This is a genomic window from Paraburkholderia rhizosphaerae, assembly GCF_004366595.1.
In the GTDB taxonomy this organism is placed as follows: Bacteria; Pseudomonadota; Gammaproteobacteria; order Burkholderiales; family Burkholderiaceae; genus Paraburkholderia; species Paraburkholderia rhizosphaerae.
In genome coordinates this window covers 1-115,343 of record NZ_SORE01000006.1, presented here as the reverse complement: position 1 = coordinate 115,343, position 115,343 = coordinate 1, and the positions used below count along the sequence as shown (strand labels likewise).

Genomic DNA, 115,343 nt, shown 5'->3' with positions numbered 1-115,343 from the left:
CGCACGAATGGGCAGAGAAGCTCGGCCTGTCGCCTGATGTAATCGTCGGGATCGGTGCGTTCGATGCGCATATGGGCGCCGTCGGCGCGGGCGCGCACGCGCACACGCTGGTGAAGGTGATGGGCACGTCGACCTGCGACATCGTGGTCGTGCCGACCGACGAGATCGGCGAACGCGTGGTGCGCGGCATTTGCGGCCAGGTCGATGGCTCCGTTATTCGCGGGCTAACCGGACTGGAGGCCGGCCAATCCGCGTTCGGCGACGTGTTCGCGTGGTTCCGCCGGTTGTTGTCGTGGCCACTCGGTCTGCTCGGCGACAGCGACATCAGCGACGAACTGGCGACGCGCATCCTGCCCGCGCTTGAACAGGCCGCCGCCAACGAAGACCCGCTGACCACCGGCATCGTCGCGGTCGACTGGCTGAATGGGCGCCGCACGCCTTATGCCGATCAGACATTGCGCGGCGCGCTGTTCGGGCTATCGCTCGGCAGCGATGCGCCGAAGGTCTATCGCGCGCTGATCGAGGCGACATCGTTTGGCGCGCGAGCGATCATCGAGCGCTTCCAGGAGGAAGGCATTCGCATCGACGACGTGATCGCAGTCGGCGGCGTCGCAAGGAAATCGCCGCTGAACATGCAGATCGCCGCCGACGTGTTCGGTAAGGAGATTCGGGTCACCGCGGCGGACCAGGCGGTCGCGCTCGGCGCCGCGATGTTCGCAGCTGTCGCGGCCGGCATTCACGACACCGCGGAACACGCGCAACGCTGCATGGGCGCGGGCTTCGAGCACGTCTACCAGCCCAACGCGAAAGCACGCGCGGCCTATGAACAACTGTATCGAAGGTACCGTTCTTACGGCGCGCTGGTCGAACACGCCGGACGTGAGATGCGGCACCCGGTATCGGCAACCGAAGACACATCATGTTCACTGAACTGAAGCGCGAGGCCTACGAGGCGAATCTCGAGATCCCCAAACAAGGACTCGCGATCTACACATTCGGCAATGTGAGCGCATTCGACGCAGCGCGTGGCGTGTTCGCGATCAAACCGAGCGGCGTACCGTATGACGAGCTGACGCCGGACCTGATGGTGGTGGTCGACCTCGACGGCGATATTGTCGAAGGGAGCGGGCGACCGTCGTCGGACACGAAGACTCACGCGGTGTTGTACCGCGAGTTCGCCGGTATCCGCGGCGTCTGTCATTCGCATTCGATGTACGCGGTCGCGTGGGCGCAAGCATGCAGGGAAATTCCGGTGTTCGGCACCACGCACGCCGATCACCTGACCGAGCCGATTCCGGTGACCGAGCCGATGAGCGATGACGCGATCGAGCGCGACTACGAGGTCGAGACTGGCCATCAGATTGTCCAGCGGCTGCGTGGACTGGACCCTCACGAAGTCGAGATGATCATCGTTGCATGTCACGGACCGTTCACATGGGGCACGTCCGCGCAAAAAGCTGTGTATAACAGCCGCGTACTCGAAGAGATCGCGCAGATGGCTTACCTGACGCGCACGATCAACCCGATCGCTCCACCGATCAAGGAAACGCTGATCCGCAAGCATTATCTGCGCAAGCACGGCGCCGGCGCCTACTACGGTCAGGTGGAAACGCCCGATGTGATCGACGGATTAAAATAGTTTCGCAGATAACCCGCGCGGCACGCGCTTACGTGGCCGCATTACGGACACGGATTCCATGCCCACGCCCGAGAAAAATACAACCGATAGCGTACTGGCCGACCATCGTCGGGAGTTGATCCTCGATGCGTTGGAAAAAGGCGGCCAATGCCGGGTTAGCGATCTCGCACAGCAATTTTCGTTGTCGCCGATGACAGTCCGCCGCGACCTGCAGGTGCTCGAGGAACAAGGGCGGCTGCGGCGTGTGCACGGCGGCGCGGTGCTGGTCGATTCGGAGATCGACTATCCGCTGCGGGCGCGCGAAGGACAAACGCAGAAACAGCGCATCGGGCGCCACGCCGCGGAGTTGATTCGCAATGGCATGGTGGTCTACCTGGATTCCGGCACGACCGCGATGGAACTTGCGCGCCGGATTCGCGAGGGTCTGCCCGATGTCTATCATCTGTCGATTGTCACGCACGGCATCAATCTTGCGATGGAACTGGCCGGACATCCCGCGTATGACGTCCATCTGATCGGCGGCGAGCTTTATCGCAACGGACTCGCGACCGTCGGTCCGGTGGCGCTCGCGCAAGTCGGCCAGCTGCATTTCGACCTGTTCTTTATGGGCGCGCGCGGCATCGACCTCGAAGCCGGCTGGACCAACGCCAACCAGCTGGAAACCCAGCTCAAACACGCGGCAATCGAACGTAGCCGCCAGGTCTGCGCGATCGCGGACAGCACCAAATGGGGGCAACGCGGCTTCGTATCGATCGTGCCGTTCGAGCGGGTGTCGACCTGGGTCTGCGACGACGATTTACCGCACAATGCACGCACCGCTGCTGAAGACGCAGGCATCGAATTGCTGCTCGCCAGCTGATTTTTCCAGGACCCTATTTCATGCATCGACAATTGGATTTGCTGCGCTGTAAATGTGTGCTGTTCGATATGGACGGAACGCTGCTCGATTCCCGCGCGCCGATGCACCGCGCGTATATCGAGTGGGCGAACCGGTACGGGTTGGACCCTGAACTCGTGGTGCGTGAAGCCCAGGGGCGCCGCACGATCGACACGATGCGCGCGCTCGCGCCGGCTGGCGCGGATGTCGAAGCGGACGCGCTCGCGCTGATGCGGCGCGAGTATGACGATACCGACGGCATCATCGAAGTGCCCGGCGCAGGCGCATTGCTGCATACATTGCCCGCGCACCGCTGGGCCGTCGTGACGTCCGCGGATCGCGCGCTCGCGCTCAAACGTCTGGAGGCCGCCGGCCTGCCCGCGCCACAATTGCTCGTCAGCGCGGAAGACGTGACGCGCGGCAAGCCTGCACCGGACGGTTTTCAGCTCGCGGCGCGGCGCATGAATTCCGACGCACGCGACGGCGTGGTCTTCGAAGATGCACCGGCCGGCATCGAGGCGGGCCTCGCGGCGGGCGCGAAAGTAATCGCGATTGCGTGGGCGTCGTCGGCTGCCGGACTCGGCGAAACCGTGCGCGTGCAAGACCTGCGCTGCATCCGCGCGGTCACCGATGGCGATGAAATCGTGCTGCAGGTTTCCGCGTGAGCATTGCGGCGCGTAACCCGCCGGCCGCCGCCTGAGTCGTCGCTTCTTCAGTCGCTTCCCGCGTCGCGCGCTGAATCATTTCGTATCAGAAAGGGTTATCCTTCCGTTTCGGTATGCAGGACGATCGGACGATCCTTTAAACGAACGAAATGACAGACGAACCGTTGCCGCGCATTGTCGTCGTCGGGAGCGTGAACATGGATCTCGCGACGGTCGTGCCGCACTTTCCGCGCCCCGGCGAAACCCTGCAAGGCAACCGGTTCCTTGTGGCGCCGGGTGGCAAGGGAGGAAACCAGGCGATCGCCGCGGCGCGACTCGGCGCAAACGTCGCACTGATCGCCTGTGTCGGCAACGACGAATTCGGTCCGCGGCTGCTCGCCAGTCTGCAGGCCGAGGGCATCGATTGCTCGGGCGTGGTAACGAGCGAACATGCGGCAAGCGGCATCGCGATGGTGGTCGTCGACCACACGGGCAATAACTCGATTGTCACCGTGCAGGGCAGCAACGGCGATCTGACGCCGCAGCAGGTCGCGCGGCACGTCGATTCGCTTGCCACCGCACGGATGATTGTCTGTGATCTCACCGTTCCGGTCGCGACCGTTGAAAGCGTGCTGTCAACTGCACGGCAGTCCGGTATTCCAGTGCTCCTTAATGCTTCGCCTGTGCAAAGCCCGGAACCGGCGCGTCTTCTTCCTCAAATCCGATATCTCGTGGTGAACGAAGTGGAAGCGGCCACGCTGTCGGCGCGGCCGGTCGATTCGATCGACGACGCGAAAGCGGTCGCAAGCGCACTGCATGACGCCGGCGCCACGCATGTGCTGGTCACGCTCGGCGCGCGAGGCGTGGTCGCACACTTCGAAACGGACCACGGCGCGCAGGTCGCGTTTTTCCCGGCTTCACCCGTTACCGCCGTCGACACGACCGGCGCGGGCGATACGTTCGCCGGCGCCTTCGCGACGGCGATCGTCGGCGGCGCGTCGGGACCGCGCGCGATCGCGTTCGCACAGGCGGCGGCAGCCACCTGCGTGACGCGCGCGGGCGCCGCGCCGTCGATTCCATACTTGCATGAAATCGGCATCGATTTCAGGTCCAACTGACCAGAAAGACACACACTGTCCCCGCTGTTGGCACAGACTGGCACGCGTCATTCGCGGCTGACGCATTCACTGGCCGATGCGCTCGCCGGGTTAGCGCTGCAGGGTTCCACTGGCATAAAACCTGCGGCCTGCCGTTGCAGTTGACCACACTGGTCACCGCTACCGTGCGATCGATCGACTCGCGCGCTGACGGGGCCGATGACGGCGGATCGTGAGGACGCGAACGATGGGTGCCAACGAGCAACTGCAGGACTGGCGCACCGATGCGCTTAACCTGGAACGCGAAGCCGCGAAGGCGGTGATCGGACAGCCCGACACGGTGCGCCTGATCAATATCGCGCTGTTCGCACGCGGCCATGTGTTGCTCGAAGGCGGCGTCGGCGTCGGGAAAACGACGCTATTGCGCGCGATCGCGCGCGCAGTGGGCGGTCAGTTCGAGCGCGTCGAAGGCACGATCGATCTGATGCCGGGCGACCTCGTGTATCACACGTACGTCGATGCGGATGGCAAACCGCGCATCGAACCCGGACCGTTGCTGAAACACGGCGAATCGCTGTCGACCTTCTTCTTCAACGAAATCAATCGTGCGCGCCCGCAGGTTCAATCGCTGTTACTGCGCGCGATGGCCGAGCGATCGGTGTTCGCGTTCGACCGCGAATACAACTTTCCGCACATGACGCTGTTCGCCGACCGGAACAAGGTCGAAAAGGAGGAAACCTTCGAACTCGCGTCGGCCGCACGCGACCGCTTCATGTTCGAGCTGAACATGACCACGCCCGACGACGATGACGTGCGCCGCGCGCTGGTGTTCGACCCGACGTTTCACGACACCGACGCGTTGCTTGAGCGCGTGACGCCGGCCGTGCTGCCATGGCAGGAACTGAACACGATTGCCGCCATCATCCAGTCGAGCGTGCACGCATCGGAAGCGATCGAGCGCTATGCGCTGGAGATCTGGCGAGCCACCGAGTCGCCGGAGCGTTACGGCATCGCGCTCGACGACGTCGACATGAGCAACCTGATTCTCGCGGGCGCGAGCCCGCGCGGGATGAGCATGATGTTGCGCGCGGCGCGAGTTGTCGCGTGGCTCGCCGGTCGCGCGTACGTCGAACCGGACGATGTGCACGCCGTCATCGCGCCGACGCTCGCGCATCGAGTGTTCTTCACGCCGATCTACGAACTGCGGCGCGCCGAACTCGCGCAGGCGCTGATCCAGCAGATCGTCGAGCGCATCGCGGCGCCGTAACGCGACCCTGGTCATGTCGCCGCTCAAGGAATTTCACTACAGATTGCCGGTGCGGGTGGCCGGTGTGCGACCCGGCTCGCATCGAGGAACAAGTGTCGGCGTCGGGCAGGAGTTCATCTCGCATGCGCGGCTGTTCGATTATCCGGACCCGCGGCGCATCGATATTCGCGCGAGCATCCGTGGCGGATACGGTGAATGGCTGGTCAGATTGCACCGGCAACGCGTCGCCGTGCCGGTCTACGCGGTGGTGGACGTGTCCGCGTCGATGCGGTTCGGCCACACGACGTCGAAGCTCGACGCCGCCGCGCAATTCGCCGAAGCGCTTGGCTACAGCGCGTTTCGTCATGGCGACCGGGTCGGCATGCTGGCGTTCGATACGAGCGAGCGCGACGATCTGTTCTTGCCCGCGCGCCATGTACGCGGAGCCGGTGCATTGATGAGCGACACGCTACGGCACGCGAAACCCGGCGAGCCACGACAACGGCGCGCATCGCCGGCAGCCGGACTGGAAAAGACACTGGCACGCATCGCTGAGCGTGCATGCATGGTCTTCCTCGTGTCCGACTTCCACTGGCCGCTCGACACGCTTGCGGCGTTGCTTCGATCGGTCCCACGTATCTGGCTGGTGCCGATCGTGTTGTGGAACTCGGCGGAGCTCGAGCCACCAGCGACGAACGGCTGGCTCACAACACACGATATGGAAACGGGCGAACGACGCTCGATCTGGATCACCGACGCGTTGCGCGACCGATGGCGCGCGGCTGTCGCGACCCACCGCGACCACATCAGTCGCACGTTCACGCAATGCGGCGTGCAGCCCCTTTTCGCGACCGACACAGTCGATGCCGACGCAGTCAGCCGCTACTTCGTGGAGCAGGTCGCATGACGCTGCGAGCGAGCGGACGCGAGCATCAACAGGAGCGCGTGCGTGCAACGGTTGCGATCGCGCTCGGGCTAGCGCTCGGGCCAGCGATGATGCTCGGCATCTGCCCGTTGGCGAGCGCCGATCAAGCCGTTGTGCAACAGCCTCCCGCGTTCGGCCACACGCTCGCCGATGTGCTTGAGCAGAAGGTGCTGTTGCAAGACCACGGCCGTCCGGCCGAGCTTGCCGCGCAACCGTCCGCCGGCCGCATCACGCCATGGCTGGAACGTCATCCGCCGTCCATTTCAACGGACGATGAAGGCCGCCAGTGGCTCGTGCTGCGCTATCAGATTGTGAATACGCCCGAGCAGCTTGCGCCGGTAACTGTCCCCGCGGTATCGCTAAAACTGACCTCCGGCGCAACGCTCGATGTACCGGACTGGCCCGTGACGGTCGCGCCACTGACGCTTTCCGTGCCGCCCCATCGCGGCCGACTGATGCCATTGCAAGCGGACCGCGTGATCCCGGCGCCCGCTGTGGCACCCACGCGGCGTTTACTCGCGCTCTGGCTGTCGGCCACCTTCGGCGTGCTGATTGCGTGGTGCGTATGGGGATTCTGGCGTGACCGGCGCGAATCGGCGCGACTACCGTTTGCGCGCGCGTGGCGCACACTGCGCCGCCGTGAGCCCGCATCGGTGGACAGCGATGCGACCGCGTGGCGCATGCTGCACGACGCGCTCAATTCGACCGCCGGCCGCGTGGTGCGCGCGCGCTCGCTGCCCGAATTGATACGCGATGCACCGCATTTGCAGCCGCTCCGACCGCAGCTCGAAGCGTTCTTTCGTTGCTCGAGCGCGCGCTTCTTTGAAAGCGTGCAGCCGCCCGAGCGTTTTTCGTTGCGTGAGTTCGCCGAAGCGCTTTATCAAGCCGAACGGCGCAATCATCACTGACCGCCATGCTGGACTTCGCGCACCCTTGGGTCCTTGCACTGCTGCCGCTCGCAGCGTTGCCGCTGTCGCGGCGGCGTATCGATTCGCTGCCTTTCGCGAGCGTTGCGTGGTTGCCGCCCGATCCCATCGGACGCTTTGTCAGCGTGTTGTGGCGCGTCGTCGCGATGCTCGCGATCGCGGCGATCATCGTCGGGCTTGCGGGTCCAGGCAGTTCGAATCTGCGCAGGCAAGTGACGGGCACCGGCGGCGAGATTTTGATCCTGATGGACCGCAGCGCCAGCATGGACGCCGAGCTCGGACGCGGACTCGCCCCGTCGTCGAATGGTTCGGCCGGCGGCGAGTCGAAAAAGCGCGTCGCAACGCGCGCGTTAGCGACGTTCGTCGCGCGTCGTCCGAACGACAGCTTCGCGTTTGCGCTGTTCGGCCTGCAACCGATGCTCGCGGTCCCGTTCACGCGCGACCACGCAATCGTCGATGCGGCGATGGATGCAACGAATGTCGGCCGCGGCATGCCGGACACGCGGCTCGACGCCGGGTTGCCGTATGCGGTTCGGCAGTTCGACGGGCGGCCGCGCACCGGCGGTCGCGCGATCGTGCTCGTCTCCGACGGCGGCGCGCGTCTGAACGCGACGGCCCGCGAACAGATCAGCGCGGCGCTCGCGCAAGATGGCATCGCGCTGTATTTCGTCTATCTGCGCAGCGGCATTTTCAGTCCCGATCTCACCAACATTGCGCCGCGTTTCGAGCATTCGGCGGAAGCCGAACTGCATCGCTTCTTCCAGTCGTTGCGCACGCCCTATCACCTGTATCAGGCGAAAGACGCGGAGCAAATGGCCGCGGCAATGGCCGAAATCGGACGCCGTGAAAATCGGCAATCGGTCTTCTTCGAGCGACTGCCGAGACAGGATCGAAGCACGATCTGCTTTATCGCCGCGCTCGCCTGTTGTGTAGTGTTGATCAGCATCAGCAGTGTTCAGAAGCGGAGCTGGGCATGAAACGCCGATGGATTCACATGGTGTTCGGTGGCGCCGCGGTCTGCTCCGCAGGCGTTGCGGTCTTTTACGCGCTGCAACTCAAGCGAACCAGCGATCTCGATCGGGAAATCGCCGCGATACGCAACGCGCCGGTCGCCCAGCTGTCCGCCGCACCCGCTAACGAAGCCCCCGAAGCAAGGCTCGCACGCGCGGTCGCGTTATCGGCTGCGCACCGCGTGGTCGACGCGGCCAGGTTGTACAACGACTTGACCCTGGGGCCGGTGCCGGCCAGGGTTCGACGGGCGGCGCTTTTCGATCTCGCGAATATGAATCTTCGTGAAGCGGCAGGCGACGATGCGACTGGTCCGGTGCGTTCGCAGCCGCTGATCGAACTGGCGAAAACGCGCTATCGGGATTTGCTGCGCGACGACCCGACCGACTGGGACGCGCGCTACAACTACGAGCGCGCGCTGCGTCTCGCGCCCGAAGCGGGCGACGAAGCCGATACCGATGAGGACATCGAGCAACAGCGCAGTGTAACCGTACGCGGTGCGGTACCACAGGAGCTGCCGTGACGCTCGCCGGCCTCGACTGGAAGGGCTTGTTGCGCCGGCACGCGTTGCTCGGCGCCGCCGCCCTGCTGCTTGTCGCTGCCGTATGGATGCCGCCTGTCGAACATACGAGACTCGTCGCCCGCTACATCGTCACGTTCGATATCACGCAGAGCATGGATACCGAGGACCTGACGCTAGACGGGCGGCCCGTGAGCCGGCTCGCTTTCGCGAAGACCGCGATGCAGCAGGTGCTGCAGCAGTTGCCGTGTGGTTCGCGGGTCGGCTGGAGCGTGTTTACCGGCACGCGCTCGTTGCTTCTTTTTGTTCCGGTCGACGTCTGCGCGCACTACGACGCGTTGCTGTCGTCGCTGGACGAAATTGGTGGCCGCATGCGCTGGGCCGATAGCAGCGTGATCGCGCAAGGCGGTATTTACTCGGCGGTTCAAGCGGCTTCGCAACCGGAATCGAAGGCCGCGGTCATCTTTGTCACCGATGGCCAGGAAGCGCCGCCGGTATCGCCGTCGGAAACGATGGTACATGGCATTGCGCAAGGACAGGCGGACGGATGGATCATCGGCGTCGGCGGCGACCAGCCGGCGCCGATTCCGCGCACCAATGCGCAGGGCGAGCGCTCCGGATACTGGCGCGCGGACGAAGTGGTGCAGTCGGCACCCACGCGAGGCGGCGTAGCCGGCGGACATGAACAATTGTCGGAGTTGCGCGAGCCGTATCTTCGTGCGCTCGCCGCCCATACCGGCTTCGGCTATCGACGGCTCGACGGATTCCCGTCGCTGTATGCGGCGATGTCCGACCCTCGATTGGGCCGACGCTTGCCGGTTGCGACCGATTTCCGCTGGTGTCCGGCGCTGGCCGCGTTGTTGCTGCTCGTGCTGCGTTTTCTGCCGCGAAGAAGCACCGGCATCGCTACCGCTCATCGCGATGCCGGCGCGGATCTGACGTCGAAGGAGCCTTTGACTAGTCCATCGTCAGCACTACCCGAAAGCGCGCAGCCCCACTGATCATCCGGTCGTACGCGGCGGCCGCGCGTTCGAGCGGATAGGTCTCGATCATCGGTTTGACGTTCGCCAGCGCGCTGAATGCGAGCGTGTCCTCGGAGTCGGCGGACGTGCCGGACGGCCAGCCCTGCACCGCATTGCGCCCCATGATCAGCTGCGCGCCCGACACTTCGATCGGCTCGTGCGCGATACCCAGCACAATCAGTTTGCCGTCGAGCGCGAGGCCGCCGAGTGTCACCGACATCGCCTCGGCGTTGGTCACGGTCGCGAGAACGACTTTCGCACCACCAAGGGACTTCAACGTTTCAGCGACATTCTCGCTGCGGCTATCGATGTAGTGATGCGCGCCCAGCTGTTTCGCGAGCGGCGCCTTGTCTTCACCGCGCGCGATCGCAACCGTGCGAAAGCCCATCCGTTGTGCGAACTGCACGCCGAGGTGACCGAGCCCGCCGATACCGAGAATAGCGACCGTGTCGCCCGCACGCGCGCCGCTGTTGCGTAATGCATTGAATGTCGTGATGCCCGCGCAGAGAAGCGGGGCGGCGTCCACGTCCGCCAGTTCTGCCGGCATGCGCGCGAGTGCTTCCTGCGGCGCCACCATATATTCCGCGTATCCGCCGTCATAGCTGATGCCGGGCACCTGCGCCTTCTGGCAAAGCACGAAAACGCCGCGACGGCAATTCGCGCAATGTCCGCAATGCCCGCCATGCCAGCCCACACCGACACGTTCGCCGGCGCTCCAGCCCTCGACGTTCGTTCCGACCGATTCGATTACTCCCGCCACTTCATGCCCGGGCACACGCGGATATTGCAAGCCCGGCCAGGTGCCTTCCTTGGTCAACGAGTCGCTGTGACAAATGCCGCACGCTTGCACCTTGACCAGCACATGACCGGCGCCCGGCGCGGGTATATCGCGTTCGACCAGTTCCAGCCGTCCGCCCGGGCCATCGACCTGTACCGCTCTCATCTTTCGCATGGGTCTCGCTCCAGTTGAAGAACAGTCGATCCAGCGCGGCCGCAATTCGCGCAGCATGCTTTTTGTTGGTAATCCTCAGACATCGCGTTGCGATGCACGCCGGCTGGTCCGCTCTCGATAGTAGGTCGCGACGCGGACGCCCGCAACTAAACGGTCGTATGGTTTGCTGACGAGCAGGCTGCGTTACAGCGAACGCTGGATTGCCTGTTCGAGCAACTCCAGACCTAAACTGATTTCGTCTTCATGCACGGTCAACGGCGGTGCAATCCGGAATACGCCCCCCATGCCGGGCAACTGCACGATATTCATGCTGAGTCCCAGGCTCATGCACTCGCGGGTAATTCTTGCACCCAATGCGTCCGCCGGTTCTTTCGTGTGGCGGTCCTTGACGATTTCCATGCCGAGCAGCAAGCCTCGTCCGCGAACATCGCCGATGCACTCGAAGCGCCCCATCAGTTCGAGCAGACCGCGCTTGAGGCGCTCGCCCATTACATTCGCACGCGCGACCAGTCCGTCGCGTTGCACGACATCCAGCACACGCAAGCCGACGGCGGCGGGAAGCGGGTCGGACACATGCGTCGTATAGAACAGATAGCCCAGTTCATGAGCGCGTTCCTCGATTTGCGCGGAAGTCACGATGGCGGCGAGCGGCAAGCCCGCGCCGAGCGTCTTCGACAGCGTGAGGATGTCGGGCGTGACACCGTCGCGCTGGCACGCGAACATCGTGCCGGTGCGTCCGATGCCGGTTTGCGCTTCGTCGAGAATCAGCAACATGCCGCGCTGCTCGCATTTGCGCTTGAGCGCCGCCATGTAGCCTTCCGGGAGTTCGATAATCCCGCCGGAGCTCAGAATGGGTTCCGCGATAAAGGCGGCGAGGCTGCCACTGGATTGGCGATCGATCAGATCGAACGCGTAGTCGAGTTCCGCGAGGTAGTCGTATTCACCGTTGCGCTCGAACCGCGGCCGGTACGCGAACGGCGCCGGGATCGCAAACGAACCCACGGCTGCGGGACCCACACCTTTGCGCCCCGCGCTATAAGTCGCGGACGCCGCCGCACCCGTCATGCCGTGCCACGACTGAGCGAAACCCACGACTTCATATTTGCCGGTGACCAGCTTCGCCATCCGAATAGCGGCCTCGTTCGACTCGGCGCCGGTACTGAGCAATAGCGCGCGGTCGAGTCCGTCCGGCGTGATATCGGCGAGACGCGTCGCCAGTTCGACGACCGGCCGCGAAAGCATGCCGCTAAACAGATGAGCGAGCTTGCCCGCGTATTCGTTGATGACCGATACGATATCCGGGTGACTGTGTCCGAGCACCGCGCTCATCTGGCCCGACGTGAAATCGAGTATCGCGCGGCCATCGGCGTCGTAAACGAAGCTGCCTTGTGCGCGCTCGATAATCAAAGGCTCGAACTTGCCGCCATAGCGGATCAGATGTTGCCTGGCGTTGCGCCAGAAGGTTTCGTCGTTGTTTCGGGACACCGTCGTTCTCCTGGCGAGTGGGGGAATCAGCTGCAGTCTAGACTAACGCCGCAGCAACCTGCGTTCGACTCGCATGAAGACCTGACTCACCAGCAGCGTCGACACCGTTCCAATACCCACCTGCATCAGCCGGAACAACGGCACATCCCATAGCGGCCCTTGTGCGGGAACCAGCAGCACAATCGTCGCGGTGATCGCGCCGAGCCTCGCCGCGCTACCCACATTCACGCACCAGCAGGCGACGATCACCGCGGCGACGGTCGTCGCATAGCCGAGGATTTCATGCGCGCCTGCGCCCAACAACGCACCGACGAAGCCGAACAGCCCGCCCGCCATCGCGCCGATGAACTGATCGCGAGACAGGTTGCGCGTATCCGCGTAGGTATGTTGCGTGACGGCGATCGCAGTAATCGCAGCCCAGAATGGCTGCTGCGTATGCAGCGCAACGGAAACGCCGTACGCAAGACAGGCTCCGCAGACCGCTTGCAGCGCGACGAGGCCCCCCTCGACGATGCGTTCGCGAAACGGCTGGTTTTTGATCAGGCCGGCGAGCACGTCGGCGGCCCGGATTCTCGCCTCGTTTCGCGTTGCCTTCGTGTCGATCTTCGTTCCGTTCTGATCGTCAGCCATCTGGCGGGTTCCGTGTGTGCATCGCGGCCATCATGCCATGCAACGCGTGCACGCGCGGAACGCATATCGCCACACACTACGCGACGCGAAGGCTCGCGTAAGCAAGCGCCGGCTGCGCGTCAGGAACGACCAGATTGGCGCCGAAGTATGGAACGCAAAAACCAGGCGGCCCCACACAGTCTCCCGGCCCATCCGGCCCGCCATGGAGGTTCGCGCAACTCGATAACGCAATCGCTATCGCGAACCCGAAACCAGCACGCGCGGCCATATAGATAATGCGACGTCTCATTTCGCCATCCTGATCTAGTGATGCGCGTAGATCGTGTGATCGAGATAGCTGATCTGGCCATCCTGCTGCGCATGCACCAGATCCTGGTAGACCTGCGCGCGGGTCAGGCCGGTCGACGCATCAGGCTGCCAGTCACCCGGCTGGTTCACGGGCGGCTGGACGGCCTGCGTGTTCTGGCTCGTCGTAAAGGGCTCACTCGCCGCCAGATCATTCGCATGTGCAGCCAACGGCAACGTGGTACCTATGGTCATGCACAGGACAACCAAACCTCTAGAAAAAACGTTCATTCTGAAACCTCCTGTTCTGGAATCCCGATGGTTCACTCACGGTGGCCGCGCTTTTGCAGCAGCCGTGGAGAGAAGCATAGTGACCTGAGGTTTCGTTTACGCCAGCACAAACATGAAGAGAAATTTAAGGTTATCTGTCAGCTTCGCGCCGCCTCGCACGCAGGCAATTTAAATAATTTTTCATGTTTGGCTTATGGCACTTTTAAAGGGCGTATTTATCGCCACCGGATAATCGGTTCGCGATTCGAGATCAGCCGTGTGACGTCCGCCGCGCGGACCCGGATCGATGTAACCGATAGCGAAACTGCGTCCGTTCGCCGCCACCGATTCTCACCACTTCCTGGAATTCTCAGTTTCCGAACCGGTGGCGCGCGGCGGAAATTGTCTTCTTAGACTGGCAACCTGTTTCGCATTCATTCAGTACAACGCCGCTTTTCAACCCTGGCCAATATTTAGGTATCCAGATTCACATTTACCAAATTAGAGAACCCAAACGATGAAGATGTTCAGATGGAGTCTGTCGATCGTCCCGCTGATGACACTGTGCGGCGCGGCCAATGCGCAAAACAGCGTGACCCTGTATGGTTTGATCGATCAGGGTGTCAACTTCACCAATAACGCGGGATCGGGGTCCGCAGTCCAGTTGCGCAGCGGCGATACGTCCGGGAGCCGCTGGGGAGTCAAGGGCAATGAAGACCTTGGCAGCGGCCTTAGCGCGATTTTCCATCTCGAAGGCGGCTTTAATGCGAGCAATGGCCAACTTGGCCAGAACGGCCGGCTGTTCGGGCGTCAGGCCTACGTTGGCTTGCAATCGAACCAGTACGGCACGCTCACGCTGGGAAGACAGTACGACCCAACCGTCGACCTGTTCAGTTCGATAACCGCCGCCGGCAATTGGGGCGGAGACGTCGGCGCTGTGCCGTTCGACAATGACAACGCTGACTGGGACTTCCGCGTCAACAATTCCATCAAGTATGCAACGCCCGTTTATCGCGGCTTTTCCGGCGAGGCCATGTATGGCTTCAGCAATACGGCCGGCGGCTTCCAGGACAATCGTGTAATCAGCGCGGCAGGTCAGTACCAGGGCGGCGGTCTCACGGCGGAATTGGCTTACATGCACATCGATCACCCCGGCAGCGGCACGTCGGGCGCGGTAACGGACGATGCGACATTCAGCGGGTCTTCGCAGGAAAACATCGACGCGGGCCTCGCGTACAAGTTCAGCAAAGTCCAGATTGCGGCCGCGTACTCGCACACGAAAATCGATGACCCGACGAACAATGCATTTCTGAGCGGCGACCAGAACCCTTCGAACGGCGGCACGTGGACCGGCTGGCGGTTCGATAATTTCCAGCTGAACGGCGAGTACTTTTTCAGGCCGGACTTCTGGTTCGCCGCGTCGTACACGTACACGCTGGGCGACCTGTCGAGTACCGAAGCCAACTTCGATCCGCGTTGGCACACCGTTGCGCTGATGCTCGACTACGATTTCAGCGCACGCACATCGGTGTACGTGCAGGGTACGTGGCAGCACGTCGAAAGCGCGCATACCGGCACGCAGTTCGACAATGCGCAGAGTCTGCTCGCGCCTGGTGCCTCGTCATCACCGAACCAGCTCGTTTATCGCGTCGCCATGATTCACCGGTTTTAAACGCGAGCCGCCACCACAATGAAAAAAGCCCCGCGAGCTTGCGCTCGCAGGGCTTCGTCACTGCTTCCAACGAACCCCAGACAGCGATGAAACGGCTTATCGGCCGCCCACGCTCTCCAGCGTCGTCCACTTGCCGTCGACGACCTTGTACAGCGTGATACCGCCGTTCTTCAGATCGCCCTTGCTGTCGTACGCCAGATCCTTCGTCGTCACAGCCGGCATGTTCGTCTTCGCGAGCAGCGGCAGGTACTTTGCCGGGTCGGTCGAGTTCGCCTTCTTCATCGCGTCGAACATCGCCATTGCGCCGTCGTATGCGTACGGCGAGTACGTCTGCACGTCTTCGCCAAAGCGCTTCTTGTACTTCTCGACGTAGTCCTTGCCACCCGGCATTTCTTCGAGCGGCAGACCAGCCAGCGACGCCACCGTGCCGTTCGCCGCATCGCCCGCCACTTGCAGGAACGTCGGCGTGTGCACCATTTCGCCGCCCATCAGCGGCGCCTTGATGCCGAGCGTCTTCATCTGCTTGACCATCGGGGCTGCCTGCGAATCCGCGCCGCCGTAGTAGACCAGGTCCGGGTTCATCGACTTCAGCTTCGTCAGGATCGCCTTGAAGTCGACGGCCTTGTCGTTCGTGAACTCGCGGTCGACGATCGTGCCGCCCGCGGCCTTCGCGGCCTTCTCGAACTGATCAGCCAGACCTTGACCGTATGCGGTGCGGTCGTCGACGATCGCGATCTTCTTCATGCCGAGCTTCTTCACCGCGAACGTGCCGGCCACCGAGCCTTGCTGCGTATCGGAGGTCATCATGCGGAACGTGGTCTTGAAGCCTTGTTGCGTGTATTCCGGCGCGGTCGCCATCGCGATCTGCGGAATGCCGGCGTTCGCGTAGATGCGCGAGGCCGGAATCGTCGTGCCCGAGTTGAAGTGGCCGAGCATGCCCTTGATGTTGTCGTCGACCAGCTTCTGCGCGACCGTCGTGCCGGTGCGCGGGTCGGCCTGATCGTCGGCCACGTCCAGCACGAAACGAACCGGCTTGCCGCCGATCACGGGCTTGGTCGCGTTCATGTCTTCGACCGCGAGCGTGATGCCGTTCTGGAAGTCCTTGCCATAGTGCGCCTGCGCGCCGGTCATCGGACCTGCGAAGCCGATTTTCACGTCTTCGACCTGCTGAGCGTGCGCTGCCCCCGCGACCGACATCGCGGCAACGAGCGTTGCGCCTGCCAGCTTTTTCATCGTGTGTTGCATATCATCTCCTTGGTACCAGGTGTGGATGGAGCGGATGTCGGGGTCGCCGTGCCGCTGCCGTTTTTTTGAATCGATTGGCGAAGGTTCGCTCAGCCGATCGTCATCAAATTTGCATTGCCGCCTGCCGCTGCCGTATTTACGCTGACCGAACGTTCCGTCAGCAGACGTTCGAGCGCGTAATCCTCGTCGCCGTTTTCCAGCGCTCGTGCCGCGACACCCTGCACCGAGACGATCGGGCCCGGCCGCTTCGCGACCTCCTTCGTCAAAGCGAGCAGTTCGTCGCTGTCTCCTTCGAACAGCACCGCGTCGAACGACGACGCGTCACCGTTTTTCCTTGCGCTTGCGTAGCGCTTGAGCGTCGCCGGCAGCGATGCCACCAGCTGCTCGCCCGCCGCGCCTTCGAACAGCGCGTGGTTATCGGTTGCCAGCGCCGCCGCGAGTTGCACACGCGCGCCGCTCGCCGTCGAGGCAATGCACAGCACCGTGCCGCGCGCGCCAAGCGAGTACGTATTGCGCTCGCCGGTCGGGCCCGCCAGCACCGCGGTCGCGCCGGCCGGCACGTGCGCGATGTAGCCGTCGCAGCGTGCGGCGAGCGACGGCTCGCGTTCGGCGATCAGCCAGTCGCGCAGGGTGCTCAATGCGATCGACGGTTTGTCGTGTGAGACCGCTTCGCCGTTCGGTGCGGATACGGACGGGGAGTGCTGTGTCAGCGGCGCGTCCGGCACCAACGTTTGCGCAAGCGACTTCGGCAAGCCCGCCGGCCGTTTCGCCAGCAACCGCTGTAAATACAGCGCGCCGCCCGCCTTCGGCCCGGTGCCCGACAGCCCTTCACCGCCGAACGGTTGCACACCGACCACCGCGCCGATCACATTGCGGTTCACATAGATGTTGCCGACGTGCGCGCGGCTGATCACATGCGCGATCGTCTCGTCGATCCGCGTATGGATGCCGAGCGTCAACCCATAACCGGTCGCGCCGATCTGCTCGAGCAGGCGGTCGAGCTGGCTGCGGCGATATCGCACCACATGCAGCACCGGTCCGAATACCTCGCGCTTCAGTTCGTCGATGCTGTCGAGTTCGATCAGCGTCGGCGGCACGAACGTGCCGGCCGCGCAGCCTTCCGGCATCGGCAGCTGGACGACCTTGCGGCCTTTCTCGCGCATCGCGGCGATATGCGCATCGATGCCGCGCTTCGCGTCCGCGTCGATCACCGGGCCGACGTCGGTCGACAGACGATCCGGATTGCCAACAGTCAGCTCCTTCATCGCGCCAGTCAGCATCTCGAGCGTGCGGTCCGCGACGTCGTCCTGTAGACAAAGAACGCGCAACGCCGAACACCGTTGACCGGCCGAATCGAATGCGGACTGCAGAACATCCGCGACGACCTGCTCCGCAAGCGCTGACGAATCGACGATCATCGCGTTCTGGCCGCCTGTCTCCGCGATCAGCGGAATCGGTTTGCCGTCCGCGTCGAGACGATCGGACAGCGTCTTGTTGATCAGTCGCGCCACTTCGGTCGAACCGGTGAACATCACGCCGCGCGTGCGCGCATCGGCGACGAGCGCCGCGCCGACCGTTTCACCGTCACCGGGCAGCAGTTGCACCGCGCCGGCCGGCACGCCGGCTTCGCGCAGAATGCGCACGCCTTGCGCGGCAATCAGCGAGGTCTGCTCGGCGGGTTTCGCGAGCGCCGTATTGCCAGCGGCCAGCGCCGCGGCCACCTGGCCCATAAAAATCGCGAGCGGGAAGTTCCACGGGCTGATACAGACGACCGGTCCAAGCGGACGATGCGTGTCATTCGAGAATTCGTTGCGGATCTGCGTCGAGTAGTAACGCAGGAAATCGATCGCTTCGCGGATTTCCGATACCGCGTTCGCCAGCGACTTGCCCGCTTCGCGCACGACGAGACCCATCAGCGTGTGCATCTGCGCTTCGAGCAGGTCCGCCGCACGCGCGAGGCAATCGGCGCGCGCGTCGACGGGTGTGGCTTGCCAGATCGGCGCAGCTGCGAGCGCGTTCGCGAGCGCCGCGCTCACGTGCTCGGGCGTCGCATCCACCACCGTGCCGACGATGTCGCGCTGATCGGCCGGATTGCGCACATCGCGCGGCGTGCCGCCGGCGATCGCTTCGTCGGCTAGCATCGGCGCCGCGCGCCACGGATGATGCGCGCTGGCGAGCAGCGCCGACGACAGCGACGCGAGCCGGTGTTCGTTGGACAGATCGAGGCCCATCGAATTGACGCGCTCGGCGCCATACAGGTTGCGCGGCAGCGGAATCTTCGCGTGCGGCGCGCCCAGCGGCACGATCTTCGACGCTTCGTCGACCGGATCGGCGACCAGTTCTTGCACCGGCACGCTTTCGTCCGCGATGCGATTCACAAACGACGTGTTCGCGCCGTTTTCGAGCAGGCGGCGCACGAGGTACGCGAGCAGCGTTTCGTGCGTGCCGACCGGTGCATACACGCGACACGGGCGGTTCAGCTTGTCGCGGCCGGTCACTTCCTCATACAGCGGTTCGCCCATGCCGTGCAGGCATTGGAACTCGTACTGGCCCGGGTAGTAGTTCTGCCCGGCGAGGTGGTAGATCGCGGACAGCGTATGCGCGTTGTGCGTCGCGAACTGCGGATACACCGCGTCGGGCGCACCCAGCAGCTTCTTCGCGCACGCCACGTACGACACGTCGGTGTAGATCTTGCGCGTGTACACCGGATAGCCTTCGAGGCCATCGACTTGCGCACGCTTGATCTCGGTATCCCAGTACGCGCCTTTCACGAGCCGCACCATGATCCGGTGACGGCTGCGGCGCGCAAGGTCGACGATATAGTCGATCACGAACGGGCAGCGCTTCTGGTACGCCTGCACGACAAAACCAATGCCGTTCCAGCCGGCCAGCTCCGGATCGAAGCACAGCGCTTCGAGCAGATCGAGCGAGATCTCGAGACGGTCCGCTTCTTCGGCGTCGATATTCAGGCCGATGTCGTAGCGGCGCGCGAGGATCGCGAGGGCGCGCACGCGCGGCAACAGTTCGCTCATCGTCCGTTCGAGCTGCGAGCGCGAATAGCGCGCGTGCAGCGCGGACAGCTTGATCGAGATACCGGGGCCTTCGTAAATACCGCGGCCGCCCGCCGCTTTGCCGATCGCGTGGATCGCCTGCTCGTACGACGCGTAGTAGCGTTGCGCGTCCGCTTCGGTGGTCGCGGCTTCGCCGAGCATGTCGTATGAGTAGCGGAAACCGCGCGCCTCGTACTTGCGGCTGTTCGCTAGCGCTTCGGAGATGTTCTCGCCAGTGACGAACTGCTCGCCCATCAGGCGCATCGCCATATCGACGCCCTTGCGGATCAACGGCTCGCCGCCTTTGCCGATCAGCCGCGTCAGCGCCGACGACAAGCCCGCTTCGCTGTTCGTGGTGACCAGCTTGCCGGTGATCATCAGCCCCCAGGTCGCCGCGTTGACGAACAGCGATGGCGCGTGGCCGACGTGCGAGCGCCAGTCGCCCTTGCTGATCTTGTCGCGGATCAGTGCATCGCGTGTCGCGCGGTCCGGAATACGCAGCAGCGCTTCGGCGAGACACATCAGTGCGACGCCTTCCTGGCTCGACAGCGAAAACTCGTGGATCAGACCTTCAACACCGCCGCCCGAGCGCTTGCCGCGCAACGTTTCGACGAGCTTTGCGGCCATCGTCTGAACGTCTTTCGCGAGATTCGCAGGAAGGCGCGCCTGACCGAGCAGGAACGGCACGCACTCCGGCTCCGGACGCCGGTACGCGGCCGTGATCGCCGCGCGCAGCACCGACTGCGGCTGCACGCTCTGCGCGAATTCGAGAAACGGATGCGTGGCGCTGTCGTCATCGGACGCGCCGGCTGGGCTCTCCAGGTCGACTGCGCCATGGCTGCCGGACAGTTCGGCGGGAAGCTGGCCGTGCTCGATCTTTTCGAGGTACGCGAAGATCGCCTGCTTGATCAGCCAGTGCGGAGTGCGTTCGAGGCGCGTGGCGGCGTCTTTCAGCCGGGAACGCAACAGGTCGTCGACTTTGACGCCAAGGGTAGTGCTCGCCATGTTTCCTTCTTGATGCTGAGGCGCCGGCGCACGAACGCCGGCCAAAGACTAAAAGTTCGCGAATCGTACCAATCTCAATAAAAAGGTGCAACCTGTTTGCAAGCGTGGTTGCACCTCGCGCAAAGCCTTACCGCATAAGGCTTTGCGCGATTCTCGACGAGTCCTTCGCGGTACCGGGAGGGTCGGTACTTTCCCTGGCGAGATTTCTTTGCGAAACCCCTAAGTGATTCGCGCGTCGCGCCGTTATACAGGTAATCAATGCGCGTAGTCGCATGAAGACAAGTAAAAACGACCGGAAATCAGGGAAGAAGCGCAAGGAAAATGCAATGGAAAAGTGGTCGGTAGTCGTAGCAATCTGGACGATGTGTGCTCTGTGCGCGGTGCTGTTTGTCCGCGGCGCAACGTGTGAAGCGACGCGCAGTGCGCGCGCGTCGCGCCGGAATAACGGTTCCGGCGATGTGCGCAGGTACGAGGCAAACGACGCATAAGCGGCGTCGCGCGGGTCCGCGGCCGGGCGCGTGCGGCCGGTTGGGTCTGTACGGCGGGTGAATGGATTGCAGGCGTCATCGGGCGAGACGAAGCGGTCGCGCTGCGCGCCCAGCCGCGCCGCCGCTGCGCTCGCGCCGAAGCCTGAACTGAAAACAGCGAGGCCGGGAATGCTTTGTTCGATTGAATGCCGATCATCGGCGCGGTATCGGCAACCGGCGCAGATCGGCCGGCGGATTGTGCCCGCGGCGGCGGCGCGCGGTACGTCTGCGGCAGCGGCCGCAGGTCGCTTGGGAACCGATGCGCTAACGCGCGCTATCCCGAGCTATTCCAATACGATGCGAGCACGTGCGCGCAGCGCGCGTAACCGGTCACGGTATTGACCGCGACTACGGAGAAAAGCTCGCAAGCGGTTTGACGCCGGGGCGGTCGGCGAGCGACGACGCCTCGTGAGAGCGTTGCGGCATTCGCCGGCTTTCCGTCACAGGCCTGCGACGATCAACGGTTTAAATCCCGGCGCGGTTGGCGATGCCACCGCATCGTGAGTGAGGCCGACGTCGCCGGCTTCCCACTGCGCGGTTGCGACGCTCGGCGAGCACGAACGCTTGCGCGGTAAGACCTAGATGTCGAGCGGATCGACTTCGATGCTCCAGCGCAGCACGCCCTTGAGCGCGCGCAACATCGGCTGCCACGCACGCAGCGTCGCTTGCAGTGCGGCGCGCGACGCGCTTTCAATCAGAAGCTGCGCGCGATGCACATTCATCACCTTGACGATTGTTAGCGGCACGGCGTCGTACACCGTCACCCGTTCGGCGGCCGGAATCTCGCGTAGCGCCGTCGCGGCCTGCAGCAGAAACGCAAGCGCCGCGTCGAGCGTTCGGCCTTCCGCACGCAGCATCGCCTGATAGACGAACGGTGGAAGATGCGCATCGCGGCGCTCGGCAAGTGTCGCGTTCGCAAAGCCGACGTAGTCGTGGCGGGCCAGTGCGTGATAAAGCGCATGCCGCGGATAACGCGTCTGCACCAGCACTTCGCCCGGCAGGCCGGCGCGACCCGCGCGGCCACTCACCTGCATCAGCTGCGCGAACAGACGCTCGCTCGCGCGAAAGTCGTGTGAGAACAGCGCGGTGTCCGCGTTCAGCACGCCGACCAGCGACACGCGGCGGAAGTCGTGTCCTTTCGCGACCATCTGCGTGCCGACGAGGATATCGACCTCCCCCGCGTGCACGTCCGAAAACAGCGCTTGCGCGCTGCCTTTGCGGCGCGTGCTGTCCGCGTCGATGCGTAACACGCGCGCGCCCGGCACCACCTTCGCCAGCGATTCTTCGACGCGCTGCGTGCCGCGCCCGAGCGGCGCAATATCGACGTTGCCGCAGTCCGGACAGGCGCGCGGAATGCGCGTCTCCCATCCGCAATGATGACAGCGCAGCGCGCGCTCGGGCTTGTGCAGCACGACGTAGGCGCTGCAGCGCGGACAGCCGGCCACCCAGCCGCACGCGTCGCACGACAGCTGGGGCGCGTAGCCGCGGCGGTTCAAAAACACGAGGCTCTGCTCGCCGCGCTCGACGCGCGCCTTCAGCGCCGAGATCAGCGGACCGGACAGACCGTCGACCGACGCGCGGCCGCGACGCCGCTCGTCTTCCAGATCGATCAGCTTGACGGTTGGCAGCGCCGCATCGGCGATCGCGCGCCGTGCGAGCGTGAGCCGCTGATAACGACCCTGGTCGGCTTGCCACCAGCTTTCGAGTGACGGCGTCGCCGAGCCCAATACGACCGGGATGCCTAGTTGCTTCGCGCGCCAGATCGCCAGATCGCGCGCCGAATAGCGAAGACCTTCCTGCTGCTTGTACGCAGGGTCGTGCTCCTCGTCGACACAGATGATCGCGAGGCGTGGCAGCGACGCGAGCACAGCGAGGCGTGTGCCGAGCACGATGCGCGCGTGCCCGGTGTGCGCGGCGAACCAGTTGCGCGCGCGCTCGCCTTCCGCCAGTCCACTGTGCAGGGTGACGATCGCGCCATCGTCGAGCGCGGCGAAGCGCGCGCGAAACGCGGCTTCGAACTGCGGCGTCAGGTTGATCTCAGGGACGAGCACCAGCGCTTGTGCGGTGAGGTCGGTGTCGAGCAGCGCGGCGAGCGCGCGGAGATAGACCTCGGTTTTGCCGCTGCCGGTTACGCCGTGCAGCAGGAATGGCGCGAAGCCGTTGGCGTTATGGATGGCGCTGACGGCGGCTGTCTGTTCGTCAGTCAGAATGGGGAGCAACGGGGCGGCGAGGGTATCGGGACTTCGTCCGCCAGATGTTCGTGACACTGACCGTGCATGGTCTGCGGAAAACGCGGCCGACTCGGTCGGCGCGACCATTTCGCCTTCGCTCGACGCGCTCACAGCGACCGGTCCCGCTGTAGCGGGCGCAGCGGTGTCAATCGGCTGCGCCAGCCCGATCGGCGCGGCAGCATCGATGACTTCCAGCGCTACCCAGCCCTTCGCCAGCCAGCCATCGAGCGTCGCCGCCGCCTTCGGATGCAGCGCCCGCGCGTCGGGCGCGGTGAGAAATTCCGCATTGGCGAGTTCGTCCGCGAGCCGTCGCAATGCGGTTGCGCGCACCGGCAATGCGTCAGGTAACGCAGCGCGCCCCGCCGGCAACAAGCGGTAACGCTCTTGCGGCGCCAGCAGCCGCGTCCATCGCGTCGCGTCGCGCAGCGCCTGCGGCAGCGCCGGCAACGCAACCTCACCGAGACCGCGCTGGTAGTACTCGGCGGCAAATCCGGCAAGCTCGAGCCACGCTGTCGACAACGGCGGACACGCGATACAGATGTTATCCACAGCCCGCACGCGGTCTTCAGCGACTTCACTGTGAGCAGTCACTTCACACACAAGGCCGACCACCATCCGTTTGCCGAACGGCACGTTGACCAGCATGCCCGGCTGCGGCGTGGCCTCCGGATCGCACCGGTAATCGAATAACGTCGGCAGCGGATGGTCGAGCGCGACCCGGACGAACATGTGGTTCACCCGCCGGACCGCCGCGATCGCGCCGATGCGCAGAACGGCACAGCCCGCAGAAACAACGCCGGCGTACCGAACTTAAAGTGAAACATCACATTGGGCGCTAAGTTTTGGATTCGGCAGAACAATTGTCTGCTTCCGGGTTCTGTGGATAACTTTGTTGAGAACTTCATCTCGCTGGCCCGCGCACGGCGTCGCCAAAGGCTTTGTGTGGCTTTCCGCACACTTGTTCCGGCCCCGGTCAAACCCTTACTGGAAAAGGCGCTCACACGAAGTTCCGTCGCTTGACAAGGAAAATATGGTGGCGTGTCCTTCTACCGCGCCGCAGCGTGATTAATGTGTATAAGTCAAGCCTTGACAACCAGCAGAACGCCATTCGACGGCCTGTGGAATGCTATTTTCCCCTTAGGGCGAGAGCCCGCGTCATTGCGTCGCAACAAATCTGTCACGCTTTCGACACGGCCCCGACACTCATGTCGGACCTGTCGCGCGTAGCGCGCGGCTATGCCGATGCACCTCGTCGACCAGTTCCGCGACGTGTTCCGGTGGCGTGTACTGCGAAATGCCGTGTCCGAGGTTGAACACGTGGCCGGGGTAATTTCCATAGCTGTCGAGCACCGCGCGCGCCTCGATGCGTATCGTCGCAGGCGGTGCGAACAACACGGATGGATCGATATTGCCTTGAAGCGCGACCTTGCCAGCCACGCGCTCGCGCGCGCGGCCGAGGTTGACGGTCCAGTCCAGGCCGACCGCATCGACACCAGAAGCCGCGATGTCTTCGAGCCACAGGCCACCGCCCTTCGTGAATGCGATCACCGGCACCCGGCGTCCGTCGTGCTCGCGTTTGAGTTCGCTGACGATCTTCTCGATGTAATGCAGCGAGAAGCGCTGATAAATGCCGTCCGCGAGCGCGCCGCCCCACGTGTCGAAGATCATCACTGCCTGCGCGCCCGCTTCGATTTGTGCGTTCAGGTATGCGGTAACCGCGCGCGCATTAACTTCAAGAATGCGATGCATCAGGTCCGGCCGGCCGTACAGCATCGACTTCACGGTACGGAAATCGTCCGAACCGCCACCCTCGACCATATAGCACGCAAGCGTCCACGGGCTGCCCGAAAAGCCGATCAGCGGCACGCGCTGGCGACCTTGCGCATCGGTCAGCGCGCGGCGGATCTGGCTCACCGCATCCGTCACATAGCGCAGCGTTGCGCCGATGTCGGGGACCGCGAGACGCGCGACGTCCTCTTCGTTGCGCACGGGCCGCGCGAACTTCGGCCCCTCGCCGGTCGCGAATTCGAGGCCAAGGCCCATCGCGTCGGGAATCGTCAGGATGTCCGAGAACAGGATCGCGGCGTCGAGCGGGTAGCGCTCGAGCGGCTGCAGCGTCACTTCGGTCGCATAATCCGGGTTCTTCGCGAGGCCGAGAAAGCTGCCGGCACGGCCGCGCGTCGCGTTGTACTCGGGCAAATAGCGGCCCGCCTGACGCATCAGCCAGATGGGCGTGTAGTCGGTCGGCTCGCGCAGCAGCGCGCGAAGGAAGGTGTCGTTGATCAGTTGTTGAGCCACGTCGCGTGCGGTCTGGAAGGCTGTAAGCAAAAGGCCATTCTACCGGAGTCGGTGCGCAGTCTCAGAGGTCGGCAGCGCTAATGCGATGCGTGCGTCCACGCAACGCGTCCAAGAGTTTCACGAATGGACGCCCTTTCACGGCAAGTGTAAGTTGCAGCGCTGGCGACGCTCTTCAGCGCCTACTACGTACAATAAATCCGTCCACGAGGAGATCCCTTGAGCAAGGCCACGTCCGTATCGCTGCGCGTGCTTTCGACCGCGCTTTCGGCTGCGTTTTCGTTCGCGCTAGTGGGTTCGCTGTTCGGCGCGCTGGTATGCGCGAGCCCGGCGCGCGCGCAGTCCGCCGTCGCCGCAAGCGCCCCGCAGTCGCGGCTCGACGAAGTCATCGCGCGCGGTACGCTTCGGGCTTGTGCAACAGGGGACTACAAGCCGTACTCGTACTACAAACCAGACGGACAATTCGAAGGCATCGACATCGACATGACCGAGTCGCTTGCGAAGTCGCTCGGTGTGAAGGCGGAATTCGTGAAGACGACCTGGCCCAACCTGTTGAACGACTTCGTCTCGAAGTGCGATATCGCGGTAGGCGGCGTATCGACCACGCTCGATCGCCAGAAGCGTGCATTCTTCACCGAGCCTTACCAGGTGGACGGCAAAACACCAATCGTTCGATGCGACGACATGAAGAAGTATCAGACGGTCGAGCAGATCGATCAGGCCTCCACGCGTGTAATCGTGAACCCGGGCGGCACCAATGAGCGCTTCGCCAAGCAGTATTTCCCGCATGCGAAGCTGACCGTCTACCCGGATAACGTCTCCGTGTTCAAGCAGATCGCCGACGGCCACGCCGATGTGATGGTGACTGACGCGTCCGAGACGCTGCTTCAGCAGAAGCTGAATCCGGGGCTATGCTCGGTCCATCCGGACAAACCATTCCAGTACGGCGAGAAGGCGTGGATGGTGCCGCGCGGCGATGTTGTGTTTCAGCAATATGTCGACCAATGGCTGCACCTTGCGCGAGAAAGCGGTGAATATCAGGCCATTTCCGATAAATGGCTGAAGTAGCCTGGGCTCGACCGACGCACTCGGCCGCTACACTGGCGGAATTCGATGACATCGATCTGTAACTGTACGGTGCGCGCCGATAGGCGCTTATCGCCGGTTGCTTCAAGGCGCTGATCTTGCCTCGCAGCGTGGCGTCGCCCCCCGTTTGCATTGCATCATTTTTCAACACGGCTCGCGTTGCGCCCTTGCAAAACCCTTGGAAGCGACTACGCTTCAACCAACTCCCTCTGCATGTTAGTTATCCGGCGGCAAAATTTCCCGCCGCCAATGCTCGATGAAGCAGCGCAATAAGCCGACTCAATTCGAAGCGGTAAATAGAGATTTACTGATTTTCCTCAGGTCGGTAAAAACGATCTTTTAATCGGCAAATTACGGCAAAAAATCCCGGAGAGCCTTATCTGGCGGGCGTTACAACCTGAAACACTTTGTTACCGCGTTCCCGGTTTAATTCGCCCACAATGCCTCTCACGGGTTCAACACGGATGTGGCTTGGTGTGTGGTGTGAGCGGACATCTTTCATCAAGCCGGTCGGCAAGTCGCCGGGTCCCTGAGAAGGGGCATCCCTGTTGGAGTCGTGGTCGACGGCGATATCGTCGTCCAGTCGATTCCTCCTTTGGTCTCCTCGCGCTAACCCCGTAGCGTGTGGTTTTTAGCGGGCTCCAGGCCCGCTTTTTTTTTGCCTGCTTAACGTTTGCGCAGTGCAGCGTTCAGCTAGTTGCGGCGCCTGTCAGGGCGCCGTTTTCTCGCGCGGCGTCCGGTCTGGTTGGCCCTGGATGCCGCGGTCTGCTGACTTCCTTCGGCTTATCAAGCAGTCTTGTCGAACGACAACTTCAGTTCTTCGATCATCCGCTCGCGCATCACGAACTTCTGCACTTTGCCGGTCACCGTCATCGGCAGTTCGTCGACGAAGCGGATGTACTTAGGCACCTTGTAGTGCGCGATCTGTCCGTGGCAAAACGCCTGGACTTCTTCAGCCGTCGCGTGCTCGCCAGCGCGCAGCACGATCCACGCGCAGACTTCCTCGCCGTATTTCGGGTCCGGCACGCCGAACACCTGCACGCTCTGAATCTTCGGATGACGGAACAGGAATTCCTCGATCTCCCGCGGATAGATGTTCTCCCCGCCGCGGATCAGCATGTCCTTCAAGCGGCCAACGATATTGCAGTAGCCGTCCGCGTCGATCACCGCGAGGTCGCCCGTGTGCATCCAGCCGTCGACGATGCTTTCGCGCGTTTTCGCGTCGTCGTTCCAGTAGCCGCGCATTACCGAGTAGCCCCTTGTGCACAGTTCACCTGTCACGCCGACCGGCACCGTGTCGCCCGCCGGGTCGACCACTTTCACCTCGAGGTGCGGCTGCACACGTCCGACCGTCGTGGTGCGCTTGTCCAACGGATCGGTGGTCGAACTCTGGAACGACACCGGACTCGTTTCCGTCATCCCGTACGCGATCGTGATCTCGGACAGATGCATCTTCGCGACGACCCGCTTCATCGTCTCGATCGGGCACGGCGAGCCGGCCATGATGCCGGTGCGCAGATGCGTCAGATCGAATTGCTCGAAATCGGGGTGGTCGAGTTCGGCGATAAACATCGTCGGCACGCCGTGCAGCGCGGTGCACTTTTCGTCGGATACGGCGGCAAGCGTCGCGGCCGGGTCGAACGCCTCTCCCGGGAACACCATGTTCGCGCCGACCGACACGCACGCGAGCACGGCCAGCACCATGCCGAAACAGTGATAAAGCGGCACGGGAATGCACAACGAATCCTGCTCGGACAGCCGCATCGCCATCGCAATATAGCGTGCGTTGTTGAGCACGTTGCTATGGGTCAGCGTCGCGCCTTTCGGGTTGCCGGTCGTGCCGCTGGTGAACTGGATGTTGATCGGATCGTGCGGCGACAGGCTTGCGGTGATCGCATCGAGCTTTGCGACGTCATACGTCTGGCGGCCCAGTTCGATGACTTCGGAAAAGCACAGCATGCCGCGCGTGTCGGTGTCGCCGACGCGGATCACGATGCGCAGATCGGGAAGACGCGCCACGTGCAAGTCGCCGGGCGTTTGCGTGGGGAGCTCCGGCGCCAACTCCGTGAGCATCTCCAGATACATCGACGATTTGAATCGCTCGGCCGAAATGATCGCCTTGCAGCCAACCTTGTTCAGTGCGTATTCAAGCTCGGCAAGCCGGTATGCCGGATTGATGTTGACGAGAATCGCGCCGATTCGCGCAGTGGCGAACTGCGTCAGTAACCATTCGATGCGATTCGGCGACCAGATGCCGACCCGATCGCCGTTGCCGATACCGAGCGCCGTCAAAGCCGACGCCATGATATCGACCTCCTCAGCGAATTCCCGCCAGGTCCAGCGAATTCCCTGCTCACGGAAGACCACGGCCGGCCGGTCGGGGAAGCGTCGTGCCGTATCGAGCAGGAACTGGCCGACCGTCGCAGTGCTCAGCGGGATATCGGTCGAACCGCGCAGATAGGAAATCCCATCCTTAGGCGAGATAAGCGCGTCGCCACCCGCTGCCTGAGGTCCGGACGAGGGTCTATCTTCGGTCGCCGCCATGCTGTTTGTCTCCAATGTCGGCCAAAGTTGGCGCCTTTGCGCCTCTCCGGTCCGATGCAGGTACTGGAAGGGGTTCCCGCTTTTGCAAAAATGGATTTGCAAGAGATTGTGCCACCTGCCTGTTCGCCGGCGGCATCAAGTCTTTCCCTCACCTTTCAACTTCCGCTGTTCGGCTCTCAGGCCACGGCCTTACGCGCGCCTTTGCGCGTCGATGCCTGGCGACCTTTACGTTAACGTCAAGTAACGCGCAAATAAAAAGCAGCCACAAGGGCTGCCTCTTATCCCACCGCGTTATTCGCCGGCTGCGCCGCTTAGTGCTGGCCGCGCAGTTTGCGAAGACGCTGAATCGCCGCCAGCTGAGCCGTCGCATACGCAAGCTCCGCCTGCGCGGTTGCGTATTCAAGGTTCGAGCCGGTGTTTTGCAACGCTTCTTCCGCGCGCTTGCGAGCCTGCTCGGCCTTCGCCTCGTCGAGATCCTTGCCGCGAATCGCGGTATCGGCCAGAACCGTTACCGCACCCGGTTGAACCTCGAGAATGCCGCCAGCGACGAACACGAATTCCTCTTCGCCGCTTTCCGATTCGATGCGCACGGCACCCGGACGAATCCGCGTGATCAGCGGCGTGTGGCCCGGCAGAATGCCGAGCTCGCCCGCCTCGCCCGGCAGCGCGACGAACTTCGCCTGGCCCGAGAAGATCTCTTCTTCCGCGCTGACGACGTCTACCTTGATAGTTGCCATAAAGTCTCGACTCCTGTCGATTGAGCGTAATGCATGTGGCGCGGTTCTTCGCATCTACTGGCACCGGTGATCACCACCGCCGCAGCATCGCTCAGAAACCCACGCCTCGTTGCCGACGCGTCAACCGTTACTGGATCTTCTTGGCCTTTTCAAAGGCTTCGTCGATCGTGCCGACCATATAGAACGCCTGCTCCGGCAGGTGATCGCATTCGCCATCGACGATCATCTTGAAGCCGCGGATCGTTTCCTTCAGCGGCACGTACTTGCCCGGCGAGCCAGTGAACACTTCCGCGACGTGGAACGGCTGCGACAGGAAACGCTGGATCTTACGAGCGCGCGCGACCGACAGCTTGTCTTCCGGCGACAGTTCGTCCATACCCAGAATCGCGATAATGTCGCGCAGTTCCTTGTAGCGTTGCAGCGTCTGCTGCACCGAGCGCGTGATCGTGTAGTGCTCTTCGCCGATCACGTGCGGGTCAATCTGGCGCGACGTCGAGTCGAGCGGGTCCACCGCGGGGTAGATACCGAGCGACGCGATATCGCGCGACAGCACGACCGTTGCGTCCAGGTGGCCGAAGGTCGTTGCCGGCGACGGGTCGGTCAAGTCATCCGCAGGCACGTACACGGCCTGCACCGACGTAATCGAACCGGTCTTCGTCGACGTAATGCGCTCCTGCAGCTTGCCCATTTCTTCAGCGAGCGTCGGCTGATAACCCACCGCCGACGGCATACGGCCGAGCAGTGCCGATACTTCGGTACCGGCCAGCGTGAAACGGTAGATGTTGTCGACGAAGAACAGCACGTCGAGGCCTTCGTCACGGAAGTGCTCGGCCATCGTCAGGCCCGTCAGCGCGACGCGCAGACGGTTGCCCGGCGGCTCGTTCATCTGGCCGTACACCAGCGCGACCTTGTCCAGAACGTTCGAGTCCTTCATTTCGTGGTAGAAGTCGTTCCCTTCACGGGTCCGCTCGCCCACGCCCGCGAACACAGAGTAACCGCCATGTTCCTTCGCGATGTTGTTGATCAGCTCCATCATGTTGACGGTCTTGCCCACGCCCGCACCGCCGAACAGACCAACCTTGCCGCCCTTCGCGAACGGGCAGATCAGGTCGATAACCTTGATGCCGGTTTCGAGCAGTTCAGTCGACGGCGACAGTTCGTCGAATGCCGGCGCCTTCTGGTGGATCGAGCGCATCGTGTCGCTCGAGATCGGGCCGGCTTCGTCGATCGGACGACCCAGCACATCCATGATGCGGCCGAGCGTCGGCTTGCCGACCGGCACGCTGATCGGCTTCGAGGTGTTCTTCACCATCACGCCGCGGCGCAGGCCGTCGGACGAACCCAGACAGATGGTCCGTACGACGCCGTCGCCCAGCTGCTGCTGGACTTCGAGCGTCAGTTCCGAACCTTCGAGAATGAGCGCGTCATACACCTTCGGCATGTGTTCACGCGGGAATTCCACGTCGATCACCGCGCCGATGCACTGTACGATCTTGCCTTCTACCAAAGCAGTTGTACTCATCGCTTTTCCTTTAGATACTCAATTCTTCACTCGCGCTACGGCGCGGTTGGTTGCCCGCAGCTTGTTCTTTGGTGCGCAGCGGCGCCGCTTTTGAGCCGCTCGCCGCGCGCTACGCTCAGACTGCCGCCGCGCCGCTGACGATCTCCGACAGTTCCTTCGTGATCGCTGCCTGGCGGCTCTTGTTGTACGACAGCTGCAACTCGTTGATGACCGTCTTTGCGTTGTCCGAAGCGGCCTTCATTGCGACCATGCGAGCCGACTGCTCCGACGCCATGTTTTCCGCGACGGCCTGATACACCAGCGCTTCGACATAACGCACCAGCAGTTCGTCGACCACCGTTTGCGCGTCCGGCTCGTAGATGTAGTCCCACGACGTGCTCGGCGTTGCCTTGTCGCCTTCTTCGACGCCCTCGAACTTATCGGCCGTCAACGGCAGCAACTGCTCGATCACCGGCTCCTGCTTCATCGTGTTGATAAAGCGCGTGTACGCGAGGTACACCGCCGAGACCTTGCCTTCCGAGTACAGGTCGAGTTGCACCTTCACCGCGCCGATCAGCTTTTCGAGGTGCGGCGTGTCGCCCAGCTGCACGACATTCGACGAGACCTTCGCCCGCAGACGGTTCAGAAACCCGAGGCCCTTGCTGCCGATCGCGGTTGCATCGATCGTCTTGCCTTCGGCTTCCAGTTCCTTGAACTTCTGCAGCGACGCACGCAGCACGTTCGTATTCATCCCGCCGCACAGACCTTTGTCAGTGGTGACGAGAATGAAGCCGGCGGTCTTCGCGCCTTCGTTCGCCACCATGAACGGATGACGATACTCAGGGTTCGCACGGCTCATATGCGCGGCGATGTCACGGACCTTGTCGGCGTACGGACGGGCAGCGCGCATGCGCTCCTGCGCGCGGCGCATCTTGGATGCGGCAACCATCTCCATCGCTTTGGTGATCTTGCGCGTGTTTTGCACGCTCTTGATCTTCCCGCGAATTTCCTTCATTCCAGCCATTGCTTGCTCCTTGATCGAAACCGCGCGGGCGTGCTGTGTTGCTACCCGCGCTGCTTCGAGGTCCGGTTAGATCTCGCGGATCGGATCAGTAAGCGCCGGACTTTTTGAAGTCCTTCAGAGCCGCATGCAGCGCGGCTTCGTCGTCCTTCGCCAGGTCCTTGTTGTCTTCGATGCGCTTGATCAGATCGGCGTGGCTCGTCTTCAGGTATTCGCGCAGGCCGCGTTCGAACGCGAGCACGTCCTTCACTTCCAGATCGTCCAGGTAACCGTTGTTCGCGGCGAACAGCGCCACGGCCAGTTCCCACACCTGCAGCGGCTGATACTGCGGCTGCTTCAGCAGTTCCGTCACGCGGCGGCCGCGCTCGAGCTGCTTGCGGGTCGCTTCGTCGAGGTCGGACGCGAACTGCGCGAAGGCAGCCAGTTCACGGTACTGCGCGAGGTCGGTACGAATACCGCCTGACAGCTTCTTCACGACCTTCGTCTGCGCCGCACCGCCCACACGCGACACCGACACACCAGCGTTGATCGCCGGGCGGATACCCGCGTTGAAGAGGTCGGTCTCAAGGAAGATCTGACCGTCGGTAATCGAGATCACGTTGGTCGGAACGAACGCGGTCACGTCGCCGGCCTGCGTTTCGATCACCGGCAGCGCGGTCAACGAACCGCTCTTGCCTTTCACTTCACCGTTCGTGAACTTCTCGACGTACTCTTCCGATACGCGCGCGGCGCGCTCGAGCAGACGCGAGTGCAGATAGAACACGTCCCCCGGATACGCTTCGCGGCCCGGCGGACGGCGCAGCAGCAGCGAGATCTGGCGATACGCCCAAGCCTGCTTGGTCAAATCGTCATAGATGATCAGCGCATCTTGACCGCGGTCGCGGAAGTATTCGCCCATCGTGCAGCCGGCATACGGCGACAGGTACTGCATCGCTGCCGATTCCGACGCCGACGCGGCGACCACGATCGTGTATTCGAGCGCGCCCGTTTCTTCGAGCTTGCGCACCACGTTCATGATCGACGAAGCCTTCTGGCCGATCGCGACGTAGATACAGATCAGGTCCTTGCCCTTCTGGTTGATGATCGTGTCGACTGCCACGGCGGTCTTGCCGCACTGACGGTCGCCGATGATCAGCTCACGCTGGCCGCGGCCGATCGGCACCATCGAGTCGATCGATTTCAGACCCGTTTGCACCGGCTGCGACACCGACTTACGCCAGATCACGCCCGGCGCGATCTTTTCGATTGCGTCGGTCATTTTCGCGTTGACCGGGCCCTTGCCGTCGATCGGATTGCCCAGTGCATCGACCACACGGCCGACCAGTTCCGGGCCCACCGGCACTTCAAGAATGCGGCCCGTCGTCTTGACGATGTCGCCTTCCGAGATGTGCTCGTACTCACCGAGAATCACGGCGCCGACCGAGTCGCGCTCGAGGTTCAGCGCGAGGCCATACGTGTTGCCCGGAAACTCGAGCATTTCGCCCTGCATCACTTCCGACAGGCCGTGAATGCGCACGATGCCGTCGGTCACGGAGATCACGGTGCCCTGGTTGCGAACGTCTGCGCTCGCTTCAAGGCCCTGGATCCGGCTCTTGATCAGCTCGCTGATCTCAGAGGGATTGAGTTGCATTATTCGCTCCTGATAGTCAATTCTGTTGCGTGCCAGCCGCTATGCGCGTTCTACGCCGCCGTGTGCAAAATCAGGCGGTCAGCGCCGTCTGCATCCTGGCCAGCCGCGCGTGGACCGAGGTATCGAGCACTTCGTCACCCACCGTCACGCGAACGCCGCCGATCAGCGACGAATCGACCTGAACAGTCGGCTTCAGCTTGCATTTAAACTTGCGTTCGAGTGCCGCGACGAGTTCATTCAGTTGCTGGCCTTCGAGCGGAAATGCGCTCACGATCAGCGCGTCGGCCGCACCATCACGGGCGTTTTTCAGCGCTTCGAATTGCGTCGCGATTTCCGGCAGCAGCGGCAGCCGATGGTTGTCGACCAGCATCTGCACGAAGTTCTTGGCCTGTGCGTCGTCTTTCAGCGGCGACTTCACGGCCGCCAGCACGAGATCGACGACCTGCGCGCGGTTCACCTTCGGGCTCGTCGCGATCGACTCCACCTCAGGCAAGCTCGAAACCTGAGCCAGTTCATGCGTGAGCGTGGACCAGCCGGCGATGTCACCTGCTTGCGCGACGGCAAACAGCGCTTCAGCGTACGGACGGGCGATAGTGGCGAGTTCGGCCATGATCAGAGCTCGGTTTTGAGTTGATTCAGCAGATCGGCGTGAACCGACTGGTTCACTTCACGCTTCAGGATCTGTTCGGCACCCTTCACCGCAAGCGCCGCGACTTCGCCGCGCAGCGCTTCGCGCGCCTTCACGATTTGCTGGTCGGCATCGGCCTTCGCCTGAGCGATGATCCGGGCGGCTTCGGCTTGCGCCTGCGCCTTGATTTCGTCAGCGACTGCCACAGCGCGCTTTTCGGCTTCAGCGATGCGCTGCTGGCCGTCGTTGCGAGCCTGCGCAAGCTCCTCGCCGACGCGCTTATGCGCGGCTTCGAGTTCCGCCTTGCCCTTTTCGGCGGCCGACAGGCCATCGGCGATTTTCTTCGCGCGCTCGTCGAGGGCGTTGACCAACGGCGGCCACACGAACTTCATCGTGAACCACGCGAGGATCAGGAACACGACCATTTGCGCAAACAGAGTTGCGTTGAGATTCACGGTGTTTCCTTAAATGTTGCTAGTTCGGACGGGGAAACGGGAAATGGCAAGGCGCTCATCGAATCAGTGCTCGATCAGCGCCTAGTACCCGTTCCGCTTAGCGCCATTCCCTGTTATAGGTCAGGCGCGCAGTTCCGAGGAACCTCAGCCTGCCAGCTTCGACAGCAGCGGGTTCGCGAACGCAAACAGCATGGCCACACCAACGCCGATCAGGAACGCCGCATCGATCAGACCTGCGAGCAGGAACATCTTCGTTTGCAGCGGGTTCATCAGTTCCGGCTGGCGGGCGCACGCTTCAATGTACTTGCCGCCCATCAGGCCGATACCGATACAGGCGCCGATAGCACCCAGGCCGATGATGATGCCGATACCGATGGCGGTCAGACCCTGGATGTTGGCGATGAAAGCTTGCATGATCACTCCTTTGTGAAAAGTCTTTTTGGAACTGGGATTTAGAGAAAGTTAAAGCGATTCTTTTAGCCGACAGGACCGGGGTTAATGGCTGTCGTGTGCCTGGCCGATGTACACCAGCGTCAGCATCATGAAAATGAACGCCTGCAGCAGAACGATCAGGATGTGGAAGATCGCCCACACGCTGCCCGCAATCACATGGCCGATGAAGCCAAGCACCGTCGTGTCCGCACCGAAGTTCCAGATGCTGCCCAGCAGGGCAATCAGCAGGAACAGCAGTTCGCCCGCGTACATGTTGCCGAACAGCCGCATGCCGAGCGAGACCGTCTTCGCGACGAACTCGATGATGTTCAGTGCAAGGTTCGGGATCCACAGCAGCGGATGCGCGCCGAACGGGGCGGACAGCAGCTCGTGCACGAAGCCACCTGCGCCCTTGATCTTGAAGTTGTAATAGATCATCAGCACGAACACGCCGAGCGCGATACCAAGCGTGCCGTTCAGATCGGCGGTCGGCACGATGCGATGATGGGGAATGATTTCCGACAGTCCCAGCCAGCCGATGATGCGCGGCGGCAAGTCGACCGGGATGAAGTCCATCGCGTTCATCAGCGCGACCCAGACGAACACAGTCAGCGCCAGCGGTGCGATAAATGCGCGATTGCCGTGGATCATCGATTTAGATTGGTCTTCGACCATCTCGACGAGCATTTCGACCGCGCACTGGAAGCGGCCCGGAACGCCCGGCGTGGCTTTGCGCGCTGCGAGGCGCAACACGAGAATGGTGACGAGGCCGCAGACGATCGACCAGAAAAGCGTGTCGAGATTCCAGACGTGAATGTCGAAAATCGACGTCTGATGCGCGGTGGAGAGATTCTGCAAGTGGTGCGCGATGTACTCGGACGGATCCAGAGCGCGCGTTCCTTCGCTAGCTGCCATATCGTTATTGCCACCCAAATTGTCGAAAATCGTTCTAGGCCGCCCGCGCCGTTTGCGTCGCGGGCCTGCCCGGCGCGGGCCGTCTCGAGCCCGCACGCCTATACCGACGCCGTATTCGTGCTACCGCGTCAGCCAGTGTTCTTTACCTTCGTTACCGCCAGGCCAGTGCAATCCAGTACGTCTTGAGCGCGATCAGGTAGGTGACGAGCAGCGGCACCCACTGCACCCCGTGATACCAGAACGCGATAGCGACGAACATCGCGATCGTCGCCCCCATCTTGAGCGCTTCGCCGATCATCCAGCTCATCACTGTCTCAGCGCCGCTCAACTTCTTAAGACGTGCCGCGAACAGCGCGCTCGGCACCCAGCAAATCGCTCCCCCAAGGAATGCGGACAGCGCAGCATCGCCCGGCGGCTTGTAGAACAGCCACCACAGCAACGTCGCACCCAGGGACAAAACCATTTGCGCTGCCACCACCTTGTAAGGCGTGACGCGCGATGGACGACTCACGTTCGGACCGAATAGCTTTTCTGCCTCTGCCCGTGTGAGCGAAACGATATTGTTATCTTGTTGCTCAGCATCCCACGCATCGTGATGCGCAGCACGCAGACCTCGAGACGAATCTGAATTCGTCTCAGAGACAGCATGCTCAGTACGGTGTTCGTCGTCGCTTTGCTTCGGCGCATGATCCGACGCCGTGCCCGACTTTTGTACCGCCATTGCAGTGTCCCGCCAAGTTCTGTTCAGCCCGCGAGCTTACTCACCGCTTACGGGGGTGCCTAGCAAATAAATCCGGGGGATTGTAAGCGATAGTTGCAGGCAATTCAAGACTTTAGGGTACTCAATAAATACCCGCCGACCGACGCTTGCGATACAAAAACATGTCTCTTTTGAGGGAAACGGACGCGAACTGTAAGCGACGTTCCAGCGCGCTCGAGATGCTACGGTTTCGAAGTTTTTTCAGCGCATTTTCGACGCTGAACCGGTTTTTTCATGCGTTGTGAGTGGGTGTCAGAAATGCAACAGCACCCAGGCGCCGAGCACGCCAGCAACGAGCCAGAACGGCACGGAAAAAGCGTGGAACAGCGTCAACATGCCGCGCTCGTTCGAGAGCCTCATCGCGATCAGATTCGCGAGCGATCCGATTGCGATACCGAAGCCGCCGACGCTGACGCCGAATGCCAACGCGCGCCAGTCTTTGGAAAACTCGGCCAGCATGATCGCGGCTGGGACGTTGCTAATGCCCTGCGATAGCACCGCGCCCGCTATATAGGTTCTTAACGGCGTGGTGAGGTGCCATGCGCTAACGGTGTTGTGCACGTACGGCAAGGCGGCAACACTGCGCAGCACGATAAACATCAGCACGAAAATCAGCAGCAGCAGCCAATCGATCTTCAACACGACTGACGGACGCCAGATCAGAAAACCGAGCGCAACGCCAGCGAGGGCAATGCCGGGCCGATGTGCATCCGCGAGCAGCACGAACGCGACGAACAAAAACGACGCGATAGCCATCATCGGGCGGTGGACCGGATGCGGCTCGACGTCTTGCGACAGATCGAGCGGCACGGCACGAAAAGACGCGACGGTCAGCAGATACAGCATCGCCATCATTACCGCGCATAGCGGCGCGAGCGCCCAGATAAAACGGCCAAACGACACACCGCTCGTCTGCCAGAGAAACAGATTTTGCGGATTGCCGAGCGGCGTCAGAATCGAGCCCGCATTCACCGCGAGCGCGATGAACACGACGAGCCGCTTCAACGGCAGCGGTGTCAGCTTATGCAGCGACAACGCGAGCGGCACGACAACGAACAACGCGACATCGTTTGTCAGCACTGTCGACAATGCTGCGGCAAGGCCAACCATCAGACACGCAAGCGCACGCTCGGTATGAATGTGATGGACCACACGATGCGCGGCCCACATCAGGAATCCTGATGATTCGACTGCTTTGGTCAGAATCAGCAGGCCTGTGAGCGTCAGTACAGTCTGCCAGTCGACCAAGGCAGGCAGCGACATCCATGGTCGCGAGTGAAAAATCTGCAACAGGACGAGCGCGAACGCGAGGATCGCGAGCACGGGTTCCTTTGCGACGAATTGCCAGATTGCCCGCAGCACAGCATGCGCGGGCCCAAGCGCGCGTTCCGCGGACGGCACGATGAATGCGCTTAAGCCGTCGTCGCGTTGCCGCGAAGGCGCGCGAGAATGCCTTCCAGCGCGTCGAGATCGCCGAACTCGACCGTCACCTGGCCGCGGCCGCGGCGCCCGAGCTTGATCCTCACCGTAGCGGCGAGCAGATCCGACAGTTCTTCCTCGAGCCGCCGCGTATCGCGGCCACCGTCGTGGTCGACACGCGCTCTCGGAGCGGGCGCTGCTTTGTTGGTCGCCGTGACGAGTTTTTCCGTCTCCCGCACCGACATGCCCTTATTCACCACCTGATTCGCGAGCGTGATTTGCGTCGCCGAATCGACCGCGAGCAGCGCGCGCGCGTGGCCCATGTCGAGATCGCCGGCGAGCAGCATCGTCTGCACCGGCGCCGCGAGGTTCAGCAAACGCAGCAGGTTCGACACCGCGCTGCGCGAGCGGCCAACCGATTCGGCTGCCTGCTCATGCGTGAAATGAAATTCGTCGAGCAGACGCTGAATGCCCTGCGCCTCTTCAAGCGGGTTCAGGTCTTCGCGCTGAATGTTCTCGATCAGCGCCATCGCCGCGGCGGCCTGGTCCGGCACATCGCGCACCAGCACGGGCACTTCGTCGAGGCCCGCGAGGTGCGCGGCGCGGAACCGGCGCTCCCCGGCGATGATTTCGAACTTCTCGCCGCCGATCGGCCGCACGAGAATCGGCTGCATCAGCCCCTGCGCACGAATGCTGGCCGCGAGTTCCTGCAATGCACCCTCGTCCATTCGCGTGCGCGGCTGATACTTGCCCGCCTGCATCCGCGACAGCGGCAGCGTATGCGGCGCGCTATCGATCTTCACGGCTTCGGTGATGTCCGCACTTCCGCCAAGCAGCGCCTCGAGTCCTCTGCCCAGCCCTTTCTTCCTTGCCACTGCGTTCATCGTATTCCCTCGGTCCGCTTTGGATGATTGGCGTTGTGTGGTCATAGCGTGCGCACCCGCTCGATCATTTCCGCGCCGAACTGCACGTACGCCTGCGCACCGCGCGACGCGCGGTCGAAAACCACACCCGGCAGGCCGTAACTCGGCGCCTCGGCGAGCCGCACGTTGCGTGGAATCACCGCGTCGAACACCTTGTCGCCGAAATGCTCCTTCAATTGGTCGGACACCTGTTGCTGTAACGTGATGCGCGGATCGAACATCACGCGCAGCAGGCCGATCACCTTCAGGTCGCGGTTCATGTTCGCGTGCACCTGCTTGATCGTGTTGACGAGATCCGACAGGCCCTCAAGCGCGAAATATTCGCATTGCATCGGGATCACGACGCCGTGCGCCGCGCACAGCCCGTTCAGCGTCAGCAGCGACAGCGCCGGCGGACAGTCGATCAGCACGAAGTCGTAGTCTTCGACCACATGCTGCAGCGCCTCCTTCAATTGGCGCTCACGATTCTGCACACCGACCAGTTCGATTTCGGCGCCGGCAAGCTCGCGATTCGCCGGCAGCACATCGTAGGAGACCGCTTCGGATTTCACTCGCGCATCGGCGACCGACACACCATCGCACAGCACTTCATAGACGGTGTTTTCGCACGCGGCCTTATCGACGCCACTGCCCATCGTCGCGTTGCCTTGCGGATCGAGATCGATAAGCAGAACACGTTGTCCCTGCGATGCGAGGCTCGCGGCGAGATTGACAGCTGTCGTCGTTTTGCCGACTCCGCCCTTCTGGTTCGCAACGCAGAAGATTTTTGCCATCTTGGATGTGTCCCTTGCTGCCTGAATGTTTGGTATGGGGTGCTTCGTTGCGGCCAATCGGCGTCACTCGGACGCTACGGACTGCCCGTCGACCCGCACTTCGACCAGATGCCGTTCCGCGTCCAGTGATGGCACTTCGAGCCGGATGATCTGCTTCGCTTCGGCGCCAGCCGGCAAGCGCGCGATCTCGGCATCCGGACGCACGCCCTTCATTGCCCAGATCGCGCCATTTTCCGCGACCAGATGACGGGCCAGTGTAACGAAATCCGCGAGCTCTGCGAATGCGCGCGACACAATCACATCGAATTTTTCCGGCACTTCGACGCCCGGACGCAGCGTTTCGACCCGTCCGGTCACCACCGACAGGTTAGCGAGCCCCAGTTCGGCCTTCGCCTGGGCCTGGAACGCGGTCTTTTTCTGCACGATATCGTTGAGCGCGACGCGCCAGTCAGGCAGCGCGATCGCGAGCACAATGCCGGGCAAACCGCCGCCGGAGCCGACATCGAGCGCCGACAATGACGACCGCCCTCGCCCCGCGAGATGCGGAACGATCGATAGCGAATCGAGGATGTGCTGGATCAACATCTGTCGCGGGTCGCGAATCGCCGTCAGGTTGTAGACGGCATTCCATTTCGCGAGCAACGCGACATAGTCAAGCAGCTTCGCGGATTGCGTGTCGGTCAGGTCGACCTTCAGTGCGCGGGCACCTTCGTCGAGCATCGCCGCCAGCGTGTCGCGGCTGGCGGCGGCCGGACTTCCTGGGCGCGCCGTCATTGAGCCACCGGCGTGCCGTCCGCGCCGGAGTCGGCCGCCGGGTTGGCCGCGGGGTTGGCCAATTTGACCGTGCGTCGACCCAGACCGCGCTTCAGGTGCACCATCAGCAACGAGATCGCGGCAGGCGTAATGCCGGAGATGCGTGAGGCCTGACCGATCGTTTCCGGCCGGAATTGCGCGAGCTTCTGACGCGCTTCGAACGACAGACCGCGCACTTCCGCGTAGTCGAGACCTTCTGGTAGCCGAGTGTTTTCGTGCGCCTCATTGCGCTCGATCTCGTCGGCCTGGCGATCGATATAGCCTTGATACTTGATGCCGATTTCGATCTGTTCCTTGATCTGGTCGAGCAAGGCCGGTTCGTCGGCGAGTGCCTCCCCAGGTGCGCACGCACCTTCTCGCAATCCACACACGCCGTCATATGTCACTCCCGGGCGGCGCAGCAGTTCGGCGAGGCTGTACTCATGGTCGATCGGCTTGCCGAGCAACGCAGTCGCTTCGTCAGAGGAAAGCGTCTTGGGTGTCACCCATGTCGCACGCAGACGCTCCGTTTCACGTGAAACAGCGTCGCGCTTGCGGCTGAACGCATCCCATCGCTCGTCATCGACAACGCCCAGCTCGCGGCCGATTTCCGTCAAACGCATATCGGCATTGTCTTCACGCAAGCTCAGACGATATTCGGCGCGGCTGGTAAACATCCGGTACGGCTCGGACACACCCCGCGTCACGAGGTCGTCGACCAGCACACCGAGGTAAGCCTGATCACGACGCGGACACCACGCGTCCCTGCCCTGCACTTGCAGACCCGCGTTGATACCAGCGAGCAAGCCCTGCGCGGCTGCCTCTTCATAGCCCGTCGTGCCGTTGATTTGCCCCGCAAAGAACAATCCTTGGATCGCTTTCGTTTCCAGCGAAGCCTTCAGTGCGCGCGGGTCAAAGTAGTCGTATTCGATCGCATAGCCCGGCCGCAGGATGTGCGCGTGCTCGAGACCGCGCATCGAGCGGACCAGTTCTAGCTGCACGTCAAACGGCAGGCTCGTCGAAATACCATTCGGGTAGAACTCGTTCGTCGTCAGCCCTTCCGGCTCGAGGAAAATCTGGTGCGATTCCTTCGATGCGAACCGGTGAATCTTGTCCTCAATCGACGGGCAATAGCGCGGCCCCACGCCTTCAATCACGCCCGTGTACATCGGCGATCGGTCGAGTCCGCCCCGGATGATGTCGTGCGTATGCGCATTGGTATGCGTGATCCAGCACGGCACCTGGCGCGGATGCTGTTCGGCGCGGCCGAGGAACGAGAACACCGGCACTGGGTCAAGATCGCCCGGTTGCTCTTCGACCTTCGAAAAGTCGATCGTCCGGCCGTCGATACGCGGTGGCGTACCGGTCTTAAGCCGACCTTGCGGTAGCTTCAGTTCCTTCAGACGCGCAGACAGCGACACCGCCGCTGGGTCGCCGGCCCGCCCGCCGGTGTAGTTGTTGAGGCCAACATGGATCTTGCCGTCGAGGAACGTCCCCGCCGTCAGTACGACCGCGCGGGAGCGAAAGCGGATGCCGACCTGCGTGACCGCACCAACCACGCGATCGCCCTCGACCATCAGATCGTCGACCGACTGCTGGAACAGCCACAGATTCGGCTGATTCTCCAGGCGCCGGCGGATCGCCTGCTTGTACAGCAGCCGATCGGCTTGTGCGCGCGTTGCGCGAACCGCGGGTCCCTTCGATGAATTGAGGATGCGGAACTGGATGCCGCCTTCATCGGTAGCCGCCGCCATCGCACCACCGAGCGCATCCACTTCCTTCACCAGATGGCCCTTGCCAATGCCACCAATCGATGGATTGCAGCTCATCTGACCGAGCGTCTCGATGTTGTGTGTCAACAGCAACGTCTTGTTGCCCATGCGCGCGGACGCCAGCGCGGCTTCGGTGCCGGCGTGCCCGCCGCCGACGACGATTACGTCGAATTCTGTGGGATAAAGCATGGGAGATCTCACGCAGACTGATCGCGTGAGCCTTTCAGAAAAATGTATTGGCGAATTATAGCGGGTTCGCTTTTGGCCCGATTTACGACCGATTCGTCGCAGGGACAAAAAAGCGGCGTGTTTCACGTGAAACACGCCGCTTGATGTTGTCGAACTGCTCCGCGCGCCGTTGACGTAACGTGATATGAAAGTCAGGCAACCTTCTTCGCGAGGCCCAGATACGTTTCAATCACGCGGGGATTTTGCGCCAGATCCGCAGCCGCACCTTCAAGCGCAAGCTCACCGGTTTCGAGCACATAGCCGTAATCGGAGATCTGCAGCGCCGCACGCGCATTCTGCTCGATCAATAGCATGCCGACGCCAGTCGCCCGCAGCGCACTGATGATATGAAAGATCTCTTTCACGATCAGCGGCGCGAGTCCAAGGCTCGGCTCATCGAGCATTAGCAAATCCGGCTTTCCCATCAGCGCGCGCCCCAGCGCGAGCATCTGCCGCTCGCCACCGGATAACGTACCGGCACCCTGCTTTCGACGCTCTTTGAGTCGCGGAAATAGCTTGAACACCGGATCAAGCTGATCGAGATAGTCTCGATCCCGTGCCTTCTTCCGACGATAGGCGCCGAGCACCAGATTGTCCTCGACGGTCATCGCCGCGAACAACTCGCGCTTTTCCGGCACGAGGCACATGCCACGCACAACGCGCTGTTCGACCGGCAACGCGCTGATGTCGTCTCCGCGGTAGTGGATCTCGCCCTTTGCATGACCGCTTACCGGAAGCGAGCCCATGATCGCGTTCAACAACGTCGACTTTCCGGCGCCATTCGGACCGATCACAGAGACGATCTGCCCCGGTCGCACTTCGATTCGTGCGCCGTGCAACGCCTCGACTTTCCCATAGCGGACCGACAAGCCGCTGACATGCAGAATCGGCGCGGACATCGCATCGGCCGATGTCTTCAGCGACGCTGCCACGTTTGTCATCTCCATCACTCCACCCCGCCCAGATACGCTTCCAGCACAGCCGGATCCTTCTGCACCTCTTGCGGCAACCCGTCGGCGATCCGTGTACCGAACTCCATCACCACCAGTCGATCGGTCAGATTCATCACGAAGTCCATGTCGTGTTCGACCAGCAGCACGCTCATGCCTTCTTCACGCAATCGGCGCAACAACGCGGCCAGTTGCTGCTTCTCCTGATAACGCAGACCCGCTGCGGGCTCGTCAAGCAATAGCAGCGTCGGGTCACCGCACAACGCACGTGCAATTTCGAGAATCCGCTGCTGGCCGAGCGCAAGGCTCCCCGCTTCGTCATACATATGCTTCTCGAGCCCGACACGACGGATCTGACGCGCGGCCTCCGCCATCAGGTGCGCTTCCTCCGACCGATTCAGCCGCATGATGCTGCGCCAGACACCAGCATGGCCACGCAAATGCGCACCGATCGCAACGTTCTCGAGAACCGTCATTCCCGACACCAGCTTCACATGCTGGAACGTGCGCCCGATGCCACGCCTTGCGATCTCCCGCGAACTCAGCGTATCGATCCGCTCGCCGCGGAACGTTACGGTGCCGCGAGTCGGCTGCAGCACGCCGGTTACCAGGTTGAACGTGGTCGACTTGCCGGCGCCGTTGGGGCCGATCAGACCGATGATCTGCCCGGACTTCAAATCGAAACTGACGTCGTTGACGGCGACCAGCCCGCCGAACTCCTTGCGCACCTTATCGACGGAAAGGAGCCGTTCGCCGACCGCCGGCTTACTGCGCACTGGCAGCGGATGCACGTCGCTCGGCACACGCGCTTGCGGTCCACGCGGAAAGAGCCGCGCGACGAACGGCCAGACACCGCCGCGGGCGTATTGGAGCAGCACCACCATCAGAATGCCGAACACAATCACTTCGAAGTTGCCGTTCTCACCAAGCAGCTTGGGCAGCAGCGTCTGAAGATAGTCCTGCAACAGCGTCAGAATCGCCGCGCCCAGCACCGCGCCCCACACGTGCGACACGCCGCCGACCACCGCCATAAACAGATATTCGATACCGTGATTGAGGCCAAACGGCGTCGGATTCACCGCACGCTGCAGATGGGCATAGAGAAAGCCCGAAATCGCCGCTAGCACCGCCGCATAGACGAAGATCACGACCCGCATCCAGCCGGTATCGACGCCCATCGCTTCCGCCATCGATCCACTGCCGCGCAGTGCGCGAATCGCACGACCAGGCCGACTATTAAGCAGGTTCTGAACAGTGACAACCGCGCCCAGGACGACGATCCAGATCAAGTAGTAGATATGTCGCCCGGTCTCGAGATCGATGCCGAGCAGATTCAGCACCGGAATGCCGTTGATGCCGTCGTACTTGCCGAGCCATTCGAGGTTGCCGAACAGAAAAAACAGCGCGAGGCCCCACGCGATCGTGCCGAGCGGCAGAAAATGCCCGGACAACCGCATCGTCACCGCACCGAGCATCCACGCGATCAACGCCGTCAGCAACACGCCGGCAATCAGCCCGAGCCACGGCGACACACCGAACTGCGTCGTCAGATACGCGGTCGAATAGGCGCCGATACCGACGAACGCGGCCTGCCCAAAGCTGGTCATGCCGCCGATGCCAGTGAGCAGCACGAGCCCGATCGCGACGATCGAATACAACCCGATGTAGTTAAGCAACGTGATCCAGTACTCCGGTATATGAAGCGGGTTCGGCAGCACCGGCAGCGCAAATAGCACAATCAGAAACAGCCAGAACGGCGCGTTCTTCACGATACGTTTCATCGCGTCACTCCTCCGCCTCTTCGGGATGCGGCGTCGCGAGACTGCGCCACAGCAGCACCGGGATGATCAGCGTGAACACGATCACTTCCTTGTACGCACTCGCCCAGAACGACGAGTACGATTCGAGCAGTCCGACCAGCACGGCGCCGGCCGCCGCAAGCGGATAGCTGACCAGCCCGCCGATGATCGCGCCGACAAACCCCTTCAAGCCCATCAGGAAACCCGAGTCGTAATAGATGGTCGTCAGCGGCGCGACGAGCATGCCGCATAGCGCGCCCAGGCCGGCGGCAAGCGTGAATGCGAGGCGCCCGGCCTGCGTCGTGCCGATCCCGACCAGTTGCGCGCCGACGCGGTTCACCGAGGTCGCACGCAACGCCTTGCCGGAAATCGAACGATCGAAGTACAGATATAGCGCGACGATCAGCACGACCGCGGTGCCGATCACCCAGAGACTCTGCCCGGAGATCGTCAGCGAGCCGATATTGAACGTCGCATCCGAGAACGCGTTGGTACGCGAGCCTTCCGCGCCGAACATCACCAGCCCCAGACCGACCATCGCGAAGTGCACGGCGACCGACACGATCAGCAGCAACAATGTCGTCGTCTCGGCAATCGGCTGAAACGCCAGCCGGTATATGAACGGTCCCATCGGAACGACGATCAGCAACGACAGCGCGATCTGCACGATCATCGGCAGCGGCTGCATGAACAGACCGCGCGTGACGGCCGCTACCGCAATCGGGAATAGCAGATACCTAACGGCTAGCGTCATCAGCGTGCGAGCCGCATGACGGCGTCGTTCGGGATGCCGAACGAGTCCGCCGGCTTCGATCACGAAGCATGTTGCGCCCATTGCGACCAGCATCCAGCAGGTGGCCGGAAACTTCTGCGATTGCAGCGCCGCTAGCGTTAGCGCGCCGTATGAAACGAACTCCCCTTGCGGGATAAAGATCACGCGCGTGACCGAGAACACCAGCACTAGTGCGAGTGCGAGCAATGCGTAGATCGCACCGGTCGTGATGCCGTCCTGCGCGAGGATCGCCGCGATTGATAAATCCATACAAACTCGTCCTGGAGCGTCGAAAACCGAAACGGGGAATCAAACGAAAAAGCCGGAATACACCGAGCGAATGAGAGCCGGCAGTGAAGCGTTGAAACCTGATTCCTGCGGCACGGGTGGCCCGTGTGGCACGTGATTCACCGCGCCGATCGCTCGGGCACCACGGCCCGCTACTGCTCCGGTCTTCGCATCGACCGACCACCGATGCAGCAGCGTCTGCCATTGTGCTTGATACGAAGCCGGTTCGTCGTACCTGACGCGCGATCGCTTTTATTGCTTACGTTCTGATCCTTTTGCAGGTTTCATCTAACGTCGACGGCCTGCACGATCACACGCGATGCAATCGTCGCGGCGCCCGTGGTGAGGTCGGTGTCGGGTGTCCTTCTCAGGAATCCCGAGCGCTCAGCAGAATCGCCGTCGAAGTAATTCACCGGTCCTCACACGTGTCCATGCGGTTCTCAAACGCGACTCCCGCGCCGGGTACCTGAATCTAGTGATCGAGCGAGCGCATGTGAACCATGGTTTTCCCTGCCGTTTCCACCGCGGCCGGACAACAAAAAAGGCGCGTCAAACTGCACGCGCCCTGCTTGCTTCCGGATGGTCCGGCGCCTCATGCCACTAGTTGGACACGAGCTTCCATTTCCCGTCGACGATCTCCACCATCACGCGCGCGCGCTGATCGAAGCCAGCGTGATCATTGACGCTCATGTTGAAGATGCCCTGCGATGCCGGCAGATCCTTCGTATTCTCGAGCGCGTCGCGCAGCGCTGCGCGGAACGCCGGCGTACCCGGCTGCCCCTTCTTCAACGCGATCGGAATTGCATGCTGAAGAAGCAGTCCAGCGTCCCACATATGACCGCCGAATGTCGACACCGATCCGGCGCCGAACGCGGCCTCATACGCGCGCTTATACGTCAACGCAGGTTGTTTGGCCGGATTCGAATCCGGCAGCTGATCCGCGACCAGCAGCGGCCCCGCCGGCAGATACGTGCCTTCGCAATCCTTGCCGCACACGCGCAGGAAGTCGTTGTTCGCAACGCCGTGCGTCTGATAGTACTTGCCCTTGTAACCGCGTTCCTTCAGCGTCTTCTGCGGCAGCGCGGCCGGCGTGCCGGCACCGGCGATCAGCACCGCATCCGGGTTCTGCGCCATCATCTTCAGCACTTGCCCGGTCACTGACGTGTCATTGCGCGCGAAGCGCTCGCTCGCAACGACTTTGATCTTCGCGAGCTCGGCGGCCTTCGAGAATTCCTTGAACCAGCTTTCGCCGTACGCATCGGCAAAGCCGATAAACGCAACCGTCTTCACCCCATGGCTGGCCATGTGCTGCGCGATCGCCGTCGCCATCAGAATGTCGTTCTGCGGCGTCTTGAAGACCCATGCGCGCTTCGCATCCATCGGTTCGACAATCGCGGCCGCGGCCGCCAGCGAGATCATTGGCGTTTGCGTTTCGCTCGCGATGTCGATCATTGCAAGCGAGTTCGGCACGACCGTGGAACCGATCAATGCGTCGACATGGTCTTCGCTGGTCAGCTTGCGTGCGTTCTTGACGGCCTGCGTGGAGTCGGTCGCATCGTCGAGCACGATGTAGTCGACCTTTTGCCCCGCGATCTCTTTCGGCAATAGCGTGGTGGTGTTCTTCTCGGGAATTCCAAGCGACGCCGCAGGGCCTGTCGCCGATACCGTCACGCCAATCTTCACGTCCGCAGCCGCCGGGCCGCTGTAGGCCGCGCACACACCCGCGGCGACGAGTGCCGCGCTAATCCAACGCAATACCGACTTCATTCCGCTCCTTTTGCCCATGTTCGAAACGAAGTCGAAATAAAGGGCCGGTTTAGAAAGGCCGACGCCGTGGTCTGGCCCAGATCAACAGAATCGCGAGTGTAGCGGAGCGCCATTCGATGCGGCAAGCGGTTTGCCGATGCGAAAAAAGTCGGGAATAAATTGCGGATTCGCACCTGTGAAAGTGGATGCGCAGCGAACGGACACGCTGCATGAAACGCCATTCGACGACAGCGCAGATTGAATGTGCGTGAAAGAGAAATGCAGGTTGAACGCACAAGTCGCACAAAGTAAAAAGCGCTGTTGGACCTAGTCCAACAGCGCTTTCGTGTGGGCGCTTAGCGCCTCATGTCTCCTCGTTCTCCACCTGCAAAATTCGGGTGCAGCAGAACTGTGTGAAGATTATCGAAGCGCCATCGTCCCAACAACTAGCATTTACCCTAGTGGTGCAGTCTCGCACCGTCTTGGGGCGCACTGTCGACACTTTTGACGTGCTTGTCGAGCTTGCCGCGCCGCGCCGGTCTTTAGATCGGATACCGAAACAACATGCGACATCGGGAAGCGCTCCCACTCACCTACGCTCTTAGTGGTTTTACCCGCGCGACGATCTCGCCGACTATCCCGCGCCTGAATGCAAGCACGCAAGCGATGAAAATCAGACCCGTCACGATCGTCACCGATTCACCGAGCGAGCGGAACCAGTCGATGCCAGTCATCGACGCGATGCCGTTGCCGATATCGCCGAGCCGGTCTTCCAGCGCGACAATCAGCGCGGCGCCCAACAGTGGTCCAAACAGCGTGCCCATCCCGCCAACCAGCGTCATCAGCACGACGAGGCCTGACATCGTCCAGTACGCGTCGCTTAATGTTTCGAAGCCGAGCACCAGTACCTTAAGCGAACCCGCGAGGCCGGCGAGCCCGGCGGACAACACGAACGCGAGCAGCTTGAAGCGGGTCGTGTCGTAGCCCAGGGAGATCGCACGCGGCTCGTTCTCCTTGATCGCGATCAGCACCTGCCCGAACGGCGAGTGCACGATACGCACGATCAACAGGAACGCGAGCACCATCACCAGCAGCACCACGAAATACAGCGTGAGATCCGACGACAGACTGAGCACGCCGAACAGCTTGCCGCGCGGCACACCTTGCAGACCGTCCTCGCCATGCGTGAACGGCGCCTGCAGGAACACGAAGTACACCATCTGCGCAAGCGCGAGCGTGACCATCGCGAAGTAGATGCCTTGCCGGCGAATCGCGAACAGCCCGACCACGAGACCGAGCAACGTCGCCGCCGCGGTGCCAGCCAACACGCCGATTTCCGGCGTGGTGCCGTGCGACTGGATCGCGTAGCCCGTCACATAACCGGCCGACGCGAGAAACATCGCATGCCCGAACGACAGCAGACCCGTATAGCCGATCAGAAGATTGAATGCCGCCGCGAACAGCGCGAAGCACAGCACCTTCATCACGAACACCGGGTAAGCGCCGGCAAACGGCGCGACGATAAGGCCGATCAGCAGCAGCACGTATAGCGCTTTTCTCTGCATTATTTTTCCTTGCCGAAGAGACCCGTCGGCCGCACCAGCAGCACGAGCGCCATGATCACGAACACGACGGTCGCCGATGCTTCCGGATAGAACACGCGCGTGAACCCTTCGATTACGCCCAGCACGAGGCCGGTCAGGATCGAGCCCATGATCGAACCCATCCCGCCAATCACGACCACCGCAAACACGGTGACGATAAACGGCTGCCCCATCAGCGGCGATACCTGGATTACCGGCGCGGCAAGCACGCCTGCAAATCCCGCGAGCGCGACACCGAAGCCATAGGTCAGCGTGACCATCAGCGGAACGTTGATGCCGAATGCCTCGACGAGCTTCGGGTTCTCCGTGCCCGCGCGAAGATAGGCGCCCAGACGCGTCTTCTCGATCACAAACCAGGTCATGAAGCAGACGATCAGCGACGCGACGACCACCCACGCGCGATAGTTCGGCAGAAACATGAAGCCGAGATTGGTCGCGCCGGACAGCAGCGCAGGCACGTCGTACGGTTGCCCGGACGCGCCGTAGATCGAGCGGAACACGCCTTCGACGACCAGCGTGAGCCCGAACGTCAGCAACAGACCGTACAGATGATCGAGCTTGTACAGCCAGCGAAGCATCGATCGTTCGATCAGCATGCCGAATAAACCGACGATGACCGGCGCCAGCACGATCATCACCCAGTACGGCAGGCCAAAATACGCCAGCCCCATCCATGTGAGCATCGCGCCGAGCATGAACAACGCTCCGTGCGCGAAGTTGATCACGTTGAGCAAGCCGAAGATCACCGCGAGGCCGAGACTGAGGATCGCGTAAAACGAGCCGTTCACGAGACCCAGCAGCAACTGGCTCAACATGGCCGGCAGCGGGATGCCAAAAATATCCATTGGACGCGTCGTCAAAGTGAAAGCAAAAGCGCACTGGGCGCATCGGGCCATCCCCAGCCCAATGCGCCCAGCACGCGGAACGTGCTCACCTGCCGCGCACTATCTGCGCCGCAGGCAGTCGCCGCCGGCGCTTATTTCCACAACGCGCAGCGCGTTTCCTGCTTTGTCGTAAATGCCTGTTCGCCCGGAATCGTCGCGGTGATCTTGTAGTAATCCCACGGCTCTTTCGATTCGGCCGGCGTCTTCACCTGCATCAGGTACATGTCATGGATGAAGCTGCCGTCCTGACGGATGTAGCCCTTCGCGTAAAAGTCGTCGATCTTCGTCTTTTTCAATTGCGCCATTACCTTGTCCGGGTCGGTCGAGCCGACCGCCTTCACCGCATTCAGGTAGGTCATCGTTGCCGAGTAGTCGGCGGCCTGAAGGCTGGACGGCATCTTCTTCATCTTCTCGAAGTAGCGCTGCGCCCATTTGCGCGTGTTCGCGTCCTTGTTCCAATACCAGCTGTCGGTTGCAACGAGACCTTGCGTGGTCTCCAGCCCGAGGCTGTGGATGTCGTTGATGAAGATCAGCAGCGCGGCGAGCTTCATCGACTTCGTGATGCCGAACTCCTTCGCGGCCTTGATCGAGTTGATGGTATCGCCGCCGGCATTCGCGAGGCCGAGGATCTGCGCTTTCGATGCTTGCGCCTGCAACAGGAACGATGAGAAATCCGATGCGGACAGCGGATGACGCACTTCACCGAGCACCTGGCCACCGTTCGCTTTCACGACGTCCGCGGTGTTCTTTTCAAGCGCTTTGCCGAACGCGTAATCGGCCGTCAGGAAGTACCACGTCTTGCCGCCCTGCTTCGTGATCGCCGAGCCGGTGCCTTTTGCGAGCGCGGTCGTGTCGTACGCGTAGTGAACCGTATATGGCGTACATTGTTCGTTGGTCAGCGTGTCCGCGCCGGCGCCGATGTTGATGTACACCTTGTGCTTCTCGCCCGCGACCTGATTGGTCGATAGCGCGGTGGCGGAGTTCGTGCCGCCAATCACCGCATCGACGCCGTCGCGATCAAACCATTCGCGCGCACGTGACGCGGCGATATCCGCCTTGTTCTGATGGTCCGCGTAGAGAACCTGAATAGGCTTGCCGTTCACCTTGCCGCCGAAGTCGGCGACCGCCATACGGATCGCTTCGAGACCGCCCTGGCCATCGATGTCCGCATAAAGCCCCGACATGTCGGTGATAAAGCCGATCTTCACCGCGTCGTCGGCTGCCCGCGCGCTGCCCGCGGTCAGCGCGATACCGGCCGCCGCCGCGAAACAGAGTGAAGTAAGTCGCGCGAGAGTCTTCCTTTTCATGTGTGTGTCTCCTTCGTTCTGCGTTGTGGTTATCAGAGGCAAATGTGGCAATACGTGTGGCGAGAGCGGCCGGCGAAAACGCGACTTCGAGGCATCACCTCGAAGCGCCCGCGCCGTTCACACCCCGAGCAGGTCATGCAGGACCGGCATCTTGCTTTCGAGCTCCTTCGCACCGAAATGCTCGACGATGCGGCCGTGCTCCATCACATAGAAGCGGTCCGCAAGCGGCGCGGCGAAGCGGAAATTCTGTTCGACCATCACAATCGTGTAGCCGCGCGACTTCAATGTGACGATCATTCGCGCGAGCGCCTGCACGATCACCGGCGCGAGCCCTTCGGAAATCTCATCGAGCAGCAGCAGGTTCGCGCCGGTGCGCAGAATGCGCGCGACCGCGAGCATCTGCTGCTCGCCGCCCGACAGCCGCGTACCCTGGCTCATCCGGCGCTCGTGCAGATTCGGAAACATTTCGTAGATTTCGTCGAGCGACATCATGTGCGCCTGGTCGCCTACAGGCGGCGGCAGCAGCAGGTTTTCCTCGCACGACAGACTCGAAAAGATGCCGCGTTCCTCGGGGCAGTAACCGATACCGCAGTGCGCGATTCGATGCGTCGGCAGACCAATCGTCTCGCGCCCGCCGATACGGATCGACCCGGTGCGCCGCCCGGTGAGGCCCATAATTGCGCGCAGCGTCGTGGTGCGGCCGGCGCCGTTGCGCCCGAGCAAGGTGACGACCTCGCCGCGCGCGACAGTCAGATCGACACCATGCAGGATATGCGACTCGCCGTACCACGCCTGTAGCCCCGCGATCTCGAGCGCGGGCTCTGCACTGATCGTTCCGTTCGTTGCGGTGTTTTCGTTCTCGGTCACCGTGCTCATGCATGGGCTCCGGCCAGCGTCGCATCGGCACTGCCCATGTAGGCCTGAGTCACGAGCGGGTTCTTTGACACTTCCGCATAAGTTCCTTCCGCCAGCACTTCGCCGCGCTGCAGAACCGTGATCGTGTCCGAGATGCCGGCAATCACATTCATGTTGTGCTCGACCATCAGAATGGTGCGGCCCACCGATACTTTTTTGATCAATGCGGTCACGCGATCGACGTCTTCATGACCCATCCCTTGCGTCGGTTCGTCGAGCAGCATTAGCTCCGGCTCCATCGCGAGCGTCGTCGCGATCTCGAGCGCGCGCTTGCGGCCATAGGACAGTTCTACCGTCGGCACATCGGCGAAGTCGGCAAGACCGACCTGGGTCAGCAGATCGAGCGCGTTATCGTCGAGTTGGCGCAGCGTGCGCTCGCTCTTCCAGAAATGAAACGCAGTGCCCAACGCGCGCTGTAAGCCGATCCGCACGTTTTGCAAGGCGGTCAGATGAGGAAAAACTGCGGAAATCTGAAACGAGCGAATGATGCCGCGCCGCGCGATTTGCGCCGGACGTTCACCGGTGATGTCGACCCCGTTGAAGACGATTTGTCCCGCAGTCGGTTCGAGAAATTTGGTGAGCAGATTGAAGCAGGTGGTCTTGCCCGCGCCGTTTGGTCCGATCAACGCATGAATCGAGCCACGACGTACCCGCAGGTTCACGCCGTTGACCGCCGTAAAGCCCTTGAACTCCCTTGTGAGCCCGCGCGTTTCGAGTATCGTATCGCCGAGAATCATGTTCCCTTCCATGCGAAGTAAGGCGAAGCACTACGGTTTGCGCGCAGAAGTTGCGCAAGGTCGGATGGCGGTGAAACCCCCGTTGCCGGTCGTCGCGTGATGCACCAGCTTGTGCACCCGCACGAACGGCAAGCCATGCCGCACTACGCAGCATGGCTGTCATTGTCGCGCCAATGATGCAGCGCATTCATTGGGATTTGCACTAAGTGTGCCGAGGGCATCCGCCTCTACAGCCCGTGCTGGTGCGCTACCGCGGGTTCGACTGTCACGCAACCGACATAGGCACAGTCGCGGCAGGCTTCGCTTCGTTCGACATTGTGCTGCGTTGCGCACGCCGATCCGCGCGAATCATTTCGCTTGCGCGCTCGGCGATCATCAACGTCGGCGAATTCGTATTGCCCGATGTAATGACAGGCATCACCGATGCGTCCACCACGCGTAAGCCTTCGACACCGATCACACGCAAGCGCGTATCCACCACTGCGGCGGGATCATCGGTGGTGCCCATCTGGCAGGTCCCGACCGGATGGAAGATCGTCGTGCCGACGTTGCCGGCCGCGCGCTGCAACTCTTCCTCGGTCTGGAACTGCATGCCGGGCAGAATTTCCTCCGGCGCGTACCGCGCAAGCGCCGGTGCGGCGACGATACGGCGCGTGAGGCGCAGTGCGTTCGCGGCGACATGCCGGTCATAGTCGGTCGACAGATAGTTCGGCGCGATCAGCGGTGGCGCATGCGGATCCGGCGACTCGATATGAATGCTGCCGCGCGACGTCGGCCTCAAGTGACAAACCGACGCGGTAAACGCATTGAAACGATGCAGCGGTTCGCCAAAGCGTTCGAGCGACAACGGCTGCACGTGATACTCAAGATCGGGCCGTGTAATCGACTCGTCAGCGGCGTCCGACTTCGCAAACGCACCGAGTTGCGACGGCGCCATCGACATCGGACCGCTTCGCAGCAGCAGGTATTGCAGTCCAATCATCAGCTTGCCCCACCAGTGCGCAGAAGTGGTATTCAGCGTGCGTACCCCGCGCACTTTGTAAGCCATCCTCAATTGCAGATGGTCTTGCAGGTTCTCGCCGACCCCTCGCAAATCCTGAACGACATCGATGCCGAGGTTCTGCAGACGCGCACCGTTGCCGATACCGGACAACTCCAGCAACTGAGGCGAATTCACCGCGCCCGCGCTCAGGATCACTTCGCATTTTGCTTTCGCGATGAAATCGATGTCGTTGCCGCGATACTCGACACCGACACAACGCTTACCGTCGAACACCAGACGCTGCGTATGCGCACCGGTGATGGTGGTCAGATTGGGACGGCGCATCGCCGGTCTCAGGAATGCCTTCGACGCATTCCATCGAATGCCGTGCTTCTGATTCACGTCGAAGTAACCGACGCCGCAGTTATCGCCGCGATTGAAGTCATCGGTCGCGGGGATACCCGTTTCCTGCGCGGCATGCGAAAACGTTTCGAGAATCTTCCATTTCAGGCGCTGCTTTTCGACGCGCCATTGGCCACCCGCGCCGTGCCACTCGTTCGCGCCGCCGTGATGGTCCTCGCTGCGTCTGAACACCGGCAGCACCGAATCCCATGACCACGACGCGTCGTTCGTCACGCGTGCCCATTCGTCGTAGTCCTCGCGCTGGCCGCGCATATAGATCATTCCGTTGATCGACGAACTGCCGCCGAGCACCCTACCGCGCGGGTAAGACAGTGCGCGGCCGTTCAGGCCAGGTTCGGCGCACGTCTTGTAGAGCCAGTCGGTGCGCGGATTACCGATGCAATACAGGTAGCCGACTGGCACGTGAATCCAGTGGTAATCGTCATTGCCGCCGGCTTCGAGCAGCAACACCGAGACGTCGGGATCTTCGCTCAGCCGATTCGCGAGCACGCATCCGGCCGTACCGGCGCCAATCACGATGTAGTCGAATTCGCCTTCGACGGTTCTGGCGCGCGCTGGCTTTGATGCGTTTGTGGTGGTCATGGTCGGTCTCCTTTTGCAATCCCTATACTTAGGATCGCTTCTGTTTACTTCGCCACCGGCATCGTGAACTCGGCGCCCTTCGCGATGCTGTCCGGCCAGCGCTGCATGATGCTCTTGTAGCGCGTATAAAACCGCACGCCTTCTTCACCATACGCGTTGTGGTCGCCGAACAGCGAGCGCTTCCAGCCACCGAACGAGTGCCACGCCATCGGCACCGGAATCGGCACGTTGATGCCGACCATGCCGATCTGAATCTGCCGCGAGAACGCGCGAGCCACACCGCCGTCGGTCGTAAAGCAAGACACGCCGTTCGCATACTCGTTTCTGTTGATCAGTTCGACTGCCGAAGCGAAGTCGGGCACGCGCACGACGCACAGCACCGGCCCGAATATCTCATCGCGATAGATCGACATATCGGTTTTCACGTGATCGAACAGCGAGCCGCCGAGGAAGAAGCCTTGTTCATGGCCGGCCACTTCGTGATTGCGGCCATCGACGACCAGAGTCGCGCCTTCGGCCACGCCCGCATCGACATAGCCCGACACTTTCGCGCGATGCGCGCCCGTGACGAGCGGGCCCATTTCGGCGGCCGGGTCCATACCGTTCGCGATCTTCAGCGTCTTCACACGCGGCGTCAGACGTTCGACCAGTTCGTCGGCGATATGACCGACTGCCACCGCGACCGAGATCGCCATGCAGCGCTCGCCGGCCGACCCATAGGCGGCGCCGATCAATGCGTCGACCGCCTGATCCATATCCGCATCGGGCATCACGACCAGGTGGTTCTTCGCACCGCCCAGTGCCTGCACGCGTTTGCCGTGCTTCGTGCCCTCCGTATAGATGTATTCCGCGATCGGCGTCGAGCCGACAAACGACACCGCGCTGACGTCCGGGTGCACGAGCAGCGCATCGACCGCAACCTTGTCGCCATGCACGACGTTGAACACGCCATCCGGCAGACCCGCTTCCTTCATCAATTCGGCGAGCCGGATCGACGCGGACGGATCACGCTCCGACGGCTTCAGAACAAACGTGTTGCCGCACGCGATCGCCACCGGGAACATCCAGCACGGCACCATCATCGGGAAATTGAACGGCGTAATGCCGGCCACGACGCCCAACGGCTGACGCAGATTCCAGTTATCGATGCCGCCACCGATCTGATCCGTGAAGTCGGTCTTCAGCAAGTTGGGAATGCCACATGCAAATTCGACGACTTCGATGCCACGCGTCACTTCGCCCTTCGCATCGGAGAACACCTTGCCATGCTCGCGCGTAATGATTTCGGCCAGTTCGTCGTGATGCTTGTCGAGCAGTTCCTTGAACTTGAACAGCACGCGCGCACGCTTGATCGGCGCGGTCTCGCTCCATGCGGGAAACGCGGCTTTTGCCGCGGCCACCGCCGCATCCACTTCGGTCACGCTCGCGAGCGGCACGCGCAACGCGACGCTGCCGAGCGCCGGATTGAACACATCGCCGAAGCGCCCGCTCGTGCCTTCGACCGCGCGTCCATTGATCGCATGCGTCAACGCGCGCACGTGCGAAGGGTTCTGATCTGTCTCGCTCATGTTTTCCTCGTCAAAAAAGTCGATGGATGCGGCTCGTTGGCGCGCTTGTAGTGACCTGCAATAAACCAAAGGCTAATCGCGTTCCGGAGGCGAAATCCAATGAGTATTGCTCAAGCGCGATATAAGACGCGCTAATATCAGCCGATGGACCTGACACTGCTTAGGGCGTTTGCCACGGTCGCGCGAGTGGGCAACCTGACGCGCGCCGCGGCGCAACTGCATCTGACTCAACCCGCCGTTAGCCTGCAGATCAAACATCTGCAGCAAGCGCTCGGCGTGACGCTCTTTACGCGCTCATCGCACGGCCTCACGCTGACACGCGACGGACAGGCGCTGCTGCCGCATGCGGAACGCGCACTTGCCGCCGCCGACGACGTGGAGCGCGCCGCGGCGACCTTGCGCCACGAAGTTCGCGGCCGGCTACGCATCGGCACGATCCTCGATCCTGAATTTCTACGCCTTGGAGGCTTTTTGCGCCAGTTGGTGGAAACCTGGCCGCATATCGAAACCGCGCTGCGGCACGGCATGTCCGGCTGGGTGCTCGAGCAGATTCGCGCGGGAGAACTCGACGTCGGCTATTACATCGGCCAGCCGGCCGACGACGCCCCCCGCGACTCGGCGATCTTCCATGCAGTGACGCTGACCCGCTTCCAATACCGCGTGCTCGCGCCGGCCGGCTGGAAAGACCGCGTGAAGGCGGCCCACGACTGGCGCGCGCTCGCCGCGCTGCCATGGATCTGGACGCCGCCGGCGTCCGCGCATAACCGGCTGTTATCGCGGCGCTTTGCCGAAGCAGGCGTCAAACCGGTGAAGGTCGCCGAAGTCGATCAGGAGCAGTCGATGCTAGATCTCGTCAAGTCCGGCGTCGGGCTTTCTCTCGCGCGCGACGCGACCGCGATCGCCGAAGCGCATGCACACGCGTTGACGATCGTCGAAGGCATCACGGTGCCGACCGAACTCAGTTTCATCACGCTAGCCGCACAGAAGGATGAACCCGCGATCGCCGCCGCATTGAAGCTGATCGACATGCAGTGGGCGATATGAGCAACGCTCATGTCAGTTGCGATGTGCGCTGCGCCAGCGCGTGGTCACGCGCTTTTTGCTAGATTGTCGGTTCCCGTCTCTGCTCTTCAGCCGTTTTCCCCGTTGGCCTTTCGTCCGGTATCCGGTGTGCATTGATCTGCACAAACGCATATCGCCGCCGTGCAATCCCGAAAGGCGCCGTGCTTTTGACCGTCAACTGTCATTCTCTCAACAGGAGCTCTACATGGCCCGCAACATCGAAATCAAAGCCCGCGCCCCCCAGTTCGACCTGCTTCGCGAGCGCGCCGCGGCCCTGTCGCCCGATGCTCCGTTGATCTTTCGCCAGCAGGACAGTTTCTACGAAGTGCCGCGCGGCCGCCTGAAGCTGCGCCAGTTCGACGACGGCACGCCGGCGGAACTGATCTTCTATCAGCGCGACGACCGCGACGGTCCGAAGGTTTCGTATTACACGAGAAGCCCGGTGACGAATGCCGATGCGATGCATGCGCTGCTCGCGACCGCGCTGACCACGCGCTGCGTCGTGTCAAAGGAACGGCATGTGTACCTGGTGGGCCGCACGCGGATCCATCTGGATCGGGTCGATGGGCTCGGCGACTTTATCGAGCTCGAAGTCGTGCTCGCACAGGACGACGACGAGGAAGGCGGCGAAGCGGAAGCTCATCAAATGTTCAGAAAGCTGGGCGTACCGGAGTCGGATCTGGTGGCGGTTGCTTATGTTGACCTGCTGAATCCGGCGCAGGAGCCGTTGAAGGTCGCGTGAGCGATGCCGGCTCGGCGCCGCCACCTATTCTTCGGCCGCCGTGCCCGGCGACAGATGCCCGAGCGGCAACGGGCCATTGCGCTTGAACGTGGTCAGCACGATGTTCGAACGCACGCTATCGACGCCGGGCACACGCATCAGCTTTTTCATCACGAACGCGGACAGCGCGGTCAGATCCGGCGCGACGATGCGCAGCAAATAGTCCGCATCGCCGACTACCGCGTGGCATTCGAGCACTTCGGGCAACGAGTCGATCTGCTGCTGAAACTGTTCGATGATCGAATCGCCGTGGTGCTTGAGCTTCAGGCTTGTGAACGCGGTCACGCCAAGCCCTAGCTTTTCGGGTCGCAGCACGACGCGGTACCCGTCAACCACGCCGATCGCCTCGAGCCGCTGCAATCGCCGGCCGATCTGCGAGGGCGACAGCGGCACCTGCTCGCCGAGTTGCTGATGGGTCGCGCGCCCGAAGCGCTGCAGCACATCAAGAAGCGCGAGATCGAAATGATCGAGCTCCACCATAGGATTTCCCCGCATATTCCGCCGATTTAACGCGCAATTATCGCATCGGATTCTTGCGATCCGCTGCCCGTCGCACGCCCTCGGCTTTGCTCCGATCACTGCAGCGTATTTTCTTCCGTGAAAAAATAGAACAGCCTTCTACGAAGGGCTGATGCCCGGGAGATCGTTCATGAGCCGCAAACTGAGTCCCGACGAACGGGCCGCGCAACTACGCGAATTGAATGGCTGGAAAAGCGTCGCGAATCGCGACGCAATCGAGCGAAGTATCGAGTTCGCCGACTTTAACGAAGCGTTCGGCTTCATGACGCGCGTGGCAATCAAAGCGCAGGAAATGGATCACCACCCTGAGTGGTTCAACGTCTACAACAAGGTGCACATCACGCTGTCGACGCATGAAATCAATGGCGTCTCGGAACTCGATTTCCAATTCGCACGTTTCGTGGACAGCATCATGAAGAATGGGTAAAAGTCTGCCTACGGACACTGTTTTTGAAAGGCTTTTGGAGGTATTCAGGGCACCAAACCTTCACTTCTAAAGGCCATTCTTAAGGCGAACGTAAGAGTTCCATGCTTCTCGTGCTGGCCCGTCCAATGCTTCCTGCGAGACTACGTGTTGTCGCTGTACAATCATCCACGCATACGGCTTGGAGAGCGCGCTTGCCTCCTTGCACAGAACGAGTTCGTCGCCTTTTGAAGGTGAACGGGCCCGCCAGAAGTTGATTGCGGCTTCGAGTTCGTTGATTGTGATTTCGGACATGACTTTCGTGATCATCTCCGCCGCGTTTGCGGCGGCCTTTTGTGTAGCAGGCGCACCGGCGAACCGCGTGCTTGACATGCCTAAACCCATTGTACTTGAGCGAAACCCATGCGACTCCTTCTGATCGAAGATGACCGTCCGATTGCGCGCGGCATCCAAAGCAGCCTCGAACAAGCCGGCTTCACGGTCGACATGGTCCACGATGGCATCTTTGCCGAACAGGCTCTCACGCAAAACCGTCACGAACTCGTGATCCTCGATCTGGGCTTGCCCGGCATCGACGGCATGACGTTGCTGTCGCGGTTTCGCCAGAGCAACCGGCATACGCCCGTCATCGTGTTGACCGCCCGCGACGAATTGAACGACCGTGTGCAAGGCCTGAACTCCGGCGCCGACGACTACATGCTGAAGCCGTTCGAACCCGCCGAGCTCGAGGCGCGCATCCGCGCCGTGATGCGCCGTAGCGGTCCGCACGGCGATATGCCGCGTCCGGAAGTGTCGCTGGGCGGCGTGCGCCTGTCGGGCGTCGATCGCCGTATCTTCAATGACGACAAGCCGCTCGAGCTGTCGCCGCGCGAGTTCGCGGTGCTCGAAATGCTGCTGCTGCGTCATGGCCGCGTGGTCAGCAAGGCACAACTGCAGGATCACCTGACGCACTTCGGCGGCGATCTCGGCGACACCGCAATCGAAGTCTACGTGCACCGGGTCCGCAAAAAACTCGAAAACTGCCGCGTCGAGATCGTCACGGTGCGCGGTTTCGGTTATTTGCTGCAAGAGATCCGTCAGGCTGCATAATGGCCGTATGACCGCAGTCGCCTGAACCGTTAACGGGTCACATTGCGAAAGCGCCGGTTCCGCCGTTCGGCAACCGGCGTTGCAATCGTGTCCGTAACGTGAGGCGTCCTGCGCCGCGCAGCGCTTCACATCAACACGGCGGTGTGAAGCGACCGCGGCGCTTTGCCGTTGCTTCACCGTGCAACGGGCTGGCGGTCGACGCCCGCGGATGCACCTATCGCGGTTCCTCGCCGTATTCGTTACTTCGCGGGTTCGAGCATGACCTATCCGGCTGCGAATAGTCTGCGCCGCTCGCTGCTGCGCCGCCTCGCCGCTCCTTTGTCGCTGCTCGCGCTGATGAGCGGCCTGATCGCCTATTGGCTCGCGTGGCAATACACGCAGCATGTCGTCGACCGGTCGCTGGCCGATCTGGCGACCGCCATTTCCAAGCAAATCCAGATCGCCGGGCCGAACGCGCGCATCGCGGTGCCGCCGCTCGCGCAAGCGATGTTTTCCGACCCCGTCGAACATCTCGTCTACCGGATCAGCAATGGCGAAACGGAAATTGCCGGTGATCCGAACCTGCCGCTGCAAGGCACCAGCGTACGGCGGATGCACTATGCATACGTATTCGAAACAAAGCACAACGGTGTGACGGTTCGCGTTGCGCAGGTGCGCGTCGATCAACCGGTAGGCAATCCGATCGTGATCGAAGTCGGTCAGCCGGTGCGCCATCGCTTCCGGATCGCCGCCGAATTCCTGATCGCGATCATGATGCCGCTGCTGCTGTTGCTGCTCGCCGGCTGGGTGATCGTCTGGCGCGTCGTGAACCAGCAATTGAATCCGCTGACCGATCTCGCCGATTCGCTGAACCGGCAGACGCACACGTCGCTCGAACCAGTCGACGAAACCTATGTGCCCGTCGAAATCCGGCCGCTGACTGGCGCGCTGAACGGTCTGCTTGATCGCCTGAAAACCGCGCTCGATTCACAACGCAAATTTATCGCCGATGCCGCGCATCAGCTACGCACGCCACTTACCGCGGTGAAGCTGCATGCGGAGCAAGCGGCAGTCGCCCGCGACCCGCAACAGACGCTCGCGGCGGTTCGCGAGTTGCGCGCCGCGGCCGATCGCGCGGTACGGTTGTCGAACCAACTGCTGTCGCTGGCGCGCGCGGAACCGGGTGAACAGGCCGCGCGCTTCGTCAATATCGACATCGCGGCGCTCGCCTTCGATACCGGCGCCGAATGGGTGCCGCGCGCCCTCGCCGTGCATGTCGACCTGGGCTTCCAGCGTCTCGACGATCCGTCGAACGACCGCCCGCTGATTGCGCGCGGCAATCCAGTGCTGCTTCGCGAAGTGATCGCGAACCTGCTCGACAACGCACTGAAGTACGTGCCGCTCGCGCGCGTGCACGGCGGGCGCATCACGATGACCGTCGAACAAGCGCTGATCGATGGCGTCGGCATGGCGGAGCTCACCGTCGAAGACAACGGACCCGGCGTGCCGGCAAGCCAGCAGCCGGATCTGTTCAAGCGGTTCTTCCGCGGCGACCGGCATAGCGAAACGCAAAGCGGTGTCGACGGCGGCGCGGGGCTCGGCCTGGCGATCGTCCACGACATCATGGTGCTGCACCACGGCAGCGTGCACTACGAAGACGCGCCCGAGGGCGGCGCGCGTTTCATTGTGCGAATTCCGGTCGTGGTCGGCGCGACCCGGCGCGATCCGAACAAGGATCAAGCAGGCACGGACAGTAACCGCGCGGAACGCGCGGAACACGAAACCGACGGCTCGGCGCCGCCGGACATAAAAAAATCGGCGCACAACGCGCCGATCGATCTATAGCTGCCGTAGCAGTTGAAGTATAGCGAGACCATTGCAGCGGGCCGATTCCGGGCAACGAACCCAACAACGACCCGCTGCAAACCCGCCACCACCCGTCACTTCTTTTTCTTCTTACTCTTCTTTTCCTTCGCGTCCTTTTCCGGCGGTGCGAGCATCGTGCCGCGGCACTTGCGCGCGCCGCAGCGGCATTCATATTCGCGCTTGAGCTTCTTCGTTTGACGCGCGTCGATCACGAGTCCGTAGTCGTAGAACAGCTCTTCGCCCGCCTCGATATCGCGAATCGCGGCGATATACACGTGCCCGTCAATCTCTTCAGCTTCGCAATTCGGCGAGCATGAGTGATTGATCCAGCGCGCACTGTTGCCGCTCACCTTGCCGTCGATCACGCCGCCGTTGTCGAGCGCGAAATAAAACGTGTGATTCGGTTCGTCCGGATTATGCGGATGACGCCGCAGAGCCTCTTTCCACGAGATCCGCTCCCCCTTGTATTCGATCAGGCGCTCGCCCGTGGTGATCGGTTCGAGGGCAAACACGCCTTTGCCATGAACGCCCGATTGGCGCACGGCGATCCTGCGTGAACTCATTGAATCAATCCTTGTGAAAAACTAAGGTGGACTGCCGGTCTATTCCCGCCTGGCTCCGATCGTTGCGGGCGTTTATCGGTTCCTGATACCCGACTGTATGACCCCGCTCGGTTCGTGCGCCACCGCTATCCGATCGGCCCCGCCCGGCATCGCGCCGCTTTCCTGACCCGGATAGCAAACGCGGCGCCTTGCTGGCGCCGCGTCGACAGATGATGCGCAACCCGCATCACAACCGGCATCGTACACGCTCGGCATGGCTTCGTTCAAGCTTCCGCGCATGCGGGCGACGCTTCCCGCGAGAATGCCGCAAGCTCAGCGCTGGCCGAACGAAATATCGCCAAACAACGCCTTCTGATCACGCGGCTGAGAACGCCAATATTGCGGTGGCGCCTCCACCGACGCGCCCAGCTGCGCGGCCGCATGCCATGGCCAGCGCGGATCGTACAGCATCGCGCGCGCCATCGCGACGAGATCGGCATCGCCGTCTTCGACCAGCCGGTTCGCGTGTTCGGGATCGCTGATCAAACCGACGGCGATTGTCGGCAGGCCGGTCGCCTGTTTGATCGCCTTCGCGAACGGCGCCTGATAGCCGGGCTCGAGCGGAATTTTCTGCAATGGCGACACGCCACCGCTCGACGCATCGATCCAGTCGCAGCCGCGCTTCTTCAGTTGCTGCGCGAACGCGATCGTATCGTCGATCGTCAGGCCCCCGTCGACCCAGTCGACTGCCGATACGCGCACGCCGACCGGTTTATCGGCCGGAAACGCGGCCCGCACGATATCGAAAATCTCGAGCGGAAAGCGCATCCGGTTTTCGGCGGAACCGCCGTACTCGTCGCCGCGCTGGTTCGCAATCGGCGAAAGGAATTCGTGCAACAGATAACCGTGCGCGCAGTGGATCTCGATTGCATCGATGCCAAGCCGCGCGGCACGCCGCGCCGACGCGCCAAACGCGTCGCGAATACGGTTCAGCCCCGGATAGTCGAGCGCCAGCGGCGGTTCTTCGCCAGCCTTGTGCGGCAGCGCCGAAGGCGCGTGCGGCAGCCAGCCGCCTTCGGATACAGGAATCAGTTGCCCGCCGTCCCACGGCGTATGGCTCGATGCCTTGCGGCCCGCATGCGCGAGCTGCATCGCAACCGGAATCGCGGAATGCTTGCGGATTGCCGAAAGCGCCGGCACCAGTGCCGCTTCGGTCACGTCGTCCCATAGGCCGAGATCGCCCGGCGTGATGCGTCCGTCCGGTTCGACGGCAGTTGCTTCGATGCACAGAAGACCCGCGCCGGACAGCGCGAGATGGCCGAGATGGATCATGTGCCACGCGGTGGCTTCACCGCGTTCGGCAGAGTACTGGCACATCGGGGAGACGACGATGCGGTTCGGCAGCGTCACGCTACGCAGCGTGAGCGGGGAGAACAAAGCGCTCATGGGATGGGGTCCAGACGAACGGGGGAGAATGAGCGTTCGAGAATAGCACCTGCCCAGCACCGCTGCAGATCCGTTCGGACACGCTTGCGGTACAGGTGCGCCGGGCCGCACGCACCGTAATGTCAGCTCGCCGGCGTATCCAGTCTGCTCGCCCAGGACTCGACCGTGCCGCTTGCCAGCCGTTTTGCGGCAGTCTTACGCCATGAAGCCGTTAGCAATTCCAGATTCGCCATCTGCTCGAGCGCCGCGCGATCGTCGCGTTCGACATACAACACGCGCAGCAAGCGCTCGATGGTCCAGTTCGCATGCCCGCGCGCGAGCCGCTCGATACGGTCGCCGGGGCCTATTTCGCCGCCTTCGAGCACGCGGTAATACCAGCCGGTGCGAAGCGTCTGCTGGACGCGCCGCGACATGTCGTCGCGCGCAAAACGCAAGTTGAGCTTCCAGCATGGCTGGCGCGGCTGCGAGACCTGCACGATCGCCGCTCCGATCCGATACACGTCGCCGACGCAGACATTCGCTTCAGTCATACCGCGCGTGCTGAGATTTTCGCCAAACGCGCCGCGCACGGCGAGGCGTGCAAGACTGGCCGCCGCTTCGCCGCTGCTTTCCCATTCGCCGCGCCATGCGGCGTAGTGATCGAATGGATAGTGATGCAGCGCTTTCTCCGGCCCGCCATGATGCTTGCGTTCCGCCTGTTCGTCGCCTTCGAGGCCGGTTTCGTCAAGGCGAACAGGTGCAGTCACCGGATGCTTGTCGATTGCGCTGGTCTTGCCGAAGTCGCCAAGCGGCGCGACCTTGCCGGTCAGTACCGCATCGACGCGGCAAACACTATCGTTCATGGCGCTAACTAACCCGACGAATGGGAAAACCAATCGTACCAGTTACGACCTCGCATCGAGCTGATCGAGCCATTCACCGAACATCCGCCACGCGGCAACTTCCAATGGTGGACCGAAATGCGCGGTATCCGCGCGCAGTTGCTGCACGCTAATGCCGTGTGACGCAAGTTCGCTCGCATTGCCGATCAGCCACGGTTCGAACCGGTCGGTGCGAATCTCAGGATGGCATTGCAAACCGAGTACGTGATTGCCGAACGAAAATGCCTGGTTCTCGCAAAGAGATGTAGACGCTAGCCGCGTCGCCCCCGACGGCAAATCGAACGTATCGCCGTGCCAATGCAGCATCGACGTCGACTTGCCATCAAGATGACGAATCGCTGACGCCCTGCCGGCATCGGTCAACGTCAGCGGCGACCAGCCAATTTCCGTGTGCCCGGCCGGGTACACGCGCGCACCCATCGCACGCGCGATCAATTGCGCGCCCAGGCAAATGCCGAGCGTCGGCAAACCTGCGGCGATGCGTCTTTCGATCATCGAAAGGAGCGGCCCGAGCGTCGGGTAGCGCTCGTCGTCATACGCGCCGATCGGACCGCCGAGCACGACCATCAACGACGGTGCGACCGGGTTCGGCGCCTCGATGCGGGCAAAGCCGACGTCGAGATAACGCACAGGCCAGCCACGGTCGCCCAGCACGCGCTCGAGACTGCCCAGATCTTCGAAGTGCACATGGCGAATGGCCAGAACTTCGTGATTCATCGGCACATCCCACATCACGTTGACAAAAGAAGCGCCGTCCCGCCAATGCGAGAAAGCTCACAACAGCCAGCTGATACGACGTCGCAACCGGATTGCAAAGCAGCAGAGCGCGAAGCCATCGCTGAGCTCCGCTACTTCGTTACCCCTGGTATCCTCGTGCAGCACAAGCGCTGCCGCCGCAAGCCGATTCCGCCATGCAGCGGAATCAGGCCTGTTGCGCGAAGATCTTCCAGGTTTTTTTCTGCGTCGCGATGTCCGCGGTTTCGTGGACCGAGCAATCGAGCCGCAGATCGGTATCCGACATCGTGATGTCGAGCAACGCGCAGCGGTGCAGCGACTTCTTCGGATTCTTGCTGGGTTCGAAATGCGTGCAGGTTACACACATCCGGTGTGCAGGGATGTGACCTTGCACTTCAAGTTGCCGGACCGTCTTCAGCAGCGTGCGATAGAACATGGCCTGTTCATCGTCGCGCAGCGTGCCGACAGCCTTCGACAGGAAGTCAGGCCATTGCGCCGCGCGCTTGGCAGCCGTGCGGCCACGCGCCGTCAGACGGACCGCCAGTGCGCGACCGTCATCCAGCGCCCGCCGCTTCTCGACGAGGCCTTTGCCTTCCAGCGTGCTTACCGCATCGCTCGTCGTCGCGGCGGTCAACGCCGTTTCGCGTGCGATCTCGCCGAGACGCATCGGGCCCTTGCGCTGCATCAGCAGCACAAGAATTTCGCCCTGGGTGGGTGTGAGGCCTGCGCCTTCCGCCCATTCCCATGCCTGGCTACGCATTGCCGTGCTGAGTCGCAACAAGCTGTGGGTCACCCGCCCGGTAGCCTGCTCTCCGTAAACGCCTTCGCTCATAGTCATTCGTTGGTTATGACAGCGTGCCGCAGCGTGTTGACCACAACGCAACGCGCCGGCAGCCGTGTGGGGTTGTCCCGCCAGAAAGGCCGGCGAGCCGATTCCTACTATCTCAAAAATTTCCTGCTCTGCACGCCTGTACCGGCGTGTTATCGGAGAGTCGCACACTCTCTTTTTATCCGCAGCGACCATTGCACCCGTTTGACCTGCGTTTGACCCGTGTTGGGACCTGCGTTGGACCTTTGGGTCAACCTCAAACCGGATGCAGCGGGACCATTCACTGCGGCGAAGTCGTCATTCTATTCGAGAGCGGCAAATCGTACAGCTAAGTTGTCCAACGCAATCTGTGGATAACCACGGGAAAAGACTTGTGACTGCCTGTGTGTGAATTCTTGATAACGCGCGTTGCGGACAAACGCAAATCCAGGTTACCCGCGGTTGCCAGCCGCCGTCCAGCGGCGCTCCGCGTGGTTATCGTTTACGCAGGGCTTTGACTTTTCAGGAGATTATTCTGTTGTCCACAGCCAGATGCAATGCTTGTTAACTACTACTACGTTTGTATATGTAAACATTGGAAAGAAGCTCGGAGGCCGAAGCTGGGACCGCTTAAGCGAAAAAAAACCCGCTCCCAGCGGGTTCATGAAGATGACAGAAAATAACTAAAGTTGTTGTATACGTTCATGCACGCCATTGCAGGCATTGCTGACGCACCGCTTCGTGAAGCGATTTTTCATGGCTGTACACGCTTCGCAACCACGTTGCATCGTTCATCTGGCCACGTGCGATCGAGCCCACCTCATCAAGTGCCTTCGTCGAACCCAATGCTTCGGCATGCGGCGCGATCTGTTCAAGCGTTTGAATGATGTCTTCGGAAATGGTCCGGCGCTCACCGGTCTGCGGGTCGATGCAGGTGCCCGCGAGGCCGAACCGGCATGCTTCGAAACGGTTAAATGTATATACGAGATAGTCGTCCTCTTTTGGCGTAAGGGGTTTGTCCAAAAGAAGATGCCGCGCGAGCGTCTGGATATAGCAAGCGATCGCCGCCGCGCGATCGACCGATAACGGCGTGTCCATCACGCGCACTTCGATCGTGCCGAAGCCCGGTTTTGGTCGGATGTCCCAATAGAAATCTTTCATGCTGTTGACAACGCCCGTATGGACCATCTTCGAAAAGTATTCTTCGAAGCTGTCCCACGTCAGCACGAACGGCGCGCGACCCGACAGCGGAAACGCGAACACCGAATTCAGACGTGCCGAATGAAAACCGGTGTCGACGCCTTGCACGTATGGTGACGAAGCCGACAGCGCAATGAAATGCGGAATGAATCGGGACATCGAATGAAGCAGAAACAGCGCGCTGTCCGGATCGGGGCAGCCGATATGCACATGCTGGCCGAACACCGTGAACTGTTTCGCGAGATAACCGTAGAGTTCGGACAGGTACTGAAAGCGCGGCGTATCGACGATCTGCCGTTCGCTCCACTGCTGGAATGCGTGCGTTCCGCCGCCGCATAGACCGACGTTCAGACGGTCCGCCGCGGCGACCAGCGTGTCGCGAATCTTTCGCAGATCGGTAACGGCCTGTTCGTGCGACGTGCAAATGCCGGTCGACAGTTCGATCATGCTCTCGGTGATTTCAGGCGTGATATTGCCTGGAATCTTCTCGTCCTTGATCAGGCGTAGCAGATCCGACGCGGCTTTGGTCAGATCATAGTCATGCGTGTTCACAATCTGCATTTCGAGTTCGATACCGAAAGTGAACGGTTTCGAATCGACGAAGGGTTCGAGTGACATGGTGTGCGTTGACTCCGGGTTGCATTCTCGTGGCGGTTGGATCGCTCGAGCGCTTATTCGCGCCGCTCACCAACCAGCGCAAGGCTTCGGTAAACGAGCCACGGGCCGACCAGCTGCAGCACGACGATCGAGCACATCACGACCGCGCGCAGCTTCGGATCAAAATTCGGATAAAGCGTATAGGTATCGTCCACCAGCAAATAGGCGAGCGCGGACATGGGCGACAACGAAAGTCCGAGCGCCGCGCCCTGCTTCCAGTTCAGACCGCTCGGCTTCGCGAACACGAGCACGCCGACCATCTTGCCGATAAGGCGTGCAACGATCAGTCCCAAAGCCGCGACGCCGCCGAGCGCGATATCGCGCCATTCGAATGTGGTTAGCGTCAGTACGAACAGAATCACCGTGAGCAGCCACCCGGCGGTGCCGAAATGCTGCGGCCACAGTTGCGGCCGCGCTTCGAGATTCTTGACGATGATGCCCGCGGCAAGCAGCGCGAGAATCGTCGACAGCTTGAACACGTGAGCGATCGCGATCGCGAGCAACACCAGCCCGAACAGCGCGACGAACGAATGCTCATCCTGCATATTCACGCGCCGATAGAAGAATGTGCACGTACGCGCGAGCAGATACGCGAGGATCAACGAGCCGACCAGCAGATAGAGCGGCTGCAGGATCGTCGCGAACACGTTGCCGTAAATCTCCTGATGCAACCAGCTCGATGCGAGCTTTTCGATCACGACCGCGTACATGCTGTTCAACGCGGTGAGCGTCATCAGCCGCTGCGTGACCTGACCTTCGGCGCGCAGTTCGGTTTTCAGCTGGATCACCATCGCCGGCGACGTCGCCATCGCAATCGATGCGAGCACCATCGCGGTCATCACCGCCACGTGCACGAACAGCAAAACAGTCAGCACCAGCACGAACGTCAGCGTCGCTTCCGCGATGCTCGACAGAATCAGCCACGGATTGCGGCGAATCCACCGCAAGTCGAGACGGCTGCCCAGTTCGAACAGCAGCAACCCGAGCGCCACGTCGAGCAACGGCCGTGCCGCGCTAGCCGACTCCGCATCGATCACACCGGATCCCGCGGAACCTGCGATCAGACCGATTACTGCGTAACCGGAGATGCGCGGCAGATGCCAGGCGCGATAGCACAGTTCGCCGCACAAGCCCGCGGCAAGCAGCGCGAGGCCGGCCCAGAAAATCGCGTCGGGTGTCAGCGGCCAAGCCGGAAAGAACGAAAACGCCGACTTCATCGTGGTGGGTTCTCCTTGTGCAACAACCGCAACGGGTCAGGGCCGGCGCCAAGGCACTCGCCGATCAGCGAACCCCTGAGCAAATCCCGGGCGAGGTGCGAAGCGGTTCGTTGCAGCGATCGCTTTGCGCCGACCTGCGTTGCGCGTTGTCAACGATCGGGTGAAAAACAGGACGAACACGCCAACGCCGCGATGACTGCAAGCAGCGTCGACACGGGGGATAGAACGCCGTCGACTTTCGGATCAGATTCTGACGAAGCGACAACCGTTCCTTAGGTGCGCTGCGCCACCCAAGGCGGCACGCGACGCGTGAAGAACGGCGATTGTGCCATAGCTTTCCGCAAGCGGTTGCAAAAGCGTCGATCTTACCGTCAAAGACGGTAAAACATACGCGATCCGGCAGACAACAAGAAAAAGCGACCTTGCGCGACACGTACCGGGGGTGGATCTGCCGCTAACCAACGCTGCTTGCAATCGATTCGGGAACGACCGGGGCTTTCGGGTTGGGCTCGGTTTTTTTCCGAAAGTTTGCAGTGCCGTTGCGCGGCCCATCGACGATGGGTCTGCTATTCAAAGGTTTACCTGTATGTATACGTAGTAGAAGTTAACAAGGGTGCATCTCTTTTGTGGACAACGCAGGTTTACCGAAAGAAATCATTGCGTTGAAACGCGCATAACCGAACGCAAAGCGTGTGCGCGCAGGGGTGGCTTCTGCGGGTAACTTTTGGCGTCGATCGGCAAAGTTCGACTTACCCCGTTTACGTCCACATCGATTCCACACCTGTTTCGCGCGAAATTCGACTGGTTATCCACATCGTCGAGTGGATAACCCGTTTAGCGTAATTCGTTCAGTCGAAGGAGCTCAGTCGAAAGAGTGATGGCGCAACGCACGCAGCAGGAAACGCGCGGGATCGATCGCTTCGGCCAGTTCGCGTTCGATTGGCCAAGGCTCCCCCTCGAGCTGCGACGCAATCAGTTCGGCACCGAGCGCGGCCCAGACGAGGCCGCGTGAACCATACGCAAACGCACCGAACAGTCCGGGCGTGCGCGGCAAGTCGCGCGGCCATGCGCCGCGCAGCGTCGCGGCATTGGCGATTGCGGCGGTTTCGTCGGCGAGTGTGCCGATCATCGGCAGGCGATCGCTGGTGACGCAGCGGAACGCGACGCGTCCGGTCAATCCATGCGACGGCTGCTGCAGATGTCCGGCTTCAATCGGGGCGCTCGCTAACTCATCGGCTAGCGACGGCAGCATCCGCGCGACGCGCTCGATGTTTTCGACGTGCGCTTGGGCGCGCAACGCGGTGTCCGGATCGTCGACGTCGTAGGTCGCGCCGGCGAGCGTGCTGCCGGCGGCAAGCGGCACCGCGTAGCCTTCGCCGATCACCGGAACGCGTAGCGCTGCGAGCGTTCCGGCGGGCAGCAACGTCAGTTGCCCGCGCACGCTACGGGTGGGCGCGTAACGCAAACCCGCGAGACGGGCTGCGTCGTGAGCATTCGCGACGATCACGACCGGCGCGCGAGCAAGCGTGTGTCCGTCGGCGTCGAGCACTGTCCATTGATCGCCTGAGCGTTCGATTCGCGCCGCTTCGACGCCATAACGCCGCTCGAGGCGGTCGCCCGCGCTCGCGCATTGCGCTGCACATAACTGCGCAGGATCCACCCAGCCGCCGTGACGGAAAAAGCAGCCGCCACGCGCGACCGGTGTGCCGGCCATTCGCGTGGCGTCTTCCCGCGAAACGGGAATCACGAACTCCGGCGGATAGCGTAGCGACGCAAGGACGTGTGCGAAGGCCTGCGCTTCATCGTCTGATTCCGCGATTTGCAGCAGGCCTGCGGCGCGATGCATGGGATCGAACGTTGGGCCCGCAAGCATCGACCAGCGACGCAATGCGTATAGAAAACCCGCGCGCGTGATGCGCGAAGCGACGCTGTCGTCACGCGACAGCATCGGATGAAATACGCCTGCCGGATTACCAGACGCTTCGCGCGCCGCAGCGTGATGGCGCTCCAGCGAAGTGATGCGCCAACCCCGCGCGGCAAGCCGTTCGGTTAGCGCACAACCGGCCAAGCCCGCGCCGATCACCACCGCATGCCGCTCACTCACCGCAAGCGGAACTGGCGGTTCATAGCGCCTGACGCGCCAGCGCGGTGCAAAGCGGCCAACGAGCATCGCACGCTTGCCGCCGAAGCCTTCGACTTTCGTGTATTCAAAACCCGCTTGCGTGAGTGCGCGTTTGACGTCGCCGGCGCTCGAGTAGGTGGCGAATGTTGCGTCGTCGGCTGCGATGCGAGTGAGCGATCGAAAAACTTCCGGGCTCCACAGATCGGGATTTTTCGCGGGCGCAAAGCCATCGAGGTAGAACGCGTCGGCGCGCATCCATAGCGATGGCAGCGATTGCAGCGCATCGCCCAATACGAGCGTCAGCGTGACACGGCCGCCTTCGAACTCGAGCCGATGCATACCCGGCACCAGCATCGGCCACGCGTTCACGAGCGTGCGGGAAAGCGCAGCGATGGATGCATCTGCAACGATCGCTGCGTGTGCAGTGCGCAAATCCGCTTGCGAAAACGGGTGCTTCTCGATCGATACAACGTGTAGACGCTCGCAGCGCGCCGGATCGGTGCGCCACTGTGCCCATGTCGCCAGGAAATTGACACCGAGCCCGAAGCCCGTCTCAAGAATGGTGAAAATCCGGCGGCGGCGCCACCGCTCGGGTAGCGCATTGCCGTTAAGAAACACATGGCCGGCCTGCGCAAATGCGCCGGCCGCGCTGTGATAGATGTCGTCGTGCAGCGCCGAGTATGGCGTGCCGTCCGTTCGGAAAACGAGCGTAGCGGGTGTCAGCGAAGCGGTCATGCGAAGTGAAAAACGGTCGTCGGTGCGGAACCGGAACGGCGCAAAACCCGCTGGAACCGCTTGCAGCAGGCGTTTAGCGGCGACTCGACTGCTCAAAACGTTGGCAAAAACCAACGCTAAAGTGTGTCGAAACCCGGCCAGGAACCCGAATACAGCGCTATTGGAGCGCAATTTGCCGGTTTCCATGCTGGATCGGGCAAAGCGCGGTGTAATTCTTCGAAACCCTTGTCCTGATTGGGTTTGCGCTGAGCTATCATAGCAAGCGCCGCGAGGGAAGCGGCAGCACGGTGTTCGATGCAGTGCGGCAGCGCGCTGCTTAGGTCGGGGAATTCCCAAGCCGTCGCTGCTCGACGGCGCGGCGCGCGCACGTATAATCGGCGCGTTCGCGCTGTTCGTGTCAACCTAAACCAGAAAGGAACCTTAATGAACAAACAGGAACTGATCGACGCCGTCGCAGGACAGACGGGCGCCAGCAAGGCTCAAACCGGCGAAACGCTGGACACGCTCCTCGAAGTAATCAAGAAGGCAGTGTCGAAGGGTGACTCAGTTCAGTTGATCGGCTTCGGCAGCTTCGGTTCGGGCAAGCGCGCAGCACGTACGGGCCGCAACCCGAAGACCGGCGAAACTATCAAGATTCCGGCCGCCAAGACGGTCAAGTTCACTGCCGGTAAGGCATTCAAGGACGCAGTCAACAAGCGTTAAGCGAATAACATTCAGCTTCGCTTCATTTGTTGACACCCGCCGCTCGGCGGGTTTTTTTTCGCCTGCGATTTTGCTGACCGATTGGTTTCTGACCGAAGGGGTTTCTGACTGATCGGCGATGCCGATCGGTGGGTGATCTGCTGCGTTGACAAGCGACATCGGCTGGCATTCAGCCAACCGAAGCAATCATCGGATTCATCGTCACACGCTGCCGGGATTAGTGCGGATGGCGATGCACGATTTCGCCTTCGCCATGATCGTCATCATGATCATGGCTGTGATCGTGTGCTTCGTCGTCGTCGTCGAAATTCGCATCCCAGCACGGGAATGGATCGGTGAACTGGCGCCAGCCGTCCGGGCCCAGTGCGTATTCGTCATCGGTCAGCAGGCACGCGTCGAACTTCGCCTGCCAGTGCGCCGGATCAATGCCGACGCCGATCATCACCAGTTCCTGGCGGCGATCGCCAATGGTCGTATCGTCCAGGTCGCCGTGCCAGTCGGCGACAATCTCGTCCATCAACTCGTCGTCGCCGTCCGGCCATTCACTGCGATCCTGCGCCGCCCACCAGGTGCCGGCCGGTCCATGCCGGCACGCACCGCCCGCTTGCGACAACATGCCGCCCATATCGTTGCGCGTCGCGAGCCAGAAAAATCCCTTGGTACGTAGGATACCTTGCCATTCTTCATGCATCAGCGTCCACAGCCGTTCAGGATGAAACGGTCGGCGCGCGCGATAAATGAAATGGCCGATTCCATATTGGTCCGCTTCGCCTGCGTGGTCGTGATCGTGATGCAACGATGCAAGCCAGCCCGGCGCGTTCGACGCGCTGTCGAAGTCGAAGCGCTTCGTGTCGATTACTTCGTGAAGCGGCACCTCGCCGAAGCGGCTCACTATTTGCACAGCACGCGGATTGATCTGCGCGAGGATGCTTTGCAGCTTCGCAAGTTCGTCGGTGCTGACAAGATCCGACTTGTTCACGACCAGCACGTCGCAAAACTCGATCTGATCGATCAGCAACTCGACGAGCGTGCGATCGTCTTCTTCGGATGCCGCGATACCTCGCTCAGCGAGTCCATCCGCGCACGCGTAGTCGCGCAGGAAATTGAATGCGTCGACAACGGTGACCATTGTGTCGAGCCGCGCGACGTCGGCAAGGGAGGCGCCGTCGTCGTCGACGAACGTGAAGGTTTCGGCAATCGGCATCGGTTCGGCGACGCCGGTCGATTCGATCAGGATTGCATCGAATCGTTGTTGCGCCGCAAGACGGCGGATCTCGGCAAGCAGGTCGTCGCGCAGCGTGCAGCAGATGCAGCCATTCGACATCTCGACGAGTTGTTCCTCGACGTGCGACAGTTCAGCGGCATCGCGCACCAGCGTCGCATCGATATTGACCGCGGCCAGGTCGTTGACGATCACGGCCACGCGCAACCCGGCGCGGTTCGCGAGAATGTGATTGAGGAGCGTGGTCTTGCCGGCGCCCAGAAAACCCGAGAGCACGGTGACGGGCAGTAGCGGCTGGTTCATTGCAATACAGAAAACGTGAGCGGAAAACCGAAGTATCGGTCAGGAAGCGGGTGTGTGGCCGGAATTTTGGGGGGCCAAGCCGGCGCGTACCCGTCCAGCTTCGCGGATAACGCGTGATGTGCGGGGTGTTGGCCGTCGCGGGCGTTTCGGCGGAAAGTGGCGCAAACGGCGCAAAAAGCGCAAACGACGCAAAAAGCTCAAACAGCCAACCCGCGCGGCCACTGCGCCGCAACCGCGCTGCGAAGCCGCATTGTGCATCAAATAACGGGATTTCGTCGCTTCGGTTAGAATGCGCGCAGCGTTCGTTCAGGTTCTACTGCTCATCCCGCTTAACCCCGGTCATTTCGACGGCGGCATCAGTTTCCACTTCTGCAAAATCGCGACGATCTGCCGCGCGTACTGATCGCGCAGCGTAGGCGTTTCCGAATGATAGGCGCCGACCGCCTGCCAGGTATTGCCGTACTTGTTCATTTTCTGGCGCAGATGCCAGGCGGCGATGTAGACGTTCTTGCACGGCTCCATCAGCGTCCCGCTCGAAATGCCGTACTGCGCGAGCGCCGGCAGATGCACCGAGTTGATCTGCATCACGCCGTAGTCGGTCGAACCGTTCGCGTTCTTGTGGAGCGCATCAGGGCGGTTATGCGATTCCTGCCATGCAATCGCCCTGAGGATCAGCGGGTTCACCTTCTGATACTGGGCCGCCTCGTCGAAGCAGTCCGCCCGTGCGTTGCCGGCCGCGAGGAGCACGGCGAGGGCGGCGGTAACGGTCAGAAATGTCGGCTTCATCGGGCAATAGCAGAGCAAACGGCAACCAGTTAAGGGCAATCGGACGAATGGACCAGCAACGGTACAAACAGCAGACTGACAACGACGATCAAGATGACTAAGCAAAACAAAATTCGAAAGTAAAGACGGTGCGCGAGCTCACAAAAAATGCCAGGCACGTCGGCAATCGAGCGCGCCATCGGGGAAAACCCGCTCTAGCCAGGCGTCTTCATCGGATCGAACCGCCCGTATCATACCGGCAGTCCGTGGCGCGTCAATGTGGCCCGACGGACATATACCGTGCGAACCGTGGCGTCCGTGTGTCATTGCGCACGCAACGAGGCTTAGGGCTTTCAAATCCTTACGAAGCCGGTAGCCGCCAGAGAGTCTTACGGAACTACTGAGTTTTGTGACATTTCCGACACGAAAAGCTGTTACTGTTCCTGCTTTTCCGAATACCGGACCGCCGGCGCCCGAGTGGCCATCGAGCCCCATCGAGTGTGCCAGCCGACGACGGGGACGATGTCCTACCGGGGTATTCGCTGCGAACAGTCGGCGCGATGCGCCGGCATTCATTTCAGATCCATGAGAAGAAACCGTTTTGTATTGCGTCGCTCGGCAACGGCGCTGGTAGTGGCTGGTCTGTTCGCCGCGCAAGTTGCGCACGCGCAGGTCACGCTCAACTTTGTCAATGCCGACATCGATCAGGTAGCCAGGGCGATTGGCGCCGCGACGGGCAAAACCATCATCGTTGACCCGCGTGTCAAGGGTCAGCTCAATCTGGTGTCGGAGAATCCGGTCCCGGAGGACCAGGCGCTCAAGACCTTGCAATCAGCATTGCGGATGCAGGGCTTTGCGCTGGTTCAGGATCACGGCGTGCTGAAGGTCGTGCCGGAAGCGGATGCAAAGCTGCAAGGCGTGCCGACGTACATCGGCAATACGCCGACCGCGCGCGGCGACCAGGTGATCACGCAGGTTTTCGAACTGAAGAACGAATCGGCGAACAATCTGCTGCCGATCCTTCGGCCGCTGATCTCGCCGAACAATACGATTGCCGCTTATCCGGCCAACAACACGCTGGTTGTCACCGACTACGCGGACAATGTGCGGCGCATCGCGCAGATCATCGCGGGCGTCGACACGGCGGCCGGACAGCAGGTCGTGGTCGTGCCGCTGAAGAATGCGAATGCACTCGATACCGCGCAGCAGCTTTCGAAAGCGCTCGATCCGGGCGCGATCGGCAGTACCGACGCGACGCTGAAAGTGTCGGTGTCCGCCGATGCGCGCACCAATTCGCTGTTGCTGCGCGCCTCGAACGTCGCGCGGCTCAATGCGGCGAAGGCGCTGGCGAAGCAACTCGACGCGCCGACCACCGAGCCGGGCAATATGCACGTCGTGCCGTTGCGCAACGCCGATGCGGTCAAGCTCGCGAAGACGTTGCGCGGCATGATGGGCAAAGGGGGCGATAGCTCCTCCGGTGGTGGCGCAGGCGGCGGCGCGAATTCGTTCAGCCAGGGTCAGGGCGGCGGCAGCAGTTCGACCGGAACGTCGGGGACGCCGCCGTTGCCGGGTGGGTCGTCGAGTTCGTTCGGCAGCTCTTCGATGAGCGGCGGCAGCTCGTTTGGCGGCGGCGGCAGTTCGTTTGGTGGCGGCGGGGGCGGCGGTGCCGGCGGCGGCGCGGCGTTTCTCGGCGGCGACAAGGATGGCGAAGAGGACAATCCGGCGGGCGGCATGATCCAGGCCGACGCCGCGACGAATTCGCTGATCATCACCGCGTCGGACCCGGTGTACCGGAATCTGCGCTCGGTGATCGCTCAGCTCGATGCGCGCCGCACGCAGGTGTACATCGAAGCGCTAATCGTCGAGTTGAACTCGACCACCAGCGCCAATCTCGGCATTCAGTGGCAAGTGGCGAACAATGCGGTTTTCGGCGGCACGAATTTCGGGCCGAACAGCATTATCAATCTGACCGCCGCTGCGGCCGCCGGCACGCCTCCCGGTCTCGCCGCGGCACTTGCCGGTCAGGGCATCCAGCAGGGCCTGAACGTCGGCTGGATCCACAACATTTTCGGTGTGCAGGGGCTCGGCGCGCTGCTGCAGGCGCTCGCGACGAATCAGGACGCGAACGTGCTGTCGACGCCTAACCTGATTACACTGGACAATGAGGAAGCGAAGATTGTCGTCGGCACGAACGTGCCGATCACGACCGGTTCGTTCTCGAACCTGACGAGCGGCAACACGTCGAACGCATTCAACACTTTCGACCGCGTCGATGTCGGCATCGTGCTGCACGTGAAGCCGCAAATCACCGATGGCGGCATTCTGAAGCTGCAGCTTTACACGGAAGACTCAGCGATCGTGGCGGGCACGAACAACGCGGCGACCAATCCGGCGGGTCCGGAGTTCACCAAGCGCTCGGTGCAGTCGACGGTGCTTTGCGACAATGGCGAAATTATCGTGCTGGGCGGCCTGATGCAGGATAACTACGGGACCAGCAACAGCAAGGTGCCGCTGCTCGGCGACATTCCGTGGCTTGGACAGTTGTTCCGTTCGGAGCAGAAGAACCGTACAAAGACGAACCTGATGGTATTCCTGCGGCCTGTCATCCTCGCCGACAACGCCACTACTCAGGCGGTGACGTCGAACCGCTACGACTATGTTCAGGGCGTACTGGGCGCGTACCGGTCGGACAACAACCTGATCAAGGATAAGGACGACCCGGTGATGCCGCCGATGCCGCTTGGTCCTAGCCAGGGCGCATCGCCGGCGCTGAATCTGTTCAATCTGGACCAGATGCGGCGTCAGCAGCAGATGGGGGTGCCCGCTCCCGTCGCACCGGCTCCCGCACAGGTCCCGGCTCCGGCACAGGCCCCTGCCCCGATGCAGGCGCAGCCCTATCCGGACCAGTCGCAGGTTCGTGCTCCGGCGCAAAGTCCGTATCAGGCTCAGGTTCCGGCCCAAGCTCCGTACCCGAGCCTGGCCCCGGCGCAAGCGCCCTACCCGAACCAGGCCCCAGCCCCGATTCCGGTGCCTGCGCCCGCCCAAATGCCGGCCCCGGCGCAAATTCCTGCGCCCTCGATCAACGCAGCGCCGGCCATTGAGTCTCCGGGAGCGCATCCGTGAATCAGGTGCTCGCACAGGCAGCGGATCCTCGTTCGGGCGGCGACCCTGCCAGCGAGCGCGGCAGCCTGCCGGCCACCGGCGAACGCGCGGCGCCGTCGCCGCTCGCGGCGCGGCTTGTGCCGTACAGCTTTGCCAGGGCGGGTCAGATCCTCGTTGCGCACCAGCATGCTGACGGCATCGAAGTGTGGATCAGCGAGCGCACCAGCGATGCGGCACTTGCTGAAGTCGCACGCAATCTGGGCGTGCTGACGGTCGTGCGGATGCCTGCCGATGAGCTCGCGCAGGCGATCAACGCAGCGTATTCACGCCAGGATGGCAGCGCGGCGCAGGTGGTCGGTGAAGTGGAAGGTGAAGTCGATCTGTCGCGGCTGATGCAGGACATTCCTGAAGTCGAGGACCTGCTTGAGTCCGAAGACGACGCGCCGATCATCCGGATGATTAACGCGCTGCTCACGCAGGCAGCCCGCGAGCAGGCTTCGGATATTCACATCGAGCCGTTCGAGAACGCATCGGTTGTGCGCTTTCGCGTCGACGGCACGCTGCGCGATGTCGTGCGGCCAAAGAAGGCGCTGCACGGCGCGCTGATCTCGCGGATCAAGATCATGGCGCAGCTCGATATCGCGGAGAAACGTTTGCCGCAGGACGGGCGCATTACGCTGCGCGTCGGCGGCCGACCGGTCGACGTGCGGGTATCGACGCTGCCGACGGGCCACGGCGAACGCGCGGTGCTGCGTCTGCTGGAAAAAGATGCGCAGCGGCTGAACCTCGAAGCGCTCGGTATGGCGCAGGACACGCTTGGCCAGTTCGACAAGCTGATCGCACGTCCGCACGGCATCGTGCTGGTGACCGGCCCGACCGGTTCCGGCAAGACCACGACGCTGTATGCATCGATGTCGCGTCTCGAGACCGCGACTACCAACATCATGACCGTCGAGGACCCGATCGAATACGACCTGGGCGGCATCGGCCAGACGCAGGTCAACGAGCGGATCGGCATGACCTTCGCTCGGGCGCTGCGCTCGATCCTGCGTCAGGACCCGGACGTGATCATGATCGGCGAAATCCGCGACCTGGAAACCGCGCAGATCGCGGTGCAGGCATCGCTGACCGGTCACCTGGTGCTCGCGACGCTGCACACGAACGATGCAGCCTCAGCGGTCACGCGTCTGACCGATATGGGCGTCGAGCCGTATCTGCTCGCCTCTTCCCTGCTCGGCGTGCTCGCGCAGCGCCTCGTGCGTCGCCTGTGCCCGGTCTGCAAGGAAGAACGCGAAGAAGACGGCCACAAGCAATGGCACCCGGTCGGCTGCGACAAGTGTGGGCACTCGGGTTATGCAGGACGGCGCGGCGTCTATGAACTGTTGCTTGTCGACGAATCGATTCGCACGCTGATCCACCGCAATGCGGCCGACGCCGAAATTCTCGAGGCCGGGCGCAAGCAGGGGATGCGCACGTTGCGCGAGGACGGCGATCGCTGGCTCGCGAGCGGCCTCACGTCGCTTGAAGAAGTGATTCGCGTGACGGGCGGAGCGTAATCGAATGCCTGCTTTCCGGTTTGAAGCGATCGACGCCGCGGGCAAGGCGCAAAAAGGCGTGCTCGATGCGGACAGCGCGCGTGGCGCGCGCAGCCAGCTGCGCACGCAGGGACTGACGCCGCTTGTCGTCGAGCCGGCGGCGACGCGCACGCGCGGCGAACGCAGCCAGCGTTTGTCGCTAGGCCGTAAGCTGTCGCAGCGCGAGCAGGCGATCCTCACGCGCCAGCTCGCGAGTCTGCTGATCGCAGGCCTGCCGCTCGACGAAGCACTGGCCGTACTCACCGAGCAATCGGAGCGCGACTATATCCGCGAACTGATGGCCGCGATCCGCGCCGAAGTGCTCGGCGGCCACTCGCTCGCGAACGCGCTGTCGCAGCATCCGAAGGACTTTCCGGACATCTACCGCGCGCTGGTGGCGGCTGGCGAACACACCGGCAAACTCGGCCTGGTGCTGTCGCGTCTGGCGGACTACATCGAGCAGCGCAACGCGCTGAAGCAGAAAATCGTGCTCGCATTCACGTACCCGACGATCGTCACGATCATCGCGTTCGGCATCGTCACGTTTCTGCTGAGCTATGTGGTGCCGCAGGTGGTCAACGTGTTTGCGAGCACGAAGCAGCAACTGCCCATTTTGACGGTCGTGATGATGGCGTTGTCCGGCTTCGTCCGCAGCTACTGGTGGGCGATGCTGATCGGCGTTGCGGTCGTCGTGTTCGTGGTGCGCGCGATTCTCAAACAGCCCGGCCCGCGGCTCGCGTTCGACCGGTGGCTACTGGGCGCGCCGTTGCTCGGCAAGCTTGTGCGCGGCTATAACACCGTTCGTTTTGCGAGCACGCTCGGCATTCTGACCGCGGCTGGCGTGCCGATTCTGCGCGCGTTGCAAGCGGCTGGCGAAACGCTCAGCAATCGCGCGATGCGCATCAATATCGACGACGCGATCGTGCGCGTGCGTGAAGGCACGTCGCTGTCGCGCGCGCTTGGCAATACGAAGACATTTCCACCGGTCCTCGTGCACCTGATCCGCTCAGGCGAAGCAACCGGCGACGTGACGACGATGCTCGATCGCGCATCGGAAGGCGAATCGCGCGAGCTCGAGCGGCGCACGATGTTTCTGACGAGCCTGCTCGAACCGCTGCTGATTCTCGCGATGGGCGGCGTGGTGCTGGTCATCGTGCTGGCGGTGATGATGCCGATTATCGAGCTGAACAACCTGGTGCAATAAGCGTGCAGTGCACGCGCGGCGTTCAGCCCGACGGTAGAAGTGCTTAGCGCACGTAGATGGTAGGACCGGGTGCGTTGGCTGGCAGGAACACTTCCGAATGTGCGCCATTGCGATCGATGATGATCGAGCGCGCACGCACTTCGGAGAGTTTCGCGCCTTCCATGATCGCGCTGCCCAGCGATACCGCATGCGGCGGTTCGCCGCCGACGCTGATGATCGCGGCGGCGCCTTCGCTCAGCGCGAGGATGCCGTAAAGCCGCACATCCTGATTGACGGTGCGCGTGAGCTGGCCGCCGAATAGCGTCGCCGCCTGCTCGACCGACACCGGCGCACGCGCGGCGGCGGCGGGCACGGTGGCACCGCGATGTGACGTCAGCGTGACGAACCAGTACGTGGCCGTCGCGCAGAACGCGGCGAAGCACACGAGCGAAAGGAGGCGAATTTGAAGGGCAGTCATGCGCGACATTGTACGGATAAATGTGAAACTTGCGATGGATCGAAGCCAGTCGAGCGCATCACATTAGAATGACCGGCCGCGCCCTGAAAGCGCGCCGGAAGCGAATCGCGCAAAACGCATCGCACCGCGTACGACGCGCACGATGCACAACGGTAGCGACGCCGGACCGATCGACAATTTATTGAAACGAGGTAGGAAATGATGCAAATGTGGACGAATCGCCGCACGGAAATCGCGGGTGCCCGCGCCCGTCGTCAACGGGGGTTCACGCTGATCGAAATCATGGTCGTGATCGCGATTCTCGGCATTCTCGCCGCGCTGATCGTGCCGAAGATCATGAGCCGGCCGGACGAAGCGCGCCGCGTTGCCGCGAAGCAGGACATCGGCACGATGATGCAGGCGTTGAAGCTCTATCGTCTGGACAACGGCCGCTATCCGACGCAGGAGCAAGGGCTGCGCGCGCTGGTCGAAAAGCCGAGCACCGACCCAGTGCCGAACAACTGGAAGGATGGCGGCTACCTTGAGCGTCTGCCGAACGATCCGTGGGGCAATCAGTATCAGTATCTGAACCCCGGCGTGCACGGCGAAATCGATGTCTTCAGTTATGGCGCCGACGGCAAGGCGGGCGGCGAAGGCAACGACGCCGACGTCGGTTCGTGGCAGTGACAGACGCTGGATCCGTCATCCATCGGTAGTTAAGGCTTTTTGCACCATGCATTTGCTCCCCTGCCCGTCCTTCGAGCTTCGCCGCGCGCATGCGCGGCGTCAGCGCGGCTTTACGCTGCTCGAGATGCTGGTCGTGCTGGTGATCGCGGGTTTGCTGGTGTCGCTTGCATCGCTGTCGTTGTCGCGCAATCCGCGCACCGATCTGAACGAGGAAGCGCAGCGTCTGGCGCTGTTGTTCGAGTCGGCCGGTGACGAAGCGCAGGTGCGGGCGCGGCCGATCGCATGGATGCCGGCCGAAAACGGCTTTCGTTTCGATATCCGAACCGACGACGGTTGGCGCCCGCTGCGCGACGATCTGCTCGGTCCGCGAAACTGGGAAGGCGGTGTGACCGGTGTGTCGATCGATTATCCGGGCTCGTCGGATTCTGGTACGCAGCGCGACCGTGTGCTATTCGGCACCGAGAGCATCGATACGCCGGTCAGCGTGACGCTTCATTCGGCCGCGGGCAGCGCGACGATCGTCGGCACCGGCAACGGCCGCTACGAGGTGCGTTGATGACGCGGCGCGTCGGGTTTTGCAGCAATCGTCCGGCGCGCGCGCCCGCGGCGCGCCGCCAATCGGGTGGCCAGTCATGCGGTCGGGCACGTCATCTGTCGAAGGGTTTCACGATGATCGAAGTGCTGGTCGCGCTCGCGATCATCGCGGTCGCGCTCGCTGCGTCGCTGCGTGCGGTCGGCAGCCTCGCGAATGGCGAAGCGGATCTGCACCGGCGGCTGCTAGCCGGCTGGAGCGCCGACAACACGCTCGCGCAGTTGCGGCTCACGCATGCGTGGCCCGAAGTCGGTTCGCAAAGTTTCGATTGTTCGCAGGGCAACCTGCAGTTGATTTGCACTGAACACGTAACGGCAACGCCGAATCCGGTGTTTCGGCGCGTCGAGGTGTCGGTGACGATGCCGGGACACCCCGGCATGCTCGCGCAAATGGTGACGGTGGTCCCGAATGAATCCAGCCGTCCTCTGTAAACGCGGCGCGAAGCGTGACGTTGTACGTGACGCTCAACGCCGCACGCAGCGTCGGCGGACTGCGCATGGTTTCACGCTGATCGAGCTGCTGGTTGCGATCGCGATTCTCGCGGTGATCGCGGTGCTGTCGTGGCGTGGACTCGACGAGATCATCCGCAGCCGGCAGATCATCACCAACGCGATGGAAGACGAGCGCGTGTTCGCGCAACTGTTCGATCAGATGCGCATCGACGCGCGCCAGGCCGCGAGCGAGGACGAAGTGGGCCAGCCGTCGGTATCGGTTGCGACCAGCGGGCTGCAGATCGTGCGCGAGCTGTATACGCCGGGCGCCGCGCCGCGGCTGCAAGTGGTGCGCTATCGCGTGTCCGAAGGACATGTGACGCGCTACGCATCGCCGCCGCTCAGGAACCTGGGTGAAGTGCGGCGCGCGCTGTCCGGCGACGAGAACAGCAACTGGAGCGCGGTGCCCTTGATGTCCGGCGTTGGCATGATTACCGCGCGCGTGTTTGTGCCGAAGGTCGGTTGGACGACGCAGATGAAGGATGTGCAATCCGCGATGAGCGACAGCCTGAACAACCTGAAGGTACCGCAGCTCGGCAATGCGCCGATTCCGCGCGCGGTGACCGGGCTCGAGGTGAGCATCGGCGCGGCTTCGTTGAAGCGGCCGGTGACGCGGGTTTTCCTGGTCGGAGAGTGACACGCGTGAAAGCCTGCCTGCCGAACCCTCGTTACTTGCGCCGGAAGCCACTGCCGGCGTCGCGCGCGCTGCTGTGCCAGCAACATGCGCGCGCGCGGCAAAGGACGTCCGTGGCGCATCGATCGCGCGAATCCGGCGCCGCGATCATCAGCGCGCTGCTGGTCGTCGCGCTATCGGCGATTCTCGTGTCGGGCATTCTTTGGCGGCAGCAGGTGCAGGTACGGCGCATCGAGAACCAGCGGCTGCTTGCGCAGGCGCAGTGGGTCGGCCGCGGCGCGCTCGACTGGACGCGGCTGATCTTGCGTTCGGAAGGCGATACGTCGGCGGGTATCACCTATCTCGGGGGCGTCTGGGGCGTGCCGATTGCGAAAACGCGCCTGTCCGATTTTCTCGGACAGATCGGCGCGACGCACTCCGGCGAAGGCGCGGAGACGTACCTGTCCGGCTCGATCGAAGATGCGCAGGCGAAGTTCAACTTGCGCAATCTTGTATCCACCACCGCGCCCGGCGCGCTGCAGCTGAATTTGCAGGCGATCGAATCGTTCCAGCGGCTGCTCGGCTTTCTCGGCCTGAATGGCCAGCTTGCGAAGAACGCCGCGCTGCAAGTGCGCAAGAGCCTGTTGCACTCGGCCACGCGTTTTCAGACGTCGAACCCGGCAAACGCGCCAATTGCAGCCAGCGGTCCGGTCGTCAGTGGCGGCGGCGGGGGTGATGGCAGCGAGATGACCGACAACCCGGGGCTGTCCGATACCAACGACAACACCGGCGTATCGCCGCTGCAAATGACCAGCGTCGATTCGCTACTCGACGTGCCGGGCTTCACGCCCGAGATCGTTCAGCGCTTGCGCCCGTTTGTCACGGTGCTGCCGACCGTCACCGCAGTCAACATGAATACCGCTCCCGCCGAAGTGATCGCCGCGATCGTACCGGGTCTGAGCGTGGCGAGCGCCCAATCGCTGGTCGCGCGCCGCGAAACGGTGTTCTTTCACAACGTCGCCGATGTGCAGCTTGCGCTGGGCGGCGCCGGTGTGCAGAACCTCGTGTTCGATCCGAGTCAGATGGACGTGAATTCGAGCTATTTCGTCGTGCATGGGCGTGTGCAACACGAACGCGCCGAAGTGGATCGTACAACGCTCGTCTATCGCGACGCATTGACTCATACGACGCGTATCGTACGGGAGCGGGACACACTATGAATAACGCCTTTCCCAAAGAGAGTGGGCCTTGAGCACGCTGATCGTTCTACTACCGCCGCGTGATCCGGCGGTGCCGTCGCAGGAATGGCAACTGCCGGAGATGCCGTTTCTGCTGCTCGACAAGTCGGGGCACACGATGCGCGCCGGCCAGGCGTCGCTCGCGCTGCTGCCGCGCGCGTCGTCGACGGTGCTGATGGTCGCCGCGCGCGACCTGCTGATGATGGCGGCCACCGTGCCTGCGCTGAAAGGGCCGCGGCTGCGCCAGGCGCTGCCGAACGTCGTCGAAGACCATCTGATCCAGGACCCACAGACCTGTCATATCGCGATCGACGCGCAACCGCTCGCCGACGGCCGGAGGCTGCTCGCGATCATCGATCGCGGCTGGTTCCGTTTTATTCACGAAGGATTTGTTGCGGCTGGCCACCGGAATCTGCGTGCGGTGCCGGTGACGTCGTGTTTGCCGCGGCCGGACGCTGAAGCGGCGCCGGTCGATGCGCTAAGCGAAGCGATGTCCGAAGCGCACGCCGACATCGGTAACGCCGCTGCTACCGGTGCGGCTTCCGAGGCTGGATCAACGGGCGACGCCGCGACCACCGCTGACGAAACGTCTGCGCGGTCGACGTCGCACGGGCCGATCGTGGCCGCGTTGCTCGGTGAGGCGGTTCAGACCGCGCCGGCGGTGCTGCTTGGCGACGTGCCGCAGGAAGCGCCGTCGCCGCGCGTCGAACTGGCGATTGCCCGCGGGCGCATCGGCGAGGGTCTCGCGGTGCCCGCATCCGCGGTCGACGCGACGCTTGCCGCGCTGTCTGGCGACGCGCCGCTGACGGTCTATATGCTCACCGCGGTGCCGGGAAGCGAACCGCATGCGAAGCCGATTGCTGCGCCAGGGCAACCCGATGCGCAGCCTTTGACGTTCGACACGCTGGCGCAGCGCGCTTTGCAATGCCGCTTCGATTTGTGTCAGTTCGAATTCGTGTCGCAGCCGTGGCGTCTCGATCGCGCGACGCTGCGGCGCCTGCGCGCGCCGATCGCGCTGGTTGCCGCGGCGGCGCTGGTCGCCATCGTCGGCGCGAACGTGCAGTGGCTGATGCTCGCACGCGAACGCGACACGCTGAACTCGCAGATGACCGAGGCGCTGCTCAACGCGTTCCCGAAGACAACCGTCGTGCTCGACGCGCCCGGCCAGATGTCGCGGCAATTACAGCAGCTGCGCGTCGCGGCAGGCGAACTGTCGCCGGAAGATTTTCTGTCGCTCGCGGACGGCCTCGCGCGCTCGCTTGGACCGCTGCCGGTCAACGGGCTGGCCGCGCTCGATTACCAGAACCACCGCCTCGACGTGACGTTCAAGCCGCAAGTGAAGGTCGATCCGGACTTTACGCAGCGTCTCGCGCGCAATGGCCTCTCCGGCGCGGTGGATAGCAATACTGGCAAGTGGACCATCAGGAGCGGACAATGAAAGAACAACTGCTCGAGGCATGGGCCGGCTTCTGGGGCGCGCGCACCACACGCGAAAAATCGATCCTCACGTGGGGCAGCGTGGTGCTCGCCATCGTGATCGCGTGGTCGGTGCTGTGGTCCCCCGCGCAGGAAGGCCGCGCGCATCTGCTCGAAACGCTGCCCGGCATGCAGCGTCAGCTCGCGCAAATGACCGCGCAACAGAACGAAGCACGCGCGCTGACAGGCGTTGCACAAGGCGTTGCGCCGACCGGCGGCGCGTTGAAAGATGCGCTGACCGCTTCGTTGAGCGATCACGGACTGAACCCGATCCAGGTGCAGGTGATCGGCAATGCGGTGCAAATCCAGCTGAAGAACGCGTCGTTTCCTTCGTGGACCGCGTGGCTCGACGATGTGCGCCGCCAGTTCAAGGTGCAGGTGTCCGAAGCGCATGTGACCGCGCTGAAGGAAGACGGTCAGGTCGACCTGACCGCATCGCTGCAGCCGGCGACCATCAAGTGACTCCCCGCGGATAGAACCTGTGATGAATGTCTGGATGCGGCGCATCGGCGCCGCGTTGCCGTGGGTGATCGTCGCGTTTGTGTCGTGCGGCGCGGTGTTGCTCGCCAGGCTGCCGGCTGCATGGATTACGCCGCAGTTCGCGAAGGCAACGCATGGACACGTGAACCTGGTCGAGCCCGATGGGTCGCTGTGGCAGGGCTCCGCGGTGCTGATGCTGGCGGCGGGTCCTGATGGCGGCGGCGCGACGCTGCTGCCTGGGCGCATCGAGTGGCGCACGTCGTTCTGGCCGCTGTTTGCCGGCCGCGTGCAGATGCAGATGCGTCAGACCGATGCGATGCCCGATGCGATTCAGGTCGACGTGACACGCCGCGGCGCGGTGATGACCGCGGGGCAGATAGCGGTGCCGGCGTCACTGCTCGCAGGGCTCGGCGCGCCGTTCAATACGCTGAATCTGCAAGGCGACGTGCGAGTCGCGTGGACCGACTGGCGCAGCTTTGGACGCGAAGCGTTCGGGCAACTCGCGGTGCAGCTCAACGATATGAGTTCGAGTGTGTCGCGCGTGAAGCCGCTTGGGTCGTATCGCGTGGTGATTCAGGCGGAAGGAGCGGCCGCGACGGTTGATCTGTCGACGTTAAAGGGGCCGTTGCTGCTCAATGGACATGGGTCGTTGGGTGGCGGGTCGACGTCGTTTCAGGGCACGGCGAGCGCGACGCCGGAATCGCTCGACAACCTTGCCGGCTTGTTGAACCTGCTTGGCGCGCCGACTGGACAGGGCACGGTTGCGCTGAATTTTGCGCATTGACGCGGTGTAGTGGTTCGCGCGATCGGCGCTGGTCGATGTCTCGATGTCTCGATGTCGGGGCAAGCGCGCGTCGTGCCGGGCGAACGCTCTCGCACGTGGAAGGCGCCCGCTACGGGCCTACGATAACTACTCGTTGCGCGCGTCCTCAGGTGCGGCGGGCTTCTGCGCGACCGGCTGACCGCTCTTCGATCCAGCAACGCTTCGCGCCGGCTGCGCCGTTGTTGCCGCGACCGTCGCCCTACTCGCTGCCGCCCGCGGCGCCGATGCAGCCTCCGCCGGCACTGGCGCCGGCGCCGCCATTCCGCCGGTTTCACGATCCATTTGCGCGACATCCCAGCCGCCGCCGAGCGCCTTCACAAGCCCGACCGACGACACCATCCGCTGCCCCGCGATGCTCGACAGCTTCTGCTCCGCGGTGAACGCGGTGGTTTGCGCGGTCAGCACGTTTAAAAAGTCGACGGTGCCGGATTTGTACTGATTGGTGACGATATCGAGCGCCTGCTGCGCGGACTGCACCGCCTGCTGTTGAACGACGATTTCCTTGCCGAGGATACGCAGCGACGCGAGATTGTCTTCGACGTCCTGGAACGCGGCGAGCACCGTCAGACGGTAAGCGGCGACGTCCTGGTCATAGGTAGCGCGCGCCGCGTCGGTCTGCGCGCTGCGCAAGCCGAAGTCGAACAGCGTCGCCGCGAGCTGCGGTCCCACGGTCCAGAAGCGCGACGGCGCGGTTAGCAGTTGCGAAAACACCGAGCTTTCGAATCCGCCGGTCGCGGTAAGCGTCACGGTCGGAAAGTACGCGGCAATCGCGACGCCGATCTGCTCGTTCGCCGCCGCTGCCTTGCGCTCGGCGGACGCGATATCGGGCCGCCGCTCGAGCAGCGCTGACGGCAGTTGCGCCGGCACATCGGGCGGCGTCGCATCGAGCGGCGCCTGCGGCAGCGAGAAGGTCGACGCCGGTTGGCCGATCAGCACCGCAATCGCGTGCTCGTTCTGCGCGCGCGCCACACCGTTGTCGATTGCCGCGGCTTGCGCCGATTGCAGCTGCGTCTGTGCCTGGATCACGTCGGAGCGTGCGGCGACGCCCTGCGCATAGCGGTTTTGCGTCAGTTGCAGTGACTTCTCGAACGAGACGACAGTGTCATCGAGCAGCTTTTGCTGCGCATCGAGCGAGCGCAGCGTGAAGTAGGTTTGCGCGAGCGTCCCCTGTGCGGACAGACGCGCGTTGGCGAGATCGGCTGCGGCGCCCTGCTGCCCGGCTTTCTGCGCGGCGACGGTGCGGCTTACCTGACCCCACAGGTCCGGCTCCCATGTGGCGTCGGCGGACAGCCTGAAGCTGTTGGTAATCGCACCCGACGAGCCGACTGATCCCGAGCCGGTGACAAACCCTCCGCTGCGTGATGGCGACTGTTGCCGTTCGCCGTTACCGCTCAGCGTGACCAGCGGGAAATACGCGGAGCGTGCTTCGGCGACGAGTGCGCGCGCCTGCCGGTACGCGGCGGCGAACTGCGCGATCGTCTGGTTCGATGCGTTGAGCTTGTCCTCGAGTTCGTTCAGTTGCGGATCGTTATAGATGGTCCACCACGGCCCTCGATCCTGCTGGTCGGACGGCTGCGCGACCTTCCAGCCTTCCGCGGCTTCCTTGAACGACGCGGGAATCTCGGTCGTCGGCCGCTTGTAGTCGGGCCCGACCGCGCAGCCGGTTAGCATCGCGAACAGTGCCGCGGCGACGGCGATCGTCGTGACGCGGGGTGCGGCGGCGCGGCGGCGCGAGGTGAAATCAGACTGCATGCAAATGAATTCCTGTCGATTCAGCCGGTGGAGAGTGCACAACACTCCGGCGGTTCTCGCGTGGTCGCTGCGTGATGGTGAACGAATGTGTGAGCGACGCCGCAACATGGACAAGGAAGCGACGTGCGACCGGTAGCTTACTGCGCGCCTCGCGCGCGGGAAACAGAAGAGTAATGCGGCGCGCCTTGCAGGTGTGTTACGGAGGGTTTCCGCACGGTTACGCGCCGTTACTGCGGCGCGCGTCTGGCGACAGGCGGCAATGCTTTTGCGAAGGGAACAGACGGATGAGACGCTGGGCCGCGAACGCGGCGGCCGACATCGCACCGGCGGTTGCGGCTGAAACTGTGCTGAACCGGCGATGCGATGTTGACTGCGATCAAGCGATCAGACGCGAGCGTCGGAAGAGACCTGGCGAGCCTGCTTGCCAGCCGCCGCACGACAGGCGGGCGCATCAGGGCGGCTCTGGCAGATCGCTGCGCCCGGCGCGATGCTTTTGATGGCTGACGGTGCTTTTGCTTTCACCGACGTTGCGACCAGCACCGCGACCGGCTTGACCGATGCGGTTTTCGAACCACGACGCGTACGCCGATGATCGATCCACGCAAGAAATAACACCCCCAACGATCCGCCCGGCAGAACGAAAACGACTGCGAACAGCGCGAGTTTCCACCAGCGATACGGCTTCTGAAAATTAAGCAGCGCGGAATCGATCAGGGAGCGGCTCAAGCCGCCAAGGGTGTTTTTCAGATACAGCATCGCGGGATTTCCTCTGCGGCCGGCCGGAGCGGGCACGCGGCGAATCGGTCAGAACATGGTCTCGGGTGGCGCGAATCGCGCGTAACTCGTTGACTGACATAATATTGCCTATGCAATTAAGTTTCAACATACTTCGCGCGCGACCCTGAAGCGCGTGTTGTTTTTCAGCCAGCCGACCTGCCGCGATCGAGTTTTTGTCATATGAATCTGATCGCGCGATTGAGCGTATGTCGTTGCATGAGACGCCGCATATAGTGCTTATAAAAGCATTTTATGCAAGTTTCATCTAATCGTCCTGGGAATTGGACCGCCAGAGGGGCCGGGGTGGCTCTGGCCTATGCTGCGGTAAAACGTACCCGAAACCGGACGGCATCCGGGCAATGTTTTAGTTGCCTAGGCATGGAAGCTATTGGATGGATGTGCGTAACCTATCGATCCTTGTTTCGCGTTTTGACGCAATCAAACCGTACGGGCGAAAAAAAACGGCATCGGCTGATGCAGATGCCGCCGCACTAAACGGACCGGGGAACGACGATCCGCGCTTTCAGGCGGAAAAGGAAAACCGCGGTGTCGTTTTACTGACCTTCTACCAGGATTTCGACGCGGCGATTCTTCGCGCGGCCGGCGGCGGTCGAATTAGGCGCGACCGGCGACGCGCTGCCGTAACCGTTCACGCTGTACTTCGCGGCGCGCAGGCCGTGCGAACCGAGATAGGCCTGCACGGAGCGAGCACGCGCGACCGACAACCGCTCGTTCAGCGCAGTGGAGCCGGTCGAATCGGTATAGCCGGCAATCGTGAGTTGCTGGATATCGACGCCGCGATTGGCGGCGATCAGATCGTCGAGATTCGCTCTCGCCGTCTGTGTCAGCGACGCGCTGTTGAGTTCGAAGTTTGCGTCGCCTTGCAACGTGACCTTGCGCACCGGCGCAGGCGGCGCGGGCCGCGCAACGGGTTGCGTCGCGACCGGCGGCGCGGGCTGCGGGACCACCGGCGCCGCGCAGGTGAAGAGGATTTCGCGCGGGTCGTTATCCGGCTTGTAACCGGCGGCCGCGCGATCGACTGCGGAAACGCGCAACGCTTGCCTGTCGCCGCAGACTTTCTTCACCTGGTCCATACAGCTTTGGCTGCTCTGCGCCAGCCCCAGACATTGCACCCGATGCGCCTGCGTGCCATTGGCCAGTGTGATCACATCGTTGTTGTAGGTCAGGCCAGACGAAGTCGTGCAACCAGCCGCAAAGGCGACGCACGCGGCAGCGACGGAGAGTCGAATGATCATGGGGCTTCCCGATGGAATTAAAGGTGCTCGAACAATAAATTCGGGCCCGTTCAACACCAATCGGAGAAGTCTTAAAGCATTCAGCTCTCGCGCTGTGCCGCGTCTGGCTGATTACTGCGACACGGGTTCACCGGTAGGTGATGGCATCGTTTGCCCCGGCATCGTGTCGGTCGGGTGCGCAGCGGACGGAGCCGGCGCGTGAGCCGGTACATTGTCGTTCGCATTGCCGCCTCGCACAAACTGCTTGAAATCCGCGCCCGCTTCCCACGGGTTCGGTTTGCAGCCGAGCGAGCTGTCGCAATGCGCCGAGAAGCCGATCGTGAATGATCCGTCGTTATTGCCCGTCTTCGTAATCTGATACGCCAGCGCGCGCCTGCCGCCATCCGGGCCGGCGGTCTGGATCAGCGAATCGGTGCTGATCGTCACGTCGTAGCGCGAGTGATCGGTGACCCACGTTTTCGCACGTTGCCACCACGTATCGCATTCGGCCTTTGTCGTGCACGTGAGCGGTGCAGTGGCGGTTTGCATCACGTCGGGATTGACCTGCCCGCGCGTCGAGCATCCGGCGGCGAGCACGCACAAGATTGCCAGGAGACCTCTTTTCATCGCACTTCTTCCTCCCTGAACGAAGCACGCCGGTTGCGCAGATTACGTTGCGCGCCGGTCGGTCTGCAATACGGGTTGGACCTGCAAGCGTCGGGCGTGTTTCATCTGTCCGGAGCTGCGTGGTGAAACAGCCCAGTGAAATGGCCCAGTGAAACAGCACGCGACGGCGGCGGAATTCTTGCTGCTCAGCGTGCGAGCCGTCTTCGAAAACGGGTAGACGTTACATCGCGGCGTGCGCAACGCCGCGATGTTTTACACGCGAGTCAAACGCTGAACCGGTTCAGCGTGTACGCGCGATAAGCGGCGACGAATGCGTCGAATGAACCGACCTCTTCGCGCTCGAGCTTTTCCTGCGCTGCAAGTGACTCCGTCGCGAGTTTCGTGAACTCCTCCGTCGACTTCGCATCGAGTGGGTGCGCGCGGAAAAATGCCGCGTGCGCCTCGCTCTGCGCGAGTCCGAATGCGAGGAAGCCCTGCTGCCGGTCGCGCATCGTTTGCAGCACGCGCGCGGAAGGAGTCAACGATGGGTCCGCGAGTTTCGCGCGTTGCGTGGCGACCGCGCGCGCGTGACTGTCGTCGCCGTGAATCGTGTCGAGCGTCGCCGCCGCAATCGCGATGCGGTCGAGCAGTTCATTTGCCCAGTCGACCATCGCGACCGGCTGGCCGTCGCGGATCAATTCGAGGCCCGGCTTGCGCCCTTCCGTTGTCACGAGGCAGAAGTTTTTGTTGGCTTCCGTGTACGCGGGCGGCGGCAGCAGCGCGCTGTCGTCGAGCGCGCAGACGAGCAGATACGCATCGAGGAATCGGGCGGCTTCCAGAGAGATGCCGATCGGCTCGAACGGGTCGATGTCCATGCAGCGTACTTCGACGTATTGCACGCCACGCGCCGCGAGCGCATGCAGCGGCCGTTCACCTGAATACGTGACGCGCTTCGGACGGATCGTCGAGTAGAACTCGTTCTCGATCTGCAATACGTTGGTATTGATTTGTATCCATTCGCCGTTGCGTTTCGTGCCGATCGCTTCGTATTGCGGATACGGCTGGCTGACCGCTTCGGCGAGCGCTTCGAGATAACCGGGAAGCGTGTCGTAGTCCGCGTGCAGCGCGGATTGGCCTGTCGTATTCGAGTAGCCGAGGTCGCTCATCCGCAGGCTTGTCGCGTACGGACGGTAGAACGTGTCGGCGTCGAACACGTCGAGCGTATGCGGGCGATTGCGCAGGAAACGCCGGTCGAGCGCCGGTGACGCGCCGAACAGATACATCAGCAGCCAGCTGGTGCGGCGGAAATTGCGAATCAGCGCGAGGTAGCGTTCCGACTGGAAATCGACCGCGGACGCAGTGGATTGCTGATCGGCGTGCAGCAACCGCCACACTTCTTCGTTCAGCGAATAGTTGTAGTGGATACCGGCAATGCATTGCATCGTGCGTCCGTAGCGCAGTGCGAGGCCGACGCGATATACGTATTTCAGCTTGCCGATGTTCGACGAGCCGTAACGCGCGATCGGAATCTGGTCGTCGTCAGGCAGCAGCGCGGGCATCGAGTTGTTCCACAAGATCTCGTCGCCGAGCCGCGAGTAAACGAAACGATGCAACGTGTCGAGTTGCTCGAGCGCGAGCGACGCATCGTGCTCGGCGGGCGTGATCAGTTCGAGCAGCGCTTCCGAATAGTCGGTCGTCAGCGACGGATGCGTGAGCGCGGAACCGAGCGCGCGAGGATGCGGCGTCATCGCGAGGACACTGTCGTGTGTGACACGCAGACTTTCTTTTTCGATGCCGCGCAGGCCCGTGGTCAGCGCGTCGCGCTGCGGGCCGGAAGTCAGCACGGACAGGCGGTGTTGCAGCGCGTCGGTCGTGCGGGGGGATTTCGTGTTTGGCATTGAACGGATATCGCACGTTGCCGGTAGTGTCCGGCTACCGCATGCTTGGTGCGGTTGACCTCGTGCAGCGCAATTTTCAGTAGCGGGCACTTTAACATCTCGCCACGACGGCTGCTTGACGTGACTTTGCGGGCTTTCAAAGCGGCTCGATGGCAACACAATCTGCTTTGAATCGGGCGTCCGATGGTGAGTCTACTGTACGCTGCGCGCGGGGGTTTTTCACGGCGCGCAATCGTTTGGATGGTTGATCGTCACGCTTCGGGGCGCTGAGCTTAGCGGCGGCGGCTAGCCGGCGCGGTTGACGCATCGTTAGCGATGTCAACGATCAACTCGAGTGCAATGTGTTCATCCGGTTGGTGACTTTTACACCGCGCGCGATCGTTTCGATGGTTGACGGCGGCGCTTCGGGCCGCCGTTCTCATGCGCGGCCGCGAGCCGGCGCAGCCACCCTATCTCCGTTAGCAACGTCAACGATCAACCGCCGCGCGCCGCGCCCATCCGGTCGGTGACTTCATTCCACAGATGCATGGCCGCATACGCGCGCCACGGACGCCAGGCGTCGGTGCGCGTGCGCTGCTGCGTCGGCCGGACCAGCGCCGGATCGCGCGCGGCGATCGACTGCATCAGCACGAGATCCCATGCGGGCCACGCGTCGGGGTCGCGCCATGCGCGCATCGCGACGTACTCGACCGTCCACGGGCCGATGCCGGGCAGCGCGAGCAGCGCGTCGCGTAGCGTCGTGGTGTCGGCGGCCGGATCGTCGAGCGGAACCGCGCCGGTCGCGACCGCTTGCGCGAAGCCTTGCAGCGCGGCGACGCGTTTGCCAGGCATACCGATTTGCGCAAGATCGACCGACGCCAGTGCGGCCGGCGTCGGAAAACGCCATGCGGTGCGCTCGTGCGGATGGTCGTCGATGCGCTTGCCGGCGCGCTCGACCAGCCGGCCAATGATGGTCGTCGCCGCCTTTACGCTGACCTGCTGGCCGACGATCGCACGCACCACCAGCTCGAAACCGGACCACGCGCCCGGCACACGCAGGCCCGGCGCCGCGTCGACGAGCGGCGCGAGCCACGGATCGGCGGCAAGGCACGCGCCGATCGCACGCGGGTCGGCGCGCAGGTCGAACATCCGCGAGATCGGTGCGGCGAGCGCCTGCGCGTGGCGCGCGGCGGCGCCGTCGATCGTCGCGATCAGGCAATGCTTGCGCGGATGGCGCGTGACCTGCAGCGTGCCGCTGTCGCCGGCCCATTCGATTGCGCGGCGGTACGCGCCGTCTTCGACGGCTTCGACGCCCGGCGTCGCGCGGCCGGCGAAGAAACGCAGTGTGCGCGGCCAGTCGAACGGGGCTTTGAACGGAAGTTCGAGTTTGACGGTGTTCGGCGTGCTCAAGCGGCGTGATCCAGGTCGGCGGTTGTTGCGTTTGAGATGGAGTTACCGCTGATCGAAGCGTCGCCCGCCGATGCGGCGGTGGCGCACGGTGCGGTGCCGTCGCCGCGCTGCCGCTCCGCATCGAGCAGCGCCGCCTTGCGCTGCGCGCCCCAGCGGTAACCGCTCAGCGAGCCGTCCTTGTGCAACACGCGATGGCATGGGATCGCGAGCGCCACAGGGTTCGACGCGCACGCGCCGGCGACCGCCCGTACCGCCCGCGGCGAGCCGACTGCAGCCGCGATATCCGCGTAGCTGCGCGTCTCGCCGTACGGAATCCGACGCAACGCGTCCCAGACGCGCTGCTGGAACGCGGTCGGCGCGATATCGAGCGGCAGGTCGATGCGCTGGCGGGATCCGCGCAGGTACGCATCGATCTGTGCGACGAAGGGTGCGAGTTTCGTCGCATCTTCGACGATCTCGGCGTTGGCGAATTCGCTGCGCAGTGCCACGACGAGCTCCGCTTCGTCATCGCCGAACGCGATCTTGCAGATTCCGCGGTCGGTGGCCGCGACCAGCGCGACGCCGAGTGCGGTCGCCGCGCGGGCATAGCGCACGACCAGTCCCGCACCCTTGCGGCGATACGCGGACGGCGCCATGCCGAGCTCGGCGGGCGCGGTGTCGTACATCCGCGATGGCGAGCCGAATCCGGCATCGACGGTTGCGCGGGTGACGTTCGCGCCCCGCTTCAGCGCGTCGCGCAGCGCGGCGCCGCGTTGCGCTGCCTGATATTGCCGCGGCGACACGCCGACCACGCGCTTGAACAGTCGTTGCAGATGGAATGCGCTGACGTGCACTGCGTCGCTCAACTGCGCGAGCGTAAGCCGCTGCTGCGGATCGGCGTCAAGCACCGCGCATGCGCGATTGACGATCTCCATTTCGCGCGGCAAACCAGCCGGCTGGCAGCGCTTGCAATCGCGGTAGCCGGCGGCGCGTGCGTCATCCGGCGTCACGAAGAATTCGACGTTCTCGCGGCGCGGCTGCCGCGACGCGCATGACGGCCGGCAGAATACGCCGGTCGTCTTCACCGCATAGAAGAAGGCGCCGTCCGCCTGCGCGTCATGGCGCGCGACAGCGGCCCAACGGTCGGAATCAGTGGAATAGACGGGTTTCATCGTCAGCGCTCGTAGGTAAGTTTCGACGGTTCCAATTTACGGCGCACGTCGACACACTACGCTCCGGTTCTTGCTCTGTCATCGCCGCTCGCGGCTCAGCATTGGGGCGCTCCCACATATTGGGGGCCGATCGCAAATCCCTATGCTGATGCGGCAAAACGACACGACATCGGGTTTTCCCTTAAAAAAATATTGCGTCGCGGTAGGGCGTTGTGTATAGTGATTCCTGTCTCCTCCATGTCTCCTCCTGATATGGATTCAGCCCGCTCAAATTCAGCGGGCTTTTTTTCGTCCATACGTTTTGCGTGGTGTCGTATGGCGGGGGCTGGGGTGCGGCGCATTCGGTTCCGCCGGCGTCTGCCGCGGGTGACCGGTGCCGGTGCGGCGGTTGGCGTGACCCGGTCCGCCGCGCGCGCCTCCTTCCATTTTGCGCCGCTTCGCGCTGGCTACCTCACCTTTCCCCTACACTCTTCCTCACGGTCGGAACCAGCGAAGAGGTGGCATCCATGAAGTTTCACATCCGCGAGATTGACCACGTCGTAATCAGGGTCGCAGACGTCGACGCGATGACGCGTTTCTACCGCGATGCGTTGGGTTGCAGCGTCGAAAAGGAGCAACGGGACATCGGCTTGACCCAACTGCGGGCGGGGCGATCGCTGATCGATCTGCTGCAGATTGGCGCGAAGATCGATCGTCCGGATAGCGGACCGCCGAGCGCTGGCCGCAATATGGATCACTTGTGCCTGCGCATCGAGCCATTCGACGAAGCCGCGCTTGAAGCGCATCTGATCGAACGCGGTGCGCGCATTGGCGAGAAAGCGGTTCGCTATGGCGCGGATGGGTTTGGCCGGTCGATTTATCTGTTCGATCCAGAAGGCAATATGGTCGAGCTGAAGGGGCCGCCGGAGGCCGCACGGACGACTTCGCTCTAACGGGCGCAAGCGCCCAGCGCCCTTTCGTCGCGCCGCTCCTCCAACGCGACCGTAATTGCCGCGTCCCTCGAGCAAAGCGCACATCCCAGACAGGCAGTTCGCCTGCCTCACCGGCGCTGCCCGGCGCCGGCGTTCACTTGACGCCGTGTGCCACTGAATTCGCATCCGGTGCCGCCTTCAGCACCGTCCATTCGATCGGCACCGCGTCTGAATCGGCGCTGCCGAGCCACGCGTCGCCGTCCTGCACCGTGCATTGCAGACGCATCGTCCTTTGCGCGAGCGCGCCCAGTGCTTCCGCAACGCCATCACCCAGCGACCAAACGGTGACGTTTCGCAGCCGTTCGACCTTGTTGCGCACGCCCTGCCACCAGATGTCGGAAGTTCGCCCGCCGTATGCAATCACGATCACCTTGTTCGCGCGCCCGCTCGCCTTGGCGATGCGCCGCTCGTCCGGCTGGCCGACGTCGATCCACGTTTCGATCGCGCCAGTGAGGTCCTTTTCCCAAAGATCCGGCTCATCGGTGTCGGAGAGCCCTTTGCAGAATTCCAGCCTTTCCTGCGCAAACAGCGCAAATGCGGCGACACGGACCATCATTCGCTCGGCGGTTTCGGACGGATGCAACGCGATGGTCAACGAATGGTCGGCGTAGTAGTGCCGATCCATATCGGCTATCTGCAGTTCGGCCTTATAGATTGTCGATTTGAGCGCCATGGAAAGTCCCGGCCCCGCAAACGCGGACCGGATGGTAAAGAGTGATTCGGGGCCGTAATAGCGTGCCATTTTCGTACCGCCTCTGTCGGTCGCTCTGTCGCGCGCATGCGCGTCTCGCGGTTGAAACAGCTTTTGCCGGAGCGCGACGTCGACGGTGTTTCTCGCTTGCCGCCACAAACCGCTCAGCTTCCTATGATTTGAAACGAAGCAATGAGCGTGCCGCGGGAAACTAACCATCAGCGGAATCAAAAGAGGCACGAGGAGCGTGATCATACCGAATCTGCCGACCGGAGATGACACTGCGATGGCGACGGAGAGACGTTGCCGTGAAGGGATGCGCAATGACGCGATGCCCGTTCATGCGCAAAGCATCCGATGAATGCGGGATGTTGGTATGCGCGAGCGCCGACGAGCAAAACGCGAAACGGCCAGGCGTATTATTCGCCCAGCCGTTTTCCGCGCGTGCAATCGCTTCGCTTGTTCGGTCTTCTAATGACCGCTACTGTCTGGCTTTCCCCGACTATGCGTCGGGTGAAAACCGACTATTGCTTGATAAACCGATCGTTGGTCCAGAGACCTTCGGTGTCGCTATTCGCTGCGTTCACGAATTCGACTTCATGTCCGACTACACGGACGACGCGGAAATTCGCGTTTTCCGGAGTGGAGAGGCACTGGAAGCCGGAGAAATATTCCTGCATTTTCTGCTGCTCGCCGGCTTGCTCATGCTGATTCACGGCGTCGAGCTTGTCCTTCGACAGACAGCCATACGAATTCGGCTTGAATTGCACGGTCTGCTGCGGTTTGATGACGGCGTCCTGGGCCTGAGCGGCAGACGCCGCAGCCAAACTGGCCATAACGAAGAGAACGGCGACTCGCATCTTCATATAAACCTCCGTGCGGGTTAATACTCAGGTTAACTATGTATTTAACTTCAGGGGATGACCCGCAACTTTCACTCTAGAAGATGTTAGCTGGACGACAAGCACATCTTGTGTGCGACTGCAATAGCGGCGGATTGTCGCACCTTCGCCAGCGCATATCGGCGCGCGCCATTGCGCGTTGTATCGATGCGTTTCTAATCGCTTAAGCATTCAGGTTTGCGTCGGATTGCGTTGTCTGACAATCCTTTGCGGCGCTTATTCTCGTTTACGAGAACCAGCAATTAAGCGAATGGCTAAAGGTTTTAACGCCCCTTGATGCGTCGCACACAAAGTCATTCGCCGTCATCGCAAAAACGCACGGTGTGATGTGGCAAACGAAGAATAAAAATAATGCCCGAACGACAACGTGTTTCCCGAGGATGTGCGACGCTGGCGACTCGTCTTGCGCTTCGCGAGAGTTCGTGGATAAATCGCGACTTTCCAGGGAGATCTCGTCATGACGCTGGCCCACTGGCTTCCGTTCGCTATCGCATCCGCCATTCTCGTCGCGATTCCAGGCCCCACCGTGCTGCTGGTCGTGTCGTATGCGCTCGGCCACGGGCGGCGTTACGCGCTGACGACTACCGCCGGCGTTGCGCTTGGCGATCTGACGTCGATGACCGCGTCAATGCTCGGCCTGGGCGTGATCCTCGCTGCATCCGCGACACTTTTTACCGCGCTGAAGTGGGTGGGTGCGGCCTACCTGATCTATCTGGGCGTGAAACTGTGGCGAGCGCCGGTGACAGCCGGCGACGCGGCGTTCACCGCCAGCGCAGAGACGCACACCGGCCGCATCTTTGGCCATGCGTACGCGGTAACGGCGTTGAACCCGAAGAGCATCGTCTTTTTTGTCGCCTTCGTGCCGCAGTTTATTGATACACAAGTGGCAACCTGGTCGCAGATCGCCCTGTTCGAAGCAACGTTTGTTGCGCTCGGCACAATCAATGCGTTGGGTTATGCGCTGCTTGCATCGGCGGCGCGCCGGGCGATCCGTCGTCCGGGCGTGCAACTTGCTGTGAATCGGACGGGTGGAAGCTTACTGATCGGGGCCGGCATGCTCGCAGCGGCCTGGAAAAAGGCCGCTGCCTAAGCCGGACCGAGGCGCGACCAATGCGTGGCCGAGGTCGCCAAACGTGAGAAAGATTGTGCGTGCGCACCCGCATGAATTGCACGCAGTGGAAGGTAGGACGCCTACAATGCAATTGCGAGTCAACATCGATCCCAGGAGGCTAATGTGATCGAGCATCTGGTTTTGGGCGCATTTCTGATCGTGCCGCTTTTGATCGTCGCTTTCCTATTCTCCGATGAGCTTTGGCAAGAACACCGTCATCAGCTCGAGGAAGAATTCGAGGCGGCGCATCGGATGGATTGGCGGCACCCGATCCGTAGCCTGCTGCATCACTGAACGTCCCGAAGGCGGGTCGCTGCGCGAGAGCGAGGACGCGTCCGAGGTTGTTTGTTCGTTTTCGCGGGTGGCGTACGTCGTGTCGGTGTTGGCGCGCTGACGCTGTTGAGTCTCGCTCTGACCACGTTGTGCAGTCGGGGATTCAACCGCGCGGCGGGACGGCAGATGTCCGCGGTGATGGCCCCATGCTGACAGGTCGCGTAGCGGGCGAGCAGTCCGCTAGCGTAGCGTTACGATTCTCCGCAGTTGCCGTTCGTGCACTGCAAAATACCCCCCAAAGGCCGCATTGTTCGTCCAATCGAGCTGGTAGTCGCGCGCGTACGCTTGGCTTGTCGCACTCGATTTTCCCATCGCGCATCAAATGCAACCTGGCGGTTTTCCGAGGGTGGCGCGACGATTAAATCGACGCTACAGTATTCATCAGAACATCAGAAGTACGAGAACGTACGGACCTGACAATTGCACCGGGGGGGCGCATATGAACGGGTTGCTTGATCGCGATATTGCGCATATCGCGCGCGTGATGCGTCCATCGTTGACCGGGGACCTTGGCGGTCCGATCCTGTCGTCGAGTTATTGGCGAACGCGCCTGCATCGGTTGCTTGAAGCGCCGATGCTGACCAAGGCTCAGCTTTGCTCAATCGATAGTCTGCTGCTCGAACTCGATGAGTTCGACGCCGGCGGCTTCGGCGTGATGTTTCCGCAACCGGTCGATGGAAACGACGGGGCGCGGGGAACGCATGAGGCGGTGCAGTCGGTGCAGTCGGCGTAGGCGGTCGCCGAGCGAGCCCGGGCCGCGCGGTTTGGTCTACCTTGGTGGCCTCGCTACTTGCCTATGCAGAACCGGCTAAAGATCACGCCCAATAGATCGTCGGATGTGAACTCGCCGGTAATCGAATTCAGTTGCTCCTGAGCGAGCCGCAATTCTTCAGCGAACAGATCCAGTGCCTGTGCGTTCTGGTCGGCGTGCTGTGTGGCGAGCGTCAAGTGTTCGTCGGCGGCGCGCAGTGCGATCAGATGCCGTTCTCGCGCGAGATAAACGCTCTCCGCGCCCGCTTGCCATCCGGCAATTCGCAGCAGTTCGGCTCGCAGCAACGCGATACCGTCGCCATGCTTCGCGGAAAGCCGGATCTCGCGCACTGAGGCGCCGCGAGCGTCATCGAGTTCGTGCACGGCCGCCGGGAATTCCGTTAGATCGGTCTTATTCAACACGCGTACGACCGGCACGCCCTTCGGAAAACGCTCAGCGATCCGCTCGTCTTCTGCGTTCATGCGTTCTCGCGCGTCGAGCAAATGCAGCACGACATCTGCCTTCTCAATCTCGGTCCACGTGCGCGCGATGCCGATCTTTTCAACTTCATCTTCGGTGTCGCGCAAGCCGGCCGTATCGATCACGTGCAACGGAATGCCTTCGATCTGGATCGTTTGCGCGACCTTATCGCGCGTCGTGCCGGCGATCGGCGTAACGATCGCCAGTTCGGCGCCCGCCAGTGCATTCAACAGCGACGATTTGCCGACATTCGGCTGCCCCGCGAGCACGACCGACAGCCCCTCGCGCAGCAAAGCGCCCTGCCGCGCTTCACTTAGCACGACCGCCAGCTTCTCGCGAATTCGTGCGAGCTTGCCGCGCGCGTCCGCGGCTTCGAGGAAATCGATTTCCTCTTCGGGGAAGTCGAGCGTCGCTTCGACCAGCATCCGCAACGTGATCACGTCTTCGACCAGCGCATGGATGTCACGCGAAAAGGCGCCTTCGAGCGAACGTCCAGCCGAACGCGCCGCGGCTTCGGTGCTCGCTTCGATCAGATCCGCGACGGCTTCAGCCTGCGCGAGGTCGAGCTTGTCGTTGAGGAACGCGCGGCGGGTGAATTCGCCAGGCTCGGCGAGACGCAACGCGAAGGCCTTGCCGACGTCGATGCAGCGTTGCAGCACCAACTGCAGCACAATCGGACCGCCGTGCCCTTGCAGTTCGAGCACGTGTTCGCCGGTGTAGGAGTTCGGCGCCGGAAAGTACAGTGCGATGCCGCGGTCGAGCGGGTTGCCGGCCGCGTCGAGAAACCCGACGTAGCTTGCGTGGCGAGGCTTCAGCACCTGTCCGGTGAGCGCGCGCATCACCGATTCGGCTGCGGCTTCCTCTGCCCGTCCAAACGAAATCCGCACGACTCCGATCCCGCCGCGCCCGGGTGCGGTGGCAATGGCGACGATCGGATCGGAATCGGTTGAGAGCATGGCAAATCGACAATCTGAAAAGTCGCAAAGTGCGCGGCGCGACCGGTTTTTCAAGCGCCGTGCATTGTATCGCGCGGTTCGCTGTGCCTTGGGGCGCGGCCCCGTGTCTTAATTTGCCGAAGGCACATGCAGACTTATCTTAATTGAGATAAGGTAAAGAAAGGATAAATTAGGTTGACTCTGGCGCGATCTCACATGTGCCGGGTTCCGCATCCTGCGTTTAGGCATCAAGCGCTACCGCGATGACTTCTCTGATTCGGCTCTTAACTGAGTTAGCAATATCTCAAATACGCTAATCCTAGCGTGCCTGGTTGGCTACGGCGATCGGATCGAATTGCACAATCTGCGCATGCCTACTACCGACGAAAAGCAGGCCTTTGCCGATCGCCTGAAGCTTGCGTTGCGACGCGCCCCGGGAAAGCCGGAGGGTCCGACCGAGCTCGCGCGGTTTTTCAACTTGCGCTATCAAGGCGAGCCCGTTTCCACACAGACCGTGGACAAATGGCTCAAAGGTCGCACGATTCCGAAACAGGACAAGCTCGAAACGCTTGCGAAAGCGCTCGGCGTCGATTTGCACTGGCTGCACTATGGACCGTCGCCGAAGGTGACGAACACGAAGAAGAAGCCCAAGGCAACGCCGCCACCATCCGACGATAAATATCCGGTGTCACCGGAATCGCTTGAGATGGCGAACAAGATTGAATCGCTGGCGCCGCATCATCGCTACCTGGTGCAGGAGTTGATCGCGCAATTCTACGGTGACGTCGAGGAAGAGTGATCAACTGCGTGGGCGTTGGGCAAGAACGCCAGCAACAGGCGTGACGCAATAAAAAAGCCGTCCCTCGGGACGGCTTTCTTTTGGTACTTCGTGCTGTAAGTAGGCATCGCGCGAAGTACGGCAGCCACTTCGGCGCCGCTCATCGCACCACGCCTATCACGCCGGCTTCTTCTTGCTCGCGCCCATCATCCGCGTGATGTAGTACTGCTGCGCGATCGACAGCACGTTGTTCACGACGTAATACAGCACCAGACCCGCCGGGAAGAAGAAGAACATCACCGAGAACGCGAGCGGCATGAACATCATCATCTTGGCCTGAACCGGGTCCGGCGGCGTCGGGTTCAGTCGCGTCTGGATGAACATCGACACGGCCATCAGCACTGGCAGGATGAAGAACGGGTCCTGTTGCGACAGATCGTGAATCCAGAGAATCCACGGCGCGCCGCGCATTTCCACCGACGACAGCAGCACCCAGTACAGCGAGATAAACACCGGAATCTGGATCACGACCGGCAGACAGCCGCCGAACGGATTCACCTTCTCGGTCTTGTAGAGCTCCATCAGCGCCGAGTTCATCTTCTGCGGATCGCCCTTGAAGCGTTCGCGCAGCGCCTGCATCCGCGGCGTGATTTCCTTCATGCGCGCCATCGACTTGTAGCTGGCCGCCGACAGCGGGAAGAACACCGCCTTGATCAGCACGGTCAGCAGCACGATTGCCCAGCCCCAGTTGCCGACATAGCTGTGGATCTTTTCGAGCAGCCAGAACAGCGGCTTCGCGATGATCGTCACCCAGCCGTAGTCCTTCACGAGCTCGAGGCCCGGCGCGATGCCTTCGAGCATCCGCTCTTCTTCAGGACCGGCGAACAGGCGCGCCGACACCGTGTACGACTGACCCGGTTCAATGGTCGGCAGCTGCTGCGTGACGCCCACGCGATACAGCTGCGGGTCGATCTTGTTGATGTAGATGTTGCGCTTCACGCCCTCTTTCGGAATCCACGCGGTCGCGAAATAATGCTGGACCATCGCGACCCAGCCGTTGTCCGCAGTGGTGGCGTAATCGTCCTTATTCTTGTCGACGTCGCTGAACGACAGCTTCTGGAAGTGATGCTCGTTCGTGTAAACCGCCGGTCCGATAAACGTATGCGAGAAGCGCGGCGTTTCGACCGCCTGGCTGTCGCGCACGAGTTCCATATACGCGGTCGGCGCGACCGGCTTCGTGCCGACGTTCTCGACCTTCGTTTCGACGTTGATCACATAGCTGCCGCGCGTGAACGTGTACGTCTTGATGGTCCGCACGCCGCCCATTTCCGGCGACGCGAGGCTGATCGACATCGTGTCCTTGCCGGACGCGAGGTCATGCGTCTGATCCGGCAGCGGCGTGAAGATCGTGTTGTGGTTCGGGAAATCACCACCGTACAGACCGGTGCGCGCGAGATACGTGTGGTCCTTCGTGTGATCGAACAGCGTGATCACGAGGTCCGGCTCCTTACCGCCGTCGCCTTGCTTGATCAGCGTCAGCTTCGACAGCGTGCCGCCACGCGTATCGATCACGCCGCGGAACACGTCAGTGCTAAACGGCACCAGCGCGGCCTGCTGATCAGCCGGTGCGGTCGCGCCAGGCGCGGCACCCGCTGCTGCGTTAGCCGCTTGCGGAGGCAGATCAGAAGGCTGCGTGCCAGGCGTCGTCGTGCCCGGCTCCGCGGTCGCTGTGGTGTGCGTCTGCGTCGCGCTCGGGAAGAACATCGACGGATGCCCGTGGGACCGTTGCCAGTTGTCGAAGAGCATGACAACCGATACGAAGAAGATGACCCAAAGGACCGTGCGTTTGATATCCATGTTGTCTCAGTGTCGAGGCGAGAGCGCCTCAGCGCTTTTCAGATTTGGGTGGCGGGACAAGATCGACGCCGCCGGCCGAAAACGGATGGCAGCGGCACAGACGCCTGACGGCGAGGTACGTTCCGCGCGCGGCGCCATGATACTGGATTGCTTCGCGCGCGTAATCAGAACAGGAAGGATAAAAACGGCACCGGTTGCCGAGCAGTGGACTCACGGCAACTTTGTAAAACCGCAGTAAAGCGAACAGAACCGTTTGCATCGCTAGAGCGGCCGGACCGCGCCGCGCATCTGAAAAACCCGGCATGTTGCCAGGACGTCGCGCCTGCAGATGACGACAAGCGCGCGGAACGCAAGCCCAGGGTTTCATCGGGTTCGCGGCGCTTCCGCACCGGCTGGCGCGGCAGCATCGGGTGGTGCGGCTTCACGCCGCACGATCTCGCGGGCCACCTTATCGAACAGCGACTCGATCTCACCGCGACACAACGCCTTCAACGGCGCCGACGCGGCGCTGGGGAAAGCTTTCTTGTCGATCTTCGTATGAAGCCGGATCAACACGTCCCACCCGCCGAACTCCCCGCGACGCACCCGGAACGCTTCGCGCGCGAGCCGGCGGATCAGATTCCGCGTGGCGGCGCGCGGCGCAAACTTCTTGCCGATAACCAACCCGAGCCGTGCCGGATTCCCGGTAGGCCGCGCATAGACGACGAAATGCGCGGTACGCCGCCACGGACGCAAACGAAAAACGGATGAGAACTCATCCGTTTTGAGCAGTCGGGCGGCTTTGGGAAAGGCGGCTTGCGTTTGCGGCAACTGGGCTTTGAGACCCGATTGCTGCGCGGCTGCTGCCGTTCCCGCCACATCGCGGGGATCAGCCACAGCGCGGGGCACTACAGATAGATGCGCAAAAACCGCTGATGACGACGGCCGAGCCTGCCTTAGATGGCGAGGCGCTTACGGCCCTTCGCGCGGCGAGCGTTGATGACCTTGCGGCCGCCGGCGGTCTTCATGCGCACGCGGAAACCATGGGTGCGCTTGCGACGGGTAACGGAAGGTTGGTAAGTACGTTTCATGTTGCTCTCACTTTCTTGTGTGAAATGTCCACTTGGGAACCGCTCATGACCGCTTGCGGACTGTGCGGCGCGCTTGGATCCACGCCGGGAACCACGCCTGGAACGGGCGCTTGGCGACCCGGCACTGACATCAACCGGGCGGCACGAGAAATTGGTTTCTGCGGAACCCGCTATTTAAACCGGTTTTCTTTTGGTCGTCAATAGTTTAGGTCGGCGTTCGCGCCGCGAAGTATCGCACGTAGGCGCCACGGAAGCGTCACGCAAACGATGCACACCACCCCGCACGCCATTGATCGTGCCCTGTGGATAACTCAACTTGCGCGCTCGATTTGGGTTTAGAATCTCGCCTTACATCCCAAGAATCCTGCACGCCGCTCCACTACGCTCGTAGCCGCAAACCCTTGTGGCACAAGCGTCTGGAGCTGTTTCGTCCGACTGTTTTGGGCCCTCGTCGCGTATGCGTGACAAGAGCAGCGGCGAATGCGCGGTGCAACCATAACGACAGCGACTCGATGAACGATTTCTGGCAACACTGTTCCGCATTGCTGGAGCGTGAGTTGACGCCCCAGCAGTACGTGACGTGGATCAAACCGTTGGCCCCGGTCTCCTTCGATGCCGACGCTCACACGTTGAGCATTGCGGCGCCGAACCGGTTCAAGCTCGACTGGGTGAAAAGCCAGTTTTCCGGACGTATCACTGACATGGCGCGCGATTTCTGGCATACGCCGGTCGACGTGCAGTTCGTTCTCGATCCCAAGGCTTCGATGCGCGGGGCACCGCAGGCGCCGGCTCAGGCGCGTGCGTCGTCGATGAATGGCGGCGCGGCCGCGGTCGACGCGGCGGTGAGCGCCGTGCAAGCGGCGCAGGCTGCGCGTATTGGCGGCTTCGGCGCGACCGCGGCTGCAGGCGGTGCATCCACGATGGGCGCCTCACAGTACGCCCACGGCCATTCATCACGCCAAAGCGCGGCAGACGATGCCGCCGACCTCGATCTCCCCAGCCTCGACGCCAACGAAGCCGCCGCCGCGCGCCGCACGTGGCGCCCGGCGCAAGGCGCGACGCCCGCCGGCAACAGCGGCGAGACCGACTCGATGTACGAGCGCTCGAAGCTGAACCCGGTTTTGACCTTCGACAATTTCGTCACCGGTAAAGCGAACCAGCTTGCGCGCGCCGCGGCGATTCAGGTCGCGGACAACCCGGGCGTCTCGTACAACCCGCTGTTCCTGTACGGCGGCGTGGGCCTTGGCAAGACGCACCTGATCCACGCGATCGGCAACCAGCTGCTGATGGACAAAGCCGGCGCGCGCATCCGCTACATCCACGCGGAGCAGTACGTATCGGACGTCGTGAAGGCGTACCAGCGCAAAGCGTTCGACGACTTCAAGCGCTATTACCACTCGCTCGACCTGCTGCTGATCGACGATATCCAGTTCTTCTCCGGCAAGTCGCGCACGCAGGAAGAGTTCTTCTACGCGTTCGAGGCGCTGGTCGCGAACAAGGCGCAGGTGATCATCACCAGCGATACGTATCCGAAGGAAATTTCGGGCATCGACGACCGGCTGATCTCGCGCTTCGACTCGGGCCTGACGGTCGCGATCGAACCGCCCGAGCTGGAAATGCGCGTCGCGATTCTGATGCGCAAGGCGCAATCGGAAGGCGTGAGCCTGTCGGAAGACGTCGCGTTTTTCGTGGCGAAGCACCTTCGGTCGAACGTGCGGGAACTGGAGGGCGCGCTGCGGAAGATTCTCGCGTATTCGAAGTTCCACGGCCGCGAGATCACGATCGAGCTGACGAAGGAAGCGCTCAAAGATTTGCTGACGGTTCAGAACCGGCAGATTTCTGTCGAAAACATTCAGAAGACCGTCGCTGATTTCTACAGCATCAAGGTCGCGGACATGTATTCGAAGAAGCGGCCTGCGAACATTGCGCGCCCGCGGCAGATCGCGATGTATCTGGCGAAGGAGTTGACGCAGAAGAGCCTGCCGGAAATCGGCGAGCTGTTCGGCGGCCGCGACCACACGACCGTGCTGCACGCGGTGCGAAAGATTGCGGACGAACGGGGCAAGGACGCGCAGCTGAACCACGAACTGCACGTGCTCGAGCAGACGCTCAAGGGCTGACGCGGCGGTGGCGGCGGCCCGGCGGGCGAAGTCACTCGCATCGCAGGCGGAGCGAACCGGGGCTTGATCGCTGACAAGGCGATAAGGGGCAACCAGCGCGAGCAGGGCGACTAAGACAGATCGGCAAAATCGATCTGTTTCTTTCGCTGCGCGCCCCCAAATTAAGGAAGCGCTACCGTTTTCAGGCACAATATAGGTTTAACCGCCCGGCCGAGCGACTTTGAGTTGGCTAAGGCGAGCGGGGTAGGTGAATGACGCCGGACGGCGCGCGGTAGGGCGCCGGCGGGGGGCCGGGGCCCACGCGCTAGCTGGTCGAAGCGATCAGGCAAAGCGAGCAGGCCGACACATCAACGAAGGAACTCTATGCAACTGGTCAAGACCGAACGAGATAACCTCCTCAGGCCGCTGCAAACCGTGAGTGGCATTGTTGAACGCCGCCATACGTTGCCGATCCTCGCCAATTTGCTGATTACCAAGAACGGCCCCGACGTGTCGTTCCTATCGACGGACCTCGAGCTACAAATCACCACCCATGGCGACTTCGGCGTCGGTGGTGAATCGGTGGCGACGACGGTCGCAGCAAGAAAACTCCTCGACATTCTGCGCGCGATGCCCGACGGGCAAGTCACGCTGACGCTGAACGACAAGCGTCTGACGGTGCAGTCCGGCAAGAGCCGCTTTGCGCTGCAAACGCTGGCCGCGGACGAGTTCCCGACGGTCTCGCAAGCGAAGGACTTCGGCGCGAACCTCGCGGTGCCGCAGAAGACGTTCCGCCAGCTGCTCGGCATGGTGTACTTCGCGATGGCGCAGCAGGACATCCGCTACTACCTGAACGGCATGCTGCTGGTGGTGGATGGGAATCAACTGATGGCGGTCGCGACGGACGGCCACCGTCTGGCGTTTTCGTCGATGAAAATTGAAGGCTCGTTTGCGCGCCAGGAAGTGATCATCCCGCGCAAGACGATTCTTGAACTGCAGCGTCTGCTTGAAGATATCGACGATGTGTTGAAGATCGACATTGCGCCGACGCAAGTGAAGTTCAGCTTTGGCCAGGTGGAACTGGTGTCGAAGCTGGTGGAAGGCAAATTCCCGGATTTCCAGCGCGTGATTCCGAAGACGCACAAGAACTCGTTCGTGATCGGGCGCGAGGAGTTGCAGCGCTCGCTGCAGCGCGCGGCGATTCTGACGTCGGACAAGTTCAAGGGCGTGCGCTGCATTATCGAGCCGGGCCAGCTGAAGATCATGTCGACGAACGCGGACCAGGAAGAAGCGCAGGAAGAACTGGAAATCGCGTATCAGGGCGACGCCGTCGATATTGGCTTTAACGTCACGTACCTGTTGGACGTGCTGGCGAACCTGAAGGTGGACATGTTGCAGGTGAGCCTGGGCGACGCTAGCTCGAGTGCGTTGATTACGATTCCCGAGAATGACGAATTCAAATATGTGGTGATGCCGATGCGCATATAACGCGACCGACAATAAGAACAGACCAAGGGGCGCATCGCCCCTTTGCCGTTTTTATGGTGTTTTGAAAATACCCCGTGCAGTAACGAAGCAGTACGCAGAACCGGAAGGAACCCATGAGTGAACTGAACCATACCCAACCCGATAACAGCTACGGCGCCTCGTCGATTCAGATCCTGGAAGGTCTGGAGGCGGTGCGCAAGCGACCGGGTATGTACATTGGCGACACATCGGACGGGACCGGTCTGCACCACCTCGTGTTCGAAGTGCTGGACAATTCGATCGACGAAGCGCTGGCGGGCTATTGCGACGATATTCACGTGACGATTCACGCGGACAACTCGATTTCGGTGATTGATAACGGCCGTGGTATTCCGACTGGCCTGAAGATGGATGACAAGCACGATCCGAAGCGCAGCGCGGCGGAAATCGTGATGACTGAGCTGCATGCGGGCGGGAAGTTCGATCAGAACAGCTATAAGGTGTCGGGCGGGTTGCACGGCGTGGGTGTGTCGTGCGTGAACGCGCTTTCGTCGTGGTTGCGGTTGACCGTGCGCCGCGATGGGAAGAAGCACTTTATGGAGTTTCATCGCGGCGTGCCGCAGAACCGTGTTGTCGAGGAAGTGAATGGCGAGCGGGTTTCGCCGATTCCGGTCATGGGCGATACGGAGAATCGTGGGACTGAAGTGCACTTTATGGCGGATGAGACGATCTTCGGCCATGTTGAATACCACTATGACATTCTGGCTAAGCGGATTCGGGAGTTGTCGTTTCTGAATAACGGTGTGCGGATCCGGTTGACGGATTTGCGCTCGGGTAAGGAAGATGATTTTGCGTTTGGCGGTGGCGTGAAGGGGTTTGTTGAGTTCATCAACAAGACCAAGAGCGTGCTGCATCCGACGATTTTTCATATCGTCGGGGAGAAGGATGGTGTGGGCGTTGAAGTGGCTATGCAGTGGAATGATAGCTACAACGAGAATGTGCTTTGCTTTACTAATAATATTCCGCAGCGGGATGGTGGGACCCACTTGACTGGGTTGCGGGCGGCGATGACGCGGGTGATTAATAAGTACATCACCGATCAAGAGATTGCTAAGAAGGCTAAGGTTGAAACTTCTGGCGATGATATGCGTGAAGGGCTTTCGTGCGTGCTCTCCGTGAAGGTGCCGGAGCCTAAGTTTAGTTCGCAGACTAAGGACAAACTGGTTTCGTCCGAAGTGCGCGCGCCGGTTGAGGAAGTTGTCGCTAAGGCGCTTGAAGAGTTTTTGCTTGAGACGCCGGCCGACGCGAAGATTATTTGCGGGAAGATTGTGGATGCTGCGCGGGCTCGTGATGCTGCTCGGAAAGCGCGGGAGATGACGCGGCGGAAAGGTGTGCTTGATGGGGTTGGGCTGCCTGGGAAGCTCGCTGACTGCCAGGAGAAGGATCCGGCTAAGTCGGAGATTTATATCGTTGAGGGTGACTCTGCTGGCGGGTCTGCTAAGCAAGGTCGCGATCGCAAATTCCAAGCGATTTTGCCGCTGCGTGGGAAGGTGCTTAACGTTGAGAAGGCGCGGTACGACAAGCTGTTGTCTTCTGAACAGATCGTTACGTTGATTACCGCGCTTGGCTGTGGCATCGGCAAGGAGGATTACAACCTCGATAAGCTGCGGTATCACCGCATCATCATCATGACGGATGCGGACGTTGATGGTGCACACATTCGGACGCTGCTGCTGACGTTCTTCTATCGGCAAATGCCGGAGATGATCGAGCGTGGGTATATCTATATCGCGCAACCGCCGCTTTATAAGGTTAAGGCGGGGAAGGACGAGCGGTATCTTAAGGATGGTGCTGAGCTCAACGCGCATATGCTTCGTCTTGCGCTGAATGGCTCCGAACTTATCGCGTCGGAAGGTGCTACGCCGATCGCCGGCGACGCGCTTGGCGAACTGGCTCGCTCGTATTTGCTCGCTCAAGCCGTAGTTGAGCGCCTGAGCAAGCTGTACGACGCCAACGCACTTGAAGCTGTTATGGACGGCGTCACGATCGATCTTTCCAGTGAAGCTTCTACGGAAGTGTCAGCAAAGTCGCTCGAAGCAAAGCTGCGCGATGACGCACTCAAGCCCGAGGTCAGTGTGCATCCGATGTATGACCCGGTGCGTGAACTGCGCTCGCTACGTGTCGAGCGGCGTCATCACGGCAACGTGAAAGTTTCGGTTATCGATGAAGAGTTTCAACTGACGGCTGACTATCAGCAACTCGTGAACACTGCGAATACATTCAAAGGGTTGATTGGAACGGGTGCTGTTATTAAGCGTGGCGAGCGCAGCATGGCCGTTAGCGACTTTAAGAGCGCGATGAAATGGTTGATCGCCGACGCTGAGCGCAATGTTTCGAAGCAGCGCTATAAGGGGCTGGGCGAGATGAATCCTGAGCAGCTTTGGGAGACGACTATGGATCCCAATGTGCGGCGGCTGCTGCGAGTTCAAATTGAAGATGCGATCGCGGCCGACGGAATTTTCACCACGCTTATGGGCGATGAAGTTGAGCCGCGCCGTGCATTTATCGAGTCTAACGCGCTGCGTGCGGGAAATATTGATGTTTGATTCGTCTGCTGCAGGGAAACGGAATTCATTAGACTATCGCCGAATTACTTAGACGCGAAACAACGGAAATGACTAGACTTTCGTGATGTTATTGCGGAGAAAGAGCGTCGGTTCCGCACATGCATCTCATGTGCTGTTACATCAGGAGTAAGAGCAACGCCTTCGCAATGCGAGGTCGGGAGTTCGATCCTCCTCCGCTCTACCGACAGATTATCTAAAGCAGTCTAAGCATGAGACAGGAAGGATAATTTTGCACGGGGTGCAGAGTTATGCTTCCGTTTACAAAGTGCAGCCTTATGCTTCGCAAACAAAAAGCCGGCCTTGAGCCGGCTTTTTGTTTTCTCTGTTTGGTGTGACCTCTGGGGCACTGCTTGTGCCCTTGACCTGCCCCCTTCAATAGGGCCGATGGGCTTCTAGCAAAGTCCTTTTAAACTAGCTCCTGGAAAGCGGCAGGAGCATCCGCGGTTGCCCGATGTTTCGCCGCAAACTCCGACGGCGCAAGGTAGTTCAGTGCACTGTGCGGCCTTTGCTCGTTGTAGTCCTGACGCCATGCCGCGATGACAGCCCGAGCGTGCGCCAGCGTCGTGAACCTGTGGTCGTTTAGGCATTCGTCGCGGAACTTGCCGTTGAACGATTCGATGTACGCATTCTGCGTTGGCTTGCCCGCCTGAATCAACTTCAGGGTCACCCCGTTTGCATACGCCCACTGGTCGAGCGTGCGGCTCGTGAATTCCGGTCCCTGGTCTGTTCGCACCGCCTTGGGATAGCCACGGAAGCGAGCGGCACGGTCCAGTGCCCGAGCGACATACAAACCTGAGATGCCATGGTCGACGACGATGTCGACAGCCTCTTTCGTGAAGTCGTCGACGACGGTCAGGCACTTCACGCGCCGGCGAACCTGTCCGCATTTTTGTGGGTGAGGCGGTTAAAGGAATCGTTAGCCGCGCGCCTGCGTGAATCGATCGCCAAACAGAATAGCAAACTGATTC

100 protein-coding genes and 1 pseudogene (1 of these 101 running past the window's edge) are annotated in these 115,343 nt (G+C 62.1%); 38 read left to right on the top strand and 63 right to left on the bottom strand.

Annotated elements, in window-relative coordinates:
- The 11 genes from BX592_RS09850 to BX592_RS09800 all read left to right on the top strand — a co-directional run.
- A protein-coding gene (locus BX592_RS09850; RefSeq protein ID WP_134191580.1) for a ribulokinase crosses the window boundary here: on the top strand, positions 1-935 show its 3' portion. The gene continues 772 nt to the left of window position 1, outside the view; only the last 935 of its 1,707 coding nucleotides appear in the window; its start codon lies beyond the left edge, outside the window; the stop codon is at positions 933-935.
- Complete coding sequence (araD, locus tag BX592_RS09845; protein ID WP_134191579.1) at positions 920-1,639, top strand: L-ribulose-5-phosphate 4-epimerase AraD; 720 nt, start codon at positions 920-922, stop codon at positions 1,637-1,639. Before BX592_RS09850 ends, araD begins: the two co-directional genes overlap by 16 nt.
- A 58-nt stretch (positions 1,640-1,697) precedes the next feature.
- Positions 1,698-2,498: a DeoR/GlpR family DNA-binding transcription regulator gene (locus BX592_RS09840; RefSeq protein WP_134191578.1), complete on the top strand. Its 801-nt coding sequence runs from the start codon at positions 1,698-1,700 to the stop codon at positions 2,496-2,498.
- Positions 2,499-2,518: 20 nt separating this feature from the next.
- Entirely contained in the window at positions 2,519-3,181 is a 663-nt protein-coding gene (locus BX592_RS09835; RefSeq protein WP_134191577.1) for an HAD-IA family hydrolase, read from the top strand.
- 149 nt (positions 3,182-3,330) lie between these two features.
- Positions 3,331-4,278 carry a ribokinase gene (gene rbsK / locus BX592_RS09830; RefSeq protein ID WP_134191575.1) on the top strand — a complete coding sequence of 316 codons (948 nt, stop codon included), beginning with the start codon at positions 3,331-3,333 and terminating at the stop codon, positions 4,276-4,278.
- Positions 4,279-4,504: 226 nt separating this feature from the next.
- Complete coding sequence (locus tag BX592_RS09825; protein WP_134191573.1) at positions 4,505-5,524, top strand: AAA family ATPase; 1,020 nt, start codon at positions 4,505-4,507, stop codon at positions 5,522-5,524.
- A 13-nt stretch (positions 5,525-5,537) separates the two neighbouring features.
- Complete coding sequence (locus BX592_RS09820) at positions 5,538-6,410, top strand: DUF58 domain-containing protein (RefSeq protein WP_134191570.1); 873 nt, start codon at positions 5,538-5,540, stop codon at positions 6,408-6,410.
- Entirely contained in the window at positions 6,407-7,336 is a 930-nt protein-coding gene (locus BX592_RS09815) for a hypothetical protein (protein ID WP_134191568.1), read from the top strand. Before BX592_RS09820 ends, BX592_RS09815 begins: the two co-directional genes overlap by 4 nt.
- Positions 7,333-8,331, top strand: coding sequence for a vWA domain-containing protein (locus tag BX592_RS09810; RefSeq protein WP_134191566.1), 999 nt, complete (start codon positions 7,333-7,335; stop codon positions 8,329-8,331). The genes BX592_RS09815 and BX592_RS09810 overlap by 4 nt, the downstream gene beginning before the upstream one ends.
- A complete protein-coding gene (locus tag BX592_RS09805; protein WP_134191564.1) occupies positions 8,328-8,885 on the top strand; it encodes an MxaK protein in 558 nt (185 codons plus the stop codon). Before BX592_RS09810 ends, BX592_RS09805 begins: the two co-directional genes overlap by 4 nt.
- Positions 8,882-9,883, top strand: coding sequence for a vWA domain-containing protein (locus BX592_RS09800; protein WP_208327880.1), 1,002 nt, complete (start codon positions 8,882-8,884; stop codon positions 9,881-9,883). Before BX592_RS09805 ends, BX592_RS09800 begins: the two co-directional genes overlap by 4 nt.
- Here BX592_RS09800 and BX592_RS09795 read toward each other — a convergent pair.
- From BX592_RS09795 to BX592_RS09775, 5 genes are all read right to left on the bottom strand, one after another.
- Positions 9,840-10,856, bottom strand: a complete 1,017-nt coding sequence (locus tag BX592_RS09795; RefSeq protein WP_134191562.1) for an alcohol dehydrogenase — start codon at positions 10,854-10,856, stop codon at positions 9,840-9,842. The two genes, BX592_RS09800 and BX592_RS09795, sit on opposite strands and share 44 nt — an antisense overlap.
- Positions 10,857-11,039: 183 nt before the next feature.
- Positions 11,040-12,341: an aspartate aminotransferase family protein gene (locus BX592_RS09790; RefSeq protein WP_134191560.1), complete on the bottom strand. Its 1,302-nt coding sequence runs from the start codon at positions 12,339-12,341 to the stop codon at positions 11,040-11,042.
- Positions 12,342-12,383: 42 nt separating this feature from the next.
- Positions 12,384-12,944: an FUSC family protein gene (locus BX592_RS09785; protein WP_377681660.1), complete on the bottom strand. Its 561-nt coding sequence runs from the start codon at positions 12,942-12,944 to the stop codon at positions 12,384-12,386.
- Between the two features lie 103 nt (positions 12,945-13,047).
- On the bottom strand, positions 13,048-13,260 hold the full coding sequence (locus BX592_RS09780) for a hypothetical protein (protein WP_134191556.1): 213 nt from the start codon (positions 13,258-13,260) through the stop codon (positions 13,048-13,050).
- A gap of 14 nt (positions 13,261-13,274) precedes the next feature.
- The gene (locus tag BX592_RS09775) at positions 13,275-13,511 is read right to left on the bottom strand and encodes a DUF4148 domain-containing protein (RefSeq protein ID WP_166676326.1); all 237 of its coding nucleotides are present in this window, start codon (positions 13,509-13,511) and stop codon (positions 13,275-13,277) included.
- A gap of 532 nt (positions 13,512-14,043) precedes the next feature.
- Between BX592_RS09775 and BX592_RS09770 the strand changes: the two genes are divergently transcribed.
- Entirely contained in the window at positions 14,044-15,198 is a 1,155-nt protein-coding gene (locus tag BX592_RS09770) for a porin (protein ID WP_134191552.1), read from the top strand.
- Positions 15,199-15,294: 96 nt separating this feature from the next.
- On the opposite strand, the gene BX592_RS09765 is transcribed toward BX592_RS09770, so the two are convergent.
- From BX592_RS09765 to hemE, 4 genes are all read right to left on the bottom strand, one after another.
- Complete coding sequence (locus BX592_RS09765; RefSeq protein ID WP_134191550.1) at positions 15,295-16,443, bottom strand: branched-chain amino acid ABC transporter substrate-binding protein; 1,149 nt, start codon at positions 16,441-16,443, stop codon at positions 15,295-15,297.
- A gap of 89 nt (positions 16,444-16,532) precedes the next feature.
- Positions 16,533-20,498, bottom strand: a complete 3,966-nt coding sequence (gene putA, locus BX592_RS09760; RefSeq protein WP_134191548.1) for a trifunctional transcriptional regulator/proline dehydrogenase/L-glutamate gamma-semialdehyde dehydrogenase — start codon at positions 20,496-20,498, stop codon at positions 16,533-16,535.
- A 1,105-nt stretch (positions 20,499-21,603) separates the two neighbouring features.
- Positions 21,604-23,985 (bottom strand): primosomal protein N', encoded by a 2,382-nt coding sequence (locus BX592_RS09755; protein WP_134191546.1) that lies wholly within the window; start codon positions 23,983-23,985, stop codon positions 21,604-21,606.
- A gap of 474 nt (positions 23,986-24,459) precedes the next feature.
- Positions 24,460-25,554, bottom strand: a complete 1,095-nt coding sequence (hemE, locus tag BX592_RS09745; protein WP_134191541.1) for a uroporphyrinogen decarboxylase — start codon at positions 25,552-25,554, stop codon at positions 24,460-24,462.
- A gap of 309 nt (positions 25,555-25,863) precedes the next feature.
- On the opposite strand from hemE, the gene BX592_RS09740 reads away from it, so the two are divergent.
- The gene (locus BX592_RS09740; protein ID WP_377681659.1) at positions 25,864-26,619 is read left to right on the top strand and encodes a transporter substrate-binding domain-containing protein; all 756 of its coding nucleotides are present in this window, start codon (positions 25,864-25,866) and stop codon (positions 26,617-26,619) included.
- An 804-nt stretch (positions 26,620-27,423) separates the two neighbouring features.
- On the opposite strand, the gene BX592_RS09735 is transcribed toward BX592_RS09740, so the two are convergent.
- The 26 genes from BX592_RS09735 to BX592_RS09610 form a co-directional block, all read right to left on the bottom strand.
- Positions 27,424-29,181 carry an AMP-binding protein gene (locus BX592_RS09735; RefSeq protein WP_134191539.1) on the bottom strand — a complete coding sequence of 586 codons (1,758 nt, stop codon included), beginning with the start codon at positions 29,179-29,181 and terminating at the stop codon, positions 27,424-27,426.
- Between the two features lie 311 nt (positions 29,182-29,492).
- Positions 29,493-29,918 carry a F0F1 ATP synthase subunit epsilon gene (locus BX592_RS09730; RefSeq protein ID WP_134191537.1) on the bottom strand — a complete coding sequence of 142 codons (426 nt, stop codon included), beginning with the start codon at positions 29,916-29,918 and terminating at the stop codon, positions 29,493-29,495.
- A 127-nt stretch (positions 29,919-30,045) separates the two neighbouring features.
- Positions 30,046-31,440 carry a F0F1 ATP synthase subunit beta gene (atpD, locus tag BX592_RS09725; RefSeq protein ID WP_134191535.1) on the bottom strand — a complete coding sequence of 465 codons (1,395 nt, stop codon included), beginning with the start codon at positions 31,438-31,440 and terminating at the stop codon, positions 30,046-30,048.
- Positions 31,441-31,555: 115 nt separating this feature from the next.
- Positions 31,556-32,443: a F0F1 ATP synthase subunit gamma gene (atpG, locus tag BX592_RS09720; RefSeq protein WP_134191533.1), complete on the bottom strand. Its 888-nt coding sequence runs from the start codon at positions 32,441-32,443 to the stop codon at positions 31,556-31,558.
- A gap of 85 nt (positions 32,444-32,528) precedes the next feature.
- Positions 32,529-34,070 (bottom strand): F0F1 ATP synthase subunit alpha, encoded by a 1,542-nt coding sequence (gene atpA, locus BX592_RS09715; protein WP_134191531.1) that lies wholly within the window; start codon positions 34,068-34,070, stop codon positions 32,529-32,531.
- Positions 34,071-34,140: 70 nt separating this feature from the next.
- The gene (locus BX592_RS09710) at positions 34,141-34,680 is read right to left on the bottom strand and encodes a F0F1 ATP synthase subunit delta (protein ID WP_134191529.1); all 540 of its coding nucleotides are present in this window, start codon (positions 34,678-34,680) and stop codon (positions 34,141-34,143) included.
- Between the two features lie 2 nt (positions 34,681-34,682).
- Complete coding sequence (locus BX592_RS09705) at positions 34,683-35,153, bottom strand: F0F1 ATP synthase subunit B (RefSeq protein ID WP_134191527.1); 471 nt, start codon at positions 35,151-35,153, stop codon at positions 34,683-34,685.
- Positions 35,154-35,297: 144 nt separating this feature from the next.
- Entirely contained in the window at positions 35,298-35,567 is a 270-nt protein-coding gene (gene atpE / locus BX592_RS09700) for a F0F1 ATP synthase subunit C (RefSeq protein ID WP_007180033.1), read from the bottom strand.
- Between the two features lie 81 nt (positions 35,568-35,648).
- Positions 35,649-36,500, bottom strand: a complete 852-nt coding sequence (gene atpB / locus BX592_RS09695; protein ID WP_134191525.1) for a F0F1 ATP synthase subunit A — start codon at positions 36,498-36,500, stop codon at positions 35,649-35,651.
- Between the two features lie 151 nt (positions 36,501-36,651).
- Positions 36,652-37,221 (bottom strand): ATP synthase subunit I, encoded by a 570-nt coding sequence (locus tag BX592_RS09690; RefSeq protein WP_134191523.1) that lies wholly within the window; start codon positions 37,219-37,221, stop codon positions 36,652-36,654.
- A gap of 291 nt (positions 37,222-37,512) precedes the next feature.
- Positions 37,513-38,661 (bottom strand): SLC13 family permease, encoded by a 1,149-nt coding sequence (locus BX592_RS09685; protein ID WP_134191521.1) that lies wholly within the window; start codon positions 38,659-38,661, stop codon positions 37,513-37,515.
- An 11-nt stretch (positions 38,662-38,672) separates the two neighbouring features.
- Positions 38,673-39,563, bottom strand: coding sequence for a ParB/RepB/Spo0J family partition protein (locus tag BX592_RS09680; protein ID WP_134191519.1), 891 nt, complete (start codon positions 39,561-39,563; stop codon positions 38,673-38,675).
- Positions 39,564-39,604: 41 nt separating this feature from the next.
- Entirely contained in the window at positions 39,605-40,375 is a 771-nt protein-coding gene (locus tag BX592_RS09675) for a ParA family protein (protein WP_134191517.1), read from the bottom strand.
- A 63-nt stretch (positions 40,376-40,438) separates the two neighbouring features.
- The gene (gene rsmG / locus BX592_RS09670) at positions 40,439-41,149 is read right to left on the bottom strand and encodes a 16S rRNA (guanine(527)-N(7))-methyltransferase RsmG (RefSeq protein ID WP_134191515.1); all 711 of its coding nucleotides are present in this window, start codon (positions 41,147-41,149) and stop codon (positions 40,439-40,441) included.
- Positions 41,146-43,128, bottom strand: coding sequence for a tRNA uridine-5-carboxymethylaminomethyl(34) synthesis enzyme MnmG (mnmG, locus tag BX592_RS09665; protein WP_134191513.1), 1,983 nt, complete (start codon positions 43,126-43,128; stop codon positions 41,146-41,148). The genes rsmG and mnmG overlap by 4 nt, the downstream gene beginning before the upstream one ends.
- A gap of 191 nt (positions 43,129-43,319) precedes the next feature.
- Complete coding sequence (locus BX592_RS09660) at positions 43,320-44,108, bottom strand: ABC transporter ATP-binding protein (RefSeq protein WP_377681654.1); 789 nt, start codon at positions 44,106-44,108, stop codon at positions 43,320-43,322.
- Between the two features lie 5 nt (positions 44,109-44,113).
- On the bottom strand, positions 44,114-45,898 hold the full coding sequence (locus BX592_RS09655) for a branched-chain amino acid ABC transporter ATP-binding protein/permease (RefSeq protein ID WP_134191511.1): 1,785 nt from the start codon (positions 45,896-45,898) through the stop codon (positions 44,114-44,116).
- A gap of 4 nt (positions 45,899-45,902) precedes the next feature.
- Complete coding sequence (locus BX592_RS09650; protein ID WP_134191509.1) at positions 45,903-46,958, bottom strand: branched-chain amino acid ABC transporter permease; 1,056 nt, start codon at positions 46,956-46,958, stop codon at positions 45,903-45,905.
- A 618-nt stretch (positions 46,959-47,576) separates the two neighbouring features.
- Positions 47,577-48,743 (bottom strand): ABC transporter substrate-binding protein, encoded by a 1,167-nt coding sequence (locus BX592_RS09645; protein ID WP_134191508.1) that lies wholly within the window; start codon positions 48,741-48,743, stop codon positions 47,577-47,579.
- A gap of 572 nt (positions 48,744-49,315) precedes the next feature.
- On the bottom strand, positions 49,316-50,287 hold the full coding sequence (locus BX592_RS09640; protein WP_134191506.1) for a branched-chain amino acid ABC transporter permease: 972 nt from the start codon (positions 50,285-50,287) through the stop codon (positions 49,316-49,318).
- Positions 50,287-51,171: a branched-chain amino acid ABC transporter permease gene (locus BX592_RS09635; RefSeq protein ID WP_134191503.1), complete on the bottom strand. Its 885-nt coding sequence runs from the start codon at positions 51,169-51,171 to the stop codon at positions 50,287-50,289. The genes BX592_RS09640 and BX592_RS09635 overlap by 1 nt, the downstream gene beginning before the upstream one ends.
- A gap of 131 nt (positions 51,172-51,302) precedes the next feature.
- Positions 51,303-52,517 (bottom strand): ABC transporter substrate-binding protein, encoded by a 1,215-nt coding sequence (locus BX592_RS09630; RefSeq protein WP_134191501.1) that lies wholly within the window; start codon positions 52,515-52,517, stop codon positions 51,303-51,305.
- A gap of 117 nt (positions 52,518-52,634) precedes the next feature.
- Positions 52,635-53,393 carry an ABC transporter ATP-binding protein gene (locus BX592_RS09625; RefSeq protein ID WP_134191499.1) on the bottom strand — a complete coding sequence of 253 codons (759 nt, stop codon included), beginning with the start codon at positions 53,391-53,393 and terminating at the stop codon, positions 52,635-52,637.
- Positions 53,390-54,169, bottom strand: coding sequence for an ABC transporter ATP-binding protein (locus BX592_RS09620; protein WP_134191497.1), 780 nt, complete (start codon positions 54,167-54,169; stop codon positions 53,390-53,392). Before BX592_RS09620 ends, BX592_RS09625 begins: the two co-directional genes overlap by 4 nt.
- A 265-nt stretch (positions 54,170-54,434) precedes the next feature.
- Complete coding sequence (locus BX592_RS09615; protein ID WP_134191495.1) at positions 54,435-56,156, bottom strand: GMC family oxidoreductase; 1,722 nt, start codon at positions 56,154-56,156, stop codon at positions 54,435-54,437.
- A 44-nt stretch (positions 56,157-56,200) separates the two neighbouring features.
- A complete protein-coding gene (locus BX592_RS09610) occupies positions 56,201-57,724 on the bottom strand; it encodes a CoA-acylating methylmalonate-semialdehyde dehydrogenase (protein ID WP_134191493.1) in 1,524 nt (507 codons plus the stop codon).
- 144 nt (positions 57,725-57,868) lie between these two features.
- Here BX592_RS09610 and BX592_RS09605 point away from each other — a divergent pair, with 144 nt between their 5' ends.
- Together BX592_RS09605 and BX592_RS09600 are read left to right on the top strand one after the other, a co-directional pair.
- Positions 57,869-58,768, top strand: coding sequence for a LysR family transcriptional regulator (locus BX592_RS09605; protein ID WP_134191491.1), 900 nt, complete (start codon positions 57,869-57,871; stop codon positions 58,766-58,768).
- A 223-nt stretch (positions 58,769-58,991) separates the two neighbouring features.
- Complete coding sequence (locus BX592_RS09600; RefSeq protein WP_134191489.1) at positions 58,992-59,528, top strand: class IV adenylate cyclase; 537 nt, start codon at positions 58,992-58,994, stop codon at positions 59,526-59,528.
- Between the two features lie 24 nt (positions 59,529-59,552).
- Here BX592_RS09600 and BX592_RS09595 read toward each other — a convergent pair whose 3' ends face one another.
- Positions 59,553-60,047, bottom strand: a complete 495-nt coding sequence (locus BX592_RS09595) for an Lrp/AsnC family transcriptional regulator (RefSeq protein ID WP_134191487.1) — start codon at positions 60,045-60,047, stop codon at positions 59,553-59,555.
- 169 nt (positions 60,048-60,216) lie between these two features.
- On the opposite strand from BX592_RS09595, the gene BX592_RS09590 reads away from it, so the two are divergent.
- Positions 60,217-60,513: a 4a-hydroxytetrahydrobiopterin dehydratase gene (locus tag BX592_RS09590; protein ID WP_134191485.1), complete on the top strand. Its 297-nt coding sequence runs from the start codon at positions 60,217-60,219 to the stop codon at positions 60,511-60,513.
- A gap of 66 nt (positions 60,514-60,579) precedes the next feature.
- On the opposite strand, the gene BX592_RS09585 is transcribed toward BX592_RS09590, so the two are convergent.
- Positions 60,580-60,804, bottom strand: coding sequence for a DUF3717 domain-containing protein (locus tag BX592_RS09585; protein WP_134191768.1), 225 nt, complete (start codon positions 60,802-60,804; stop codon positions 60,580-60,582).
- A 108-nt stretch (positions 60,805-60,912) separates the two neighbouring features.
- Between BX592_RS09585 and BX592_RS09580 the strand changes: the two genes are divergently transcribed.
- Entirely contained in the window at positions 60,913-61,599 is a 687-nt protein-coding gene (locus BX592_RS09580; protein ID WP_074262960.1) for a response regulator transcription factor, read from the top strand.
- Between the two features lie 258 nt (positions 61,600-61,857).
- Entirely contained in the window at positions 61,858-63,423 is a 1,566-nt protein-coding gene (locus BX592_RS09575) for a sensor histidine kinase (protein WP_134191483.1), read from the top strand.
- Between the two features lie 95 nt (positions 63,424-63,518).
- Here BX592_RS09575 and BX592_RS09570 read toward each other — a convergent pair whose 3' ends face one another.
- The 8 genes from BX592_RS09570 to mnmC all read right to left on the bottom strand — a co-directional run bounded on the left by BX592_RS09570 (position 63,519) and on the right by mnmC (position 73,787).
- Positions 63,519-64,007, bottom strand: coding sequence for an SET domain-containing protein (locus tag BX592_RS09570; RefSeq protein ID WP_134191481.1), 489 nt, complete (start codon positions 64,005-64,007; stop codon positions 63,519-63,521).
- Between the two features lie 312 nt (positions 64,008-64,319).
- Entirely contained in the window at positions 64,320-65,432 is a 1,113-nt protein-coding gene (locus BX592_RS09565) for an NADH:flavin oxidoreductase/NADH oxidase (protein WP_134191479.1), read from the bottom strand.
- Positions 65,433-65,554: 122 nt separating this feature from the next.
- Complete coding sequence (locus BX592_RS09560; RefSeq protein WP_134191477.1) at positions 65,555-66,274, bottom strand: MOSC domain-containing protein; 720 nt, start codon at positions 66,272-66,274, stop codon at positions 65,555-65,557.
- A gap of 42 nt (positions 66,275-66,316) precedes the next feature.
- On the bottom strand, positions 66,317-67,030 hold the full coding sequence (locus BX592_RS09555; RefSeq protein ID WP_134191475.1) for a glutamine amidotransferase: 714 nt from the start codon (positions 67,028-67,030) through the stop codon (positions 66,317-66,319).
- Positions 67,031-67,235: 205 nt separating this feature from the next.
- Positions 67,236-67,880 carry a MarR family winged helix-turn-helix transcriptional regulator gene (locus tag BX592_RS09550; RefSeq protein WP_134191473.1) on the bottom strand — a complete coding sequence of 215 codons (645 nt, stop codon included), beginning with the start codon at positions 67,878-67,880 and terminating at the stop codon, positions 67,236-67,238.
- A 678-nt stretch (positions 67,881-68,558) separates the two neighbouring features.
- Positions 68,559-69,674 (bottom strand): YbdK family carboxylate-amine ligase, encoded by a 1,116-nt coding sequence (locus tag BX592_RS09545; protein WP_134191471.1) that lies wholly within the window; start codon positions 69,672-69,674, stop codon positions 68,559-68,561.
- A gap of 53 nt (positions 69,675-69,727) precedes the next feature.
- Complete coding sequence (locus BX592_RS09540; protein WP_134191469.1) at positions 69,728-70,930, bottom strand: cation:proton antiporter; 1,203 nt, start codon at positions 70,928-70,930, stop codon at positions 69,728-69,730.
- Between the two features lie 862 nt (positions 70,931-71,792).
- Positions 71,793-73,787 (bottom strand): bifunctional tRNA (5-methylaminomethyl-2-thiouridine)(34)-methyltransferase MnmC2/FAD-dependent 5-carboxymethylaminomethyl-2-thiouridine(34) oxidoreductase MnmC1, encoded by a 1,995-nt coding sequence (gene mnmC / locus BX592_RS09535; RefSeq protein WP_134191467.1) that lies wholly within the window; start codon positions 73,785-73,787, stop codon positions 71,793-71,795.
- Positions 73,788-74,210: 423 nt separating this feature from the next.
- Here mnmC and BX592_RS09530 point away from each other — a divergent pair, with 423 nt between their 5' ends.
- Positions 74,211-74,489, top strand: coding sequence for an HU family DNA-binding protein (locus tag BX592_RS09530; protein ID WP_018441348.1), 279 nt, complete (start codon positions 74,211-74,213; stop codon positions 74,487-74,489).
- 217 nt (positions 74,490-74,706) lie between these two features.
- On the opposite strand, the gene BX592_RS09525 is transcribed toward BX592_RS09530, so the two are convergent.
- Together BX592_RS09525 and BX592_RS09520 are read right to left on the bottom strand one after the other, a co-directional pair.
- Positions 74,707-76,014 carry a GTP-binding protein gene (locus BX592_RS09525; RefSeq protein ID WP_134191465.1) on the bottom strand — a complete coding sequence of 436 codons (1,308 nt, stop codon included), beginning with the start codon at positions 76,012-76,014 and terminating at the stop codon, positions 74,707-74,709.
- Between the two features lie 339 nt (positions 76,015-76,353).
- Positions 76,354-76,800, bottom strand: coding sequence for a lytic transglycosylase domain-containing protein (locus BX592_RS09520; RefSeq protein WP_134191463.1), 447 nt, complete (start codon positions 76,798-76,800; stop codon positions 76,354-76,356).
- A gap of 564 nt (positions 76,801-77,364) precedes the next feature.
- On the opposite strand from BX592_RS09520, the gene gspD reads away from it, so the two are divergent.
- The 3 genes from gspD (at position 77,365) to gspF (ending at position 82,659) form a co-directional block, all read left to right on the top strand.
- Positions 77,365-79,902: a type II secretion system secretin GspD gene (gene gspD / locus BX592_RS09515; protein ID WP_243849443.1), complete on the top strand. Its 2,538-nt coding sequence runs from the start codon at positions 77,365-77,367 to the stop codon at positions 79,900-79,902.
- A gap of 65 nt (positions 79,903-79,967) precedes the next feature.
- Positions 79,968-81,437: a type II secretion system ATPase GspE gene (gspE, locus tag BX592_RS09510; RefSeq protein ID WP_134191767.1), complete on the top strand. Its 1,470-nt coding sequence runs from the start codon at positions 79,968-79,970 to the stop codon at positions 81,435-81,437.
- Between the two features lie 4 nt (positions 81,438-81,441).
- Positions 81,442-82,659, top strand: a complete 1,218-nt coding sequence (gspF, locus tag BX592_RS09505; protein WP_134191461.1) for a type II secretion system inner membrane protein GspF — start codon at positions 81,442-81,444, stop codon at positions 82,657-82,659.
- Positions 82,660-82,702: 43 nt separating this feature from the next.
- Here gspF and BX592_RS09500 read toward each other — a convergent pair whose 3' ends face one another.
- Complete coding sequence (locus BX592_RS09500; protein ID WP_134191459.1) at positions 82,703-83,116, bottom strand: type II secretion system protein N; 414 nt, start codon at positions 83,114-83,116, stop codon at positions 82,703-82,705.
- Positions 83,117-83,317: 201 nt separating this feature from the next.
- On the opposite strand from BX592_RS09500, the gene gspG reads away from it, so the two are divergent.
- The 8 genes from gspG (at position 83,318) to BX592_RS09460 (ending at position 89,456) form a co-directional block, all read left to right on the top strand.
- The gene (gspG, locus tag BX592_RS09495; RefSeq protein ID WP_134191766.1) at positions 83,318-83,782 is read left to right on the top strand and encodes a type II secretion system major pseudopilin GspG; all 465 of its coding nucleotides are present in this window, start codon (positions 83,318-83,320) and stop codon (positions 83,780-83,782) included.
- Positions 83,783-83,828: 46 nt separating this feature from the next.
- Complete coding sequence (locus tag BX592_RS09490) at positions 83,829-84,338, top strand: GspH/FimT family pseudopilin (RefSeq protein ID WP_134191457.1); 510 nt, start codon at positions 83,829-83,831, stop codon at positions 84,336-84,338.
- Positions 84,338-84,805 (top strand): type II secretion system minor pseudopilin GspI, encoded by a 468-nt coding sequence (gspI, locus tag BX592_RS09485; RefSeq protein WP_134191455.1) that lies wholly within the window; start codon positions 84,338-84,340, stop codon positions 84,803-84,805. Before BX592_RS09490 ends, gspI begins: the two co-directional genes overlap by 1 nt.
- Positions 84,783-85,502 carry a PulJ/GspJ family protein gene (locus tag BX592_RS09480; protein ID WP_134191453.1) on the top strand — a complete coding sequence of 240 codons (720 nt, stop codon included), beginning with the start codon at positions 84,783-84,785 and terminating at the stop codon, positions 85,500-85,502. Before gspI ends, BX592_RS09480 begins: the two co-directional genes overlap by 23 nt.
- A 71-nt stretch (positions 85,503-85,573) precedes the next feature.
- Complete coding sequence (gene gspK / locus BX592_RS09475; RefSeq protein ID WP_377681658.1) at positions 85,574-86,698, top strand: type II secretion system minor pseudopilin GspK; 1,125 nt, start codon at positions 85,574-85,576, stop codon at positions 86,696-86,698.
- 28 nt (positions 86,699-86,726) lie between these two features.
- On the top strand, positions 86,727-88,154 hold the full coding sequence (gspL, locus tag BX592_RS09470) for a type II secretion system protein GspL (RefSeq protein WP_134191449.1): 1,428 nt from the start codon (positions 86,727-86,729) through the stop codon (positions 88,152-88,154).
- On the top strand, positions 88,151-88,654 hold the full coding sequence (locus BX592_RS09465; protein WP_134191448.1) for a type II secretion system protein M: 504 nt from the start codon (positions 88,151-88,153) through the stop codon (positions 88,652-88,654). The genes gspL and BX592_RS09465 overlap by 4 nt, the downstream gene beginning before the upstream one ends.
- A gap of 22 nt (positions 88,655-88,676) precedes the next feature.
- Positions 88,677-89,456, top strand: coding sequence for a type II secretion system protein N (locus tag BX592_RS09460; RefSeq protein WP_134191446.1), 780 nt, complete (start codon positions 88,677-88,679; stop codon positions 89,454-89,456).
- Positions 89,457-89,582: 126 nt separating this feature from the next.
- Here BX592_RS09460 and BX592_RS09455 read toward each other — a convergent pair whose 3' ends face one another.
- From BX592_RS09455 to ada, 7 genes are all read right to left on the bottom strand, one after another.
- Positions 89,583-91,247, bottom strand: coding sequence for an efflux transporter outer membrane subunit (locus tag BX592_RS09455; protein WP_134191444.1), 1,665 nt, complete (start codon positions 91,245-91,247; stop codon positions 89,583-89,585).
- 384 nt (positions 91,248-91,631) lie between these two features.
- The gene (locus BX592_RS09450) at positions 91,632-92,003 is read right to left on the bottom strand and encodes a hypothetical protein (protein ID WP_134191443.1); all 372 of its coding nucleotides are present in this window, start codon (positions 92,001-92,003) and stop codon (positions 91,632-91,634) included.
- A 575-nt stretch (positions 92,004-92,578) separates the two neighbouring features.
- A complete protein-coding gene (locus tag BX592_RS09445) occupies positions 92,579-93,280 on the bottom strand; it encodes an OmpA family protein (RefSeq protein ID WP_134191441.1) in 702 nt (233 codons plus the stop codon).
- Between the two features lie 111 nt (positions 93,281-93,391).
- Positions 93,392-93,886, bottom strand: coding sequence for a hypothetical protein (locus BX592_RS09440; protein ID WP_134191439.1), 495 nt, complete (start codon positions 93,884-93,886; stop codon positions 93,392-93,394).
- Positions 93,887-94,149: 263 nt separating this feature from the next.
- Positions 94,150-95,763, bottom strand: a complete 1,614-nt coding sequence (gshA, locus tag BX592_RS09435) for a glutamate--cysteine ligase (RefSeq protein WP_134191437.1) — start codon at positions 95,761-95,763, stop codon at positions 94,150-94,152.
- A gap of 474 nt (positions 95,764-96,237) precedes the next feature.
- A complete protein-coding gene (locus BX592_RS09430; RefSeq protein ID WP_134191435.1) occupies positions 96,238-97,152 on the bottom strand; it encodes a DNA-3-methyladenine glycosylase family protein in 915 nt (304 codons plus the stop codon).
- Positions 97,149-98,303, bottom strand: coding sequence for a bifunctional DNA-binding transcriptional regulator/O6-methylguanine-DNA methyltransferase Ada (gene ada, locus BX592_RS09425; protein WP_134191433.1), 1,155 nt, complete (start codon positions 98,301-98,303; stop codon positions 97,149-97,151). The genes BX592_RS09430 and ada overlap by 4 nt, the downstream gene beginning before the upstream one ends.
- Before the next feature lie 506 nt (positions 98,304-98,809).
- On the opposite strand from ada, the gene BX592_RS09420 reads away from it, so the two are divergent.
- Positions 98,810-99,235, top strand: a complete 426-nt coding sequence (locus BX592_RS09420; RefSeq protein WP_134191431.1) for a VOC family protein — start codon at positions 98,810-98,812, stop codon at positions 99,233-99,235.
- Between the two features lie 133 nt (positions 99,236-99,368).
- Here BX592_RS09420 and BX592_RS09415 read toward each other — a convergent pair whose 3' ends face one another.
- Both BX592_RS09415 and sap1 read right to left on the bottom strand, forming a co-directional pair.
- Entirely contained in the window at positions 99,369-99,947 is a 579-nt protein-coding gene (locus BX592_RS09415) for a YaeQ family protein (RefSeq protein ID WP_134191430.1), read from the bottom strand.
- Between the two features lie 542 nt (positions 99,948-100,489).
- On the bottom strand, positions 100,490-100,831 hold the full coding sequence (sap1, locus tag BX592_RS09410) for a surface attachment protein Sap1 (protein WP_134191428.1): 342 nt from the start codon (positions 100,829-100,831) through the stop codon (positions 100,490-100,492).
- Between the two features lie 493 nt (positions 100,832-101,324).
- Between sap1 and BX592_RS09405 the strand changes: the two genes are divergently transcribed.
- The 3 genes from BX592_RS09405 (at position 101,325) to BX592_RS09400 (ending at position 103,044) form a co-directional block, all read left to right on the top strand.
- On the top strand, positions 101,325-101,957 hold the full coding sequence (locus BX592_RS09405) for a LysE family translocator (RefSeq protein ID WP_134191426.1): 633 nt from the start codon (positions 101,325-101,327) through the stop codon (positions 101,955-101,957).
- 144 nt (positions 101,958-102,101) lie between these two features.
- Positions 102,102-102,272 carry a hypothetical protein gene (locus BX592_RS33750; protein ID WP_166676324.1) on the top strand — a complete coding sequence of 57 codons (171 nt, stop codon included), beginning with the start codon at positions 102,102-102,104 and terminating at the stop codon, positions 102,270-102,272.
- Between the two features lie 478 nt (positions 102,273-102,750).
- Positions 102,751-103,044 carry a hypothetical protein gene (locus BX592_RS09400; RefSeq protein ID WP_243849441.1) on the top strand — a complete coding sequence of 98 codons (294 nt, stop codon included), beginning with the start codon at positions 102,751-102,753 and terminating at the stop codon, positions 103,042-103,044.
- A 53-nt stretch (positions 103,045-103,097) separates the two neighbouring features.
- Here BX592_RS09400 and mnmE read toward each other — a convergent pair whose 3' ends face one another.
- Complete coding sequence (gene mnmE / locus BX592_RS09395; RefSeq protein ID WP_134191424.1) at positions 103,098-104,498, bottom strand: tRNA uridine-5-carboxymethylaminomethyl(34) synthesis GTPase MnmE; 1,401 nt, start codon at positions 104,496-104,498, stop codon at positions 103,098-103,100.
- 349 nt (positions 104,499-104,847) lie between these two features.
- Here mnmE and BX592_RS09390 point away from each other — a divergent pair, with 349 nt between their 5' ends.
- Complete coding sequence (locus tag BX592_RS09390) at positions 104,848-105,276, top strand: helix-turn-helix domain-containing protein (RefSeq protein WP_134191422.1); 429 nt, start codon at positions 104,848-104,850, stop codon at positions 105,274-105,276.
- Between the two features lie 156 nt (positions 105,277-105,432).
- Here BX592_RS09390 and yidC read toward each other — a convergent pair whose 3' ends face one another.
- The 4 genes from yidC to rpmH all read right to left on the bottom strand — a co-directional run bounded on the left by yidC (position 105,433) and on the right by rpmH (position 108,182).
- Positions 105,433-107,112 carry a membrane protein insertase YidC gene (yidC, locus tag BX592_RS09385; RefSeq protein ID WP_134191420.1) on the bottom strand — a complete coding sequence of 560 codons (1,680 nt, stop codon included), beginning with the start codon at positions 107,110-107,112 and terminating at the stop codon, positions 105,433-105,435.
- 28 nt (positions 107,113-107,140) lie between these two features.
- A complete protein-coding gene (gene yidD / locus BX592_RS09380) occupies positions 107,141-107,371 on the bottom strand; it encodes a membrane protein insertion efficiency factor YidD (protein WP_134191765.1) in 231 nt (76 codons plus the stop codon).
- Positions 107,372-107,475: 104 nt separating this feature from the next.
- The gene (gene rnpA, locus BX592_RS09375; RefSeq protein WP_134191419.1) at positions 107,476-107,988 is read right to left on the bottom strand and encodes a ribonuclease P protein component; all 513 of its coding nucleotides are present in this window, start codon (positions 107,986-107,988) and stop codon (positions 107,476-107,478) included.
- 59 nt (positions 107,989-108,047) lie between these two features.
- Positions 108,048-108,182 carry a 50S ribosomal protein L34 gene (gene rpmH, locus BX592_RS09370; protein WP_004198824.1) on the bottom strand — a complete coding sequence of 45 codons (135 nt, stop codon included), beginning with the start codon at positions 108,180-108,182 and terminating at the stop codon, positions 108,048-108,050.
- A 512-nt stretch (positions 108,183-108,694) separates the two neighbouring features.
- Here rpmH and dnaA point away from each other — a divergent pair.
- The 3 genes from dnaA (at position 108,695) to gyrB (ending at position 114,354) form a co-directional block, all read left to right on the top strand.
- A complete protein-coding gene (gene dnaA / locus BX592_RS09365; protein WP_243849440.1) occupies positions 108,695-110,302 on the top strand; it encodes a chromosomal replication initiator protein DnaA in 1,608 nt (535 codons plus the stop codon).
- A gap of 363 nt (positions 110,303-110,665) precedes the next feature.
- A complete protein-coding gene (gene dnaN, locus BX592_RS09360; RefSeq protein WP_134191415.1) occupies positions 110,666-111,769 on the top strand; it encodes a DNA polymerase III subunit beta in 1,104 nt (367 codons plus the stop codon).
- Between the two features lie 113 nt (positions 111,770-111,882).
- Entirely contained in the window at positions 111,883-114,354 is a 2,472-nt protein-coding gene (gene gyrB, locus BX592_RS09355) for a DNA topoisomerase (ATP-hydrolyzing) subunit B (RefSeq protein ID WP_134191413.1), read from the top strand.
- A 427-nt stretch (positions 114,355-114,781) separates the two neighbouring features.
- On the opposite strand, the pseudogene BX592_RS09350 reads toward gyrB, so the two are convergent.
- Positions 114,782-115,246 (bottom strand): annotated as a pseudogene (locus BX592_RS09350) (IS3-like element ISBam2 family transposase); the annotation flags it as partial.
- Positions 115,247-115,343: the final 97 nt, after the last annotated feature.

Bases quoted from the DNA above. Each gene is read 5' to 3' on its own strand.
- BX592_RS09600 (WP_134191489.1), top strand. From the start codon at position 58,992: ATGGCCCGCAACATCGAAATCAAAGCCCGCGCCCCCCAGTTCGACCTG.
- BX592_RS09680 (WP_134191519.1), bottom strand. From the start codon at position 39,563: ATGAACGCAGTGGCAAGGAAGAAAGGGCTGGGCAGAGGACTCGAGGCG.
- BX592_RS09655 (WP_134191511.1), bottom strand. From the start codon at position 45,898: ATGAAACGTATCGTGAAGAACGCGCCGTTCTGGCTGTTTCTGATTGTG.
- atpA (WP_134191531.1), bottom strand. From the start codon at position 34,070: ATGCAACTCAATCCCTCTGAGATCAGCGAGCTGATCAAGAGCCGGATC.
- BX592_RS09660 (WP_377681654.1), bottom strand. From the start codon at position 44,108: ATGACAAACGTGGCAGCGTCGCTGAAGACATCGGCCGATGCGATGTCC.
- yidC (WP_134191420.1), bottom strand. From the start codon at position 107,112: ATGGATATCAAACGCACGGTCCTTTGGGTCATCTTCTTCGTATCGGTT.
- mnmG (WP_134191513.1), bottom strand. From the start codon at position 43,128: ATGCTTTATCCCACAGAATTCGACGTAATCGTCGTCGGCGGCGGGCAC.
- BX592_RS09540 (WP_134191469.1), bottom strand. From the start codon at position 70,930: ATGAAGTCGGCGTTTTCGTTCTTTCCGGCTTGGCCGCTGACACCCGAC.
- BX592_RS09445 (WP_134191441.1), bottom strand. From the start codon at position 93,280: ATGATCATTCGACTCTCCGTCGCTGCCGCGTGCGTCGCCTTTGCGGCT.
- BX592_RS09405 (WP_134191426.1), top strand. From the start codon at position 101,325: ATGACGCTGGCCCACTGGCTTCCGTTCGCTATCGCATCCGCCATTCTC.
- BX592_RS09765 (WP_134191550.1), bottom strand. From the start codon at position 16,443: ATGCAACACACGATGAAAAAGCTGGCAGGCGCAACGCTCGTTGCCGCG.
- BX592_RS09400 (WP_243849441.1), top strand. From the start codon at position 102,751: ATGAACGGGTTGCTTGATCGCGATATTGCGCATATCGCGCGCGTGATG.
- BX592_RS09550 (WP_134191473.1), bottom strand. From the start codon at position 67,880: ATGAGCGAAGGCGTTTACGGAGAGCAGGCTACCGGGCGGGTGACCCAC.
- putA (WP_134191548.1), bottom strand. From the start codon at position 20,498: ATGGCGAGCACTACCCTTGGCGTCAAAGTCGACGACCTGTTGCGTTCC.
- BX592_RS09825 (WP_134191573.1), top strand. From the start codon at position 4,505: ATGGGTGCCAACGAGCAACTGCAGGACTGGCGCACCGATGCGCTTAAC.
- BX592_RS09560 (WP_134191477.1), bottom strand. From the start codon at position 66,274: ATGAACGATAGTGTTTGCCGCGTCGATGCGGTACTGACCGGCAAGGTC.
- atpG (WP_134191533.1), bottom strand. From the start codon at position 32,443: ATGGCTGGAATGAAGGAAATTCGCGGGAAGATCAAGAGCGTGCAAAAC.
- BX592_RS09645 (WP_134191508.1), bottom strand. From the start codon at position 48,743: ATGAAGTCGGTATTGCGTTGGATTAGCGCGGCACTCGTCGCCGCGGGT.
- BX592_RS09545 (WP_134191471.1), bottom strand. From the start codon at position 69,674: ATGTCACTCGAACCCTTCGTCGATTCGAAACCGTTCACTTTCGGTATC.
- BX592_RS09455 (WP_134191444.1), bottom strand. From the start codon at position 91,247: ATGCAGTCTGATTTCACCTCGCGCCGCCGCGCCGCCGCACCCCGCGTC.
- BX592_RS09585 (WP_134191768.1), bottom strand. From the start codon at position 60,804: ATGTCCGAAATCACAATCAACGAACTCGAAGCCGCAATCAACTTCTGG.
- BX592_RS09420 (WP_134191431.1), top strand. From the start codon at position 98,810: ATGAAGTTTCACATCCGCGAGATTGACCACGTCGTAATCAGGGTCGCA.
- BX592_RS09735 (WP_134191539.1), bottom strand. From the start codon at position 29,181: ATGGCGGCGACCGAAGATAGACCCTCGTCCGGACCTCAGGCAGCGGGT.
- BX592_RS09625 (WP_134191499.1), bottom strand. From the start codon at position 53,393: ATGAGCACGGTGACCGAGAACGAAAACACCGCAACGAACGGAACGATC.
- BX592_RS09415 (WP_134191430.1), bottom strand. From the start codon at position 99,947: ATGGCGCTCAAATCGACAATCTATAAGGCCGAACTGCAGATAGCCGAT.
- BX592_RS09520 (WP_134191463.1), bottom strand. From the start codon at position 76,800: ATGAAGCCGACATTTCTGACCGTTACCGCCGCCCTCGCCGTGCTCCTC.
- BX592_RS09820 (WP_134191570.1), top strand. From the start codon at position 5,538: ATGTCGCCGCTCAAGGAATTTCACTACAGATTGCCGGTGCGGGTGGCC.
- mnmE (WP_134191424.1), bottom strand. From the start codon at position 104,498: ATGCTCTCAACCGATTCCGATCCGATCGTCGCCATTGCCACCGCACCC.
- BX592_RS09490 (WP_134191457.1), top strand. From the start codon at position 83,829: ATGCATTTGCTCCCCTGCCCGTCCTTCGAGCTTCGCCGCGCGCATGCG.
- ada (WP_134191433.1), bottom strand. From the start codon at position 98,303: ATGAAACCCGTCTATTCCACTGATTCCGACCGTTGGGCCGCTGTCGCG.
- mnmC (WP_134191467.1), bottom strand. From the start codon at position 73,787: ATGACCGCTTCGCTGACACCCGCTACGCTCGTTTTCCGAACGGACGGC.
- BX592_RS09675 (WP_134191517.1), bottom strand. From the start codon at position 40,375: ATGGCAAAAATCTTCTGCGTTGCGAACCAGAAGGGCGGAGTCGGCAAA.
- BX592_RS09465 (WP_134191448.1), top strand. From the start codon at position 88,151: ATGAAAGAACAACTGCTCGAGGCATGGGCCGGCTTCTGGGGCGCGCGC.
- BX592_RS09755 (WP_134191546.1), bottom strand. From the start codon at position 23,985: ATGTTCGTCCGGGTCGCGCTCGACCATCCGCTGCCGACGTTATTCGAT.
- BX592_RS09530 (WP_018441348.1), top strand. From the start codon at position 74,211: ATGAACAAACAGGAACTGATCGACGCCGTCGCAGGACAGACGGGCGCC.
- BX592_RS09770 (WP_134191552.1), top strand. From the start codon at position 14,044: ATGAAGATGTTCAGATGGAGTCTGTCGATCGTCCCGCTGATGACACTG.
- araD (WP_134191579.1), top strand. From the start codon at position 920: ATGTTCACTGAACTGAAGCGCGAGGCCTACGAGGCGAATCTCGAGATC.
- BX592_RS09690 (WP_134191523.1), bottom strand. From the start codon at position 37,221: ATGGCGGTACAAAAGTCGGGCACGGCGTCGGATCATGCGCCGAAGCAA.
- BX592_RS09580 (WP_074262960.1), top strand. From the start codon at position 60,913: ATGCGACTCCTTCTGATCGAAGATGACCGTCCGATTGCGCGCGGCATC.
- BX592_RS09590 (WP_134191485.1), top strand. From the start codon at position 60,217: ATGAGCCGCAAACTGAGTCCCGACGAACGGGCCGCGCAACTACGCGAA.
- BX592_RS09565 (WP_134191479.1), bottom strand. From the start codon at position 65,432: ATGAGCGCTTTGTTCTCCCCGCTCACGCTGCGTAGCGTGACGCTGCCG.
- gshA (WP_134191437.1), bottom strand. From the start codon at position 95,763: ATGCCAAACACGAAATCCCCCCGCACGACCGACGCGCTGCAACACCGC.
- gyrB (WP_134191413.1), top strand. From the start codon at position 111,883: ATGAGTGAACTGAACCATACCCAACCCGATAACAGCTACGGCGCCTCG.
- BX592_RS09635 (WP_134191503.1), bottom strand. From the start codon at position 51,171: ATGGATATTTTTGGCATCCCGCTGCCGGCCATGTTGAGCCAGTTGCTG.
- BX592_RS09780 (WP_134191556.1), bottom strand. From the start codon at position 13,260: ATGAGACGTCGCATTATCTATATGGCCGCGCGTGCTGGTTTCGGGTTC.
- BX592_RS09795 (WP_134191562.1), bottom strand. From the start codon at position 10,856: ATGCGAAAGATGAGAGCGGTACAGGTCGATGGCCCGGGCGGACGGCTG.
- BX592_RS09650 (WP_134191509.1), bottom strand. From the start codon at position 46,958: ATGGATTTATCAATCGCGGCGATCCTCGCGCAGGACGGCATCACGACC.
- BX592_RS09640 (WP_134191506.1), bottom strand. From the start codon at position 50,287: ATGCAGAGAAAAGCGCTATACGTGCTGCTGCTGATCGGCCTTATCGTC.
- BX592_RS09525 (WP_134191465.1), bottom strand. From the start codon at position 76,014: ATGAACCAGCCGCTACTGCCCGTCACCGTGCTCTCGGGTTTTCTGGGC.
- BX592_RS09710 (WP_134191529.1), bottom strand. From the start codon at position 34,680: ATGGCCGAACTCGCCACTATCGCCCGTCCGTACGCTGAAGCGCTGTTT.
- BX592_RS09480 (WP_134191453.1), top strand. From the start codon at position 84,783: ATGAATCCAGCCGTCCTCTGTAAACGCGGCGCGAAGCGTGACGTTGTA.
- BX592_RS09555 (WP_134191475.1), bottom strand. From the start codon at position 67,030: ATGAATCACGAAGTTCTGGCCATTCGCCATGTGCACTTCGAAGATCTG.
- gspD (WP_243849443.1), top strand. From the start codon at position 77,365: ATGAGAAGAAACCGTTTTGTATTGCGTCGCTCGGCAACGGCGCTGGTA.
- gspF (WP_134191461.1), top strand. From the start codon at position 81,442: ATGCCTGCTTTCCGGTTTGAAGCGATCGACGCCGCGGGCAAGGCGCAA.
- BX592_RS09805 (WP_134191564.1), top strand. From the start codon at position 8,328: ATGAAACGCCGATGGATTCACATGGTGTTCGGTGGCGCCGCGGTCTGC.
- BX592_RS09615 (WP_134191495.1), bottom strand. From the start codon at position 56,156: ATGACCACCACAAACGCATCAAAGCCAGCGCGCGCCAGAACCGTCGAA.
- atpE (WP_007180033.1), bottom strand. From the start codon at position 35,567: ATGCAAGCTTTCATCGCCAACATCCAGGGTCTGACCGCCATCGGTATC.
- atpD (WP_134191535.1), bottom strand. From the start codon at position 31,440: ATGAGTACAACTGCTTTGGTAGAAGGCAAGATCGTACAGTGCATCGGC.
- BX592_RS09610 (WP_134191493.1), bottom strand. From the start codon at position 57,724: ATGAGCGAGACAGATCAGAACCCTTCGCACGTGCGCGCGTTGACGCAT.
- dnaA (WP_243849440.1), top strand. From the start codon at position 108,695: ATGAACGATTTCTGGCAACACTGTTCCGCATTGCTGGAGCGTGAGTTG.
- BX592_RS09440 (WP_134191439.1), bottom strand. From the start codon at position 93,886: ATGAAAAGAGGTCTCCTGGCAATCTTGTGCGTGCTCGCCGCCGGATGC.
- BX592_RS09775 (WP_166676326.1), bottom strand. From the start codon at position 13,511: ATGACCATAGGTACCACGTTGCCGTTGGCTGCACATGCGAATGATCTG.
- BX592_RS09450 (WP_134191443.1), bottom strand. From the start codon at position 92,003: ATGCTGTATCTGAAAAACACCCTTGGCGGCTTGAGCCGCTCCCTGATC.
- dnaN (WP_134191415.1), top strand. From the start codon at position 110,666: ATGCAACTGGTCAAGACCGAACGAGATAACCTCCTCAGGCCGCTGCAA.
- gspI (WP_134191455.1), top strand. From the start codon at position 84,338: ATGACGCGGCGCGTCGGGTTTTGCAGCAATCGTCCGGCGCGCGCGCCC.
- rpmH (WP_004198824.1), bottom strand. From the start codon at position 108,182: ATGAAACGTACTTACCAACCTTCCGTTACCCGTCGCAAGCGCACCCAT.
- BX592_RS09500 (WP_134191459.1), bottom strand. From the start codon at position 83,116: ATGACTGCCCTTCAAATTCGCCTCCTTTCGCTCGTGTGCTTCGCCGCG.
- rbsK (WP_134191575.1), top strand. From the start codon at position 3,331: ATGACAGACGAACCGTTGCCGCGCATTGTCGTCGTCGGGAGCGTGAAC.
- BX592_RS09605 (WP_134191491.1), top strand. From the start codon at position 57,869: ATGGACCTGACACTGCTTAGGGCGTTTGCCACGGTCGCGCGAGTGGGC.
- BX592_RS09840 (WP_134191578.1), top strand. From the start codon at position 1,698: ATGCCCACGCCCGAGAAAAATACAACCGATAGCGTACTGGCCGACCAT.
- yidD (WP_134191765.1), bottom strand. From the start codon at position 107,371: ATGCAAACGGTTCTGTTCGCTTTACTGCGGTTTTACAAAGTTGCCGTG.
- BX592_RS09730 (WP_134191537.1), bottom strand. From the start codon at position 29,918: ATGGCAACTATCAAGGTAGACGTCGTCAGCGCGGAAGAAGAGATCTTC.
- BX592_RS09620 (WP_134191497.1), bottom strand. From the start codon at position 54,169: ATGATTCTCGGCGATACGATACTCGAAACGCGCGGGCTCACAAGGGAG.
- BX592_RS09835 (WP_134191577.1), top strand. From the start codon at position 2,519: ATGCATCGACAATTGGATTTGCTGCGCTGTAAATGTGTGCTGTTCGAT.
- BX592_RS09575 (WP_134191483.1), top strand. From the start codon at position 61,858: ATGACCTATCCGGCTGCGAATAGTCTGCGCCGCTCGCTGCTGCGCCGC.
- atpB (WP_134191525.1), bottom strand. From the start codon at position 36,500: ATGGCAGCTAGCGAAGGAACGCGCGCTCTGGATCCGTCCGAGTACATC.
- BX592_RS09390 (WP_134191422.1), top strand. From the start codon at position 104,848: ATGCCTACTACCGACGAAAAGCAGGCCTTTGCCGATCGCCTGAAGCTT.
- rsmG (WP_134191515.1), bottom strand. From the start codon at position 41,149: ATGACGGCGCGCCCAGGAAGTCCGGCCGCCGCCAGCCGCGACACGCTG.
- sap1 (WP_134191428.1), bottom strand. From the start codon at position 100,831: ATGAAGATGCGAGTCGCCGTTCTCTTCGTTATGGCCAGTTTGGCTGCG.
- BX592_RS09815 (WP_134191568.1), top strand. From the start codon at position 6,407: ATGACGCTGCGAGCGAGCGGACGCGAGCATCAACAGGAGCGCGTGCGT.
- BX592_RS09630 (WP_134191501.1), bottom strand. From the start codon at position 52,517: ATGAAAAGGAAGACTCTCGCGCGACTTACTTCACTCTGTTTCGCGGCG.
- BX592_RS09595 (WP_134191487.1), bottom strand. From the start codon at position 60,047: ATGGTGGAGCTCGATCATTTCGATCTCGCGCTTCTTGATGTGCTGCAG.
- BX592_RS09460 (WP_134191446.1), top strand. From the start codon at position 88,677: ATGAATGTCTGGATGCGGCGCATCGGCGCCGCGTTGCCGTGGGTGATC.
- gspG (WP_134191766.1), top strand. From the start codon at position 83,318: ATGCAAATGTGGACGAATCGCCGCACGGAAATCGCGGGTGCCCGCGCC.
- BX592_RS09570 (WP_134191481.1), bottom strand. From the start codon at position 64,007: ATGAGTTCACGCAGGATCGCCGTGCGCCAATCGGGCGTTCATGGCAAA.